The sequence below is a fragment of the Cellulomonas sp. Root485 genome, assembly GCF_001426705.1.
Classification (GTDB): Bacteria; Actinomycetota; Actinomycetes; order Actinomycetales; family Cellulomonadaceae; genus Cellulomonas.
Map to the genome: position 1 here is coordinate 673187 of NZ_LMFC01000003.1, position 86548 is coordinate 759734.

The 86548-nt window shown below is 72.8% G+C and carries 98 protein-coding genes (1 of these 98 only partly in view); 44 read left to right on the forward strand and 54 right to left on the reverse strand.

Translation table 11 applies throughout. The features are described from left to right. Both ASD16_RS17030 and ASD16_RS17035 read right to left on the reverse strand, forming a co-directional pair. Window positions 1-817, reverse strand: the 5' portion of a protein-coding gene (locus tag ASD16_RS17030) for an RNA polymerase sigma factor (RefSeq protein ID WP_369817989.1). It extends 395 nt beyond the left edge of the window; only the first 817 of its 1212 coding nucleotides appear in the window; the start codon lies at window positions 815-817; the stop codon falls past the left edge of the window. Window positions 818-918: 101 nt separating this feature from the next. After that, on the reverse strand, window positions 919-1338 hold the full coding sequence (locus ASD16_RS17035; protein WP_055920182.1) for a YciI family protein: 420 nt from the start codon (window positions 1336-1338) through the stop codon (window positions 919-921). Between the two features lie 134 nt (window positions 1339-1472). On the opposite strand from ASD16_RS17035, the gene ASD16_RS22075 reads away from it, so the two are divergent. Together ASD16_RS22075 and ASD16_RS17045 are read left to right on the forward strand one after the other, a co-directional pair. Further along, window positions 1473-2411 (forward strand): GNAT family N-acetyltransferase, encoded by a 939-nt coding sequence (locus ASD16_RS22075; RefSeq protein WP_200942977.1) that lies wholly within the window; start codon window positions 1473-1475, stop codon window positions 2409-2411. A 233-nt stretch (window positions 2412-2644) separates the two neighbouring features. After that, a complete protein-coding gene (locus ASD16_RS17045; RefSeq protein ID WP_235523376.1) occupies window positions 2645-3058 on the forward strand; it encodes a hypothetical protein in 414 nt (137 codons plus the stop codon). A gap of 8 nt (window positions 3059-3066) precedes the next feature. Here the strand turns inward: ASD16_RS17045 and pdxH are convergent, their stop codons facing one another. Further along, window positions 3067-3738 (reverse strand): pyridoxamine 5'-phosphate oxidase, encoded by a 672-nt coding sequence (gene pdxH, locus ASD16_RS17050; RefSeq protein WP_055920188.1) that lies wholly within the window; start codon window positions 3736-3738, stop codon window positions 3067-3069. A gap of 190 nt (window positions 3739-3928) precedes the next feature. Between pdxH and ASD16_RS17055 the strand changes: the two genes are divergently transcribed. After that, window positions 3929-5458: an ankyrin repeat domain-containing protein gene (locus ASD16_RS17055; RefSeq protein ID WP_055920191.1), complete on the forward strand. Its 1530-nt coding sequence runs from the start codon at window positions 3929-3931 to the stop codon at window positions 5456-5458. On the opposite strand, the gene ASD16_RS17060 is transcribed toward ASD16_RS17055, so the two are convergent. From ASD16_RS17060 to ASD16_RS17080, 5 genes are read right to left on the reverse strand one after another with little or no spacing between them, the layout of a single operon-like run. Next, window positions 5407-6738, reverse strand: coding sequence for an LLM class flavin-dependent oxidoreductase (locus tag ASD16_RS17060; RefSeq protein ID WP_055920194.1), 1332 nt, complete (start codon window positions 6736-6738; stop codon window positions 5407-5409). The two genes, ASD16_RS17055 and ASD16_RS17060, sit on opposite strands and share 52 nt — an antisense overlap. After that, on the reverse strand, window positions 6735-8093 hold the full coding sequence (locus ASD16_RS17065; protein WP_055920197.1) for an LLM class flavin-dependent oxidoreductase: 1359 nt from the start codon (window positions 8091-8093) through the stop codon (window positions 6735-6737). The genes ASD16_RS17060 and ASD16_RS17065 overlap by 4 nt, the downstream gene beginning before the upstream one ends. Further along, a complete protein-coding gene (locus ASD16_RS17070) occupies window positions 8090-8917 on the reverse strand; it encodes an ABC transporter ATP-binding protein (protein ID WP_082570926.1) in 828 nt (275 codons plus the stop codon). Before ASD16_RS17070 ends, ASD16_RS17065 begins: the two co-directional genes overlap by 4 nt. After that, a complete protein-coding gene (locus ASD16_RS17075) occupies window positions 8893-9744 on the reverse strand; it encodes an ABC transporter permease (protein WP_055920200.1) in 852 nt (283 codons plus the stop codon). The genes ASD16_RS17070 and ASD16_RS17075 overlap by 25 nt, the downstream gene beginning before the upstream one ends. Further along, window positions 9744-10805, reverse strand: a complete 1062-nt coding sequence (locus tag ASD16_RS17080; protein WP_055920202.1) for an ABC transporter substrate-binding protein — start codon at window positions 10803-10805, stop codon at window positions 9744-9746. The genes ASD16_RS17075 and ASD16_RS17080 overlap by 1 nt, the downstream gene beginning before the upstream one ends. A 319-nt stretch (window positions 10806-11124) precedes the next feature. Between ASD16_RS17080 and ASD16_RS17085 the strand changes: the two genes are divergently transcribed. The 6 genes from ASD16_RS17085 (at window position 11125) to ASD16_RS17110 (ending at window position 15333) form a co-directional block, all read left to right on the forward strand. Beyond that, window positions 11125-11670, forward strand: a complete 546-nt coding sequence (locus ASD16_RS17085) for a helix-turn-helix transcriptional regulator (RefSeq protein ID WP_055920207.1) — start codon at window positions 11125-11127, stop codon at window positions 11668-11670. Window positions 11671-11736: 66 nt separating this feature from the next. Beyond that, window positions 11737-12573 carry a CPBP family intramembrane glutamic endopeptidase gene (locus tag ASD16_RS17090; RefSeq protein WP_055920210.1) on the forward strand — a complete coding sequence of 279 codons (837 nt, stop codon included), beginning with the start codon at window positions 11737-11739 and terminating at the stop codon, window positions 12571-12573. Beyond that, the gene (locus tag ASD16_RS17095; RefSeq protein ID WP_157453981.1) at window positions 12570-12911 is read left to right on the forward strand and encodes a hypothetical protein; all 342 of its coding nucleotides are present in this window, start codon (window positions 12570-12572) and stop codon (window positions 12909-12911) included. The genes ASD16_RS17090 and ASD16_RS17095 overlap by 4 nt, the downstream gene beginning before the upstream one ends. A gap of 337 nt (window positions 12912-13248) precedes the next feature. Beyond that, window positions 13249-14061, forward strand: a complete 813-nt coding sequence (locus ASD16_RS17100) for a bifunctional 2-polyprenyl-6-hydroxyphenol methylase/3-demethylubiquinol 3-O-methyltransferase UbiG (protein ID WP_055920216.1) — start codon at window positions 13249-13251, stop codon at window positions 14059-14061. A gap of 252 nt (window positions 14062-14313) precedes the next feature. Beyond that, window positions 14314-14550, forward strand: a complete 237-nt coding sequence (locus tag ASD16_RS17105; protein ID WP_055920220.1) for a VOC family protein — start codon at window positions 14314-14316, stop codon at window positions 14548-14550. A 3-nt stretch (window positions 14551-14553) separates the two neighbouring features. Further along, complete coding sequence (locus ASD16_RS17110; protein WP_055920223.1) at window positions 14554-15333, forward strand: MerR family transcriptional regulator; 780 nt, start codon at window positions 14554-14556, stop codon at window positions 15331-15333. Here ASD16_RS17110 and ASD16_RS17115 read toward each other — a convergent pair. Beyond that, window positions 15261-16097 carry a DinB family protein gene (locus tag ASD16_RS17115; protein WP_082570927.1) on the reverse strand — a complete coding sequence of 279 codons (837 nt, stop codon included), beginning with the start codon at window positions 16095-16097 and terminating at the stop codon, window positions 15261-15263. The genes ASD16_RS17110 and ASD16_RS17115 overlap by 73 nt on opposite strands. Before the next feature lie 51 nt (window positions 16098-16148). Here ASD16_RS17115 and glsA point away from each other — a divergent pair, with 51 nt between their 5' ends. The 3 genes from glsA (at window position 16149) to ASD16_RS21535 (ending at window position 18613) form a co-directional block, all read left to right on the forward strand. Then, entirely contained in the window at window positions 16149-17162 is a 1014-nt protein-coding gene (glsA, locus tag ASD16_RS17120) for a glutaminase A (RefSeq protein ID WP_055920227.1), read from the forward strand. Between the two features lie 214 nt (window positions 17163-17376). Further along, a complete protein-coding gene (locus tag ASD16_RS22080; RefSeq protein ID WP_235523377.1) occupies window positions 17377-18036 on the forward strand; it encodes a transglycosylase SLT domain-containing protein in 660 nt (219 codons plus the stop codon). Between the two features lie 70 nt (window positions 18037-18106). Further along, the gene (locus ASD16_RS21535) at window positions 18107-18613 is read left to right on the forward strand and encodes a TM2 domain-containing protein (RefSeq protein ID WP_082570928.1); all 507 of its coding nucleotides are present in this window, start codon (window positions 18107-18109) and stop codon (window positions 18611-18613) included. A gap of 3 nt (window positions 18614-18616) precedes the next feature. Here the strand turns inward: ASD16_RS21535 and ASD16_RS17135 are convergent, their stop codons facing one another. Further along, window positions 18617-19441 (reverse strand): hypothetical protein, encoded by an 825-nt coding sequence (locus tag ASD16_RS17135; RefSeq protein WP_055920235.1) that lies wholly within the window; start codon window positions 19439-19441, stop codon window positions 18617-18619. Window positions 19442-19561: 120 nt separating this feature from the next. Between ASD16_RS17135 and ASD16_RS17140 the strand changes: the two genes are divergently transcribed. Then, window positions 19562-20152, forward strand: coding sequence for a carboxymuconolactone decarboxylase family protein (locus ASD16_RS17140; RefSeq protein ID WP_055920239.1), 591 nt, complete (start codon window positions 19562-19564; stop codon window positions 20150-20152). Continuing rightward, on the forward strand, window positions 20149-21027 hold the full coding sequence (locus tag ASD16_RS17145; RefSeq protein WP_055920241.1) for an RNA polymerase sigma-70 factor: 879 nt from the start codon (window positions 20149-20151) through the stop codon (window positions 21025-21027). The genes ASD16_RS17140 and ASD16_RS17145 overlap by 4 nt, the downstream gene beginning before the upstream one ends. A gap of 3 nt (window positions 21028-21030) precedes the next feature. Here the strand turns inward: ASD16_RS17145 and ASD16_RS17150 are convergent, their stop codons facing one another. After that, window positions 21031-22254, reverse strand: coding sequence for a hypothetical protein (locus tag ASD16_RS17150; RefSeq protein WP_157453982.1), 1224 nt, complete (start codon window positions 22252-22254; stop codon window positions 21031-21033). 95 nt (window positions 22255-22349) lie between these two features. Then, the gene (locus ASD16_RS17155) at window positions 22350-22973 is read right to left on the reverse strand and encodes a VOC family protein (RefSeq protein ID WP_055920693.1); all 624 of its coding nucleotides are present in this window, start codon (window positions 22971-22973) and stop codon (window positions 22350-22352) included. On the opposite strand from ASD16_RS17155, the gene ASD16_RS17160 reads away from it, so the two are divergent. Beyond that, window positions 22972-23640 carry a dihydrofolate reductase family protein gene (locus tag ASD16_RS17160; RefSeq protein WP_200942979.1) on the forward strand — a complete coding sequence of 223 codons (669 nt, stop codon included), beginning with the start codon at window positions 22972-22974 and terminating at the stop codon, window positions 23638-23640. The genes ASD16_RS17155 and ASD16_RS17160 overlap by 2 nt on opposite strands. Before the next feature lie 37 nt (window positions 23641-23677). Further along, window positions 23678-24079, forward strand: a complete 402-nt coding sequence (locus ASD16_RS17165) for a RidA family protein (protein WP_055920248.1) — start codon at window positions 23678-23680, stop codon at window positions 24077-24079. Here ASD16_RS17165 and ASD16_RS17170 read toward each other — a convergent pair. From ASD16_RS17170 to ASD16_RS17180, 3 genes are all read right to left on the reverse strand, one after another. Beyond that, window positions 24076-24471: an SRPBCC family protein gene (locus ASD16_RS17170; protein WP_055920251.1), complete on the reverse strand. Its 396-nt coding sequence runs from the start codon at window positions 24469-24471 to the stop codon at window positions 24076-24078. The two genes, ASD16_RS17165 and ASD16_RS17170, sit on opposite strands and share 4 nt — an antisense overlap. A 101-nt stretch (window positions 24472-24572) precedes the next feature. Continuing rightward, window positions 24573-25577, reverse strand: a complete 1005-nt coding sequence (locus tag ASD16_RS17175) for a hypothetical protein (RefSeq protein WP_055920254.1) — start codon at window positions 25575-25577, stop codon at window positions 24573-24575. 105 nt (window positions 25578-25682) lie between these two features. Next, entirely contained in the window at window positions 25683-26060 is a 378-nt protein-coding gene (locus ASD16_RS17180) for a DUF2255 family protein (protein ID WP_055920696.1), read from the reverse strand. Between the two features lie 137 nt (window positions 26061-26197). On the opposite strand from ASD16_RS17180, the gene ASD16_RS17185 reads away from it, so the two are divergent. Both ASD16_RS17185 and ASD16_RS17190 read left to right on the forward strand, forming a co-directional pair. Next, window positions 26198-27070, forward strand: coding sequence for a helix-turn-helix transcriptional regulator (locus ASD16_RS17185; protein ID WP_055920256.1), 873 nt, complete (start codon window positions 26198-26200; stop codon window positions 27068-27070). A gap of 11 nt (window positions 27071-27081) precedes the next feature. After that, window positions 27082-28068, forward strand: coding sequence for an aldo/keto reductase (locus ASD16_RS17190; RefSeq protein ID WP_055920259.1), 987 nt, complete (start codon window positions 27082-27084; stop codon window positions 28066-28068). Window positions 28069-28072: 4 nt separating this feature from the next. On the opposite strand, the gene ASD16_RS17195 is transcribed toward ASD16_RS17190, so the two are convergent. After that, window positions 28073-28525, reverse strand: coding sequence for an Lrp/AsnC family transcriptional regulator (locus tag ASD16_RS17195; protein ID WP_055920262.1), 453 nt, complete (start codon window positions 28523-28525; stop codon window positions 28073-28075). Between the two features lie 82 nt (window positions 28526-28607). On the opposite strand from ASD16_RS17195, the gene ASD16_RS17200 reads away from it, so the two are divergent. Beyond that, the gene (locus ASD16_RS17200; RefSeq protein ID WP_055920264.1) at window positions 28608-29222 is read left to right on the forward strand and encodes a LysE family translocator; all 615 of its coding nucleotides are present in this window, start codon (window positions 28608-28610) and stop codon (window positions 29220-29222) included. A gap of 17 nt (window positions 29223-29239) precedes the next feature. Next, the gene (locus ASD16_RS17205) at window positions 29240-29935 is read left to right on the forward strand and encodes an RraA family protein (protein ID WP_055920266.1); all 696 of its coding nucleotides are present in this window, start codon (window positions 29240-29242) and stop codon (window positions 29933-29935) included. A gap of 56 nt (window positions 29936-29991) precedes the next feature. On the opposite strand, the gene helR is transcribed toward ASD16_RS17205, so the two are convergent. Beyond that, window positions 29992-32151 carry an RNA polymerase recycling motor ATPase HelR gene (gene helR, locus ASD16_RS17210; RefSeq protein WP_055920268.1) on the reverse strand — a complete coding sequence of 720 codons (2160 nt, stop codon included), beginning with the start codon at window positions 32149-32151 and terminating at the stop codon, window positions 29992-29994. A gap of 166 nt (window positions 32152-32317) precedes the next feature. After that, complete coding sequence (locus tag ASD16_RS17215; protein WP_055920699.1) at window positions 32318-33511, reverse strand: NAD(P)/FAD-dependent oxidoreductase; 1194 nt, start codon at window positions 33509-33511, stop codon at window positions 32318-32320. Window positions 33512-33661: 150 nt separating this feature from the next. Here ASD16_RS17215 and ASD16_RS21835 point away from each other — a divergent pair, with 150 nt between their 5' ends. Next, window positions 33662-34105: a CD225/dispanin family protein gene (locus ASD16_RS21835; RefSeq protein ID WP_162250315.1), complete on the forward strand. Its 444-nt coding sequence runs from the start codon at window positions 33662-33664 to the stop codon at window positions 34103-34105. Window positions 34106-34235: 130 nt separating this feature from the next. Here the strand turns inward: ASD16_RS21835 and ASD16_RS17225 are convergent, their stop codons facing one another. Next, window positions 34236-34718 (reverse strand): MarR family winged helix-turn-helix transcriptional regulator, encoded by a 483-nt coding sequence (locus tag ASD16_RS17225; protein WP_055920273.1) that lies wholly within the window; start codon window positions 34716-34718, stop codon window positions 34236-34238. Window positions 34719-34805: 87 nt separating this feature from the next. On the opposite strand from ASD16_RS17225, the gene ASD16_RS17230 reads away from it, so the two are divergent. Together ASD16_RS17230 and ASD16_RS17235 are read left to right on the forward strand one after the other, a co-directional pair. Continuing rightward, window positions 34806-35681 carry an alpha/beta fold hydrolase gene (locus tag ASD16_RS17230; protein WP_055920276.1) on the forward strand — a complete coding sequence of 292 codons (876 nt, stop codon included), beginning with the start codon at window positions 34806-34808 and terminating at the stop codon, window positions 35679-35681. After that, window positions 35678-36469 carry an alpha/beta hydrolase fold domain-containing protein gene (locus ASD16_RS17235; protein ID WP_055920279.1) on the forward strand — a complete coding sequence of 264 codons (792 nt, stop codon included), beginning with the start codon at window positions 35678-35680 and terminating at the stop codon, window positions 36467-36469. The genes ASD16_RS17230 and ASD16_RS17235 overlap by 4 nt, the downstream gene beginning before the upstream one ends. 3 nt (window positions 36470-36472) lie before the next feature. Here the strand turns inward: ASD16_RS17235 and ASD16_RS17240 are convergent, their stop codons facing one another. After that, complete coding sequence (locus ASD16_RS17240) at window positions 36473-36742, reverse strand: helix-turn-helix transcriptional regulator (protein ID WP_055920282.1); 270 nt, start codon at window positions 36740-36742, stop codon at window positions 36473-36475. A gap of 65 nt (window positions 36743-36807) precedes the next feature. Here ASD16_RS17240 and map point away from each other — a divergent pair, with 65 nt between their 5' ends. Further along, entirely contained in the window at window positions 36808-37608 is an 801-nt protein-coding gene (gene map, locus ASD16_RS17245) for a type I methionyl aminopeptidase (protein ID WP_055920286.1), read from the forward strand. A gap of 4 nt (window positions 37609-37612) precedes the next feature. Here map and ASD16_RS17250 read toward each other — a convergent pair whose 3' ends face one another. Next, window positions 37613-38545 (reverse strand): SGNH/GDSL hydrolase family protein, encoded by a 933-nt coding sequence (locus tag ASD16_RS17250; RefSeq protein WP_082570930.1) that lies wholly within the window; start codon window positions 38543-38545, stop codon window positions 37613-37615. A gap of 56 nt (window positions 38546-38601) precedes the next feature. Next, window positions 38602-39699 (reverse strand): NosD domain-containing protein, encoded by a 1098-nt coding sequence (locus ASD16_RS17255; RefSeq protein WP_055920291.1) that lies wholly within the window; start codon window positions 39697-39699, stop codon window positions 38602-38604. Window positions 39700-39887: 188 nt separating this feature from the next. On the opposite strand from ASD16_RS17255, the gene ASD16_RS17260 reads away from it, so the two are divergent. Continuing rightward, a complete protein-coding gene (locus tag ASD16_RS17260; RefSeq protein WP_055920294.1) occupies window positions 39888-40406 on the forward strand; it encodes a hypothetical protein in 519 nt (172 codons plus the stop codon). A gap of 6 nt (window positions 40407-40412) precedes the next feature. Here ASD16_RS17260 and ASD16_RS17265 read toward each other — a convergent pair whose 3' ends face one another. Beyond that, window positions 40413-40925 (reverse strand): Lrp/AsnC family transcriptional regulator, encoded by a 513-nt coding sequence (locus ASD16_RS17265; protein WP_055920297.1) that lies wholly within the window; start codon window positions 40923-40925, stop codon window positions 40413-40415. Window positions 40926-41030: 105 nt separating this feature from the next. Here ASD16_RS17265 and ASD16_RS17270 point away from each other — a divergent pair, with 105 nt between their 5' ends. Beyond that, window positions 41031-42230 carry an MFS transporter gene (locus ASD16_RS17270; RefSeq protein WP_055920300.1) on the forward strand — a complete coding sequence of 400 codons (1200 nt, stop codon included), beginning with the start codon at window positions 41031-41033 and terminating at the stop codon, window positions 42228-42230. A 13-nt stretch (window positions 42231-42243) separates the two neighbouring features. On the opposite strand, the gene ASD16_RS17275 is transcribed toward ASD16_RS17270, so the two are convergent. Genes ASD16_RS17275 through ASD16_RS17295 form a run of 5 tightly spaced genes read right to left on the reverse strand, consistent with a single transcriptional unit; the run spans window position 42244 to window position 45394 of the window. Continuing rightward, a complete protein-coding gene (locus ASD16_RS17275) occupies window positions 42244-42711 on the reverse strand; it encodes a GNAT family N-acetyltransferase (RefSeq protein WP_055920303.1) in 468 nt (155 codons plus the stop codon). Between the two features lie 57 nt (window positions 42712-42768). After that, window positions 42769-43440: a cation transporter gene (locus ASD16_RS17280; protein WP_055920702.1), complete on the reverse strand. Its 672-nt coding sequence runs from the start codon at window positions 43438-43440 to the stop codon at window positions 42769-42771. After that, window positions 43437-43766, reverse strand: coding sequence for a helix-turn-helix transcriptional regulator (locus ASD16_RS17285; protein ID WP_055920306.1), 330 nt, complete (start codon window positions 43764-43766; stop codon window positions 43437-43439). Before ASD16_RS17285 ends, ASD16_RS17280 begins: the two co-directional genes overlap by 4 nt. A gap of 55 nt (window positions 43767-43821) precedes the next feature. Next, complete coding sequence (locus ASD16_RS17290; protein WP_055920310.1) at window positions 43822-44259, reverse strand: hypothetical protein; 438 nt, start codon at window positions 44257-44259, stop codon at window positions 43822-43824. Window positions 44260-44281: 22 nt separating this feature from the next. After that, the gene (locus tag ASD16_RS17295) at window positions 44282-45394 is read right to left on the reverse strand and encodes a glycosyl hydrolase 53 family protein (protein WP_200942980.1); all 1113 of its coding nucleotides are present in this window, start codon (window positions 45392-45394) and stop codon (window positions 44282-44284) included. Window positions 45395-45619: 225 nt separating this feature from the next. Between ASD16_RS17295 and ASD16_RS17300 the strand changes: the two genes are divergently transcribed. Beyond that, window positions 45620-46315 carry a hypothetical protein gene (locus ASD16_RS17300; protein WP_055920316.1) on the forward strand — a complete coding sequence of 232 codons (696 nt, stop codon included), beginning with the start codon at window positions 45620-45622 and terminating at the stop codon, window positions 46313-46315. 3 nt (window positions 46316-46318) lie between these two features. On the opposite strand, the gene ASD16_RS17305 is transcribed toward ASD16_RS17300, so the two are convergent. Continuing rightward, on the reverse strand, window positions 46319-46915 hold the full coding sequence (locus ASD16_RS17305) for a histidine phosphatase family protein (RefSeq protein WP_055920319.1): 597 nt from the start codon (window positions 46913-46915) through the stop codon (window positions 46319-46321). A gap of 8 nt (window positions 46916-46923) precedes the next feature. Then, window positions 46924-48039 carry a PEP/pyruvate-binding domain-containing protein gene (locus ASD16_RS17310; protein ID WP_055920322.1) on the reverse strand — a complete coding sequence of 372 codons (1116 nt, stop codon included), beginning with the start codon at window positions 48037-48039 and terminating at the stop codon, window positions 46924-46926. 51 nt (window positions 48040-48090) lie between these two features. On the opposite strand from ASD16_RS17310, the gene ASD16_RS17315 reads away from it, so the two are divergent. Together ASD16_RS17315 and ASD16_RS17320 are read left to right on the forward strand one after the other, a co-directional pair. Then, window positions 48091-48486: a DNA-binding protein gene (locus ASD16_RS17315; protein WP_055920325.1), complete on the forward strand. Its 396-nt coding sequence runs from the start codon at window positions 48091-48093 to the stop codon at window positions 48484-48486. Next, the gene (locus tag ASD16_RS17320; protein ID WP_055920328.1) at window positions 48483-49118 is read left to right on the forward strand and encodes a hypothetical protein; all 636 of its coding nucleotides are present in this window, start codon (window positions 48483-48485) and stop codon (window positions 49116-49118) included. Before ASD16_RS17315 ends, ASD16_RS17320 begins: the two co-directional genes overlap by 4 nt. Window positions 49119-49160: 42 nt before the next feature. Here the strand turns inward: ASD16_RS17320 and ASD16_RS17325 are convergent, their stop codons facing one another. From ASD16_RS17325 to ASD16_RS17335, 3 genes are read right to left on the reverse strand one after another with little or no spacing between them, the layout of a single operon-like run. After that, window positions 49161-49718 (reverse strand): dihydrofolate reductase family protein, encoded by a 558-nt coding sequence (locus tag ASD16_RS17325; RefSeq protein WP_055920331.1) that lies wholly within the window; start codon window positions 49716-49718, stop codon window positions 49161-49163. Further along, window positions 49718-50521 (reverse strand): MBL fold metallo-hydrolase, encoded by an 804-nt coding sequence (locus ASD16_RS17330; protein WP_055920336.1) that lies wholly within the window; start codon window positions 50519-50521, stop codon window positions 49718-49720. The genes ASD16_RS17325 and ASD16_RS17330 overlap by 1 nt, the downstream gene beginning before the upstream one ends. Further along, window positions 50521-51102 (reverse strand): dihydrofolate reductase family protein, encoded by a 582-nt coding sequence (locus ASD16_RS17335; RefSeq protein ID WP_082570931.1) that lies wholly within the window; start codon window positions 51100-51102, stop codon window positions 50521-50523. The genes ASD16_RS17330 and ASD16_RS17335 overlap by 1 nt, the downstream gene beginning before the upstream one ends. A 79-nt stretch (window positions 51103-51181) precedes the next feature. Here ASD16_RS17335 and ASD16_RS17340 point away from each other — a divergent pair, with 79 nt between their 5' ends. After that, complete coding sequence (locus ASD16_RS17340) at window positions 51182-51652, forward strand: helix-turn-helix domain-containing protein (RefSeq protein ID WP_055920340.1); 471 nt, start codon at window positions 51182-51184, stop codon at window positions 51650-51652. On the opposite strand, the gene ASD16_RS21840 is transcribed toward ASD16_RS17340, so the two are convergent. The 4 genes from ASD16_RS21840 to ASD16_RS17360 form a co-directional block, all read right to left on the reverse strand. Beyond that, window positions 51649-52035 carry a hypothetical protein gene (locus tag ASD16_RS21840; RefSeq protein WP_055920341.1) on the reverse strand — a complete coding sequence of 129 codons (387 nt, stop codon included), beginning with the start codon at window positions 52033-52035 and terminating at the stop codon, window positions 51649-51651. The genes ASD16_RS17340 and ASD16_RS21840 overlap by 4 nt on opposite strands. Window positions 52036-52049: 14 nt before the next feature. Further along, window positions 52050-52955 (reverse strand): hypothetical protein, encoded by a 906-nt coding sequence (locus ASD16_RS17350; protein ID WP_055920346.1) that lies wholly within the window; start codon window positions 52953-52955, stop codon window positions 52050-52052. 178 nt (window positions 52956-53133) lie between these two features. Then, window positions 53134-53499: a cupin domain-containing protein gene (locus ASD16_RS17355; protein WP_055920349.1), complete on the reverse strand. Its 366-nt coding sequence runs from the start codon at window positions 53497-53499 to the stop codon at window positions 53134-53136. A 20-nt stretch (window positions 53500-53519) separates the two neighbouring features. Next, complete coding sequence (locus ASD16_RS17360) at window positions 53520-54311, reverse strand: ALF repeat-containing protein (RefSeq protein WP_157453985.1); 792 nt, start codon at window positions 54309-54311, stop codon at window positions 53520-53522. Between the two features lie 135 nt (window positions 54312-54446). Between ASD16_RS17360 and ASD16_RS17365 the strand changes: the two genes are divergently transcribed. Beyond that, window positions 54447-54884 (forward strand): VOC family protein, encoded by a 438-nt coding sequence (locus ASD16_RS17365; protein WP_055920355.1) that lies wholly within the window; start codon window positions 54447-54449, stop codon window positions 54882-54884. On the opposite strand, the gene ASD16_RS17370 is transcribed toward ASD16_RS17365, so the two are convergent. From ASD16_RS17370 to ASD16_RS17390, 5 genes are read right to left on the reverse strand one after another with little or no spacing between them, the layout of a single operon-like run. Next, window positions 54881-55417, reverse strand: a complete 537-nt coding sequence (locus tag ASD16_RS17370; RefSeq protein WP_055920358.1) for an ATP-binding protein — start codon at window positions 55415-55417, stop codon at window positions 54881-54883. The genes ASD16_RS17365 and ASD16_RS17370 overlap by 4 nt on opposite strands. A gap of 34 nt (window positions 55418-55451) precedes the next feature. Next, the gene (locus tag ASD16_RS21845; RefSeq protein WP_055920362.1) at window positions 55452-58190 is read right to left on the reverse strand and encodes an FtsX-like permease family protein; all 2739 of its coding nucleotides are present in this window, start codon (window positions 58188-58190) and stop codon (window positions 55452-55454) included. Continuing rightward, complete coding sequence (locus ASD16_RS17380; protein ID WP_055920365.1) at window positions 58187-61363, reverse strand: FtsX-like permease family protein; 3177 nt, start codon at window positions 61361-61363, stop codon at window positions 58187-58189. Before ASD16_RS17380 ends, ASD16_RS21845 begins: the two co-directional genes overlap by 4 nt. Then, entirely contained in the window at window positions 61356-62057 is a 702-nt protein-coding gene (locus ASD16_RS17385; RefSeq protein WP_055920368.1) for an ABC transporter ATP-binding protein, read from the reverse strand. Before ASD16_RS17385 ends, ASD16_RS17380 begins: the two co-directional genes overlap by 8 nt. Further along, window positions 62054-62962, reverse strand: coding sequence for an ABC transporter ATP-binding protein (locus ASD16_RS17390; protein WP_082570936.1), 909 nt, complete (start codon window positions 62960-62962; stop codon window positions 62054-62056). The genes ASD16_RS17385 and ASD16_RS17390 overlap by 4 nt, the downstream gene beginning before the upstream one ends. A gap of 152 nt (window positions 62963-63114) precedes the next feature. Here ASD16_RS17390 and ASD16_RS17395 point away from each other — a divergent pair, with 152 nt between their 5' ends. Both ASD16_RS17395 and ASD16_RS17400 read left to right on the forward strand, forming a co-directional pair. Next, window positions 63115-63942 (forward strand): Ltp family lipoprotein, encoded by an 828-nt coding sequence (locus ASD16_RS17395; protein WP_055920371.1) that lies wholly within the window; start codon window positions 63115-63117, stop codon window positions 63940-63942. A 32-nt stretch (window positions 63943-63974) separates the two neighbouring features. After that, the gene (locus ASD16_RS17400; RefSeq protein WP_055920374.1) at window positions 63975-64583 is read left to right on the forward strand and encodes a hypothetical protein; all 609 of its coding nucleotides are present in this window, start codon (window positions 63975-63977) and stop codon (window positions 64581-64583) included. Between the two features lie 7 nt (window positions 64584-64590). Here the strand turns inward: ASD16_RS17400 and ASD16_RS17405 are convergent, their stop codons facing one another. After that, the gene (locus tag ASD16_RS17405; RefSeq protein ID WP_055920711.1) at window positions 64591-65253 is read right to left on the reverse strand and encodes a Type 1 glutamine amidotransferase-like domain-containing protein; all 663 of its coding nucleotides are present in this window, start codon (window positions 65251-65253) and stop codon (window positions 64591-64593) included. 151 nt (window positions 65254-65404) lie between these two features. On the opposite strand from ASD16_RS17405, the gene ASD16_RS17410 reads away from it, so the two are divergent. From ASD16_RS17410 to ASD16_RS17420, 3 genes are all read left to right on the forward strand, one after another. After that, entirely contained in the window at window positions 65405-66085 is a 681-nt protein-coding gene (locus tag ASD16_RS17410) for a hypothetical protein (RefSeq protein ID WP_055920377.1), read from the forward strand. Between the two features lie 90 nt (window positions 66086-66175). Further along, a complete protein-coding gene (locus ASD16_RS17415) occupies window positions 66176-68731 on the forward strand; it encodes a sodium-translocating pyrophosphatase (protein ID WP_082570937.1) in 2556 nt (851 codons plus the stop codon). Further along, complete coding sequence (locus ASD16_RS17420) at window positions 68728-69777, forward strand: glycosyltransferase (RefSeq protein ID WP_055920380.1); 1050 nt, start codon at window positions 68728-68730, stop codon at window positions 69775-69777. Before ASD16_RS17415 ends, ASD16_RS17420 begins: the two co-directional genes overlap by 4 nt. 31 nt (window positions 69778-69808) lie before the next feature. Here the strand turns inward: ASD16_RS17420 and ASD16_RS17425 are convergent, their stop codons facing one another. After that, window positions 69809-70396 (reverse strand): DinB family protein, encoded by a 588-nt coding sequence (locus ASD16_RS17425; RefSeq protein WP_055920714.1) that lies wholly within the window; start codon window positions 70394-70396, stop codon window positions 69809-69811. Between the two features lie 111 nt (window positions 70397-70507). Between ASD16_RS17425 and ASD16_RS17430 the strand changes: the two genes are divergently transcribed. From ASD16_RS17430 to ASD16_RS17445, 4 genes are all read left to right on the forward strand, one after another. After that, window positions 70508-70840 carry a hypothetical protein gene (locus ASD16_RS17430; protein WP_055920383.1) on the forward strand — a complete coding sequence of 111 codons (333 nt, stop codon included), beginning with the start codon at window positions 70508-70510 and terminating at the stop codon, window positions 70838-70840. Window positions 70841-70926: 86 nt separating this feature from the next. Continuing rightward, complete coding sequence (locus ASD16_RS17435) at window positions 70927-71319, forward strand: DUF2510 domain-containing protein (RefSeq protein ID WP_162250316.1); 393 nt, start codon at window positions 70927-70929, stop codon at window positions 71317-71319. Between the two features lie 161 nt (window positions 71320-71480). Further along, on the forward strand, window positions 71481-72071 hold the full coding sequence (locus ASD16_RS17440; RefSeq protein WP_055920389.1) for a hypothetical protein: 591 nt from the start codon (window positions 71481-71483) through the stop codon (window positions 72069-72071). 24 nt (window positions 72072-72095) lie between these two features. Next, entirely contained in the window at window positions 72096-72731 is a 636-nt protein-coding gene (locus ASD16_RS17445; RefSeq protein ID WP_055920392.1) for a DUF4126 domain-containing protein, read from the forward strand. Window positions 72732-72767: 36 nt separating this feature from the next. On the opposite strand, the gene ASD16_RS17450 is transcribed toward ASD16_RS17445, so the two are convergent. The 6 genes from ASD16_RS17450 to ASD16_RS17475 all read right to left on the reverse strand — a co-directional run bounded on the left by ASD16_RS17450 (window position 72768) and on the right by ASD16_RS17475 (window position 75592). Continuing rightward, a complete protein-coding gene (locus tag ASD16_RS17450; protein WP_055920394.1) occupies window positions 72768-73208 on the reverse strand; it encodes a hypothetical protein in 441 nt (146 codons plus the stop codon). Between the two features lie 106 nt (window positions 73209-73314). Further along, complete coding sequence (locus ASD16_RS17455) at window positions 73315-73893, reverse strand: hypothetical protein (protein WP_157453986.1); 579 nt, start codon at window positions 73891-73893, stop codon at window positions 73315-73317. Window positions 73894-73895: 2 nt separating this feature from the next. Continuing rightward, window positions 73896-74300 (reverse strand): VOC family protein, encoded by a 405-nt coding sequence (locus tag ASD16_RS17460; RefSeq protein ID WP_055920402.1) that lies wholly within the window; start codon window positions 74298-74300, stop codon window positions 73896-73898. Window positions 74301-74302: 2 nt separating this feature from the next. Continuing rightward, a complete protein-coding gene (locus tag ASD16_RS17465) occupies window positions 74303-74689 on the reverse strand; it encodes a Rid family detoxifying hydrolase (RefSeq protein WP_055920405.1) in 387 nt (128 codons plus the stop codon). 41 nt (window positions 74690-74730) lie between these two features. Next, on the reverse strand, window positions 74731-75234 hold the full coding sequence (locus ASD16_RS17470; protein WP_055920408.1) for a GNAT family N-acetyltransferase: 504 nt from the start codon (window positions 75232-75234) through the stop codon (window positions 74731-74733). Between the two features lie 136 nt (window positions 75235-75370). Next, on the reverse strand, window positions 75371-75592 hold the full coding sequence (locus ASD16_RS17475; protein WP_055920411.1) for a hypothetical protein: 222 nt from the start codon (window positions 75590-75592) through the stop codon (window positions 75371-75373). A 94-nt stretch (window positions 75593-75686) separates the two neighbouring features. On the opposite strand from ASD16_RS17475, the gene ASD16_RS17480 reads away from it, so the two are divergent. After that, a complete protein-coding gene (locus ASD16_RS17480) occupies window positions 75687-76052 on the forward strand; it encodes an MmcQ/YjbR family DNA-binding protein (RefSeq protein ID WP_055920414.1) in 366 nt (121 codons plus the stop codon). A 126-nt stretch (window positions 76053-76178) separates the two neighbouring features. Here ASD16_RS17480 and ASD16_RS17485 read toward each other — a convergent pair whose 3' ends face one another. Beyond that, the gene (locus tag ASD16_RS17485) at window positions 76179-77783 is read right to left on the reverse strand and encodes a glycoside hydrolase family 6 protein (protein WP_200942981.1); all 1605 of its coding nucleotides are present in this window, start codon (window positions 77781-77783) and stop codon (window positions 76179-76181) included. Window positions 77784-78032: 249 nt separating this feature from the next. Here ASD16_RS17485 and ASD16_RS17490 point away from each other — a divergent pair, with 249 nt between their 5' ends. After that, complete coding sequence (locus ASD16_RS17490; RefSeq protein WP_082570938.1) at window positions 78033-79115, forward strand: LacI family DNA-binding transcriptional regulator; 1083 nt, start codon at window positions 78033-78035, stop codon at window positions 79113-79115. A 36-nt stretch (window positions 79116-79151) separates the two neighbouring features. On the opposite strand, the gene ASD16_RS17495 is transcribed toward ASD16_RS17490, so the two are convergent. Continuing rightward, window positions 79152-79937: a glycoside hydrolase family 16 protein gene (locus ASD16_RS17495; protein WP_055920421.1), complete on the reverse strand. Its 786-nt coding sequence runs from the start codon at window positions 79935-79937 to the stop codon at window positions 79152-79154. Between the two features lie 526 nt (window positions 79938-80463). Between ASD16_RS17495 and ASD16_RS17500 the strand changes: the two genes are divergently transcribed. Continuing rightward, complete coding sequence (locus tag ASD16_RS17500) at window positions 80464-83124, forward strand: discoidin domain-containing protein (protein WP_200942982.1); 2661 nt, start codon at window positions 80464-80466, stop codon at window positions 83122-83124. A gap of 209 nt (window positions 83125-83333) precedes the next feature. Here the strand turns inward: ASD16_RS17500 and ASD16_RS17505 are convergent, their stop codons facing one another. After that, on the reverse strand, window positions 83334-84347 hold the full coding sequence (locus tag ASD16_RS17505; protein WP_055920427.1) for a 5'-3' exonuclease H3TH domain-containing protein: 1014 nt from the start codon (window positions 84345-84347) through the stop codon (window positions 83334-83336). A gap of 154 nt (window positions 84348-84501) precedes the next feature. On the opposite strand from ASD16_RS17505, the gene ASD16_RS17510 reads away from it, so the two are divergent. Further along, a complete protein-coding gene (locus ASD16_RS17510; protein ID WP_055920430.1) occupies window positions 84502-85368 on the forward strand; it encodes an aldo/keto reductase in 867 nt (288 codons plus the stop codon). 104 nt (window positions 85369-85472) lie between these two features. Here ASD16_RS17510 and ASD16_RS17515 read toward each other — a convergent pair whose 3' ends face one another. Then, the gene (locus ASD16_RS17515) at window positions 85473-86348 is read right to left on the reverse strand and encodes a GNAT family N-acetyltransferase (protein WP_055920720.1); all 876 of its coding nucleotides are present in this window, start codon (window positions 86346-86348) and stop codon (window positions 85473-85475) included. Window positions 86349-86548: the final 200 nt, after the last annotated feature.

The following is an 86548-nucleotide window of genomic DNA, read 5'->3' on the forward strand; positions in this document are numbered from 1 at the left end:
CGGCGGTGGCCAGGGCTGCGCGTCCGCGGCGGATCGCCGCCCGGTCCCACCGCTGACGGTCCTGCTCCTCGAGCAGCACGGGCTCGCCGTCGTCGCGGACCCGCGCGGGGAACCGGGCGGCGGTCAGCTCCAGGAGCGCGAGCAGACCGTGCACCTCGGGCTCGTCGGGGACCAGCTGCGCCAGGACGCGCGCCTGCCGGACGGCCTCGTGGGCCAGGTCCTGACGGATCCAGTCACTGCCCGACGTCGCCGACGAGCCCTCCGTGAACACGAGGTAGAGGACGTTCAGCACCGCCGCCAGCCGTTCGCGCCGCTCGCCGGGCGGCGGCACCTCGAACGCGACCTGCGCAGCGCCGAGCGTCTTCTTCGCGCGGGTCACCCGGGCCTGGACCGTGGAGGTCGGCACCAGGAGCGCCCGGGCGATCTCGTCGCTGGTCAGACCGCCGACCACCCGCAGGGTCATCGTGACCTGTGCCTCGCGCGACAGCACCGGGTGGCACGCGACGAACATCAGCGCCAGTACGTCGTCGTCGATCCGGTCGGGGTCCCACAGCAGGTCGTCGCCGACGCTCTCGCTCAGGTCGCGCGCGAGAGTCGCGTGCCGCTCGTCGAGCGCGACGCGACGCCGGTACGTGTCGACCGCCCGCCGTCGGGCCACCGTGAGCAGCCACGCCGCCGGGCTGGTCGGGACCCCGTCGCGCGGCCACGCCACCAGCGCGGCCGCGAGCGCCTCCTGCGCGAGGTCCTCCGCCAGGCCGAAGTCGCCGGTGGTGCGGGCGAGGGTCGAGACGATGCGCGCGGACTCGATCCGCCACACCGCCTCGACCGCGTCCCGCCCGGAACCCGACCGACTCAGAGCTGACCCGCCCGCTCGCGCCACGCACGCACTCGCCTTCCCGCGGCTCTCGTCCGACGACGTCAGAGCTGGCCCGCCCGCTCGCGCCACGCACGCTCCTTCTGGATCCACTCGTTGTCCTGCGGGAAGTCGTCGATGCTCGTGACCCGGCGGATCTCGGTCTTCTGGCCGGGCCCGGTCATCGGTGCCCGCTTGGCCCACTCGACGGCCTCCTCCTTGGAGGCGACGTCGAGGATCCAGTAGCCGCCGAAGAGCTCCTTGGTCTCGCCGTAGGGGCCGTCGCTGACGACGGGCGGGTCGGACGAGAAGTCGATGACCACACCGTCGGCGGCATCGTCCAGGCCCTCGGCCGCGACGAGCACGCCGGCGGAGATCATCTCCTGGTTGAACCGGCCCATCGCCTCCATGATCGTGTCGAAGTCGACGTCCTGGAACGCCGCGTAGGCCTCGTCGGTGGCGCGCATGATCAGCATGTACTTCACGGTTGTTCTCCTGCCGTGTCGGGGTCCCCTTCGGACCCTCTCACTGACGAGTCGAACGGCGGAACCGCGGGATCGACATCGTCGTCCGAGCAATCTCGACGACAGTGCCGGCCGGTCCACCTACGATGCGGCGGATGGATCGTGAAGAGCTGATCGCCTACGTCCGGTCGCACCGGGAGGCAGTCCTGTCCACGATCGGACCGGACGGGTCGCCGCAGGCCGCCTACCTGCCGATCACCGCGACCGACCGGGGCGAGCTCGTGCTCGACGCGCGGGCGTCGTCGCGCAAGGTCGCGAACGTCCGTCGGGACCCGCGGGTGGCGGTCGTCGTCGGGGGCGCCGACGGGACCACGCTGCAGTGCGAGGGGACCGCCGACCTGCCGGACGGCGCCGACCGGGACGCCTGTGCGCGGGCCTACCTCGACGCGTTCCCGCAGTTCACGCCGTCGCTGGCTGACCCGGACATCGTCCTGGTCCGGATCCGGCTGACCTGGGCGCGCTACGGCGACTACCGGCCCGGCGCCTCGTCGTCGCAGGACGTCGACCTGGGGGTCCCGATCCGCCGCGTCCGTCCCGACGACTGGCGCGCGGCGCGGGCCCTGCGGCTGGAGGCGCTGCAGGACGAGGCTGCCGGCATCGCGTTCCTGGAGACCTACGAGCGGGCCTCGACCGAGCCCGACGCCTTCTACCAGGGGCGCACCGCCCGCGCGTCGGACGGGGACGACGTCGCGCAGTTCGTCGCCGTCGACGGGTCGACATGGGTGGGCTCGGTCACGGTGATCGTGCAGCGGGCCGGGTCGCTCGACTACCACGGGCATCCGGTCGAGCGGAGCCGCGCGACGGTGGTCGGGGTCTACGTGCGCGGCGAGCAGCGCGGTTCCGGGCTCATCGACCGGCTGCTCGAGGAGACCGCGCAGTGGGCCCGTGACCTGGGCTTCGACGAGCTGACCCTCGGGGTGCACGCCGAGAACGCCCGGGCGCAGGGTGCCTACCGGCGCGCAGGCTTCGTGCCCTCGGGCGTCACCTTCGCCAGCTCCATCGGCCCGGAGCTGGAGATGGTGCGGCGGCTCTGACGGGGTGTGGAATACGACACTCCGGACATTCGGCGGCTCTCGGTCGGCTACCCTGGCTCCCCACCACGCCCGGCCGGCAGGCCCGGTGTTCGCCGCAGGCCTCCGCTCGATGCACGTCACCGCGACGCTCCTCGCCGGGCGCCACAGCACGGGTGCGACGCCGCCCCACCCCCATGACCGTCCTGCTCGAGGCACGTCTCGGACCGGCCGTGCCGCACGACGAGGAGATCCCCATGAACAAGACCCCCGACGTGGACGTGGACCGTCGCGCCGCCGCGGACCAGGACTTCGCGGCCGCGCGTGAGCTGGCGACCGGCGACGAGGCAGTCGAGCTCGCGGACCGCGCCATCACGACGTACCTGGACGAGCTCGGCGACGTGGCCTCGGCCGCGCAGGTGCTGTGGTTCCTCGGGCGGCTCGAGGACGCCCGCGGTCGCACCGACCTCGCGGCCGCGCAGCTGAGGTCAGCCGTCGAGGGGTTCGTCGTCACGCACGACGACCGCGCGACCGAGGTGGCCGACGAGCTCGTCGCGCTGCTGCGCCGCACCGGGCAGGAGGACCGTGTCGAGGAGTTCCTCGCGTGGCAGGCCCGGCTGCTCGGCACCGTGACCGGCGAGCAGACAGCCGGCCGCCGACGAGCACCCTGACGGGCGGCTCAGGGCTGGCGGCGGTGGACCGTCCACGCGTCGGCGGTGTCCAGGCCTCCGTCGGCCACGCGCGTGAACACCAGCCGGTCGTGCAGCCGGTCGCGGCGGCCCGCCCACAGCTCGACCTCGTCGCACTCGATCCGCCAGCCGCCCCACCCGTCGGGGACGGGGACGTCGTCCGGTGAGCCGGTGTCGGGGTAGAGGGCCGCGTACCGCTCGTAGGCGGCGACCAGTGCGGCCCGGTCGGCGATCGGCTGCGACTGGTCCGACGCCCACGCGCTGATCCGCGACCCCCACGGCCGGGTGGCGAAGTAGGCCGTGATCTCGTCGCGCCCCACGGGGACCGCGCGCCCGCGGAACCGGACCGCCCGGAACATCGCCGGCCACGTCAGTGACGCGGCGACCGATCCGGTGGCGATGATCTCCTGGCTCTTCGTGGAGCCGAGGTCGGTGACGAACCCCGGTCCGCGCTCGTCGAGGAAGCGCATGAGGACCGTGCGGACGTTCGCGCGGCCGTCGGCGTCGACCGTCGCCACCGACAGAGCCGTGGGCTCGACGACGTCGCCACGTTCGGCCTGCCGCGCCTGGGCCTCCGCGACCCATCGACGGACCTGGTGGAGCGGCGTCGACGACGCGACGTCGTCCTCGCTCAGTCCCTCGCCCGAGTACTCGCTGCGCACGCTGCCACCCCTCGTTCGCCGGTTCGCTGCCGGGCCTCCGGAAGCGTACGTCGGCCGATACGCTGGCGGTGGCTTCCAGGCAGCCGACCGGTCCGCGGGCAGGGCACAGCCCACCTGGGTACGAGACGGCTGCACCATCCGCCTCCTTTCGGCCCGACCCGCGGACGCCGGGCGACGAGAGGAGGTCGCCGTGGCGACCCTGCCCACCCACCCGGACCTCGGACACCTGCGCCGGCAGGCCCGCGCGCTGCAGCGCGCCGCCGTGGCCGGTGACCCACAGGCGGCCGAACGCATCACGCGGAACCATCCGCACCCCCCGGCCGACCTGTCGACGTTCCAGCTGAGCGCCGCCCAGCTCACCGTCGCGCGCGAGTACGGCTTCCCGAGCTGGCCGCGGCTGCGTCACCATCTCGACGCCCGGGCCGCCCACACGTGGACCCCCACCGACGAGGACCAGTCGGTGGCCGCGCAGTTCTGCCGGCTCGCCTGCCTGACGTACGCGGGCACCGACGGACCGGACCGCCGCGCCGCGGCACGTGCGCTCCTCGTCGCGCACCCGGACCTCGTCGACGACGACATCTGGGCGGCTGCTGCCGCGTCCCGACCGGACGTCGTCGCCCGCCTCCTCGACCCTGACCCGACGCTGGCGCGTCGCCGCGGCGGCCCGCACGGCTGGCGGCCGCTCGCCTACCTGGCCTACTCGCGGGTCGGCGGCGGGGATCCCGTCGCAACGGCCCGGCTGCTGCTCGATGCGGGCGCGGACCCGGACGAGGGCTACCTGTGGCACGGCGAACCGACCCTGTTCACGCTGCTCACGGGCGTGTTCGGCGAGGGCGAGGGCGGTCCCCGGAACCAGCCGCGCCACCCGGCGTCGATCGCGCTGGCCCGACTGCTGCTCGACCGCGGCGCCGAGCCGAACGACGGGCAGACCCTGTACAACCGCATGTTCGGCACCGACGACGACCACCTGGTCCTGCTGTTCGAGTACGGCCTCGGTCGCGGCGACGGCGGGGTGTGGCGGAGACGGCTGGGACCGGAGGCGGTCGACGAGCCACGGAAGCTGGTGCGGGACCTGCTGCGCTGGGCGGTGCAGCACGGCCAGCTCGCCCGGGTCCAGCTGCTGGCCGACCACGGGGTGGACCTCCAGGCGCCCTTCGGTGACGGCGCGTGGCCGACGGGCGGTCGCACGGGGACGCCTGCGCCGACCCCGCTGAGCCTGGCCGCCGCCAGCGGCGACCGCGCGGTCGTCGACCTCCTCGTGTCACGCGGCGCGTCACCCGTCGACGTGCCGCCGGTCGAGGCGTTCGTCGAAGCCGCGATGCTGGGCGACCAGGACCGGCTCGCGGCTCTGGGGGACGCCGTGGCGGCGCAGGCACGCGACGAGCGTCCAGGGCTGATCGTCTGGGCGGCGGCGCGTGGTCGGCACGACACCGTCACCCTGCTGGTCGACCGAGGGTTCGACGTGAACGCGTACGGGCGGGCCGACGTCCCCGTCGAGGAGCGGTGGGAGACCGCGCTGCACGCCGCGGTCAACCTCGGGGACCCCGACCTCGTCTCCCTCCTGCTGAGCCTCGGCGCCGACCCGGCTCTGCGGGACGCCCGGTTCGGTGCGACCCCGCTGGACTGGGCACGGCACCTCGGCAAGACAGCCGTGGCCGAGGTGCTGAGTCAGACGAGCACCCCCTGGGAGAACCGGGACGCCGGGCGCGCCAGGCCGTAGTGCTCGCGCAGGGTGGTGCCGGTGTACTCGCGACGGAAGAGGCCGCGGTCGCGCAGGATCGGCACCACCTGCTCGGCGAAGTCGGTGAACCCGCCGGTCAGGTACGGCGGCATGATGTTGAAGCCGTCGGCCGCACCGCGCGTGAACCAGGTCTCGATGACGTCGGCCACCTGTTCCGGCGTCCCGGCGACGAGCTTGTGCCCGCGAGCGCCCGCGAGGCGGTGCAGCAGCTGCCGCGACGTGGGCCGCTCGCGCTCGGCCAGGTCGCGGACCAGCTGGAACCGGGACGACTCCGCGCGGTCGCCCTCCACCTGGATGGCCTCGACCGGGAACGGGTCGTCCAGCTCGGCCTCGGTGAGCTCGACGCCGACGAGCCGGCGCAGCAGGTCGATCGAGTACGCGGGCTGCGTCAGCTCGTCGAGGTCGCGCTGGAGCGCCTTCGCCTCGGCATCCGTCGAGCCGAGGTACGGGCTGATGCCCGGCAGGACGAGCACGCGGTCGGGGTCGCGGCCGTGGCCCGCTGCCTGGGCGCGCAGGTCGGCGTAGTACGCCTGCGCCTCCTCCAGCGTCTGGTGGGCGGCGAACACGGCGTCCGCCCAGCGCGACGCGAACGCGCGCCCGGCGGGCGAGGTCCCGGCCTGCACGTAGACGGGCCGGCCCTGCGGGGTGCGCGGGGTGTTGAGCGGTCCCCGCACGGAGAAGTGCGGGCCGACGTGGTCGATGCGGTGGATGCGGTCGGTGTCCGCGTACTGGCCGGTGAGCCGGTCGCCGACCACCGCGTCGTCCTCCCACGAGTCCCACAGCGCGGTCACCACGTCGAGGAACTCGTCGGCCCGCTCGTACCGGTCGGCGTGCGTCGGGTGCTCGTCGAGACCGAAGTTCTGGGCGGCTCCCGGCGCGCCCGTGGTGACGATGTTCCAGCCCGCGCGTCCGGCGCTGACGTGGTCGAGGCCGGCGAACTGGCGGGCCAGGTTGTACGGCTCGGAGTACGTGGTGGACGCCGTGCCGATCAGGCCCAGGTGCGTGGTCGACGCGGCCAGGGCGGACAGCAGGGTGAACGGCTCCAGGCGGAACCGCGTCGCGTAGGCGATGTTGTCCGCGAGCGACGGGCCGTCCGCGAGGAAGAGCCCGTCGAACGTGGCGGCCTCCGCGGCCCGGGCCAGCTCGACGTAGTAGGAGAGGTCGAGGACGCGCTCGGGTGCCGACTCCCGGTACCGCCACGCGGCCTCGTGGTGACCGCCCGGGTACACGAACAGGTTGAGGTGCAGCTGCCGGGTCATCGCGCGGCCACCTCCGTCCGGGCCAGGGTGTGCGGGTTGGCCGGGCGCGCCAGGCCGTAGTGCTCGCGCAGGGTCGTCCCCTCGTACTCCGACCGGAACAGCCCGCGCTCGACGAGGATCGGCACCACGTCGTCGACGAAGTCCTCCAGACCCGACGGCAGCACCGCGGGCATGATGTTGAACCCGTCGGCAGCGCCCTGGTCGTACCAGTCCTGGATGGCGTCGGCGACCTGCACGGGGGTGCCGGAGAACGTCCGGTGACCGCGCCCGCCCCCGAGCCGGCCGATGAGCTGGCGCACGGTCAGGTGCTCGCGGCGGGCCAGGTTGACGATGAGCGTGTACCGGCTCTTGGCGCCCTCGATCTCGTCCTCCGACGGCAGGTCGGCGGGCAGCTCGCGGTCCAGCGGCAGGTCGTCGGGGTCCACCCGGAGCGTCTTGGCCAGCTGCACGCGGGCGTACTCGGGCTTGATGAGCCGGTCGAGCTCGTCCTCCTTCTCCCGCGCCTCCGCCTCGGTCGCGCCGATGACGGGAACGATGCCGGGCAGCACGATGACGCTCGCCGGGTCGCGACCCCACTCGACGGCCCGTCGCTTGAGGTCGGTGTAGAACGCCTGCGCGTCCTCCAGCGTCTGCTGCGCGGTGAACACCGCCTCCGCGTACCGGGCGGCCAGGTCCTTGCCGTCCTCCGACGAGCCCGCCTGCACCAGCAGCGGGTGCGCCTGGGGGGAGCGCGGGGTGGTCAGCGCACCGGCCACAGAGAAGTGCGGCCCGACGTGGCCGATCGGGTGGACGCGCGACGAGTCGCCCCAGACGCCCGCCTCCTTGTCGCCGATCTCCGCGTCGTCCTCCCACGAGTCCCACAGCTTGAGCGACACCTCCAGGAACTCCGCCGCCCGCTCGTAGCGGTCGTGGTGGGCCGGCTGCTCGTCGAGCCCGAAGTTGCGCGCCGCCTCGACGAACGCGGTGGTCACCACGTTCCAGCCCACCCGGCCGCCGCTGATGTGATCGAGCGACGCGAACCGTCGGGCCAGGTTGTAGGGGTCGTTGTAGGTGGTCGACGCGGTCGCGATCAGGCCGATCCGCTGGGTGACCGCCGCGATGGCGGCGAGCACGACCGTCGGCTCCAGCGTTCCCGCGGGACGCCGGCCCACGTCACGGCTCTGCGCGGGGCCGTCGGCGAAGAAGATCGAGTCGAGCTTGCCGCGCTCGGCCGTCTGCGCGAGCCGCTGCAGGTAGGCGATGTTGGTGGACGTGTACGACGGGTCGCTCTCCGGCAGCCGCCACGACGCCTCGTGGTGGCCGGTGCTCATGAGGAACGCGTTGAGGTGGAGCGGGCCGGGCCTGTGGTCGGTCATGAGACTGTCCTCTCGGTCAGGGGGACGCCGAGCGCGGCGAGGAGCTGCGCGCGCAGGTCGGCGAAACGGGGGTCGGCGGGGTCGCGGGGGCCGTCGATGCCGACCTCCACGTGCAGGGCGATGCGGCCGGCGTCGAGCACGATCACGCGGTCGGCGAGGACGATCGCCTCGTCGACATCGTGCGTGACCAGCAGGACCGCGGGCTCGTGGCGTGCGCACAGGTCCCGCAGGAGCCCGTGCATCCGGATGCGGGTGAGCGCGTCGAGGGCGCCGAACGGCTCGTCGGCGAGCAGCAGCTGCGGCTCCCGGACCAGCGACCGGGCCAACGACACCCGCTGCTGCTCCCCGCCGGACAGCTCCGTCGGCCAGGCGCGCTCGCGGCCCGCGAGCCCGACCTCCGCCAGCCGCTCGACCCCGAGCTCGCGCACCCGCGGACCCCGCAGGCCCAGGGTCACGTTGTCGAGCACCCGGGCCCACGGCAGCAGCCGGGAGTCCTGGAACACCACCGACACGCGGTCCGGCACGGCGATCGTGCCCGTGCCGTGCACGTCGTGGTCGAGCCCGGCCAGAGCCCGCAGCAGGGTGCTCTTGCCGGAGCCGCTGCGGCCCAGGATCGCCACGAACTCCCCGGCTGCGATGGACAGGTCGAGGCCGCGCAGCACGCGACCGTCGCCCTCCCCGAGGCCGTAGGCGCGGACCAGGTCGCGCACGACGACCGTGCCGTCGGTGGTCGCCGTCCGCTCGTCGGCGAGGACGCCGTGCACGGGCGGCGGGACCGCCGAGCGCTCGGGGATCACGGTCAGTCCGCGAGGGTGCGTCGCCACGTCAGGGCCCTCCTCTGCACGAGTCGGACCAGGGCGTCGGAACCGAACCCGAGGACGCCGTAGAGCACCAGGCCGACGACGATGATCTCCGTCTGCCCGTAGGTGCGCGCGAGCTCCATCATGTAGCCGATCCCGGCGGTGCCGTTGATCTGCTCGACCACGACGAGCGACAGCCACGCACCCGTGACGGCGAACCGCAGCCCCAGCAGGAACCCGGGCAGCGCACCCGGCAGCACGATCCGGCGGACGAACGCCCAGCGCGACAGACCCACCGTCTCCGCCAGCTCGACGTACCGGGAGTCGATGGTCCGCAGCCCGTTGTGGGTGTGGATGTACACCGGGATGAACACGCCCAGCAGGATGGTGACGACCTTCATGGTCTCGCCGATGCCGAGCCAGAGGATGAGCAGCGGCAGCAGCGCGAGGCTGGGGATGGCCCGCTTGACCTGAACGGGTCCGTCGATGAGCGCCTCGCCCACCCGGCTCAGGCCGGACACGAGCGCGAGCAGGGTGCCCAGCACGATGCCCAGGGCCAGCCCGAGGAACGCCCGCTGGGCGGAGACCGCGAGGTTCTCCTGCAGCCGACCCTGTTCGAGCAGCTCGCCGGTGGTGGTGACCACCGTCCACGGAGCCGAGAGGGTCCGCTGGTCGATCAACCCGGTGGCGCTGCCGATCGACCAGACGACCAGCAGGGCGAGCAGGCCGAGCGCGGCTCCGCCCGGGATCGCCCTTCCGGGTCCGAGCCGGCGCGTCGTCCGTCGGCGCGCCCGGGGGACCGCTGTGGGCCGCGGTGCGACGAGCGCGCGGGGTGCGGTGAGCGCCGACATCAGGAACCAGCCCGGTACTGCTCGACGGCCTCGGCGACGACCGGCGCGAACCGCTGGTCCCACAGGTCCGCGGCGTCGAGCACCTCGTTGCCGGTCTCCTTCGCGAGCAGGTCGATGGTCTCCTGGTGCCGCGCGATCGGCTCGGTCCAGTCCGCCGGGATGTCCGGGATGCCGGCGTGCTCGACCAGGTAGTCCGCGTCGGCCTGGCTCAGGCCCTGGTTCTCGACGTAGTACCCGGCCTTCCACTCCTCGGGGTGGTCGTAGATCCACAGCTTCGCCGCCGCCCACAGGCCGACGTAGGCGCGCAGGGCGGCTGCCTTGGCGGGGTCGTCGAGGGTCGACGTCGGTGCGTAGAGGACGCTCGGGTCGTCGCGGAGCCCGTGCTCGACCGTGTGGGCGCCGTCCTTGCCGTAGTTGTCGAGGTAGCGCGCGACCTGGACCCCTCCGAGCGGGGCGATGTCGATCTCCTTCGCCGCGAGAGCCGTGGGGTACACGTCCCCCGTGCTGGGCAGCTCGACGAGCTCGACGTCATCCGTGGTCAGGCCGGCCTCCTGCAGGGCACGCAGCACGATGGCGCCCTGGGCCTGCCCGGGGCTGTACGCGATGCGGTGGCCCTCGAAGTCCTCCAGGGACTCGATCCCCTCGACGCCGGGCGCGACGCCGAACGAGTAGATCGGGTTCTCCTCCCAGTCCTCCCGGTAGGAGGCCGCGACGATCCGCACGTCGAGCCCGGTCCACGTCGCGTGGATCGGCGGGATGTCCGCGACGGCTCCGACGTCCAGCGACCCGGCACGGAACGCCTCCGTCGTGGCCGGCCCGCCGGACACGTTGGCCCACTCGATCTCGAAGCCGAGGTCGCTGTCGAGGTCGTCGCCCGCGAGCTTCACGGCGACCTGGATGGCGGGGTCGCCGACGACGAGCTTGGTGCCCGCCGAGACGGTCGTGGGCAGCGTCGCGTCGGGCGCGCCGCTCGCGGCAGGGGTCGCCGCGGCGTCGGAGCACGCGGCCAGCGTGGCGACGAGGAGGGCCGCGGCGACGGCAGAGAGGGGTCGAGAACGCATGGTGGAGCCTTTCGATGGCATGGCGGAGCTGTCGTGCGCAGGACGAGGCAGCACGGCAGGAGGTCGGGTCCCCGGAGCGTCGGGGGGCGGAGATGGCCTGGGGTCAGCGACAGGGCTGACAGGCACCGCTGGTCGACGGGTCGACGACGAGGCACCACAGCGCTGCGCTGTCGGTGCGGTCGGTCACGCGACTCGTGGACATGGGGCGGGACCATGCCAGTGCGGCTCGGGCGTGACAACAGTGACGGGCGAGGTTTCCAGATGATGAGATTTAATAGAGGACTTGTCTTATAGGAGACATGTCCTCTAGGTTCGGATCATGTCGCTCAAGCATGCCGTCCTCGGGTTCCTGTCGATCGCCCCGATGAGCGGCTACGACCTGCGCAAGCACATGGAGGAGTCGGTCGCGCACTTCTGGCCGGCGGACCAGGCGCAGATCTACCGCACCCTCGGACACCTGGCGGCAGACGGCCTCGTCGACGTGCGGACCATCCCGCAGGAGGGCAAGCCGGACCGGCGTGAGCACTCGATCACCGAGGCCGGGCTGGCCGAGCTCGACTCCTGGCTCGCGGCGCCCGTCGAGTACGTGCCGTCGCGCGAGGTGTTCCTGGTGCGGCTGTTCTTCGTCGGCCGCCTCGGCACCGACCGTGTCCGTGCCGTCCTGGAGGAGCGCGCTGCGGAGGCCCGCGAGCTCGCGGCGGTCCTGGAGCAGACCCGAGAGGCGTCCGAACAGGCGCTCGCGGCCGCCGGCATCACGCCGACGCTCGAGATGCGCCTGCGCCTCGCCACCCTCGCCAACGGGCTCGTGCACGCGCGCGCCGAGCTCGACTGGGCCCAGGACCTCCTTGCCGAGCTGACCGACTGAGTCACTCCCGAACGGACCGACCGCTACCCGGCGGCCGGGCGATGCCCCACGCCCGAAGGAGCCACCATGACCATGACCGCTACCCGCACACGCAAGCCTGCCACCCGGCAGGGCGTCCTGATCTACGCCCTCGGCGTCCTCGTCCTGTCCACCGTCGCCGGACTGGTCATGGCGTCGTCGCCCGACCCGGAGACCAGCGCCGGCGCGCTCCTCTTCGTGATGAGCCCGCTGCTCCTGGCGGTCGGCCTGCGCACCCTCGGGCGTGAGGGCTGGGCCGACGCGGGCCTCCGCCTCGGCCGCGAGCGCGGCTGGTACGCGGTGGCGCTGCTGCTGTTCCCCGTCCTGTTCCTGGTCCCGGTGGTGCTCGGCGCGCTCACCGGGGACGTGCACGTGGTGCCGGGCGCGGCCGAGCGGTTCGCCGTGCTGTTCACCACCGGGCTGGTCGCCCGCCTGACGTTCGCCGCGTTCGAGGAGTTCGGGTGGCGGGGATACCTGGAGCCCCGGCTCGCGGCGCTCGGGGTCCCTGCGCTGCGGCGGCACCTCGCGGTCGGCGTCCTGTGGGCCGTGTGGCACGTGCCGTACATCGTCGCGTTCGGCGACGCCTACACCACGCTCCCCCTGGCCGTGCAGATCCCGATGTTCTCCGTCGCCGTGCTCGCCATGGCCGTCATCTGGGGCATCGCCCGCGACCGCACCGGCAGCGTCTGGCCTGCCGTGCTCGGGCACGGGATGGCCAACGCGGTGGCGTGGCCGCTGCTCGCCGCCGACGTCGTCGTCATCGACACCCCGCTGCTCTTCGGCGCCCGCCCCGAGAGCCTCGTGGTGCTCCCGCTCCTGATCCTGACGGCCGTCGTGGTCTACCGGCGCTGGGGACGCGACACCGTCGGTACTGTCCCTGCATGACCGACCAGGCAGTGGCGCGACGAGTCCCGTGGGCGACCGTGATCGGCTGGGTCGCGCTGCTGCTGGCGGTCGTCGGGGCGGCCGGTGTCGTCGTCGCCGGGATCTACGCGGTCGACGGTGCCCGGAACCCGCAGTCGTTCGGCACGCTCGGCGCTGTGGTGGTCCTGATGTACTCGCTCGTGCCCTCGCTGCTGGCGCTGCCCGTCGGGATCGCGCAGGCCCGACGCGGCTGGGCACCACGCTGGCGCAGCAGCACCACCGTCGTCCTGGCGGCCCTCGCACCGGTCGCGACGGCGGTCGTGCTCCTGGTCGTGGCCGCACGCGATCTCAGCAGCTGAGCCCACGACCATGCGCGTCGTGAAAGGCACCGTCGTCGTCGAGGGGACCTTCTCGGAGTCGGATCTCGTCCGCAGATACGCGTCGCGACGCGAGTTCGAGCTCTGGAGACCTCGCGGACCTCACGCAGATCGAGGAGCTGCACATCCTCAACACGAGGGGCGCGCTCGTGTTGCCGGACCTGCGGCGGCTCGACCACCTGATCGCGACGAAGCGGGAGGCCGACCTGTTCGTCGAGTACCTGGACCGGTACGGCAAGAAGGCTCACCGGGAGAGCGGTGTCGTGAGCCGACGGATATCCCCGTGCACCCGGCCGCAGCGCCCTCGTAGGTTGCAGCGATGGAGCAGCCCCCCATCCACGACCACTACGACACCCTCTACGACGAGGACACGCGTCTGCGTGAGGGCCTCGGCCGGCTGGAGCTGGCGCGGGTGCAGGAGATCGTCCGCCGCCACCTGCCCGCCGACGCCCGGGTGCTCGACGTGGGCGGCGCGACGGGGGTGCACGCCGAGTGGCTGCTCGACGACGGCCACACCGTGCACCTGGTCGACCTGCTGCCCGGACACGTGGCCCGGGCCGACGCGCGACTGGGCAGCCACGAGCGGTTCACCGCGTCCGTCGGCGACGCCCGTGCGCTCCCCCAGCCCGACGCGTCGGTCGACGCCGTGCTCCTGCTCGGTCCGCTGTACCACCTGACCGACCGCGCCGACCGCCTGGCCTGCTGGCGCGAGGCGCTGCGCGTCGTGGTGCCTGGCGGGGTGGTGGTCGCGATGGCGATCAACCGGTTCGCGTCCCTGTTCGACGGGCTCGCGCAGTCCTACCTGTTCGACCCCGCGTTCCGCGCGATCGTCGCGCAGGACCTGGCGACGGGGGTGCACGAGAACCCCACCGGCGACCCGCGCTGGTTCACGACCGCCTACTTCCACCGGGCCGACGAGCTCGCGGCGGAGGCGACCGAGGCCGGGCTCCTCGTGCGGGAGACGGTCGGCGTCGAGGGGATGGGCCACTGGATCAAGTCTCTGGCGTCCGCGTTCGACGACGAGGACCGCCGCGAGGTGGTGCTCGACGTGGCCCGCGCGACCGAGGCGGAACCCAGCCTGATGGGCCTCAGCCCGCATCTGCTCACGGTGGCCACCCGACCCGTCGGCTGAGCCGTGCGGCGGAGCGCGCCGCGACACCCCTTGCACCTCACGTGACGTGAGGGCCTAGCGTCGGGCGCAGCGGTTCCGACCGTGGACCGCGGGTCGAGGAGGAGCGAGCGATGACGAGCCTGGTCCCGTACCTGACGGTGCACGACGCGTCCGCGGCGATCGCGTTCTACGCGGCGGCGTTCGGCGCCCAGGAGTCCGGCGAGCGCGACGAGGGCGACGGGAAGATCGGCTTCGTCGCCCTGACCATCGGCGGTGACCCGTTCTACCTCCGACGAGTTCCACGAGTACGGCGCCTACGCCCCCGCGACGCTGGGGCACAGCTCGTGCGCGATCGTGCTCGGGGTCGACGACGCCGACGCGGTCTACGCGGCAGCGGTCGCCGCCGGTGCCAGCGCCGACCGGGAGCCCTCCGACCAGGGCGACGAGAAGCGCGGCTGGCTGGTGGACCCGTTCGGGCACCGCTGGGCCATCCACTCCCCGATCCGCTGAGAGATGGTCGACGAGTGGCGGGTCGGTGAGCTGGCCGACGTCTCCGGCCTGACCGTCCGGACCCTGCACCACTACGACGACATCGGGCTCCTGACGCCCGACCGCACCCCCGCGGGCCATCGCGTCTACCGGCGCGAGCAGGTGGAGCGGCTGTACCGGATCAGTGTGCTGCGGCGGTTCGGGACGTCGCTCGAGGACATCGGGGCCGCGCTCGACGACCCGACCTGGACCCTCGACGGCGCCCTGCGCACCCACCTCGCCACGCTGGAGGACCAGGTGCTGCGGATGGAGCGCGTGCTGCACCGGCTCGGCGACGTCCCCGCGGCGGGGCCCGCCGACGAGGACGTGTGCCGGCGCCTCCTCGCCGTCCTGGAGGACACCACGGTCGCCGCCACCGAGCCGCTGCGCCGGATCGCCGTCCTGGTCTACGCCGACCTGGAGGCGGCCCGCCAGCACCTGGTGGACGTGTTCGGGCTGGAGCCCGGGCCGCTGCGCCGGGACGACGCCGGCACCGTCGTGCACGCCGAGGTCCGCACCGCCGACGGGGTCGTCATGCTCCACCGCGTCGCTCCGGAGTGGGGGCTCGCGTCCCCGGCGACCCTCGGCGCGGCGACCGGCATGCTCGTGGTCACCGTCCAGGACGTCGACGCCCACCACGCCGCCGTCGTCGCACGCGGGGGCACCGTGACGTTCCCGCCCGCCGACCAGTCCTACGGCGTGCGGGAGTACGGCGCGCTCGGGCCCGAGGGTGAGCCCTGGTCGTTCTGGTCGCCGCTGCCCTGAGCCTCGAGCACGGCCAGGTCACGCTCGGCGTACCGGCGGTGCTCCCACTCCTCGTTGAGCACCACCCGCAGGCACTGGCGCACGGTGAACGAGTCGCCCTCGTCGGGCCAGCCCGGACCGACCAACGGAGCGCCCCGGACGTCGAGCTGCTCGTCGGTCAGGCCGTCGACCACCGTGCGCACCAACGCCATCGCGGCCAGCCGCAGCGCCAGCGCCTCGTCGAGCGACGGTCGCGCGTCACGGTCGCGCGGGACACCCGGGCGCGGGCGCATCTCGTCCCACGGCAGGGACAGCGGGTGCCACGGCGTGGGGTCGCCCAGCACCGCACGGCCCACCCAGGACTGGGACGCGAACGCCAGGTGACGCAGCGTCTCGATGAAGGACCACTCCTCGGCGACCGACTCGTGCAGCCGCTCGGGCGGCAGCCGCCGGGCGCGCTCCACCGTCGTCGCCCACAGCCGCTCGTTCAGGTCCCACGCGTGCCGGAACCCGTCGGCGGTGGTCGGCCGGAACAGGGGCCGGTCGGGGTACCGGCGGTCGAGCTCGGCCTCGATCAGCGGGGCGACGTCGACGCCGTTGATGACGAGGTCCTCGATCTCCCCGTCGATGGTGGAGTGCGTGATCTCGACGCCGCGCATCACCACCTGGTGGAACCCGACGGCCCGGAACGTGGCGCCGGTCAGGTCCACCATCGTGAAACGGGCGTCGTGCAGGTCGGCGTTCTCGAACCGGGTACCGCGCAGGTCGGCCAGGTCGTCGCTCATCGGCCCACGGTAGGACCCACGTCCGACACCCGCGTGTGCTCGGATGGGCCTGTGAGCGACGACTTCCACGACCCCGAGCTGATCTCCACCGGACGGCTGCCCCGGGAGGAGCTGGTGGTGCAGCTCATGCAGGACGCGTACGACCGGTACGTGACGGTCGACACCGGCGCTGTCGCGGACTACATCCCGGCACTGGCCGACGCCGACCCGGCGCTCTTCGGCCTGAGCATCGTCTCGGTCACGGGCGCCTCCCACAGCGTCGGCGACGCCCTGCACGAGTTCTCCATCCAGTCGGTGTCCAAGGCGTTCGTGTTCGCGCTGGTCTGCGACGCCCTCGGTCCGGAGGAGGTGCTCGGGAAGGTCGGGGTGAACAACACCGGCCTCCCGTTCAACTCCGTGATGGCGCTCGAGCTCAACGGTGGCAGCCCGATGAACCCGCTGGTCAACGCCGGTGCGCTGGCCACCACGAGCCTCGTCCCGGGCGCGACCGCCGAGGACAAGTGGGCGTTCGTGCAGGCCGGCCTGTCCGCGTTCGCGGGCCGACCGCTGACGCTCGACGACGACGTGTACGCCTCCGAGGCGGCCCACAACCGCCGCAACCAGGCCATCGCCCGCCTGCTGGAGTCCTACGGCCGCATCGCCCACGACCCGCTGGAGACCACCGACGTCTACACGCGGCAGTGCTCCCTGCTGGTGTCCGCGACCGACCTGGCCGTCATGGGCGCCACCCTCGCCGACGGCGGCGTCAACCCCGTCACCGGCGAGCGCGTCGTCGACCCGTCCGTGTGCCGCTACGTGCTCGCCGCCCTGGCCACCAGCGGCCTCTACGAACGCTCCGGCGAGTGGCTGTTCAGCATCGGCCTGCCCGGCAAGAGCGGGGTGTCGGGCGGCATCGTGACCATCGCCCCCGGCAAGGGGAGCCTGAGCACCTTCTCCCCGCGGCTCGACGCGGCCGGCAACAGCGTCCGCGGCGGCCTGGCGACCCGCTACCTGTCGGGCGCCCTCGGCCTGAACCTGTTCGCGTCGCGCGCCGAGGTCGAGCCCGGCGGGGACGCGCAGATGTGAGGACGAAGCAGGGGCGACTCGGACAGTCGCTCATGCGTGGCGCGTGCCGTGCCGATCCTCTGGTTGCGTCCGACGACCACAGATCGGGCACCCACCACGCGACGTGAGGAGCTCGTCAGCCATGACTGCTTCGCCGAAGCGGCACCGACACCGTGCCGAGCCGCTGTCGCGGCGCGCGCCCTCGTGGCCCCGGTCGCGCACCATCTCCCCCCTCGTGAGCATCGGGATCGTCGCCGTCGCGGTGCTGACCAGTGCGAGCGCCAGCTCGGCTCCGCGCACCGGCAGCGCCGAGCCGGCCCAGCAGGCACCCACGGCGGCCCTGCTCCCGGCGGCCACCGCCGTGAGCGCTCCGTCGGACGCGACGTGGACCGCCCCCGACGCCGACCTCCCGTGGCTGGGCCCGGCGATCGACGCCGAGCTGGCACGCATCGCCGCGGAGCGCGCCGAGGCGGAGCGGGTCGCTGCCGAGGCTGCGCAGGCCGCGGCGGACGCGGCGGCGCAGGCAGCGGCGGAGCACGAGGCGGCCGTACGGAAGGCCACACGGGAAGCGGCGCGTCGTCCGGGTGCGGTGCCGTCGAGCGTCCCCGTCGGCGACGTCAAGGAGTACGCGGCGTCGTTGGTGGCCGCGGACCAGTGGGGCTGCCTCGACGCGCTCTTCCAGCGCGAGTCCGGCTGGAACCCGGCAGCGATGAACAAGTCGTCGGGAGCGTTCGGCATCCCGCAGGCGCTGCCCGGCTCCAAGATGGCCTCCGCCGGCGCGGACTGGCAGACCAACCCGCTCACGCAGGTGCGCTGGGGCGTCTCCTACATCAACGGGCGGTACGGCTCACCGTGCGGGGCGTGGGCGCACTCGGAGTCCCACGGCTGGTACTAGAGACTGCTCCTGTCGGGGCTTACGCTCGTACGATCCGCCGCAGCCCGCGACGCTACCCACGGGAGCACCCGTGACCGACACCCTCGACCGGCCCGTCCTCGACCTGGACGACGACGTCCGCGAGCGCCCCGTCGTGACCCGACGCCCGACCCACGCGCCGGCGCCCGCGTACCAGCCGCTCTCCGCGACGGTCCGCTACCCCCTCGGTCCCGTGCCCGACCTCGAGGACGCCGTCCCGGAGTCCGTGCCGGTACGCACCCGCCGACGGTCGCCGTGGCCCCGGCTCCGGCTCGGCCGCATCAGCGTGCGGCTCCGGCCGTCGACCTGGCCCCGCTCCCGCGTCGCGGCGGGCCTGCTCGCGATCTTCCTCGGCGCCTTCGGGCTGCACCGCATGTACCTCGGCTACTGGCGCCGCGGCCTGACGATGCTGGCGATCACGGTGGTCGGCGGCTTCTTCACGCTCGGTCTGGCCGCGCTCGCCATGGGTCTGTGGGGGTTCGCCGAGGGCCTGCTGATCCTGTCCGTGCACCGCGGCCGGTACGCGCGCGACGCCCACGGCAAGCAGCTGCGCGGCTGACCCTCAGCCCGCTGCCGCGCCGACGAGGTCGTAGGTGCGGGGGACGAGACGGGTCGTCGCGCGGGGGCTGACGGTCAGGCCGAGGCCGAGCTCGCGGAGCACCGCGACCACGCCGGTGACGTGCAGGGATCCGTGCCGCTCCAGCACCAGGTGCACGCGCCCGTTCGACCGCTCGGCGTGGTGCAGCCCGAGGATCGTCGTCGACACGGTGGTGTGCAGCGGGAAGCGGTTGCGGGCGACCTCGTCGTCGGCGTGCTCCAGGATCACCAGGTCCGCGCCGCCCAGCCCGGCGCGCAGCCCGTCGACCTGCCAGTGCGCGGGGGCGTCGAGGCCGCCCGTGACGTGCCGGGACCGGTTGGCCGACGAGATCGCGAGCGGCTCGCCGCCGACGGCCGCGGACGCGGCGGCGAGGAACGTCTGCGACGGGCACGCGTCTCCCGGCACGATGACCTGCGTCGTCGTCGTGTCCCCGTCCGTCGCCGTCAGGCCCGCCGGGACATGACCGGCGGCGGGACCGCGGAACCCGAACGGGCCCAGCGCGGTGAACGCGTCGACGACGTCCCGCACCAACGCCGGGGACACCCCGGGCGGCAGCGCGGAGAGGTCGAACGCGTCCAGGACGTGGCCGGCCGGTGCGGTGACGCTGCCCGTCTGGTCGAGCGGCCGGCCCTTGAGCGCGTTGACCTGCCGGACGTCGACACCGCGGGACGTCAGCGCGTAGATGCCGGCGAAGCCGTGCGCGACGGGCGTGCCGGCGGCGAGCAGGGCGGCTGCGGCGAGCGCGTCGGCGGGACGGTCGAGGACGAGGCGCGCTGGGGCGTCGGACATGGTGGTTCCTCCCGGGGTCACCACCAAGGACTGCCGAGCCGGGCTCTGGATACGCCGCGCGGTGTCACAGAACCTCCTCGACCGGTGTCTTGTGCTCGACACCGTTCACCAGGAGGAGACATGACCAGCACCCCCCGCGTCCCGGCGCTCGAGATCACCGGCCTGTACGGGACCGTCGTGAAGACGTTCAGCAAGAAGATGTTCGGCAAGGTGCCGGAGTCGCTCGGCGTGCTGTGGCACAGCCCCGCCGTCCTGAAGTTCTCCGTGGGCCTGGGCCAGAAGTCGTCGAGATGGCACGAGTGCGACGAGGACCTGAAGTCCTACGCGCACATGGCCGCGGCCTCCCTCATCGGCTGCTCGTGGTGCCTGGACCTCGGCTACTTCCAGGCGCACAACGAGGGGCTCGACCTCACCAAGGCCCGCGAGGTGCCGCGGTGGCGGGAGTCCGACGTGTTCACCCCGCTGGAGCGGGACGTCCTGGAGTACGCGGAGGCGATGTCGCAGACGCCCCCGACCGTCACCGACGCGCTCTCGGCCCGCCTGCTGGACCAGCTCGGTGCGCCGGCGCTGGTCGAGCTGACGTCCTGGGTGGCCCTGGCGAACCTGTACGCGCGGACGAACTTCGCCCTCGGCATCGAGTCCGAGGGGTTCGCGGCGTCGTGCGGCCTGCCGCCGCTGTCGCAGCCGAGCCGCGTAGCGTCGCAGGCATGACCGACGACCCGTTCGTCGCGCACCGCAGCCTGCTGTTCACGGTCGCCTACGAGATGCTCGGCTCCGCCGCCGACGCCGAGGACGTCGTGCAGGAGACGTGGCTGCGGTGGGCGGACCTGGGCGAGGACGGCCGTGCCGAGGTCCGCGACGGGCGGGCGTACCTGGTCCGGATCGTCACCCGGCAGTCGCTCAACCGGATGCGCACGCTGGCTCGTCGACGCGAGGACTACGTCGGGGAGTGGCTGCCCGAGCCGCTGCTGACCAGCCCCGACGTGGCCGACGACGTGGAGCTGGTGGACAGCGTCTCGTTCGCGATGCTCACCGTCCTGGAGACCCTCGACCCGACGGGCCGCGCGGTCTTCGTGCTGCGCGAGGTCTTCGACGTGCCGTACGACGAGATCGCGGAGGCGGTCGGCAAGTCGCCGGCCGCCGTGCGTCAGATCGCCCACCGCTCACGGGAGCACGTCGCCGCGCGGCGACCGCGTCAGCGGGTGAGCCGGGCCGAGCAGTCGGCGGTCGTCGAACGGTTCCTCGCGGCGGTCCGCGGCGGGGACCTGCAGGGTCTGCTCGACGTGCTCGCGCCGGACGTGGTCGTCGTGGCCGACGGCGGTGGGGTGGTGTCCGCCGCCCTGCACCCGATCGTCGGGTCCGACAAGGTCGCGGCGTTCCTCAGCGGGCTGGCCCGGCTGACCGTCGACTTCACGACGACACCGATGTGGCTCAACGGTGCTCCGGCGGCGCGCGTCGACCTCGGCGGGGAGCTCAACACGGCGATGAGCCTGGTGGTCGAGGACGGCCGGATCACGCGCATCTACGCCGTCCGCAACCCGCACAAGATGGCTCGGCTCGACGAGGAGACGACCCTCAGCCGGTGAACCTCAGCCGGTTCCCTCTCCCGACCCCGGAGTCAGTTCGCTCTGCAGGGCGTTCAGGTCCGCGACCATCGCCTCGACGCGCACGCGCTCCGTCGCGGCTGCCGCCTCGGCGGCCTCGACCGCCGCGTACCGGACGGGCAGGGCCGCCTCGTCGCGGGCCAGCAGCGCAGCGGCGGCGGCGAGCGTCTCGTCGGCGGGCGCCATCGGCAGGACCGTGCCGTCCCACCAGACCCACGACAGCTGCAGCCGCTGACGCTGCGACGCCGACATCGCGGCGACCTCGGCGACCTTGGCGTCGTACGACTCGCGATAGAACGTCACGTTCGCCTCGGCACCGCTGACCTCCGCGAGCTCGTCGGCGTTCGCGTACTCCTGGGCGACGAGAGCGTCGGACGCGGCGTCGACCGCGGCCCCCATCTCGTCGAGCACCGCCAACCAGCCCGTGTGCACCGCGACCAGCGCGGCCCGGTCGGCGATGAAGCGGGCGTAGACGGCTTCGAGCTGCGGGTCCAGGCCGCCGGCGACCCACACCTGCGTCCCGACGTACGCGAAGAGCTCCGTCGGCCGGCTCTCGGCATGACCCCCGACGGATCCGGCGATCTGCGCATGCACCTTGTCGTCGGCGGGGAGGGACGCCACCACGGTCTCGAGCAGCGCGGCCAGCCGGGTCTGCTCGGCGACGTCGAGGCGGTTCCAGGCCGCGTGCAGGGTCTCGTGCGCCACGGTCTCGACGACGAAGCCGTGCAGCCGCGGGTCCGCCGGTGCGTAGACGATGATCGCGTTGGTGTCGGCGCGGAAGCAGCCGACGGCGCCGGCGGTGCGCACGCTCGGGGACACGCCGGCGTCGCGGCACCGTCCGGCGAACGCCTCGGCACCGAGGAGCTCCGTGCGCGCCCCGAAGAGCAGCTCGCGTCCCTCGGCCGACAGGTGGGCGGCATCCGCGAGCGCGACCACGTCCGCGGCCGGCGGCGCGGCTGCGGGCTGCACCATCCCCGGCAACGCGGAGACGACCTCGTCGGGGAGGGCCGGTGCACCGCTCGTCCACCACCATGTCCCGGCGGCGACGACGGCGACCACGCCGACGACCAGCCCGAGCCGGCGCCGCCGACGCGGCACCGGGACGAAGACGACGGACAGGTCCTGGCCGGGGCCGGCCCACTCGTCGACGACCCACGCGGGCGTGCGGCCGGTGGGCGAGCGCGGCAGGTCGTCGGGTGGGGGATACACCTTGTGACCATCGGGCGACGGGGACCCGAACTGGAGCGGGCCCGTCATGCCACGTGCGCCTCGAGCAGGGTCGACACCATCGGGCGAGTATCCCCTCAGTGCTGGGCCCCGACGGACATCACCTCCCAGGCGAACCCGTCCGGGTCCGTGAACGCACCGGCGTCGCCGACGATCGTGAGCCGGTGCGAGCCGGTGCCCTCGGGCGGCACGCCCGCGTCCTTGGCGAGCGCCTTGCGCTTCAGCAGCCCGAGCGTGACCGGGCCGGTCCCGGCGTCGAACTCGACGTACTTGCCGAAGCCCTTCGCGACCGTCAACCCGTGCTCGACGTAGAACCGCTTGCTGGCCCCGACGTCCTCGGCCCCGAGCAGCAGCACGACCTGGTCGAACGTCGTCGTGGCGGGACCGGTGTCCTTCTTGGCCGGGGTCACCACCTTCCAGATCGTGCCGTCCGGGGACTGCAGGACGCCGCCGACGCCCCACATCGACTTCTGGACGGGCTTGATCGTGGTCGCGCCCGCGGCGACGGCGTTGTCGAACACCGCGTGGACGTCGGCGGGCTGGGCCACGATCAGCGACAGGTGGAAGGCCCGGAAGCCGGTCGTCGGCTCGTCCGAGGCGCGCACCCGCACCGGGAGGTCCGGGCCGAAGGCGGCGGAGTGGAAGCGTTCGGCGGCCGCAGGGTCGGCCGCCCCGATGATCAGGGAGTCGATGGTTGTCATGCCCACGACGCTAGGCGCGGCCCCGCCGCCGGGGCTTCTCGATTCCTGCTCGATCGGCGCACCCGCGGCGACGGTGGCATCGTGGATCGACATGGCCGTGATCCTGGACATCACCATCTCGCTGGACGGCTTCGTGACCGGCCCCGACGACGCGGTCCAGGCCCTGCACGAGTGGGCGGTCGGCGACGACCGCACCGAGCAGGATGTCGAGCAGCTCGCCACTCTCACCGCCGCGACCGGGGCGGTCGTCATGGGCCGCCACACGTTCGACGTGGTCGACGGGCCGGACGGCTGGAACGAGGACATGCACTACGGGGCCGACCAGGGCGACGTGCCCCCGCCGTGCTTCGTCGTCACCCACCGTCCGCCCGAGCACGTGCGGCTCACCGACCGGATGACGATCGTCACGACGGGCCTGCGTGACGCCCTCGACCAGGCGACGGCCGCCGCGGGGGACAAGGACGTGTTCATCATGGGCGGCGGCGAGCTCGGGGGGTCGGCACTGCGCGACGGGGTCGTCGACAAGCTGCACCTGCACGTCGCGCCGGTGCTGCTCGGCGCCGGCACCGGGCTGTTCGAGGGTTCGCGCGTGACCCTGCGGATCGACGAGGCCGCGACGGTCGTCACGCGCAACGCGGCGCACCTGTACTACGACGTCGTTCGGTGACAGGCGGGTGTCGGCGCCGCGTGGAAACGTGGACGGCATGGAGATCACACGTCTGCAACCGGCCGGTCTCGTGCGGAGCCCGGCGTTCAGCCATGTCGCCGTCGTGCCCGCGGGCGCGACGACCATCTACGTCGGCGGCCAGAACGGCGTCGACGAGTCCGGCACGGTCGTCTCGGACGACGTCGCGGAGCAGTCGGTCCGCACGATCGACAACGTGAGCACCGCGCTCGAGGCGGCAGGCGCGACGCTGGCCGACGTCGTGCAGTGGACGGTGTTCATCGCGGAGGGGGCCGACCTCGGTGCGGCCTACGGGGCGATCGGGCCTCGGCTCGCCGGCTCCGGAGCACCGCCGTTGGTGACGGCCGCGGTGGTGAGCGCGCTGGGCGTGCCGGGGGCGCTCCTCGAGGTGAGCGCGATCGCGGCGGTCCTGCGCGACTAGCGCCCCTCGACCACCTGCTTGAGCAACGCGAGGTCAGCCGTCACGAGAGCGGTGTCGCGCTCGAAGTCGGCGTCGGACATGGTCGGCGTGCGCCGCAACGCGAAGACCACCTCGCACCCGTCGCCGTCGGCGATGACCCGCACGGGCATGTACACCGTCTCCCCCGTGGGCGTCCGCACCACGTGGTCGAGGACGCCGTACTCGTTCTGCGGGGCGAACGTCAGACCGACGCGCCCCTGGGACGTCTCCACGAACCAGCCGTCGCCGTCGCGGCCGATCGCGCTGCCCAGGCCGGGCGCCCACCGGGGCAGGTTCTGCGGGTCAGAGGCGAACGCGTACACCTCGGCCAGCGGGCGGTCGATGAACACGCTCAGGTGCCGGGACTCCGTCATCCGGCGATCGTGCCACCGCCCGCCGACAGGGTCGCGGTTGACCCATACGAGAGCCCCCGTCGCACCTGGTGCGGCGGGGGCCCCCGTACGTCAGCGGATGGTCAGTCGGACCCCTTCGTCGGGACGACCTCGCTGCCGTCCTCGATGTAGGTGTTGTTGCGCCAGAAGAACGTCGGCGACTCCAGCGTCGACTCCGAGATGAGCACGTGCGGGGTGTTGCCGGCCTTGGAGATCCGGTTGCCGACGACGAGGAACAGGCCGCTCGCAGCGATGACGCCCTTGCCGTTCTGCGAGGTGTTCAGGGTCGAGCCGGTGTCCGGGTTGCCGTAGAGCCAGTTGAAGCCGATGAGGATGTCGCCGTAGGTGCCGGACTGCTGCTGGATCAGCTGCGCGGACGTCCGGCCGCCCTTGAGCGAGCTGCCGAACAGCACGTACGAGTCCAGGGCACCCGACGCCTGCGAGCCGTCGTTGTGGGTGATGCCGTCCGACTGGTTCGGGTCGTCGAACGTCGCCAGGTCCTCGATCAGAGTGCCGAGGATGGCGACCTTCTTGGCCGGGTTCGAGCCCGACCCGTGCGGCTGGGCACCGTCGACCACACCCCGGATGAGGCACCGGTACAGGGTGCAGTTGCCACCCTTGAACCCGTAGATCTCGTGCGACTGGTACGTCGGGCGAGCCTCGCAGTGCTCGATCCGGCCGGCCTGCACCGCGCCGTCGCGGATGTCGAACAGCGGCCAGATCGCGTTGCGGACCATCGGGTCGGTCTCGCCGCCGGGCGGGACACCGCCCTCGACGATGCTGTCGCGCAGGATCCAGTCGGTGGCGTCCGGGTTGAACTGCCCGGTGATGATCAGCCGGTCGACGACGTCGCCGTCCGAGAGGTTGTCGAAGCTGCCCGCATAGTTCACCAGCGACGTCTCCGGGACCCGGGGCCCGGTGACGGCCGACGGGGTGTACTGCCCTTCCTTCGTCGGTTCGGTGCGCCCGAGGACGAAGCCTTCCTCGGGCGGCTCGGGCTCGTCGCCGACGAACTCGACGCTCGCCTCGAAGGTCCCCCGGACCTTGTAGGTGTTCCCTGGAATGATCTCGATCGGCCCCTGTGTCATGGTCGGACACTCCCACCAGAGCGGAGTGTCCGGAAAGTTCCGTCTCGTCCTGAATGTGACAGTTGTCCAGTCTGCCCCTGACAGTGCAGCGGAAGACCCCTGTCCTCAGTCCTGGGGGACCAGCCGGAGAGTCACAGCGACGACGTCGGGCCCGACGACGGTGTTCACGATCCCCGGCCCGTACCGGTCGTACTTGGCGTGATAGGCGGCGTCGATCGCGGCGTGCGCGTCTGGCGCCGGGGCGACGAACGTGACGTCCTGATCCAGCCCCGCGACCTGGATCCGGCCGGTGCCCGAGGCCTGGGCGCGACGGAACCAGCCGTTGCCCGGGCCGTACGCGGAGCGGATGTAGACGTCGTCCCCGACGCGCACCACCCAGATGACGACGAACGGACGCAGCGTGCCGTCGGGCCGGTACGACGAGACCCGCAGCTCGTCGGCGGAGCCGATCCTGCTCAGTGCGTCGCTGGTCCAGGCGTTCATCGGTCGGCCTCCTCGTCCGAACGGGATGATCTCCATGGCTCCATGGAACCTCGCGGCCGGTGATCGCGGGAGTCCCTGCCGTCACAGGTACTGGCAGGACCTCCCACGCCGGCGGGAGCGGTCGTACGGTCGACGGCATGGACAACCGCGACGAGGTACGGGACTTCCTCGCCTCACGCCGGGCGAAGCTCACGCCGGCGCAGGCGGGCCTCACCGCGTACGGCGCCAACCGGCGCGTGCCGGGGCTGCGTCGCGAGGAGGTCGCGATGCTCGCGGGCGTCTCGGCCGACTACTACGTGCGGCTGGAGCGCGGGAACCTGGCGGGCGCGTCCGACTCGATCCTCGAGGCCATCGCCGGGGCGCTGCAGCTCGACGAGGCGGAGCGTCAGCACCTGGTCGACCTGGCCCGCGCCGCGGGAGCGCGTCCGGCCCGTACGCGTCGGCGTCCGGCGCCGGCGGTGCCGGTCAGCGTGCAGGTGATGCTCGACGCGATGACGGGTGCTCCGGCCGCGGTCCGCAACGACCGTCTCGACATCCTGGCGACGAACGCCCTCGGACGTGCGCTGTACGCACCCCTGTTCACCGGTCCGTCCGCACGCGAGGGGCGGCCCGCCAACCACGCGCGGTTCGCGTTCCTCGACCCCGCCGCGCACGACTTCTGGGTCGACTGGGACAAGGCCGCCAACGACACGGTCGGCATCCTGCGGACCGAGGCGGGCAGGTCACCGAACGACCCGGACCTGCACGACCTCGTCGGCGAGCTGTCCACGCGCAGCGAGGAGTTCCGTACCCGGTGGGCCCGCCACGACGTGCACCAGCACCGCGGCGGGGCCAAGCAGATCAACCACCCCGTCGTCGGGCGCCTCGACCTCATGTACGACCTGCTCCCCATCGCCCAGGCACCCGGCCTGTCGATGCTCGTCTACACCGCCGCGCCCGGGACGCCGTCCGCGGACGCGTTGCAGGTGCTGGCCAGCTGGGCGGCGACCACGCCCGTCCCCACCTCCTGAGAGGCACTCCCATGCACACACGCACGCTCGGACAAGGGCTCGAGGTCTCGGCTGTCGGCCTCGGCGCGATGGGGATGTCGATGAGCTACGGGCCCAACCCGGGCTCGCGCGAGGACATGATCGCCGTGCTGCGCGGCGCCGTCGACCTCGGGGTCACGCTCGTCGACACCGCCGAGGTGTACGGCCCGTACGTGAACGAGGAGCTCGTCGGCGAGGCCCTGGCGCCCGTGCGGGACCGGGTGGTCATCGCGACCAAGTTCGGCTGGAACATCGTCGACGGGACGATGCAGGGCACCGACAGCCGCCCCGAGCAGATCCGCCGGGTCGCGGACGCGTCCCTGCAGCGGCTGGGCACCGACGTGATCGACCTCTTCTACCAGCACCGCGTCGACCCGGCGGTGCCCATCGAGGACGTCGCCGGGACCGTCGGTGAGCTCGTCGCCGCCGGGAAGGTCCGGCACTTCGGGCTCTCCGAGGCGGGGGCCGCCACGATCCGTCGCGCCCACGCGGTACACCCGGTGACGGCCGTGCAGTCCGAGTACTCGCTGTGGACCCGTGACCCGGAGCCCGAGGTGCTGCCGACGCTCGCCGAGCTCGGGATCGGCTTCGTACCGTTCAGCCCGCTGGGCAAGGGGTTCCTGACGGGCACGGTCGACTCGTCGACCACCTTCGCCGAGGGCGACATCCGCAACCGCGTGCCGCGGTTCACCGCGGAGAACCGCGACGCCAACACCGCCCTGGTCGAGCGCGTGCGGTCCCTCGCCGACGGTCGCGGTGCGACGCCGGGCCAGATCGCGCTCGCCTGGCTGCTCGCGCAGCAGCCCTGGATCGTGCCGATCCCGGGCACCCGCCGGATCGAGCGCGTCCGGGAGAACGCCGGCGCGACCGCCGTGGCCCTGTCCGCCGACGAGCGCGCGGAGCTCGACGGGCTCGCGTCGAGCGTGGGCGTCGCGGGCAACCGCTACGACGACAACGGGATGGCGATGGTCGGGCTCTGACCCGTCAGAGCGGCAGCGGGCGGTCCTCGACGACCGAGCGCATGACGAGCGTGGAGCTGACCCGCTGGACGCCGGGCAGGCCGGAGAGCTGCTCGTCGTAGACGCGCTGGTAGTCGCTCAGGTCCCGGGCGACCACCCGCAGCAGGTAGTCGGGGTCCCCGAACAGGCGCTGGGCCAGGAGGACGTTCGGGATCTCGGCGACGGCCGTCTCGAACGTCTCGATGGACGTGCGGGTGGCCTCGCGCATGGTGACGAACACGAGCGCCTCGAACGTCAGGCCGAGCGCTGCCGGGGCGATCCGCGCGTGGTAGCCGGTGATGACGCCCGACTGCTCCAGGGCACGCAGCCGGCGGTGGCACGGCGAGACACTGAGCTGGACGCGTTCGGCCAGGTCGGTGAGCGTCTGGCGGCCGTCGCGCTGGAGCTCGGCAAGGATCTGTCGGTCGATCGCATCCATGCGGTGGATCCTTCCACGATCGACGTCGCGTCGCGAAGAAGTCGGAACCACCTTCCGCGCGTTCCGCCATAGCCTTCCCCGCATGGAGATGTCCGACGTGCTGGGGTTCTGGGTGGTGTCCGTCGTGTTCGTCGTCGCCCCGGGCTCCGACTGGGCGTACGCCATCAGCGCAGGGCTGCGCGGGCGGGTGGCCCTCCCCGCGGTCGGCGGGATGCTCGCCGGGCACCTCGCGGCGACGGTGCTGGTGGCTGCCGGCGTGGGGGCGCTGGTCGCCGGCGCCCCCGGGCTGCTCGGCGCACTGACGCTCGTCGGCGGCGCCTACCTGCTGTGGCTCGGGTTCACGACCTTCACGCGACCGGCGTCGCCCCACGTCGACGACGTCGCCGAGTCGTCCCGCGCGCGGTGGCTGTGGAGAGGGTTCGGGGTCAGCGGCCTGAACCCGAAGGTGCTCCTGCTGATCCTCGCGCTGCTGCCCCAGTTCACCTCGACGTCCGCGCCGTGGCCGGTCTGGGCGCAGATCCTGGTGCTCGGCGTGATCCACCTGACCACCTGCGCCGTCGTCTACCTGACGGTCGCCCTGACCGCGCAGCGCGTGCTGTCCGCCCGCCCGGCGGCCGCCCGCATCGTGTCGCGCACGTCGGCGGTCGTGATGACCGGGCTCGGCGTCGCCCTGATCGTCGAGCAGGCCCTGGTCTGACCCGCGAAGATGCGCACATGGACGCACCGGCACTGTTCCAGGACCTGACCACCGCGCACGTGGCCGACGCGTGCCTGCGCCTCGGCGTCACCGTCCGGTGCGCCCCGCCGGCGCTGCGCCCGGTGTGGGCCGGCAGCCACGTCGTCGGGCGGGCCCGGCCGGTGCGGCACGTCGGCAGCGTCGACGTGTTCCTCGAGGCGCTCGGGCATGCCGAGCCCGGCGACGTGCTCGTCGTGGACAACGAGGGCCGCACCGACGAGGCCTGCGTCGGCGACCTCGTCGCGCTCGAGGTCGCGCGCGCCGGGCTGGTCGGGATCGTCATCTGGGGGCTGCACCGCGACACCGCGCAGCTGCGCACCATCGGCCTGCCCGTCCTCAGTCTGGGCTCCTGCCCGAACGGACCCGAGCGCCTGGACCCGCAGGCCGCGGACGCGCTGGCCTGGGCCGGGTGCGGCCCGCACATCGTCACCGGCGACGACGTCGTGCTCGCCGACGACGACGGTGTGGTGTTCGTGCCGGCCGACCGGGCGGCGGAGGTGGCCGCCGTCGCCGCCCGGATCCGGGACACCGAGGAACGCCAGGCAGAGCGCATGCAGACCGGGACGACGTTGCGCGAGCAGACCCGGTTCGAGGAGTACCTCGCCGCCCGCGAGCGCGACGGCGTGACCTTCCGCCAGCACCTGCGCTCACTCGACGCGGCGATCGAGGAGTGAGCGCGGTGGCCTGACGCGCACCGTCCTGCACGACACCCACGGCCCGCTCGGCGTCGTCAGCCGGTCACCGAGGGTCCAGCCGCGTCCGTCGTGAGGACGACCAGCTGCTGGGTGGCACGGGTCATCGCGACGTAACGGTCGACGGCGCCCTCGATGCCGGTGCCGAACGACTCGGGGTCGACGAGGACCACGAGGTCGAACTCGAGCCCCTTGGCCAGCTCCGGGGTCAGCGACCGGACTCGGGGCGCCCCGGCGAAGGTCGGGTCGCCGATCACGCAGGCGGTGCCGGTGACGTGCTCGTCGAGGATCGCTGCCAGCTCCGACCGCGATCCGTGTCTGACCGGGACGCCGGTGCTCCGGACGGACGTCGGCACGTTGGCGTCCGGGAGCGCCGCGCGGATCACCGGCTCCGCCTCCGCCATGACCTCCTTCGGCGTCCGGTAGTTGATGCTCAGCGACGCCAGCCCGACCTGCTGCAGCCCGATCCTCGCCAGCCGCTCCTGCCACGACTCGGCGAACCCGTGCCGGGCCTGCGCACGGTCACCGACGACGGTGAGGCTCCGCGACGGGCAGCGGCGCAGCAGCATCTGCCACTCCGCGTCGGTCAGCTCCTGCGCCTCGTCCACGACGACGTGCGCGAACGGGCCCGCGAGCGCGTCCGGGTCCACCGCCGGCAGGGCGCTCTCGTCGACGAGCTTGTCGCGCAGGTCGTCCCCGCGGAGCATCGACATGAGCTTCAGCTCGGAGTCGTCGGTGGCGATGAGGTCGTCGACGATCGTGTCCATGTACGCGCGCTCGGCGGCGAGCGTGGCCTCGTGGCGGCGCCGGCGGCGGGACGCCCCGGGGTCGCCGAGGCGCTGCCGGGCGGCGTCGAGGAGCGGCAGGTCGGAGACGGTCCACGCCTGCGCGTCGGCGCGCTGCAGCGTGCGGATCTCGTCGAGCGTCAGCCCGGGGGCGCAGAGCCGCAGGTAGGCGGGGACGGTCCACAGGTCGCCGACGAGGTCGGTCGGTTCCAGGAGCGGCCACGCGCGGTCGAGCGTGGCGTTCAGCTCCTTGTTGCCCAGCAGAGCGCGGTGGATCTGATCCCGATCGACCTCGTCGTCGTCGAGCTTGTCCACGAGGATCTCCAGCAGCGCGTCCCGGACCTGGTCGCGCGCCTCGTTGTGCGGCGTGCCCGGCTCGGGCGCCTCGAAGGCCTCCGCCCAGTCGTCGGCGCTGACCCACACGTCGAACCAGGACGTCTCGACCTCCATGCCGTCGGTCGGCGGCCGCTCGTAGAACCGGACGGCCGGCTCGATCGCCCGGACCATCTCCACCGACGCCTTGAGCCGTGCCACCTCCGGGTCGGGCTCGACCACGGCGGCGGCACCCTCCGCGACGAGGTCCCGCAGCGTGCACGTCTGGACACCCTCCTCGCCGAGGCTGGGCAGGACGTCGCCGACGTAGTCGAGGTACGGCTGGTGCGGGCCGACGAACAGCACGCCACCGCGGCGGTGACCGAGGCGCGGGTCGGAGTACAGGAGGTAGGCCGTGCGGTGCAGGGCGACGACGGTCTTGCCGGTGCCGGGACCACCGTCGACGACGAGCGCACCCGCCGACCCGGCGCGGATGATCGCGTCCTGGTCCGCCTGGATGGTGCCCAGCACGTCGCGCATCCGCTCGGACCGCTGCGTGCCCAGGCTCGCGATGAACGCGGACTGGTCGTCGAGCGCCGCGCTGCTGCGCAGCCCCTCCGCGGTGAAGACCTCGTCCCAGTAGTCGCTGACCCGACCGCCCGTCCAGCGGTATCGCCGCCGGCACACCAGCCCCATCGGGTTCGCGTGCGTCGCCCCGAAGAACGGCTCCGCCGCGGGCGACCGCCAGTCCAGCAGCAGCCGACGGCCCGCACTGTCCGTCAGGCCGAGCCGCCCGACGTAGACGGTCTCGCCGCCCTCGGCGACCGTCCGCCCCAGGCACAGGTCGAGGCCGAACCGGCGCAGCGTCCGCAGGCGCGAGCTCAGCCGGTGGATCTCCTGGTCCCGCTCCAGTGCCGCCGTTCCCCCGCGCCCGGGCGCCTTGCGTGCCCCGTCGAGGCGGTCGGAGAGCTCGGCGATCGACTGCTCCAGGGTCTCCGCGACGGCCGCGAAGTGCTGCTCGTCCGGCGCGATCGAGGCCGGGTCCGCCTTGGCGGCGAGGTCGTCGGGAAGGTCGAACGCACGGGTGGACACAGGGGTCACGTCGTCATCAGCTCCGAACGGGGGGTGCCAGGCCCGGGACGCGACCCGGGCACGGTCGGAGATTCTGCGCCGCCATGGGGGCCTTGCCGCAAGACCCCCCGTCGGCTATACCTTGGAAGAGGCGGGCACGGTCATCCGGTGCTCGCCTTTCCCGTGCCCGCGTCCCTCAGGACACCTTCCCCTTCAGCAGCCGGTGCCAGTACACCTGCGGCTCGACGTAGCGGTCGAACACCAGCAGGCTGCGGCGCGGGCGCACCAGGTCGGGCACCGTCGTGGTCGGCTCGGGGCGTCCGTCGCGGTCGAACTCGGCGAGCAGGAGCTCACGGCGCGACGTGGTGACCGGGGCGACGGAGTAGCCGTCGTACCGCCGCATCGTCGCGCCGGTGCGGCGGGCCGCGATGTTGTGCGCGACGACGGGCACCTGCTTGCGCAGGGCACCGCCCGAGGGCAGCGCGTCGACCGCCGCCGCGTCGCCCAGCCCCCAGATCGTCGGGTGGGCGCGGTGCTGGAGGGTCCGCGGGTCGACGTCGAGGAAGCCGTCGCTCGCGGGCGAGGACAGGCCGCTGGAGGCCAGCCAGTCGGGCGCCCGGTGCGGCGGTGCCAGGTAGAGCGCGTCGTACCGCAGGTCGGCGGGACCGTCGAGGGTCCGCAGCCGTAGCGACCGCGTGAACGCGTCGACCGACTCGACGCTCGTGCAGGTGCGCACCCGCACGCCGTACGACTCCGCCGCAGCGCGCAGCTCGCCCTCGGCACGGGGCAGGTCGACCAGGCGCTCTCCGGCGACGAGGAGCTCGATGGTGATCGCGTCGAGCACACCCGCCCTGCGCCAGTGGTCCGCGGCGATGAAGAGGGGCTTCAAGCCGACGGGTGCGCAGGGCACGTGCCGGTCGGAGATCGCGAACACGGCCGTCCCGGCCACCAGCGACGACAGCATCGTCCACGTCCCGGGGGCGAGCTCCGGCAGGTAGCTCGTCGACGCCGCGGGGGTGCTCATCGCCTGCTCCGCGCCCGGGATCGCATCCCAGTCCACCCGCGACCCGGGGCACACGGCGAGGTCGGAGTACGTGAGCTCGCCCCCGCTCGCGAGCCTCACGAGGGACCGCTCCGGCTCGATCCCGACCACCGTGTCGGGGTACCACCGGACCCCGCGCGGGATGACGTCGGACTGCGGACGGCGCAGGTCGTCGAGGGTGGCCATCCCGGAGGCGACGTACGACAGGAGCGGCCGGTACTCGTGCACCTGCTTCGGCTCGACGACGGCCACGTCGCGGCAGCCGTCGCGCCGCAGCTTGGCCGCGAGCGAGATGCCGGCGTTGCCGCCGCCGACCACCAGGACGTCGTGGTGCCGAGGACCAGCCATGAACACACCGTCTTCCGAGTGCCGTGAACGAACGTCGGGCAACCGTAAGGTCCGTCACCCGACGCCGCGCGCGGAGCCGGCCGACTCAAAGCGCATTCCCAGGCAGGCGGCCTACCGTGGGCCGGACAAGCCGAGATGTCCGGAGGAATCATGGCAACCGAGCCCATCCCCAGCGCCGCCCCCGACCCGACGCCCCCGCCGCCGCCGCCCCCTCCGACACCACGCCCCGCACCTCCCGCGCCCGTGGCCACTGCGCCCGTCGGCTGGGTCATCGCGGCGATGATCTTGTTCTGGCCGACCGGGATCCCCGCGCTCCTGGCCTCGCACCGCGCGGCACGCGCGATCGGCGCCGGCGACGACGTGACGGCCGATCGGGAGGCCGCGAACGGCCGCCGGTGGGGCATCATCAGCGTCATCGTCGGCGGCGCCCTGATCCTGTTCTCGATCCTCGCCTCGATCCTGTGGGCGTTGGTGGCCGTCATCGCCTTCCACGACGACGGCTACTGGGGGGACGGCCCGCGCTCGAGCTACGACATGCCCTTCGACCGCGACCTCGCGCCGGGCATGCCGGACCGCTCCGGCTCCGACGGGTAGGCATCTACCGCACCCGGCATGGGTGACGTGCGGCAGGTCGTCGCGACGCCCAGGTCGGGTTCGGGCTGCTCGACCCGACGGCCGTCTCGACGTCGATCGGCGTCTCGGCGCCACCTCGCCACAACGGCGATCAGGGCGTCTCCCCGGCCGGGTCGCGCGCGACCCGTCCTGGCGCGTCGACGCGCACGGCGTCGTCGCCGACCAGCGTCGCGAGATCCGCCTCGAGCCGAGCCAGCGCGTCGGCGCCGAGCTTGCGCTCCCACCGGGCGCGCAGCTCCTCGAAGACGGCTTCGCCCTCGCGCAGGACCTCGCGCCCGAGCGGCGTCACCTGGAGGCGGTTGCGGCGGGCGTCGGCCGGGTCCGGTTCGCTGGACACGTAGCCGCGCTGCACGAGGACGGCGATCGTCTTGGCCGCCGCCTGCTTCGATACGGCGGTGCGCCGGCCGAGGTCGGAGGCTGTGTCGGCCCCACCGATGATGGCCCGCATCGCGAACTCGTGCGACGGACGGAAGTCGACGTGGCCGCGGGCGGCCAGCTCGGCCGTCGCCGCATCGACGAGGCTGCGGAACCCGCCGAGGAGGAGGAGGGCGAGGTCGGCGCCGGCACGTGACATGCCCGCAGGATAGGCGGCTCCGGTGGACAAAGACAACTCGGTTGTCTATTGTAGTAGACAACCTGGTTGTCTAACTGAGGAGCCGTCATGCAGCACCACACCGCCCCGCTCGACGGGGTCGACCTGCACTACGTGTCCGCCGGCACCGCGGGGTCGCCGATCCTGCTCGTCCACGGGTTCCCGGAGAGCTGGTGGGCGTTCCACAAGGTCATCCCCCTGCTCGCATCGACGCACCGGGTGTTCGCCGTCGACCTGCGCGGGTTCGGCGACTCGAGCACCGCCGCCGAGGACCACGACAGCGCGACCACCGCCGACGACCTGCACCGGCTCATCGAGCACCTCGACGTCGGCCCCGTGCACGTCACCGGGCAGGACATCAGCGGGGGGACAGTCTTCCGGCTCGCCGCCACCCACCCGGAGGACGTCCGCAGCCTCACGGCGATCGAGATGGGTCTGGCCGGGTTCGGCCTCGAAGGTCTGGCGGACGTCACGCACGGTGGCTCCTGGCACATCGGCGCCCTGGCCGCCCCCGGCATCCCCGAGCTGCTGTTCGCCGGCCGCGAGCGCGAGATCCTCGGCGGGTGGGCGTTCCCGAGCATGACCGCCGTCGCCGGGTCCATCACCGACGCCGACGTCGACCTGTTCGCCCGCGCCTACGCCCGCCCCGGCGGCTGGCGCGGCGCGGTCGGCCTCTACCGGTCGATGCTCACGGAGGGTGACGAGCTCAGGGCGCTCGCCGAGGCCCGCCCGCTGACGATGCCCGTCCTGGCCGTCGGTGCCGGTGGTGGACCGTTCACCGCCGCGACGATCGGTCAGGTCACGACCGCCCAGATCGCTGCCGTGCAGCTGGACGGGGTCGGGCACTACGCCGCGATGGAGGCGCCGGAGGCGCTGTCGGACGCGATCCTCGACTTCGTGCGCGTGGTCGACGAGGGGTCGCGCGTCGCACAATCGGCGACGTGACCATCGACGTCGAGCGCCTCCGGCGCGACGCTCACGACCGCGCCTCGGCCCGACCGCGCCGACCGTTCGACGGGACGATCGAGGACCTGCTGCACGACGGGGTGCCGCTGCGTCGCTACGTGCCCGACCTCCGGGCGCCGGGGTCGGCCCTCGCGTTCCTGCACGGCGGGTACGGGCTGCTCGGCGACCTCGACCTGCAGGACGGCTACTGCCGACGGCTCGCCGAGGCGCTCGGCACCGTCGTGCTCTCGGTCGACTACCGGCTCGCGCCGGAATGGACGCTCGACGATGCTGTGACCGACGCCGTCACCGGCCTCGCGCTCCTCGCGGGCGACGGGTTCGACCGGCTGTTCCTCTGCGGGGACTCTGCGGGTGGCACGGTCGCGATCCGGGCGGCGGCGCAGACGCACCTCCCGCTCGCCGGCCTCCTGCTGACCAACCCGAACGTGGACCTGACGCTCGCGTCCTTCGACGACGAGCGACCCGGCGGTCCCGATCGTGAGCTGTCCGCGTGGTCCTTCCGGGCGTGGGCGCGAGTCGCAGATCTTGCCGACGCCCCCCAGCTGGACCTCGTCGCCGGACGGCTGCCCCGGACCGTCGTCGCCGTCGGGACGCTCGACTCGCTCCTGCCCGAGGCGCGCGCCCTGGCCGACGCCTGCGGGCGCGCGGGCGTCGACTGCCTGCTGGTCGAGCTGGACGGCGCCGAGCACGGGTTCGCCGGGACCGAGCGGGTGACCGAGGCGCTCGCCGCCTTCGGGGAGCTGGTCCGGGGGCCGCTGGGCGACTGAGCCCTAGGAGGCCAGCCGCGCACTCGATCCGGCCTCGCTGATCTCCGCCCAGACCGCGTCGAGCGAGAGTCCGAGGACGGCGGCGATCGCCGCGACGGTCGGGAAGGCGGGGGTCGCGATGCGGCCGGTCTCGATCTTGCGGAGGGTCTCCGGCGAGACGCCCGCCTCGAGCGCGACGTCGAGCATCGGCCGCTGACCGCGGGCGCGACGCAGCAGGGCGCCGAGGCGCTGTCCGCGCTCGAGCTCGTCGGGGGTGAGCGGCAACCGGACCATGGTCCGATCGTAGCCGGGATAATATGGCCGGGATAGTTATTGGTCACCCGCACGGAGGACGCCGCATGATCGAGATCCTGAGCCCGACCGAGCTGGCCCGCGCACGGGAGACCGGCGCCCTCGTCGCGCACATCCTGCAGACGTTGAAGGACCGGGTCACCGTCGGCACGAACCTGCTCGACATCGACAGGTGGGCCAAGGCGATGATCGTCGAGGCCGGCGCGGTGTCCTGCTACGTCGACTACGCGCCGTCGTTCGGGCGCGGACCGTTCGGCCACTACATCTGCACGTCCGTCAACGACGCCGTCCTCCACGGACTGCCCCACGACTACACGCTCGCCGACGGCGACCTGCTGTCGCTCGACCTCGCCGTCTCCACGGGTGGGATAGCGGCCGACTCCGCCGTCAGCTTCCTCGTCGGCGGCTCACGACCCCCGGAGAGCGTCGCGATGATCGACGCCACCGAGCGCGCCCTCGCCGCGGCGATCGCCACCGCACGACCGGGGGCTCGGATCGGCGACCTCTCCCACGCCATCGGCACGGTGCTCGGCGCGGCGGGGTACCCGATCAACACCGAGTTCGGGGGTCACGGCATCGGGTCGACCATGCACCAGGACCCCCACGTGACGAACACCGGACGGCCCGGCCGCGGGTACACGCTGCGCCCCGGGCTCCTGCTCGCCCTGGAGCCGTGGGTCATGGCGGACACCGCCGAGCTCGTCACCGACGCCGACGGGTGGACGCTGCGCAGCGCGACCGGCTGCCGGACCGCGCACAGCGAGCACACCGTCGCGATCACCGACGACGGAGCCGAGATCCTCACCGAGCGCACGGTCGACCGGGAGCCTGCCGAGCCGGCCGCCTGACGCGTCAGCCCGGGTAGGTCGTCGCGAACACGTCCGCGAGCGCTCGGTGGCCGTCGCCGTCCGGGTGCACGCAGTCCGAGCCGCCGACGAAGTCCCCGTCGCCGAGCGTCCCGAAGGTGTCCACGACGATCGCGTCGTACCGGTCCGCCACCTGACGCAGCCGGTCGTTGAAGCCCAGCGGCATGGGACCGAGGCCGACGTCGCCGCCCTCCAGGATGAAGTCGCCGAGGACGCGGGCGGCGCCGGGGTTGGCCGCACCGAGGGCGCAGTACGGCAGCGGGTTGTAGTACGTCATGGCGAGGATCGCCGTGTCGGGCCCGGCCGCCTCCCGCAGCGTCGCCAGGATCTCGTCGTACCGGGTCTCGAAGCCGGCGAAGGTCGACTGGAGCGCGGGGACGCAAGAGCCGGTCGGTGGCACGCACGCCTGCACGGCCGGCCCGTACACGTCGTTGCCGCCGACCGAGACGGTGATGACGACGACGTCGTCGCGCGGCGACCGGTTGTCGTTGCGCTCCTCGATGAGCGCCACGGCCTGGTCGAGCTGGTCACCGGGCTGCAGGACCGTCGCGGTGGTCACCCCCGCCGCGACCCCCGGGATGCCGGTCCGCGAGAGGTTCACCAGCTCGAGGGCGTGGCAGCTGTGCCCCGGCGGGTGGTGCGGCCGTCCCGGCGAGCAGACCAGCTCGTCGCGGAGCACCTCGTGGAACTGCGCGACGAAGCCGCTGGCCTTCCACAGCGCGGCCGTCGTCGGGAAGTCGACGGCGGGTGGGACGGACTGCTGGCCCGCCGGCAGGGAGTCGCCGATGACCACGTGCACCGGGTGGCCCCGGCGCGGAGACTCGCCCGGCGGTGACGCCACCGCGGACGACCCGGACAGGACCAGCAACCCGACCACCAGACCGGTCATCCACGAGCGCTTCACGGTGAGCCCCCTCATCCCGACGCAACCACCCCACGGTACGCCGGGCGGTCGCCGCCGCCCGGCGCCGCCGGTCAGGAGGTGGGACCGCAGACCACGCCGACGCACTGGGGGTCGTTGCCGTTGCCCGACCCGCGGTTCCCGCCGAGGTCGGTCGCGTGGGGGGCGTAGATGCCCCAGCCGGAGTTGGCGATCGCGGAGACGGAGCGCAGCGCGATCGCCGTGGACTCCGAGACGAGGCCGTCGCCGTTGTGGACGAGCTTGCTCTGGCTGATCGAGTCGAGCGTCGTGTCCTCGGCCTCGCCGGTGTACCCGGTGGCGTTGTCCCGCAAGGTGCTCCGCTCGAGCTCGAGCGCGTGGCTCCACCCGCTCCGCACGCCCACGGTGTTGGACGTGAAGGTCGACCCGGTGATGCGCGTGTGGCCGAACGCGCCTCCCCAGCCCGCGCCGTTGTGCGAGAACGTGCTCCCGCTCACCTGCACGTCGGACTCGTACTGGAAGAGGCCCTCCTCCTGGTGTCCGGTGAACGTGCTGGCGGTGACCTCGCAGGTGGTGTTGTCGCTGCACAGCAGTCCGACCGCGTTGTCCTGGAACGTGCTCCTGGAGACGACGGCCGAGCCCTGCCAGGCGACGTCGGCGCCCCAGTTGTTGTTGACGACCTCGGTCCGCGTGATCTCCGCGCGGTGGAACCAGCCGAGGCTGATGCCGGTGGTGTTGGACTCGATCCGCGAGCGGTCGACGCGGACGACGGCCGTGTTCGTCTCGAACATGTCGCCGTGGGCGGCCACGCCGTTCGCGGAGCCGTCGACGGTCACGCCCCGCACGGTCTTGGTGCCGCTGCCGGAGCCGTAGACGCCGTTGTAGAAGCCGGTGATCCGGCCGTTGCGGACCTCGGCGTCGCCGACCTCGACGAAGAAGACGCCCTGTGACGACGACGTCGGGCCCTGCCCGCTGATGGTGTGCCCACGCAGGTCGAGCCGGGCGTTCCCAGACACCGTGACGGCGGAGCCGTCTCCGCACGAGAGGTCGTGCGCGAGATAGGCGTCGCCGGTGACGACGGTGCCGCACGCGGTGACGGGCGTGCCTGCGGGTGCACCGGCGTGGGCCGGGCTGCCGGCGAACACGGTGGCGACGCCCACGAGGGCGGTGACGATGACGGCATGACGACGCATGGATTCCCCCTGCTGACAGGCCCGCGCGAGTGCGCTGGGCTCCGGACCAGGATGCTGAGGCCGTCCTTTTCTGTCACGGTTTGTGCCGGTTTTTCGCCCGCCCTCGTCGGACACGGCCCGGTCTCGGTCCGATGACGATCGGGTCGACGAGACGACCTGCGGCGACGACGGGTGCGAGCCTGGCGGGCATGGTCATTCGCACGCGCGCCGCCCTGGTCATGATCGTCGCGGTCCCTCTCCTCGCCGCAGGCTGTGCCGGCCGTGCCGGCGCCACGGCGGCCGGCAGCCCGTCCGTGACGCCGACGGCGGCCTGCCCGGTCGTCGAGGGCCAGGAGATGCCGGCGGACTGCGTCCCGTACGACGGCGAGGCGGCGATGGCCCTGAACGACGCGTACCGGCAGCGGTTCGAGCCGAGCGACGACGGCCGGGCCGAGGTCGAGCCCCAGCGGGTGGCCGCGCAGGACGCTCTGGCCGCCCTCGTCGGCGCTCCGCTGTCGGTCGATGCCGTGCTAGGCGCGCTCGAGGGCGCCGGGTTCGACCCGGACGTGCCGTGGGTGGAACCGGCCGGCGACCCTGCGGCACCGTCGGCGATCGGGGTGATCATCTCCGTGGGCGGTCTGTGCCTCGTCGGGACGCTCGACGCCGAGCACGCCGAGGTGGAGACCGACGGGATGATCGCCGACGGCGGGTGCGTGCCGGCGCAGTGAGGCGGCTCAGGTGTCGTCCGGTCGAGCCTCGCGGCTCCATCCCGACGACGGTTGGGCGGAGGGTGTGTGCGTCGGCGGCTCGGCGACCGGGCGGCCCTCGTACTGGGTGGAGAGCACGATCTGGGTGTCCATCTCGCCGTGCCTCCCGATGCGCTCGAAGATCTCCTCCAGGTGCGGCATCGACGAGGCGCGGACCCGCAGGAGGGTGCACGAGCTGCCGCTGAGCTTGTGGATCTCGACGACCTCGGGAAACTCGTCGGACGCTGTGGTCTTGAGCAGGCAGCGCCCGGGTGAGCAGCGCAGCTTGATGAACGCCGTGAGCGGGAGGCCCGCACGAGCGGGGTCGATCCGGGCCTGGTAGCCGGCGATCACGCCGGCCTCCTCCAGCCGCCGCACCCTGTCGGCCACCGCGGGCGCGGACAGGTTGACCCTGCGGGCGAGCTGGTTGAACGACAGGCGGCCGTCGTCCTGGAGCTCGGAGAGGATGCGCCAGTCGGTGCCGTCGAGCGGTCTGCTCATCTGCAAACCGTAGCGCCGGAACGCGTCACGATCGCGAGGCGACGGGGGGCGAACGCCTGCGATCGGCCATTCACCGCCGCGTCGCCCCTTCGTAGCGTCGGACGCATGGCACTGAGCACGGCACGTCTCCCCACCGCGGTCACCCCGGCGACGTCGGCGCTCTTCGTCGGCGCCGCCCTGAACAGCGCCGTCATCGCGACGACCAGCACGGTGGCCGCACTGGTCGCGGTCGACGTCCTGGGGCAGGCCTGGGGCGGGGTGCCCGGCACCGCGGCCGTCGTGGGCACCGGGCTCGGCGCCCTCCTGGTCACCTCGCTCACCCACCGCGCCGGCACCCCGACCGCCCTGCGGCTCGGTTACCTGGCGAGCGCGCTCGGCGCCGCGGCCGGCGCGGTCGCCGTGCCGCTCGGCAACGTCGGGCTGCTGGTCGGCGCGATGCTCCTGATCGGTCTGGGGAACGCGGCCGCGCAGCTGTCCCGGTACGCGGCTGCCGAGCTCGTGCCCGCCCGGCGACGGGGGTTCGCCATCGGCCTGATCGTCTGGGCCGGCACCGTCGGCGCCGTCGGCGGCCCCCTGCTCCTGCTCCCCACCGCGCGGCTCGCCGACGCCCTCGGGCGGCCTGCCCTCTCCGGTGCGTTCCTGCTCAGCGTGCCGGCCGGCCTGCTCGCCGCGCTGGCGGTGAGCAGGCTGCGCACGGCCCGACGACCTGGGCGTGGGCGGACGGTGCCCGTGCGGACGATCCTGGGCTCCCCGGCCGGCCGCGACGGCCTCGCGGTGATGGTCACCGGGCAGGTCGTGATGGCCGCCGTCATGACGTCCGTGCCGGTCCAGCTGCACCTGCACCATCACGGGCTGGACGTCGTCGGCCTCGTCGTCGCGGCCCACACGCTCGGCATGTTCGTGCTGTCCCCGGTCACCGGGCGCCTCGTCGACGGGCTGGGAGCGCGGGCGGTCATGACGCTCGGCCTCGTCGCGCTGCTGGTCTCGACCGCGGTCGCCGCGTCCGGTGCCCTCGTCCCCCAGGCGGTGGGTCTGTTCGTGCTCGGCTACGGATGGAACCTGTGCTTCGTCGGCGGCAGCGCCTCGCTCGCCGTCGGGCTGCCCGCGGAGCAGCGCGCCGACGTGGAGGGCTCCGTCGAGGCCGTCGTGTGGATCTCCGCCGCGGCCGGCACCCTGACCTCGACCGTGGTCCTCGCGCTCGCCGGATGGTCCACGCTGACGCTCGCGGCCGGTGCCCTCGTCCTCGTGCCGGCCCTCCTCCTGCTCAGCGACCGGCGGCGGACCGGTGAGCGTCCGCCCGGCTGAGGCGTCGCGTCGGTCAGTCGGCGGGGGGCATGTCGTAGGTGACCCAGGGCGTCGCCGTGGCGTGCTGGTCGTAGAGCGATCGCGCCGTTGCGTTGTCGCGGGAGGTGATCCACCGGACGACGCTCGCGCCCCGCTGCGCGGCCAGGTCCGCCGTCGCGTCGAGCAACGCCGCGCCCACGCCTCGCCGGCGGGCGCCCGGGTCGGCGAACAGGTCGTCGAGGTACAGGCCGATCGTCCCCGTGGACGGTCGGGCGAACATCCGCAGGTTGGCCAGGCCGAGGAGCGTGCCGTCGGCGGACACGGCGACGAGTCCGGTCATCCCGTGCTGCTCGCCGACGACCCACTCCCACGTGCGGGCGATCGCCGTGCTGTCGGTGCCGAGGTCGTAGAAGCCGCGGTAGCCGGCGTAGAGCTCGGCCCATCGTGGGCGATCGGACCGGACGACGCGGCGGACCAGGAGGTCGGGGGAAGGAGTACTCATCCGCACACGATGGCGTGCTCCCCGTGCGAGAGCGCGTCCCGTCCACAGCGCGGAGGGTCAGGCGTCGCAGCAGCCGTCGTCGCAGCGCTCCTCGTCGCCGGCGACCAGCTGGGAGACGGGGGTGCAGCACGCGTCGCCCTTCCAGGCCTCGACGCCTTCCCGGACGGCGAACGCGGCGATGACCACGGCGGCGACCGGGTCGGCCCACCACCACCCCAGCGCGCTGTTCAGCACCAGCCCCACCAGCAGCACCGCCGACAGGTAGGTGCAGATCAGGGTCTGCTTCGAGTCGGCGACCGCGGAGGCCGAGCCGAGCTCCCGGCCGGTGCGCCGCTCGGCCCAGGACAGGACCGGCATGACCACCAGGCTGACCGCGGCCAGGATGATCCCGGCCGTCGAGTGCTCCGGCTCGGTCGCGTTCAGCAGGGTCCGGACGGCGTCGACCGTGACGAACGCGGCGAGGCCGAAGAACGACAGTGCGATGGTCCGCATCGCGGCGCGCTCGCGCGTGAGCGGGTCCGGGGCGGAGAACTGCCAGGCGACCGCCGCGGCGGACAGCACCTCGACCACCGAGTCGAGGCCGAAGCCGATCAGCGCCGAGGAGGAGGCGAGCCGGCCCGCCACCAGCGCCACGCCGGCCTCGACGACGTTGTAGGTGATCGTCACCGCGACGATCCACCGGATCCGCCGCTCGAGCAGCGGACGACGGTCGACCGACGTGGTGCTCATGCGCAGGTGCAGTCGGGTCCGCAGCACGTCGGGTCCACCGCGAGCACCAGCTGCAGCAGCTCTCCCAGCGCCGACGACAGGTGCGGGTCCGCCAGCCGGTACCAGGTCCGGCGCCCGTCCGGGACGGACTCGACGAGCCCGCACCCGCGCAGGCACGCCAGCTGGTTCGACATGACCTGCCGGGACACCCCGAGCGCGTCCGCGAGGTCCGACGGGTACGCGGGGGCCTCCCGCAGCGCCAGCAGGATGCGCGTGCGCGTCTCGTCGGACAGGGCGTGCCCCAGCCGGGCGAGCGCGGACGTGTGCGTGAGCGTGGCCGTCCCCATGCACACGACGGTACACGGAATCCTGTATTCACAGGAGGCTGTACCCCGGTCGGGACTAGCCGACGACGGGGATGCTCTGCATCCACAGGCCGACGAGGGCGACCAGCAGCAGGACGACCCCCGCACCGAGGGCGACGCTGCCGATGATGATGACCGTCCAGCCGGGGCCCACCTTGCCCTGGGGGCGGGTCTTGACGTCGGTCGGGTCGGCCGGGTTCACGTAGACGTACCCGCTGAACATCGGCGTCGCCCCGAGGCCGCGGCGCAACGCGGCGAAGACGTCGGTCCGCAGGGGTCTCCCGTCCGGGCCGGGGTACTCGACGGTGATCACGTTGCCGGCCATCAACGGGACCTGGCTGATGGCGCGCGCGGGGACCTGGACGCGGGGCACAGCACGGGCGCGGGACAGCAGACGAATGCCCACGGGGAGCGCGATCGCACCGAGCACCAGCAGGACGATCGCAATCGTGAGGATGACGTGAGGGCCGCTCATGGTGGACGAAAGTACCCGCTCGTCACGGGGTCCAGCGGATCCCGGGGTTGACCCGGCCACTCCAGCTGAACACCGCCATGTTGTCCCAGCCGTCGCCGGTGCCGTTCATGTTGTACGGGTCCCAGCCGTTGCCCTGCACCGCGGTCCAGGTGGGCTCCCAGTAGAAGACGCCGATGCCCCCCGCGTTCCGGACGGTGTTCTGGATGTACTGGAACATCGTCGCCTGGCTGGTCCAGCTCGCGTCGAAGCCCGCACAGGTGCCGTTGGCGCTGTTCGCCTGCGAGTCGGCGTTCGCGGTCGTGAACGGGTAGGCGGTCTCGACGAGGACGACCGGCTTCCCGTACCGGGTGCGGGCGGTGGACACGGCCGAGTACAAGGCGTCGAGCCCGCCGTGCCAGAAGCAGTAGTAGGACAGGCCGGTGATGTCCCACGGCACGCCCTGGCGGTTGATGCCGTCGTAGAACCACTTCAGGTGGTCGGTGCTGTCGGAGTTGGCGGTGTGGATGATCACCTGGGTGGACGAGCTGCACGCCTTGACGGCGTTGTACCCGGACTTCAGCAGCAGCCCCAGGTTGGTGAAGCTGTTGTTGGAGACCTTGCCCTCGTTCCACAGCATGCCGACGTTGATCTCGTTGCCGATCTGGATGCTGTCCGGCGTCGTCCCCTGCGCCTTCAGCGTCGAGCAGACCGCGTACGTGTAGTCGTAGACGTCCTTCTGCAGCTGCTGGATGGTGTGGTTCGCCCACGCCGCCGGCTTCCACTGGTTGCCCGGGTCCGCCCACGTGTCGGAGTAGTGCAGGTCGACCATGAGCTTCAGACCCCGTGACTTGACCTCCTTGGCGTACGCAGCGACCTTGCTCGCGTTGTTGTAGCCGGACGCCGGGTTGTTCCAGACGCGCAGCCGCGCGTAGTTCATGCCGGCGCCCTTGAGGATGTCGAGCGGGTGCTTCTGGCTCCCGTCGGCGTCGTAGTACCGCACGCCGAGGTCGAGGCTGCGTTGCAGGCTCGACACGTCGCCGCCCAGCATCGACAGGCTGTTCGCTGCCTGGACCGGTGAGGGGATCGCCAGGGCCACCGCCGATGCCGTCAGCACGGCCACGGCTCCCATCGCGGTGATACGTCGCCGAGTGTTCACGCAATCTCCTGTGATTGTCGTGCTGGGGACTGTGATCGCTCACAGTAGCCAGGCGCTCTGTCACCGCGGAAGTGTGCCTAAGCCTTTCGCACGGCAGCCCTCAGGGCCGTGATCGCTCACAGGGCGATGAGGTCTGCGGCGACCGGATCGTCGTCGACCCGAGGCCCCGCCGTGACCTGCGCGCGCTCGCCCTCTGCCACGCTCCTGACCGTGCCGATACCTCCGATGCCGCCCGTCCAGGTCGTGCGCCCCCCCGAGGAGCAGCGCCGCGCGAAGCGGCTGAAGCGGATCGGCGCGCTCCTGCTCGTCGTCGGGGTGCTGCTGTTCGTCGTCCCCAGCGCGGTCGTCCACGGGCTGTGCGCGTTCGTCCCGTGTTCTCCGCTGAGGCCCGAGGTCGGCTTCTCCCTCACAGAGGACGGCCGGACGGCGGTCGAGACGGGCCGGGCGGCGGCCGTCGACCTGCAGGAGCTCGTCGTGATGTCCGGGGTCGATCCGTCGTGGGGCGAGTCGCCGGTGATCTGGAAGGTCGAACGGACCGGGGACGTCCCGGCGGACTGGTCGGGCGAGATCGTGCTCGGCGAGGTGCCGGTGGGCTTCGACGAGGCTGTGCCGCTGACGGTGCCGCTGACCGACGGCACGGCGGTCGGTGTCTCCAACGGCTGCTACTTCAGCACGGCGCCCGTCCCGGCCGGCCCGGTCCCACCGGGGGTCGTCACGCTGGAGTACGAGCAGCGCCCGACCGACGAGTTCCGAGCGACGAACACCGGGTTCACGCCGTGCGCACCCGAGGACGACCCGTCCAGACCGTGGATCGGAGCCTCGATGCTGCTCGGCCTGGCCCTGGGCGCGGTCGGTCTCGCGTGCGTCATCGTGGCGGGCTACCGGTACGGCCCGACAACCCGACGCCGAGGCGCTGCTTAGGCGCTACGGTCTGGCGGCCTCGCGGAAGCCCGTCCAGCGCAGCTCGGCCGGCAGGTGGCCCATGTCGTTGACGACCACGAGCGCGGGCGGCAGCGCGGGGCGGTACTCGATGACCGTGAGCGCGGCGTTCCCGCTGTTCAGGCCGAGCCACCTCGACGGGGGCGCGTCCATCGCGTGCCGCACGAGCCAGCCGATCTGGAACGCGTGCGTGACCAGGACGAGATGCTCGTCGTCACCCTGCGTCGTGGTCGCGAACCGTTCGACGAGCGCGTCGGCCGTCGCCCGCCCCGACGCGGCCTCGGCGTCGTCGTACCCGTCGAAGAAGCCGAGCAGCGGCCGGGGGATCTCGCTCAGGGGCGGCACGTACGGCACGTGGTCGACCAGCTCGGCGGCCTCCGCCACGGGCACTCCGGGCAGGTGCCGGGCGAGCTCGTGCGCGCTGGCGACGGCGCGCGGCAGGGGCGAGTGCCAGACGGCGTCGACCGGAAGGTGCGCGAGGCGCTCACCGAGCAGGGCCGCCTGACGGCGGCCGGTGTCGGTGAGCATCCCGAAGGCGTCGGCCTCGCCGTGGCGGGCGACGTACAGGTGCCGAGTGCCCATGGCTGTCCTCACGGGTGGGTCGTGACCGTGCCGGCGCTGCCGTCGATCGTGATGGTGGTGGAGTCGTGCAGCGTCGTCGTCGCGCCGGCGATACCGAGGACCGCAGGGATGCGGCGTTCGCGAGCGACGATCGCGGCGTGCGAGAGGATCCCGCCGGTCTCGGTGACGACGCCGGCCGCGAGGTGCAGCAGCGGCGTCCAGCTGGGGTCGGTCCAGGGGCAGACGAGGATGTCGCCCGGGCGGACGCGGGCGAAGTCGTCGGGGCCTCGGACGACCCGCGCGGTGCCGGTCGCGGTGCCACGGCTGCAGGGCGTGCCGACGAGGGTGGTGCCGGAGACGGTGCTCGACCGTCGGACGGGGAGGTCGGCGGTCGTCGGCCGGGCCTGCAGGACCCAGAGGTCACCGTCGACGACCGCCCACTCGACGTCCTGCGCTCCGCCGAGCACGCCTGCGATGCGACGCCCGAGACCGGCGAGCCGTTCCGCGGTGGCATCGTCCAGGGTCGGCCGCCGGCGGTCCGGCTCGGGAACCTCGCTCGTCACCAGGTGCGTGCCCCGCCGGTCGATGCGCCTCACCTTGTCCGCGACCGTGTACGTGACCGACCCGTCCGCGTGCACGCGGTAGGCGTCCGGCGTGACCGTGCCGCCGGCGACGCTCGGACCGAGACCCCAGGACGCCTCGATCGTCGTCACGCCGGCCGGCCCGCCCGGCGCGAACATCACTCCGGCCACCTCGGCGTCCAGGTGGCGTTGCACGAGGACGCCCATCCTCGGCTGCTGGTCGGTGGCCCCCCGGTAGGCCACCGCGCGCGGCGAGTGCAGGGATGCCCAGCAGGTGCGGACCGCGTCGGCGACCCGCTCGGCGCCCTGCACCCCGAGCACGCTCTCGTACTGGCCCGCCGCGGACGCGCGGCCGGTGTCCTCGTCGTCGGCCGAGGACCGCACCGCCACCGGGCCGCCGAGCTCGTCGAGGGCGTCGCGCAGGTCGAGGTCCGTCGCGCGGTCGGCGTCGAGCGGGACGACGAAGCCGTCGGGTACCGGCAGCCCCGCCCGCAGCAGGACGCCGAGCGTGCCCGCCTTGCCCCCGCACGTCCGGCTCACGGCGTCGCGGAGCGGGACGAGCATCGGGGCAACCCTTCGTTGACAACGTTTCGTTGACTATGCACGATGTCGCGCATGGAGAGCAAGGACGACGCCCGCCGCGCAGCCGACGCGGACCAGGCGCAGGCCCAGCGCGAGCACGAGGCGCGGGGGCGCCTGCTCGGCCGGGGAGCCGTCGGGCTCGGTGACCGTCCGTGGCGCCCCGCCCCCGTCCCGCCGTCGGCCGTCGACCTCGTGCAGTACGCACTGTGGCGCTCCGACGACCTGGCCCCGGACGACCTCCTCAGCGCGCTCGCCCTGATGCCCGCCGCCCGCGCCGAGGTCGACGGGCTCGAGGACGGTCTGCTGTTCGTGGCCCGCAGCGCGGGGCTGACCTGGGCGCAGATCGCCGAGGCCATGGGCTTCAGGTCGCGGCAGGCCTGCCAGCAGCACTACGCACGGCTCGCCGCCCGACGAGAGGCGGCGTCGTGACGCAGGCGTCCGCGGTCGACCTGCTCGCGCTGCACGCCGTGCGCATCGTCGGGTTCGCCGGCACCCCCACGATCGCCCGCCGCTTCGACCTCGACCCGGCCGCGACCGAGGAGCTGCTGCGCGACGCCGAGGCGTACGGCTGGGTGCAGCACGCGGAGTTCGCGGACCTCAGGGGCTGGTCCCTGACCGAGCGGGGCCGCGCACAGGACGAGCGCCTGCTGGCGGCCGAGCTCGCTCGGGTCGACGGGCAGGCGGAGGTCCGCGACGTCTACCGCGGCTTCCTCCCGCTGAACACGCGGCTGCAGCGCGCCTGCACCGACTGGCAGCTCCGGCCGACCTCCGACGACCGGCTCGCCACCAACGACCACACGGACGGCGAGTGGGACGCGCGCGTCCTGGACGAGCTCGCCGCAATCGAGCGAGGCCTCACCCCGCTCGCCGACCGGCTCGGGCAGCTCCTCGCGCGGTTCCAGGGGTACGACGGGCGGTTCGCCGTCGCGCGACGCCGCGCCCAGGACGGAGACGGTGGCTGGATCGACCGGACCGACGTCGACTCCTGTCACCGCGTCTGGTTCGAGCTCCACGAGGACCTCGTCGCCACCCTCGGGATCGACCGGCACGCACCTCCGTGACGGTCGCGGCGCGCACCGGTGGGCGGAGCGAGGCCCGCCCGCTCAGCGCGTCCGGTACCGCGCGTAGACCAGTCCGCTGTCGAAGGCACGCTGTTCGACCAGATCGAGGTCGAGCCGCACGTCGTCGGGGAAGAACCGGGTGCCACCGCCGACCACGCTCGTGGTCATGAACAGGGCGTACTCGTCCACCAGCCCGGCCCGGATCGCCTGAGCGGCGAGGTTCGGTCCGTCGACGGACAGGTCGTGGTCGGACTCGGCCTTGAGCCGGCGCACCGTCTCCGGGTCGAAGGACCGTTCGATCCTGGTCCGCTCGCTGGACACCGACTGCAGCGTCGTGGAGTACACGACCTTCTCGGCGGCCTGCCAGTCGCGCGCGTACTGCACGATGTGCGGCGGGGCGTCGGGATCGAGGTGCGCGGTCTCCCAGAAGACCATCGTCTCGTACATGCGCCGGCCGTAGAGGAACGTGCGGACGTCGCGGAAGACGTCGCCGATGAAGGTGTGCACCTCCGGGACCTCGGCCCCCGTGCCGAGGTCGCCCTGCGCCGCCTCGGCATAGCCGTCGAGCGAGGTGATCATCGAGTAGATGAGCCGTCCCATCAGTCCCTCTTCCCGAGTCGCTGCAGCTGTCCCTCGTGCAGGCCCGCCACCCACTCCCAGCCGTCCGCGGCCGACGGGCCGATCCGGGGGTCGTCGGGGGTGCGGCCGTCGCGCAGCGCCTCCAGGTAGGCCCGGTCCTGGTCGATCCGGGCACGGACAGCACCGGCGCCGCCGACGGACCCGTGACCGGGGACGACGACGTCGACGTCGCCCGCTGCGTCCTCGATCAGCCGGAGCGCGGCGAGGTAGTCCCCGATCGGGTCCTCCCCGAACGGGCTGAGCACGGGGATGAGGACGTCGGAGAGCATGTCGCCCGCGACGAGCACACCGCGCTCCTCGATCAGCAGCGCCGCGTGGCCGGGGGCGTGCGCGGAGTGCTCGACGACCCGGACCTCCGGGCCGTCCCAGGGCACGCGCACCGCGTCGGCGGGCAGGCCGGTGATGCGGCCGAACACGTCGTCCAGCGGCACCTGCTCGACGATGTCCTCCGGGATCATCCCCGCGACGAAGGCCCTCCAGTCGGGGTCCGACAACCGCGCGTGGATGGCAGCGGCGCACCGCGCCGTCCCGTAGCGGGGGACGTCGCCGAACCCGCCGTGCCAGAGCAGGTGGTCCCAGTGCGGGTGCGTCGAGAAGCCGACGGCGACCGGCCCGCGCAGGTCAGCCGCGATGCCGGCCAGCTCGTCGGCGAGCACCCCGGGGTCGACGAGCAGGGCGCCCGCCCCACCGTGCACGACGACACCGTTGCTCTGCAGGAACGCGCTCTCGTGGACGAGCACGCCGTCGGCGACCTGTCGGAGCATCAGACGACCTCGCTGATCGCGTAGTGACGGACCGTGACACCCGAGTCGAACGACCGGTGGTCGAGCAGCTCGAGCTCGAGCGGCCGGTAGTAGTCGTCGAACAGCGGCCGGCCGAAGCCGAGGATCGCGGGATGGGTGGTGAGCAGCAGCTCGTCGAGGAGCCCTGCGCGGAGCAGCTGGGTGGCGAGCGTCGCCCCGCCCACCCCGATGGTGCCGTCGGTCTCGGCGCGGAGGGTGGCGAGCTGCTCGATCGCGTCCTCCCCGCCGATGACGCGAGTGTTGTGGTCGGCGCTGTGCCGGGTGCGGGAGACGAGCACCTTGGGCTTGGCGGTCCAGATCTCGCCGTACTCGCGCAGGACGTCCGGGAGCGAGGCGTCGTCGCGGGCTTTCGGCATGTACTCCTCCATGACCTCGTAGAAGACCCGGCCGTGGACGATCATGGCAACCGCCCGCGCCCGCGCGTTCAGCTCGCGGTGCAGCGCCGTGTCGATGCGCAGCCACTCGCCGGCGCCGTTGTCGCCGGGGACCTGCTCGATCCGCAGGTCGAGCGACACGTTCATCGCGTACACGAAGCGGCCCACCGTCTCCCCTTCCCGAGGGAATAGTGATTGCGATCTGCAACCACTATATTGAGGGTGAAACAGGTGTCAAGGAGGAGCCGTGGAACCACGGTCGGGGTGCCCGATCAACGCCGCCGTCGAGGTGCTCGGCGACCGCTGGGCGCTGCTCGTGCTGCGTGACGTCATCTTCGGCGACCGCCGCTACTTCCGCGCGCTGCTCACCGGGTCGATCGAGGGCATCGCGTCCAACATCCTCGCCGACCGTCTCGTCCGGCTCGTCGACGCCGGGATCCTCACCCGCGGCACCGCCGCCCGAGGACAGCGCGCCCGCTACAGCCTCACCGAGGCCGGCATCCGGACGCTCCCGGTCATCGTCGCCCTGGGGGACTGGGGTCTCGACTGGCGCCCGGGCACCGCCGAGCTCCGCGCGCGGCAGGAGCTCCTGCGCGAGGGGGGTCCGGAGTTCGTCGACGAGCTCATGGACGAGCTCCGCGTCCACCACCTCGATGCCCCACCGATCCCGCGCGACGGCCCGAGCCCCCTCGAGCGCCTCGCCGCGTCCGCCGGTTAGCTGCTGCCGGCGATGGTCAGCGGTCCCGCCGAGAGCTCGGCCGCGTCGGCCCGCACCGGTCCGGCGGCCCGCAGCTCGTCCTCCGCCTGCCGCAGCAGGTAGCCGTGGAAGGTCAGCGTGCCGAGGGCGGCGTCGAAGGTCCGCTCGCGCCCGTAGAGGCACCACGGGTTGAGGACGACGAGGTTGCCGGCCTCCTCGTCCGCAGGCGGCTCCATCGAGATCGGGAGCGGCAGCCCGGTCGGCGTCGACGGGACGGGATTGGGCCCGACGAGCAGCCGGCGGTCGAGCGTCACGGGCTCGAAGCTGTCGTTGAGCAGCAGCAGCCGGACGACGATCTGGCCCGGCTCCTCGCTGTCCGCGACCCGGCTCAGGTGGAGTTTCATGCAGCCACAGCCCCCTACACGTCGACGTAGTGCGCGTAATTGACGCCGCCCACAGTCCGGGGGCCGAGGTCGTGGTACCACCCTGCCGACCCGGCGTCCGCGGTGTCGACCGACCCACCGGGCAGGTTGAAGCCGTTGTCCGCGTTGCGGAAGTCCGTGATGGCGCCGTTCCATCTCAGCTCCGCCTCCAGCGCGGCCCTGGCCGCCGCCTCGGTCGCGCCACCGAGGGCGTTCGCCTCGCCCGTCCGCGCAGCGACCCGGGTCTCCAGCGGGACCAGGTGGGAGTCGTGGGCGGTGCGGCTGTGCGTGATGTGGTTCTGCTCGTGGGTGTCGATCCGGGCGGCCGCCGTCGCCGTGATGTAGTACGTGCCGTTCGCCCCGGTGGGCACCCCGAAGAAGTGGCGGCTCACGTTGACCGTGCCGGTTCCGGTGCGCACCCAGGCCGCGGCCGTGCCCGCGTCGCCCGCAGCGCGGGTCACGATCACCGGCGCGACCGCCGTCACGCTCCCGATGCCCGGGGTCGTCCCGCCGTTGCCCCCGGCCCAGTTGACCAGACCGGAGCCCGCCTTTCCCGCATTGACGAAGACCGTCGCCGCGGTCTCGGACACCCACTCCCCGTCGATGAGCCCCTCGTCGTTGACCGGCGCCGGAGCGACGTCCGGACCGGCTGACCCGAAGCTGATCTGCTGCGGGACGAACTCCTCGTCGCCCTGACTGCCCTCGTCCAGCATCGCGTGCGCCGTCCCTCGACGACGGGCCGTTCGCTCCGGGCCGGGTTCTGTGAGCAGACGGGACACCGCGCGGTTGCCTGCACCGAGCAGGGCGGTCTCGTCGGCCTTCGGCTCCGTGGGGGGGTGCTGGTGCGCCCCCGCGCGGCTCCGCCGGACCTCGTGGTCGTTGCCCGGCTCGTCCATGGCCATCCGCATGGTCCGCCCCCTCGCGCCGTCACACCGGCGATCTCCGGATTGTAGGAGCGTCGATCCGGAGCAGACCGCACCGTCCTCATCGGTACCCCAAGAGCACCGGTCACTGCCCGAAGGGGCAGCCGTCGGTCCGGACGAGCGCACGGGCAGCACTCGCGCTCGGGTCAGGACGCCGCTAGTCGGCGAGCTCGCGCAGCGCGGCCGTCCGATCGCTGCGCACGTCACCCGTGTTCACCGTCCCGGCCGGCTCGACCAGCAGCGCGCACACCAGACCGTCGGCCTTCGGGCAGTGCTCGACGCCCTTCGGCACCACGTACACGTCCTGCGGCCCGAGCTCGACGTCGCCGTCGCGCAGCTGGATCGTCAGCCGTCCCGAGACCACCAGGAACAGCTCGTCGGTGTCCGGGTGGCTGTGCCAGACGAACTCCCCGTCGAGCTTGACCACCTTGACGTCGTAGTCGTTCACCGTGGCCAGCCGGTGGGGCTTCCAGGGCTGCGTGATCGTGTCGAGCGCGGCCTGGATGTTGCGCACCGTCGTCATCTCACGATTCTCCGTCGTGCTCAGGCCTGGCGGCGCCGGCGGGCGAGGAGGACGAGGCCGGTACCGACGAGGACCGCGACCGAGGCGAGTGCAGCCCCGCGTGCCTCGCCGGAGGAACCCGTCGCGGCGAGCGCGACCGTCGGCGTCGTGGCGGCGGGGGGTGCGGCGACCTGCGGGGCCGCGGGCGCCGGGGCGGCCGGCACCGCGGGTGCGGGTGCGGCCGCCTGCGCGTCGAGCGCCCGCGCCGCGAACTGGCCGGTGAGCAGGAAGTCGCGTAGCTCGGCGGGCGTGCCGGCCAGCGCTGCCTGCGCCGCCGCGTCGAGCGCCGAGCCGCTGTTGTTCACGCCACCGGTCAGCATCGTCGCAGCCATCAGCCTGTCGTCGGCGAACTGCGCCCGGGCGAAGCCGGTGGTGAGGAACGCCGACCACACGGCGGGGTCGCTGCTGGCCAGAGCCGTCTGCGCACCGGCCGTGACCGCGGGGCCGGTCGCCGCGGCGAGGATGCGCGTCAGCCGCAGGCGCTCATCGGCGTGCCACGCGGCCAGGTAGCCCCCGTCGACGAAGGCGCGCAGCTCGACATCGGTCCCTGCCAGCGCGTCCGTCGCCGCCTGACGCGTCGCCGGGCCGTCGGTGGACGTCGCGAGGACCTCCGCCCAGGCCCGGTACTCCCCGTCCGTGGTCCCGTGAAAACCCGCCTCGACGAACGCGCGGAGATCAGCGACGGGGTCCGCCGCCGCGGCGACCGCACCCGCTCCCAGACCCACCACCGACAGCACCACGGCCAGGCCGAGCGCGCGCAACAACGTCCGCATCACTACCACTCCTTGTCATCCACCCGGTCGGGTTCGGCGGTACGGCGTCCGCGCGCGACGGGTGAAGCCCCGCCAGACCGTATCGCCTCGGCGGCCCCAGTGAGGCCGGTTCGGGGGCTCGGTAGCATGCGCCGCATGCCCATCACGCTCGAGAACGTCGGCATCGCTGTCCGTGACCTCGAGGCGACGATCGCGTTCTTCACCGACCTGGGTCTGACGGTCGTCGGCCGCGACACCGTCAGCGGTGAGTGGACCGACACCGCCGTCGGCCTGGACGGCAACCACGCCAAGATCGCGATGCTGCAGACACCCGACGGCCACGGTCGCCTGGAGCTCTTCGAGTACCTCCACCCCGACGCGATCGAGACGGAGCCCACCCGTCCGAACGAGATCGGCATGCACCGGGTCGCCTTCTCCGTCGACGACCTCGACGCGGCCCTGGAGATCGCCGCGCGGCACGGCTGCCATCCGCTGCGCGGCGTAGCGACCTACGAGGACGTCTACCGGCTCACCTACCTCCGCGGGCCCAGCGGGATCCTCGTCATGCTCGCCGAGGAGCTGACGAAGGACTAGACCGACGCAGGCCAGCGCCGCCGGCGCCACTCGTCCCAGGTGGCACAGCCCGCGGGTGGGTGGTCCACCGGTTCGGTGCCGTCGAGCTCGCCCGGGGTGGGGACCTGGAAGACGGCCGCCCACCGTGCGAGCTCCTCGTCGGACATGTGCCACGTCGTGTGCGGCTCCTCGGCCTGACGCTGGTCGAGCCGTCGGCGCTGCACCTCCGCCGTGAGGGCGGAGTAGCGCAGCTCCACCCGCGCACCGCGGTCGGCCGCTGCCTGCCGAAGAGCGGAGCGCTCGTCCCGACCCCACAGGCCGAAGTCGAGGACCACGTTGACGCCGAGCTCGAGCGTGCGCAGCGCGATCGCGACGAGCCGGCCCTCGATCACGTCCGAGGCCGACCGCGGGTTCGCCTGCCCGTAGAGCGCCTTGACCCACTCGTCCTTCGTCAGGCGGAGCGCGTCCTGCTCGACCTCGATGCGCCGGGCCTCGGTGGTCTTCCCGGTTCCCGGCAGGCCGACCGTGAGGAACAGCGTCGGTCGGGTCGACATCACTTCTCCCTTCACGCGATGACGGCATCATCGCTCAGCGCACGCGCAGCACCTGGCCCAGCCGCTCGCGCCGGCGGGCGGAGGACTCGACGGTGACGACGACCAGCACGGCCGCGCCGACGAGCCCGACCGGCACCACCGTCCACCACGGCAGCACCACCCCGGGATCGGCCGCCTGCCCGGTGACGAGCCGCAGCGCGAGGGGCGCGACGAGCGCGCCGACCAGGACCGTGCCGAGCAGGACGCCGCCCACCGCAGCGACCAGGATCGACGGCAGGAGCTCACCGGCCGCGACCCGTGTCGTGGCCCGGTGGCGCAGGCCGAGCACCCGGGCGGTGGCGAGCGACGTGGCACGCCCCGGAGCGGAGGCCGCTGCGGCCAGGACCACGATGATCGTCGCGTACCCGGCGCACAGCGCTGCGACGAGGCCGAGGAGGGTCAGCAGCCCCCCGGCCAGCGGGTCGGCCCTGCGATCCGTCAGCCACTGTGCGCGGGCCAGCACGTTCCCCCGGACAGCCGATGCGGCCGCGTCGGCCGTGGCGGGGGCGTCCGGGCCGACCGCCCACACCGTGTCCGGACCCACCTCCGGCTGCTCCGTGCCCACCCGCGCCGAACCGGTCCGCTCGGCTCGCGCGGCGACGAGGGCCTGGACGACGGCCGTGAGGGCCGCGCGGTCCACGACGATCGTGGGTCCGGCCGGTGCGCCGTCGGCCTGTTGCGCCGGCAGCGCGGGGACCTGGCCCACGGGCTCGAGCTCGATCATCACGTTGCCCCAGCGCAGCGACGGCCGGGTGCCCAGCAGAGGCTCGGGGACCAGGGCGGGCAGTGCTCCCGGAGCGGCGCCGGCGGCCGCGGGGGCGGAGGCGTCGCTCAGCAGCGCGAACGCCGGTGAGGCCCCGAACGGCGTGCGAGCGAGCAGCGTCCCGTAGGACCCCGGGTCGACCGCGAGCACGCGCACGGCGTCGACGCCCCGCACGTCGAAGAGCTCGCTGCGGTCCTGCACCCGGCCGATCGCGACGGCGTCGACACCGTCGGCGTCGGCCAGCCGGTCGGCGACGTCCTGCAGCGACGCGTCGGGCAACGTCGTGCGCACCACGACATCGGCCCCGACCGTGTCCCACGAGCCCTCCGCCTGACCGGCGCGCGCGGTGCTGGCCAGGGCACCGCACAGCGCCACGAGCGTCGTGACCACGACGAGAGCGACGAACGGCAGCACGGCCCCCGTGGCACCGGCTCGCGCGACGGCGAGGAGCGGGGCCGCCTTGCGGGACCGGCGCGCGGCACGCAGCGCACCACGCAGCAGCACCGGCACCGCGCGCCACAGCAGCAGTGCACCCGCCGCCGCGACGAGCACGGGCGCGGCCGCGAGCGCCAGGTCGGCGGGGCCGGAGATCGACACGACGCCGCGACGGCGCAGTGCGACCAGCGCGGCCGCCGCGAGCACGAGCAGCGCGGCCTCGATCGACAGCCTCCGCACCGAGCGCACGCGCTGCGCGAGCCGCCGGCGGTGCCGGTCGGTCGGGACCCGGCGGGCGTCGCTGCGCGCGGCCGTCACCGTCGCGAACGCGGGGGGCGCGACGACTCCCACCGCCACGACGACGACCCAGGGCCACGACAGCGCGCCCGGCGCCGCGAGCTGGCCGAGCGTCAGGCCCACCGCTGCCCCCACGCCGACGACCACCGCCGCCTCGGCGCCGGCCCCCGCAGCGATGCCGGGCAGGGAGGCTCCGCGGGCGCGCACCGTGCGCAGCGCGGCCGACCGGCGGCGCGCGAGGAGGTCGGCCGCGACCAGGAGCACCAGCCCCGTGCCCCACGCCAGCCCGGCGAGCACTACCGTGGCCTGCGACCACGTCGCCGCCACGCGTGCGCCCACCTGCGTGAGCACGAGGTCGAGCCGGGACGTGACCCTCGCGCCCGGCCCGGGAGCCAGCACCAGCACCGGCGACGCCTCCAGGGCGGCGACCTGCGTGGCCAGGGCGCCGGACCCGGCGTAGTCCAGCGCCTGCGGCTCCACCGGGAACCGGAACGTGCGGGTCACACCGTCGGGCTCGAGCGCGGCGCGGGCTGCGGGGAGCGACGCCGCGGACAGCAGTCCACCCACGACCGTCGTCGGAGCGTTGCGCTGCCCCACCACCCTCGGCCGCAGGATCTCCGGCCGCGCCGTCCACACGCGGTCCGTCGCGTCCGTCGCGTCGAACACGCCCGTGACGAGCACGGGGACGAACGTGCGGTCGGCCTTCATGGCCTGGAAGGTGTCACCGGCACCGATGCCCAGGACCCCGGCCACCTCGCTGGAGAGGCCGAGCTGCACGGCGCCGTCCGGCCCGGGCTGGCCGGGCGCGCTCCCCGCGAGCCACCGGACGGACGGCTCCTGCCCCGCCCAGAGGTAGCTCATCCACAGGACGCCTCCCGTCGGCAGCCCGGGCGTGCTGAGCGTCAGGTCGGTGCCGGTGGCGTCGGCGATCGGCGGCCCCAGCACGGGTTGCAGCGAGGGCGGCAGGAAGCTGTCGATCCCCTGCGCCGCATCGTCCACGCCGGCCCTGGTGTCCCCGGCACCGACCGTCGGGTCCGACGCGCCGGGGCCGTACATGCTGGTGACGACGAGGTCGGCGGGCGGATCAGCGGCCGCGACGGCGGCCCGGACGGCGGTGTCGGCACGGCTGCTCAGCAACCGGGGCACCGCGTCGGTGACGCCGACCGTGAGCGCCACGACGAGCACGGTGACGGCCAGCGGCCACAGGTCGGCGCGCGCCCGACGCCACGCGGCTCTCATGCGCCCGGCTCCATCCGCAGCCGGGCGATCGTCGAGCGACGCACGGCGCGGGCGGCGAGGGGGACGACCACCGCGGCGCACCCGAGGAGCAGCAGGAGGACCGTCGCCACCTGCGCCTGCCACGGCCAGCTCACCGCCACGGCCGGCACGGGACGCAGGCCCTGCGCGGAGACCGTCAGGAGGGGGCCGATGGTCCAGCACGCGAGTACTCCCAGCAGGCCACCGGCGAGCACCGGCACCCCGAGGAGCACGGCCTGCTCGGCGAGGACGGACCGCAGCACCGAGCGCCGCAGCGCGCCCAAGCCGCGCAGGCGGGCCACGTCGACCTCGCGCGCCTCGAGGGAGGTCGAGGTGTGCAGCGCGGTCCCGACGAACGTGAGCACGACGGCGGCGACCACCAGCAGGGCCGCCGCGGCCCGCTGCGCCGCACGCAGGGGACCGTCCGCGCTCTCGCGCGCCACGGCTGTGCGGTCGGTGACCGGGCCGATCCCCTCGGCCTCCAGCGTCGCGGCAGCATCGACCGGCACGGTGCCGCCGACCCACCACGCGTCGGTCAGGGTGTCGAGGTTCCCCTGGCTGAGAGTGGCGCGGGACAACGTGTCCACGTCGGCCAGCAGCGCCGCCGCACGAGGCTGCGAGGGGATGTAGTCCGCGATGCCGCCGACCTTCGCGTGCACCGGCGTCACCCCGAGGGAGAGGTCCACGCCGTCGCCGACCGCGAGCCCGAGCTCGTCCGCCAGCCGCGCCGAGACCACCACGGGCACGTCGTCGACGGGCTCGAACGCGAGCGCCGTCAGGGTGCCCTCGGACCAGAACAGCCCCGGCAGGTAGGCGGTGCCGTCGAGCGTCAGCCGGGCACCCTCGGGCGCGTCGACGGCCGCGATGCGGTCGAGTGCGGCCACGACGTACTCGCTGCTCGGCGGCCGCGCCGGGGACCACGTGCCGCCGGGCGCCAGGGTCGCGCCGCGCAGCGTCACGTCGAGGTCGAACGCCGCCTCGCTCAGCAGGTCGGGGTCGTCGGCGTCGCCCGCGGCCGAGAGCCGGGTGTCCACGGCCACCACCCGGACGTCGGGCGGGACGGCGACGGCGAGGTCGTGCGGGGTGCCGTCGAGCACGACGGCTCCCGCGGGCAGCGCCGCGCGCGCGCCGTCGCTGTCCTGCACGACGAGGCTGAGCGTGGCCGTCATCGGCACGTCGTCCGCGACGTGCCCCGTCACCACCAGTGCGGCGCTCGTGCCGGGGAGTCGTATCCCTCCGACTGAACCCGCGGGGGCGAGGACCGACGTGGCGTCTGCCCAGCCACCCGACGGCAGCCGGCCGCGCAGCAGCCCGTCGGCGTCCCGCGTGTCGACCGCGACGAGCTGCACGGCCGAGTCGCCGCCCTGCGCTCGCGAGCCGAGCGTGACGGGCCGGCTGGTGACCGGGCTGACCCGGCCGCTCGTGGCCGCCCGCAACGCCGCGCCCGCGCCGAGGGCGTCCAGCTGCGCGGGGACCGACAGGTCGGTACCGACCGTGGCAGCGGCCTGGTCGCGCTGGGACTGCGTCCACGTCGCAGCGAAGCCGATGCCGAACGTCGCGCACGCCGTCGCCAGGACCACCAGGAACGCCGCCGCTGCGCCCTGCGGGCGACGTGCCACCCCCCAGGCCGCGAGCGGCAGGGTCAGCGAGCGTGACGACGCGGCACGCGCCTCGACGCTCCGGGCGAGCAGGGGGAGCGGGCGCAGGACGAGGGCCGCTCCCGCCATCAAGCACAGAACCGGGGCCACGACCAGCACCGGGTCCGCCGTGCTGCCGCTCGTCACGAGGTGGGCACGCAGCTGCAGGTAGGCGATGCCCGCCAGGGCGAGGAGCAGCAGGTCCGCACCGGAGCGCGCCACCACGCCGACCCGGTCCTCACGGGTGCCCCGGGGCGTGCCGGTGCGCAGCCAGGGCAGCACGAGAAGACCGCCGAGCGTGACGGTGACGGCGGCGACGCTCACGACGAGCGGGAGCAGACCGCCCTCGGGGGTGCCCTGCGGATCGAGGCCGACGGCGCCCGCCAGCACCTGGTACAGCGCGAGGGCCAGCACCGTGGCCGGGGCGATCGCCAGGAGTGCGAGGGCGCCCGCCTCGACGGCAGCCTGGCCGACCAGGCGCCCCCGCGCCGTCCCGCGCGCGGTGAGCAGCGCCGCCTCGGCCGCGCGCCGGCCGGCGACCAGTCGCGCCGCGAGCACCACCGTGGTCGCCGCCAGCGCGCCGCCCAGCAGCGCCACGGCGAGCACGCCGGAGCTGGTCACCCCGCGCTGGTCCCGTGCGGCGTGCAGCGTGCGCGCGAACGGCAGGTCCACCACCAGGTTCTGCGTCCGGTCACCGAGCGCGCTGCCCAGCTCCCCGTCCAGTGCGTCGACCCCCGCCCCGGCCCGGGTGAGGTCGGCGGCGGTCGCATCCGTCAGGTCGGGCTGCACCCGCAGGGCGACCCGGCGCAACGGGATGCCACTCGCGGCGAGCTCACCGGGTGCGACGACGAACGGGCCGTAGGCGGTGATGTACCCGCGGTAGTTCAGGCCCACGCCGGTCCCTTCGAGAGGGTCCTCCCCCCACGCCGGGCTGGGTCGGGGCACGAACGTCCCGACGACCGTCAGCCCGGTGCCCCCGCCGTCCAGGCTCCCGGCGAGGGTGGTCGCGCTGCCGACGTCGAGACCGAGCGCCCGTGCCGCCGACGTGGGCAGCGCGGCCTCGCCCGGCGCGTCGGGCCAGCGCCCCGCGACGAGCGTCCCGCGGGCGTCGTCGTCGTCGAGCTCGGCGAGGTACGCCAGGCTCAGCGGCCGTCCGTCGGGCGGCAGGTACCGCATGACGGTGGAGATCCACGTGGTCGTCGTCGTCGGGAGGTCCCCGAACGGCTCGACGAGCATCGCCGACGCCTCGGCCACGGCTCCCGAGGCGTCCCGCGCGGTCGCCGCGACGCGCTCGCTCACCTCCGGGTCGTCGGTGTCCTCCGGGAAGCCGAGCGCGACGCCGACCTCGACGTCGGCCACCGGGGTGCGGACGATCGCCAGCTGCAGCGCCCGCTGCGGGGAGGCCGTCATGAGCAGCACGCACGCCCCGACCAGCGCCGCGCCGGCGATCATCACCGTCAGCACCGCCACCAGCACGGCGACCTGGGCGCGGGCCCGTCGCCACACGAGCTCAGCCACGCTCGGCAGCCCCGACCAGCCGGCCGTCCACCACGCGCACCGCGCGGTCCGCGAGCGCGATCATCACGGGGTCGTGCGTGGCGACCAGCGCCGTCATCCCCTCCGCCTCGACGACGCCGCGGATCAGCGCCATCACGGAGAGGCCGGTCTCGCTGTCGAGCTGACCGGTGGGCTCGTCGGCGACCAGCAGGCGGGGGGACCCGGCCAGTGCCCGCGCGATGGCGACCCGCTGCTGCTGGCCGCCGGACAGCTCGTCGGGGCGCTGCAGCGCGTGCGGGGTCAGGCCGACGAGCTCGAGGAGCATCTCGACGCGGCGCTCGCGCTCGGCCACCGGTGCCTCGCGCAGCCGCATCGGGACACCGACGTTCTCGGCCGCCGTCAGGACGGGCATCAGACCGAACGTCTGGAACACGAACGCGACCTTGTCCCGGCGCAGGAGGGCCTGGTCGTCGTCGCTGAGCGCGGCCACGTCGATGCCGTCGACCAGCACGCTGCCCTCGTCCGGGCGGTCGAGCCCGCCGACGACGTTGAGCAGCGTCGTCTTGCCCGACCCCGACCGTCCGACGAGCGCCACGAGCTCGCCCGGCTCCACGTCGAGGTCGACGCCGCGCAGGGCGTGCACCGCGGACGGACCGCTGCCGAAGGTGCGGTGCACGTCCCTGACGTGCACCGCCGCGCCGAGGCCGGCGCTCACCGTTGACTGCCGTCAGGCCACACGGCCAGATGGTCGGCCTCGAGCGCGAGGCGGACCCGGCGGGTCATCGCGAGCGCCTCGCGGTACTCCCGCGGCACCTGCAGCCGCCCGGCCCGGTCCATCACGGCGTACTCCTCGTGCGTGACGTCGCCGCCCGCGTCCCGGCGCAGCACCTCGCTGCTCGTGCGCCCGTCCCTGATCGCGACGGTGCGCTCGACCAGCCCGCTGACGGCTGGGTCGTGCGTGACCACGACGACGGTGGTCCCGGACTCCCGGTTCACCGTGCGCAACGCGTCGAACACCTCCCGTGCCGTGGCGGTGTCGAGCTCGCCCGTCGGCTCGTCGGCCAGCAGCAGCTGGGGCTCGTTGGCCAGTGCGGTCGCGATGGCGACGCGCTGCTGCTCACCGCCGGACATCTCCTGCGGCTGCCGGTCGGCGACGTGCCCGACGCCGACCAGGTCGAGCAGCTCCCCCGCGCGCGCAGCCCGGTGCCGGCGGGGCCCGGTCATGGGCAGCGCGACGTTCTGCCGGGACGTCAGGTACGGCAGCAGGTTGCGCGAGGTCTGCTGCCACACGAACCCGACCATCTGGCGGCGGTACGCGACCCGCTCCTTGGCGTGCATCGCCATGAGGTCCCAGCGACCGACCCGCACCCGGCCCGCCGTCGGTGCGTCCATCCCGGAGAGCACCGCGAGCAGCGTCGACTTGCCCGAGCCGCTCGCTCCGACGACCGCCACCATCTCGCCCTCGTCGACGAGCAGGTCCAGCCCCTGGAGTGCCTGTACCTCGACGCTGCCCGACTGGAAGATGCGCACCAGGTTGTCGCAGGCGACCAGGGCGTCGTGACCGAACTGCTTGGCCGGCTTGGCGCCACCGCCCAGGGCCTGGAGCGTGCTGTCCGACACCTGCGTGCTCCCTCCGTCGGGCGACCGTCCCCCCGCAGGCTAGGCCGGTCCCCGCCGCCCCGAGCCAGAAACCGCACCGCGAGCTCCGATTCACCTCACGGACAGGACCAAGGACCTACGGACAGCCCCGCGCCCGACAGAACACTGGAGACATGGACACCCCACGAGCGCGCCGCTTCAACCCCGCCCCTGGCTGGCCTGCCGCCCCCGAAGGGTGGAGCCCTGAGCCGGGCTGGAAGCCGGACCCGAGCTGGCCGGCCGCGCCTCCCGGGTGGCAGCTCTGGCTCGACGACGCGAGCACGACCCCGGACCAGCCGGTCGACCTGGCGCAGGGCGCCGCTCAGCCGCCCCGGGACGCCGCGAGCGCGTCGGAGCGGTCCTGGTACAAGAAGAAGCGCTTCATCATCCCGATCGGCCTTGCAGTGCTGATCGGCATCATCGGATCGCAGAGTGACGGCAACGAGCCGGCCAGTGAAGCGGCCGCACCGGCAGCTGCGGAGCAGGTGGAGGAGAAGGCCGCACCCGAGGGGCCCTCTGCCGAGGAGCTCGCCGCTGAGGAGGAGGCGGAGCGGGTCGCCGCCGAGCAGAAGGCTGCGGAGGATGCCGCCGAGGCCGAGGCCGAGCGGGTCGCCGCCGAGGCGGAGGCCGCTGCTGCTGCCGCTGCCGAGGCCGCCAAGGGCACCGTCTCCCAGCAGAACGCGTACAGGTCGGCCGAGTCCTACCTGAGCTTCTCGGACTTCTCGCGGTCAGGGCTGCTGGGCCAGCTGGAGTACGAGGCCTTCCCCGCCGCGGACGCCGAGTTCGCCGTCGCCCGCCTGGAGGCCGAGGGCGGCGTGGACTGGAACGCCGAGGCCGCCGGCTCGGCCAAGTCCTACCTCGAGTTCTCGTCCTTCTCGCGCCAGGGCCTGGTCGACCAGCTGGCGTACGAAGGCTTCACCCCCGAGCAGGCCGAGTTCGGCGTGAGCCAGACGGGCCTCTAGGCCGCGGCGACCGACCTCTTGAAGGAGCACCGGTGAGCAACGACACCACGCGCACCTCAACGTCCGTCCCCACCGCAGTGCACGACGTCGTCCCGACGCCCGCTCCGCGGAGGCGCACGTTTCCCACCTGGGCCCGCTACGCGACGGTCGCCATCGGTTCCTGGACGATCGGCGCAGTGATGCTGGCAGGAGCCAACGGCACCCCGACCGCCGCCGAGCCGCTGCCCGCCGTCACCGTCACGGCCCCGGCCGCGGACGTCGACGTGACGACGACGCCGGAGTACAAGGCGCTCGCTGGTCAGGTCGACACGCTCACGCAGGAACTGGACGACGTGAAGTCAGCGGCAGCAGCGGCACCCGCACCTGCAGCGGCGGCACCGGCACCGGCACCCGCAGAGGCAGCACCGACGACCTTCACGATGCCGGCTCTCGTCGGCGTCAACCTGCAGCTCGCGCAGGACACGCTCCAGGCCGCGGGCTCCTACCTCGTGGACCAGACCGATGCGTCGGGCCTGTCCCGCGTCCAGATCAACGACTCCAACTGGCGGGTCTGCACCCAGGACCCCGCTCCGGGTGCAGTCGTCGCCACCGACGCCCTGGTGACCCTGGGCTCGGTCAAGCTCAGCGAGACGTGCCCGTAGCGGGCGATCAGCCCTCGATCCGCGTCCACTGCCCTTCGGAGACCACCTCGGTCGTGCCGTCCACGACCACGATCGCCGTCTGGTCGTCCATGACGTAGGCCGGGACGCCGATCTCGGCGGCCCACCGCTGCGCGTTGGCCAGGGTGTTGGTCGGGAAGACGTCCAGGTGCGGGAAGATCGAGAAGTCGACGACGCCCAGGGTGCGGTCGTCGGGCGCGGACGGCCACTCGACGAAGAACGACCCGATCCGGGGCGTCATCACCATGCTCCCGGCGCTCACTCCGACCCAGACGGTGTCCGGCAGCGACGGCAGCAGATCGGCCAGCCCGGACTCCCGCATCCAGTGCGCCAGGTACGTCGCGTCGCCGCCGTCGACCAGGAGCACGTCGGCCTCGCGCACCCAGGGAACCCACCGCTCCGCGCCGATGGTGGGCAGGGCGGTGAGCTCGAGGACTCCGAGCGACGCCCAGCCCAGACCCGAGAAGTGCTGGAACCCGGGCTCGGCGGCCACCAGGCCGCGCACCGACGTCGGTCCGCACATCGGGTGGCCCCACTGCGCGGTCGGGACGACGAGCGCGGCGCACTCGGAGATCGGCTTGCCGAGAAGCTGCTCGAGCGCCGTGCGGATGCTGGGGTTGGTGACGCCTCCTGACGTCAGCAGGAGCTTCACGGTGCCTCCGAGGTCGCGCGGACGAGGGATGTGCCGCGGTGTCGAGATGCAGGACGGTGCGCGGCTCACCGAGAAATTGTCCGCGCGAGACGCTTTCCTACCTTCAGGGCGCGTCGGCCTGCAAGGGGTCGCGCGGACGAGGGGGTGGCGCGTGGGAGGTGTCGTCGGTGGTGTGCTGGCGATCGCTGCCCTGGTGCTCGTGTGCGCCGTGCCGGTGCTGCTGTCGGTGCGGCGGCGGGCCGTCGACGAGGTGGTGACCCTGGCGTCGGCCGACGGACGGTCGGGGCTGGCGATCCACCCCGAGCGCGGGCACCGGCTGCTTCCTCTGCTGGCGTGGGCGTTCGCCCTCGGCATGCTGGCCGTCGGTGTCGGGTACCTCCGATCGGCCCCGTACGCAGCCGCTGTCTTCCTCGCCGTCGGGGCCTTCTTCGTCTACCTGGCCTGGGCCCGCGCCACGGGACGGGCCGGCGACGGCACGCTGACGCTCACCGTGGAGGGCATCCACCAGCTGTGGGGCGGGTCGGACGTCTTCGTGCCGTGGGACGACGTGCGCGGTCTGGTCACCACGCGCAGGGAGTTCATCGTCGAGACGCACCGCCCGGCACGGCGCCGTCGCACGCTGCCGCTGCTCGGCGGACGCCGAAGGATCGTCCAGGCCGACGCCATCTCGATGCCCCACACCTTCCTCCCCCCGCTGCCGTACCAGGAGATGATCGAGCTGTACGCCACGGTCCCCGAGTCGCGGCAGGAGCTCACCACGGACGAGCCGGTGGAGCGGGCACGCCGTCTCCTGCGAGAGGACCGGGCCGGCCGCGCGTCGGAACCGTCATAGCGGCCGACGGAACCCCCCGGGCGGGCGGCCACGAGGGCGGCAGGGCCGGAAGGCCCTGGTGGTGCAGGTCAGCGTCCCGCGAGCCTTCCCATGGAGAAACTCGCCAAAAGAATCGGGGAACCCGTGCTGACCGCCGCGACCGCCTGGACCGCCCTCTCGTCGGCGACCTCGCCGCCAGGGACCGGCTCCGGGGGTGAGGCGAACCTCGTTCTCCCGGACCTCAGCACGGTGAGCGTGATGGGTGGCGTCTCCGGACGGCTGCTGCTCGGGCTCGGGCTCGTCGTCTGCGTGCTCGGTCTCGGCTTCGGGATGCTCGCCTTCGTCCAGCTGCGCCGCCTGCCCGTGCACGGGTCGATGCTCGAGGTCTCCGAGCTGATCTACTCGACGTGCAAGGCGTACCTGGCCCAGCAGGGAAAGTTCCTGATGATGCTGTGGGCGTTCATCGCCGCGGTGATCGTCGTGTACTACCGGTTCCTCATCGACTTCCCCTGGGGCCGCGTCGCCATCGTCATCGCGTTCAGCCTGCTGGGCATGGCGGGCTCCTACGCCGTCGCGTGGTTCGGCATCCGCGTCAACACGTTCGCCAACTCGCGCACCGCGTTCGCCGCGCTGCGGGGCGGTCCGCTGCCCGTGCACCGAATCCCGTTGAAGTCCGGCATGTCGATCGGCATGGTGCTCATCAGCCTCGAGCTGCTGATGATGCTGGTCATCCTGCTGTTCCTCCCGCGCGAGATCGCCGGCGCGTGCTTCATCGGCTTCGCGATCGGCGAGTCGCTGGGCGCGGCCGCGCTGCGCATCGCGGGCGGCATCTTCACCAAGATCGCGGACATCGGCTCCGACCTGATGAAGATCGCGTTCAAGATCAAGGAGGACGACGCCCGCAACCCCGGCGTCATCGCGGACTGCACGGGCGACAACGCGGGTGACTCGGTGGGCCCGAGCGCCGACGGGTTCGAGACGTACGGCGTGACCGGGGTCGCCCTCATCACCTTCGTGCTGCTGGGGGTGCACGACCCGGTCGTCCAGGCCACCCTCCTGGTCTGGATGTTCGCCCTGCGCGCGGTCATGATCGTCGCGTCGGCCGTCGCCTACCTGGTCAACGACCTGTGGGTCCGCCGGCAGTACCGGACCGCGACCCGCATGAACTTCGAGACCCCGCTGAGCTCGCTCGTCTGGATCACCTCGGGCATCTGCATCGCGGCGACCTACGCGACGACGTACCTGGTCCTCGGCACCGGGCCGACCGCGAGCCACTGGTGGGTCTTCGCGACGATCGTCGCGTGCGGCACGCTCGCCGGGGCCGTGATCCCCGAGCTGGTGAAGGCGTTCACCTCCACCGGCAGCCGTCACGTGCGCGAGGTCGTGATGAGCTCGCGTGAGGGCGGACCGTCGCTCAACATCCTGTCGGGCCTCGTTGCGGGCAACTTCTCCGCCTACTGGCTCGGGGTCACCATCGTCGGCCTCATGGGCGGCGCGTACCTGCTGTCAGGGATCGGGCTGTCCGCGCTCATGCTCGCGCCCGCGGTCTTCGCGTTCGGCCTGCTCGCGTTCGGCTTCCTCGGCATGGGTCCGGTGACGATCGCGGTGGACTCGTACGGTCCCGTGACCGACAACGCGCAGAGCGTCTACGAGCTCTCGATGATCGAGGAGATCGACGGCATCGAGACCGAGCTGGCCCAGGACCACGGGTTCGCGCCCCAGTGGGACCGCGCCAAGACGATGCTCGAGGAGAACGACGGCGCCGGCAACACGTTCAAGGCGACCGCCAAGCCCGTGCTCATCGGCACCGCCGTCGTGGGCGCCACCACGATGATCTTCTCGATCATCATGGGCCTGACGGACGGCCTGACCACCGGCCTGCAGAACCTGTCGCTCCTGCACCCGCCGTTCCTGCTCGGCCTCGTGATGGGCGGCGCGGTGATCTTCTGGTTCACCGGCGCCTCGATCCAGGCCGTCACCACGGGCGCCTACCGCGCGGTCGAGTTCATCCGCACCTCCATCCGGCTCGACGGCGTCACCAAGGCGAGCGAGGCCGACTCCCGGCGGGTCGTGGAGATCTGCACCCAGTACGCACAGCAGGGCATGCTCACGATGTTCCTCGGCGTGTTCTTCGCGACGCTCGCCTTCGCGTTCGTCGAGCCGTACTTCTTCATCGGCTACCTGATCTCCATCGCCATCTTCGGTCTCTACCAGGCGTTCTTCATGGCGAACGCCGGCGGGGCCTGGGACAACGCGAAGAAGATCGTCGAGATCGACCTGCACGCCAAGGGCACGGCCCTGCACGAGGCGACGATCATCGGCGACACCGTCGGCGACCCGTACAAGGACACGTCGTCGGTCGCGCTCAACCCGGTGATCAAGTTCACGACGCTGTTCGGCCTGCTCGCCGTGCAGCTCTCGGTGCAGCTCGTGGACGACGGGAAGCACACGCTCGTCGCCTGGCTGGCCGCGACCTTCTTCGTCGCGTCGCTCGTCTTCGTCTACCGCTCCTTCTACAGCATGCGGATCCAGTCGACCCTCTCCGAGGGCGATGCGCCCGCAGAGCCGAAGGACGACGGCGACGGCACGCCCCACGTCGTCGAGGTTCCCGACGCGACGACCGCCGGCGACCACCGACTCGTCGAGACGATGGCGGGTGACCGGTGAAGATCGCGATCAACTACCCGGACGCGCGCGTCGGTCCCGACGGGCACGTCGCGGACCACGACGCCGGCTCGACCTTGGTGCGGCGCCTGCTGCGGATCTTCCCCGGGTCGGCACTGATCGGCGACGACCCTCGCAGCGGTGTGGGCTTCGCCGTCCGCCCGCTCGAGCTCGTCGACCCGTCCGAGACCGTCGTGATCAACATGGCGGCCCTCGAGTCCACGAGCATCTGGCGGACCCTGGCCCGCTCCGGACGCGAGCCGAAGATCATGAACTTCATCTGGAAGAACACGTCCAGCCTCAACCACCCCGTCGAGCGGGCAGGCATCGCGCTGTCCTGCGCACTGTTCCCCACGTTCGCCAACTCCGAGCGGACCGCGGGCGAGGTCCAGGAGATGATCGACCGCTGGACGATCCCGGCGATCGCGGAGAAGGCCGAGGTGTCGTGGGTGAACCTCGGCATCCGGCTCGACCACGTGCTCCCACGACGCGACCCCGACGTCCCCGTCGTGCTCTACCCGGCCATCTACCTGTCGGAGCGCAAGCAGCCGCAGGTGTTCCTCGACGTGGTCGAGCGGCTGGCGCGGCGCACCCCCCTGCGCGTCGAGGCCCGGCTGCACGAGTCGCACCTCGCGTCGGAGGCAGCCATGCGCCTCTCGCTGCGCGACTGGGCCTGGGTCGGCCCGCTCACCGCAACACGCGAGGACTACTGGGCGGCACTCGCCCGCACCACCGCGTTCCTGGCGACCGCGACCGACGAGTCCTACGGCCTGGAGTACATCGAGGCCCTCGTCGCGGGCGCCGTCGGCGTCCTGCCCGACCGTCCGTGGGCTCGCGCGATCCTGCCGGCCGGCTACCCGTTCCTGTACCGCACGACCGCCGAGGCCGAGGCGATGCTGCTGCGGGCGGTCACCGAGCCGGACGCCTGCCGTCGGGAGGCCGATGCCGCCGCCGGCGGGAGCTTCGCGCAGTGGCTGCGCGCGCGGCACAGCGACGACCGGTTCGACGCCGCCATCGTCGAGCAGGTCGAGCGCTGGTTCGGCGGATAGGACCGGCCGCGGACCGCCCAGGACGGGTCGGTCAGCGGTCGAGACCGGCCGCCGCCTGGGCCGCCGCCTCGATCCTCGCGCGGTGGGCGGCCCAGCCGGCGTCGTCGACGTCGATCGTCCTGGCCACGTCCGCGCCGACGGTGCCGTCCAGCTGCTCCCGCACGATGTCGGCGTGGCCGGCATGGCGGTTGGTCTCCACGAGGACGTGCACCAGCACGTTGAACAGCCGCACGTCCGGCCGCGGCCACCAGGGGACGTAGCCGGGCGCGTCGATCGGCAGCGCGTCGATGGTGGCGTCCGCGTGCCTGCACGCGCGCTCGTACCCCCCGACGATGTCGGCGCGCGACTCGTGTGCCTCCACCCACAGGCTGTCGCGGTTCGCGTAGCCGGGATCGTCGTACCGCGGCAACGTCACGGAGTACGGCCGACCGAAGACCGCCCCGAGGTACCACGCCTCGGTCATGGTCAGGTGCTTGACCAGGCCGAGCAGATTGGTGCCGGTCCTCGTCAGGGGACGCCGTACGTCGTACTCGGAGACGCCGTCCAGCTTGCCCAGCACCGACTGCCGGGCGGCTCGGATGTCGTCGTGAAGGTACGCCTTGGCGAAGTCGTCGACCATGCCGGCCAGCGTCACACCCCGCGCTGGACTTGGCGAGACCCGGCCCGCGCGTAGAGCTCCAGCTCGGCACGTCGCCGAGAGCGTTCTCGGCGTGAACCGCCATGCTGCGGTATGAGCAGCGTCAGCCGGCGGGTCGCCGAAGCCGTCGCTCGCGACTTCGGGGCTCACGCACCTGACGTGGTGCGGCGCCTCGAGAAGCTGTCGCTCCACGGGAATCCCGAGCACGAGCGCGTTCACGCGGCGATCGTCTTCTCGTCGATGGGGGACCTGTGCGAGCTCGATAAGGCGGCAGCGCTTGCGGCGCTCGACTGGCGCGACGTGCTCGTCCATGCCGGGCTTGCCGACGCGGACTGGCCGAACCGTCTCGACGCGAAGCTCGGCCCCACCAACTCCGGAATCGCCCACAGTCCACCGACCGCGAGGCCACGAGCCGCGGGCAGCTGAGCCAGCACATGACCTTGGTCCCGGCGGCGCCGCACATCGAGGACCGACACTGGATCGTCAGACTACGGACGAGGGACTGGATTCGCGTGAACGTGAGCACAGCAGATCAAGCGCAGGGTGGGTCACCGTCGGCGGGATGGCATCCCGACCCCCTCGGCTCGGGCCAGATGCGCTGGTGGGATGGCCAGCAATGGACCGATCGATTCCAGAGCACGGTGGCGAGCGGCAACCAGCGACCGCCAGGATCGTCGTCGTACGTTTACCACACCGAGCTGCTCAGCATGACGGAGAAGTGGATCGGACGGACCGGTAGCGGCAGCCATAACTCCTCAGTGCACATTGCACAGCGCTTGACGGACCTCTCTTCACAGGGGTGGGAGTTCATCACGACGACGCGAGTACCGGTCGTCGGCAAGGTCTTCAAGGCCGACGACGCCCGGACCCTCACGGTGGCGATCTTCCGGCGTCCGGCCCAATAGGACCGCCCCCGCGTTCCCCGCGTGTCGAGGCCGCCCGCGGTCTAGGTTGGCGAGCGCTCGGTCGGCCGCACCTGATGTCGGCGGACAGCGTCACGCGGCACCCTGTGTCCATCCGGGACACGGTCGGGAGACGTCGACACCCCGAGCTCCCCGGAGGACCGATGAAGCCGCACACGAGCACGGCCGGCTCCCCCCGCCGCAGGGCTGCCGTCGGGGTCGTCGCGGTGACCCTCACGGTCGGGGCCGTCGCGAGCGCGTACGCGCTCGCGGACAACGACCGGCCGGCCGCTGAGGTCACCGCGGGCGACGCCGCGCCCCAGGCGGCGGCGGACGTCGCGGCGGTGGCGACGGACGAGCCGACGGCGGCGGACGTCCTCGCGGGGGCGGACGAGTACACGCAGGAGCGGTCCGACGCGTTCTGGGATGCGGGCTACTACATGCAGGACGCGAACGCGCTCGCCGACCTCTGGCACGTCGAGGTCATCGAGGCCAAGGGGCGGGCGGGACAGATGCTGCTCGACGGGCAGCCCGTGCCGATCGCACCGGGCTCGTCGCTCGACCTGACGGATCCCGACACCATCGCAGAGCTCGAGGCGGAAGCGTACTGGGACGCGGGCTACACGGGTGACGACGGCACCGCGCTCGCGGCGCTGTGGAACGTGGATGTCTACGAGGCCAAGGCCACCGCCGGCAAGATGCTCCGCGCCGGGGAGCCACTCCCGATCCCGCCGAGCGGCACCCCGGTCTCCTGACCCCCGCAGTGGCATGCTGACCGCATGCTCGAGGTGCTCACCGGCACCGGCCTGGCGACCGCGGCCGGTCTCAACGCGTACATCCCCTTGCTCGTCATCGGCGCGCTCGCGCGGTGGACGGACCTCATGGACACACCCGCAGGGTGGGAGTGGCTCACGAACGGGTGGGTCCTGGCGGTGCTGGCCGTGCTCCTGGCGCTGGAGATCGTCGCCGACAAGGTGCCCGGCGTCGACAGCGTCAACGACATCGTGCAGACGGTCGTGCGGCCCGTCGCGGGTGGCATCGCATTCGGTGCGGGCTCGAGCTCGCAGACCGCCGTCGTCACGGATCCGGAAGCGTTCGTCGAGTCCGGCCAGTGGGTGCCGATCGTCATCGGGATCGTGCTGGCCCTCGTCGTGCACGGCGCGAAGGCCACCGCGCGACCGCTCGTCAACGCCGCGACGCTCGGCGCCGGCGCGCCCGTCGCGAGCACGGTCGAGGACGCGACGAGCGTCGGGCTGTCGTTCGCGGCGATCCTGGCGCCGCTGCTGGTCCTGGTCGCTCTCGTCGGGCTGGTGGTCGTGTGGCTCCGGATCCGCCGCCGGCGCCGGCGTGGTCGGGTGCCGGAGGGGACGTCGCACGAGGTCTCGCCACCGCCACCCGCGGTCGACCTCCCGTAGCTGCTGCGTGCGACCTCGGTCGGCGCGGGGTCCTGCTCATGCCCGCGGCACGAACGGGTTGCCGTAGGCGGGAGGGCCCGATGGCCGTTCGCCCTGCGCAGACCGGTCGTGGGCGCCCTGCGGCTGGGCGGGCACGTGGCGGTGTCGGCGGACCCGGCTCAGGACGAGGACGTTGGCAAGGTGGAACACGCCGAGCAGGAGAGCGACCGCCCCGAGCTTGGAGGCCAGGGCCTCGATGGCCTGCTGGGCTGAGTCGACCGGCTGGCTCACCCGGAGCATGAGCGACACGAAGCCGAGGTTCACGAGGTAGAACCCGACGACCAGGAGCCGGTTGGTCGCCGCGGCGACCTTCTCCTCGCCGTGGAAGACGTCGATGAGGAAGACCTCCCCGTTCCGCGTGAGGGTCCTGGCGACCCAGATCGTCAGCGCGACGCTGACGACGATGTAGACGAGGTAGGTGATGACGGTGGGGTTCATCGGGTCGCTCCTGGGCGCGGGCGGCAGCCGAGTGGTCGTCGGCCAGTTGAACGTGTTCAACTCCTCGGACGTAGCCCGCAGTTTGAACATGTTCAAGTGACGCTGGTCACGGTGGGTGAGGGGCGCCGAGAGCGGTGAGCCGGTCGGCGACGTCCATCGCCAGGGCGAGCTGGTGGTCCAGCGCGGGTGCGCTCCCCCACCAGGACACCGACGTGACGACGAGCCCCTCGCGGGTCACCTGGATCGACCAGAGCTCGGCGGGACGCACGATGCCGTCGCCGTGCACGGCATCCGGCCAGTGCTCGACCCGGTGCCGGAGCCCGGCGTCGAGGATCCCGTGCGGATCCGTGTACGCGTACCGCTCCTCGGCGGCGGGCGACGAGGAGCGTCCTGCGAGGCGGCCGAACCAGGCCGCGATCCGGCGCAGGTCGGAGTGCGGTCCAGGCCGGTGCACGTCGAGGGTCGGCGACCCGGCAGGGGGCACCGTCCGCAGCGCCGGGCAGACCCACCTGACGAACGAGGCGGGGTTGTTCTCGCCGTCCGGGATGCCCTCGCTGAGATCGCAGTACCAGGCCGGAGGCTCACCCGCGGGCTGGAGGCGAGCCGTGTGCGCGCCCCTCCGGGTCACGACCAGGCCGCGAGCGCGCGCCACGTCGTCGATGAAGCCGTGTGACGGGGCCGGCACCATCACGTCGCCGTGCGCAGGGCGTCGTCGGAGGTCAGCAGGACGACGTGCCCGTCCGGGTCGTCGACCATCGCGGCGTACGGCCCAGACGTCTGCTCGGGTGGCATCCGCCCGTGGTACCCGGCGGCGGTCAGCGTGGCATACGCGGCGTCGACCGCGGCGTCGTCGCCGAGGTAGAACTCGAACAGCGCCCCGTAGCCCGCGCCCGTCGGCAGGGCGTGGTCGGCGTCGTACCTGGCGGCGAACACGGTGTCGAAGAAGATCGTCACGCCGCTGCCCATCCGGTGCAGGACGAACGGCTTGGCATCCTCGGTCGCCGGGATGTCGAGACCGAGCAGCCGGTAGAAGCGCAGCGCGGTCGGCATGTCCCGCACGATCATCCCGACCATGCTCAGCTGGATCTCCACCGTCAGGCCTCGGGCAGGAGGGCGACCGCCTCGACCGAGACCAGCAGACCGCGAGGCAGGACCACGTTCGCGGGCGGCGACCGGGCCGGCGGCGGCGTCGGCATGTGGCGCGCGTACACGGCGTTGAGCGCGGCGAAGTCGGCGACGTCCGCGTAGAAGATCGTCGTCTTGACCAGGTGGTCCATCGACGAGCCGGCCGCCTCCAGGGTCGCCGCGATGTTGCGCAGCGCGCGCTCGGTCTGTGCCTCGATCCCGTCGGCGACGGCCCCGGACACCGGGTCGATCCCGGCGGTGCCGGAGACGAAGACGAACCCGCCCGCGACGATCGCCTGGCTGTAGGGTCCCAGCGCTGCCGGGGCATGGTCGGTGTGCACGGCCTGTCTGTTCATAGGGCCTGCCTACCACTGCCGTCCCGGCGGGGGTGGGTGGCTCAGTGACCCGCCGTGTCGAACGCGGGCGCGAACCGCAGCTCGCCGCTCGGCGAGGGGCCCGAGAAGGCGAGGTGCTGGACGATGGCCCGGTCCAGTCCTTGGTGCGAGAGCGGACCGTTGCCCGTGAAGCCCATCCGCCCGTAGATGTCCGGATCGCCGATCAGCGCGCACCCCCGCGCCTCGCGGGCCCGCAGCCGGCGCAGACCCTCGGCCACGAGCGCCCGACCGATACCCCGCCGTTGCCGGTCGATCCGGACGGAGATCGGCCCGAGCCCGAACCAGCCGTCGTGCGACCCGTCGATCGTCACGGGCGAGAACGCGACGTGCCCGACGACGTCGCCCTCGTCCTCCGCCACCAGCGAGAGGGTCAGGTCGCCGGACGCCCGGAGCGACCGGATGATCGGCGCCTCGGAACCGTCGCTGAACGACTGCGGCTCGAAGGCGTCGACGGTCAGCCGATCGATGGCGTCGACATCGTCGGGGCGTTCGGGTCGGATCAGCACCGTCGTCTCCTGCTCGCGGACGCGCCCAGCTCGGGCGCGCCTCGCAGCGTAGGTCCGGGTGGCGCGCAGCCGAAGCGGATATGCCACGGCGCGGCATCGGCGAGCGCCCTGGGACGGGCCGGCCGACCGGGAGTCCTCAGTCGGTCGGCTCGACCGCCACCGGGTCCTCCACGAGCTCGCCGGGCATCGGCCCGTCGCCGTCCTCGCCGGACTCGGTGCCGACGGGCGTGGAGTCGCCCGAGCCGTCGGACTCGGCACCCGCCGCGAGCACCTCCGGGGTGACCTCCTGCTCGAGGGTCGGGTACCCGTAGCCGCCCTCCTGAACCTCGGCGTCCGGGTCCTGCGGTGTGTCGCTCATGGTCGCCCTTCCGTCGCGGACTAGATCCCCATCGTCGGCGCCTGCGCTGTGCCGCGCCATCCGGACGTCGTGCCGAGGTGTGTGAGCATGAGGCATGGCCGTCCTCGAGGATGTCCGCCCGCTGGGCACGGAGCTGGAGCGGTCCTACCCGGTCTACGTGCGCGGTCGGCTGAAGTTCCGCGTCAAGCAGATCGTCTATGTCGCGTTCTCCCTCGACGAGCGCGTCATGGGCTTCGCCTTCCCTCGCGAGGAGCGGGCAGCACTCGTGGCGAGCGACCCCCGCACGTTCCAGCTCCCGGGGGAGTCCGACCTGCGGTTCAACTGGGTGCACGCCGACCTGGCGGCGCTCGATCCGACCGAGGCGCGCGAGCTCGTCGTCGACGCCTGGCGCATGGTCGTCCCGCAGAAGATCTCCCGCGCCTACGACCTCGCCCATCCTGCCGGGCCCGGCAGCACCTGAGCATTTGCAGCGACGTGGCGCCGTCGAGATGCACGCCCGCCACGCGTGACCCCGGCGCACCCCGGGGGCACGGTCAGCACCGTGGGGCCGGCTGGAGGGAGCCGGCCCCACGGTGTGCTGTGGCCGCTAGGAGGTGCAGGCCTGGCCGTCGAGCCGGAACTGCAGCGGCGCCTGGGCAGCACCGGTACCGGTGACGACCAGGGTCGCCTTCTTGCCCGGTGCCAGGGTCGGGAACGCTCGGGGCGCCGTGACCGTGACCGCGTTGCCGGACTGCACGAACGAGCCGCCGACGACCGTCCGGACCCGCTGGTTGCCCTCGAACTCCCAGGACAGGTGCCAGGGGCTCAGTCGCTGCGTCCCGCGGTTCTCGACGGTGAGGGCAGCGACGAAGCCGCGGTTCCTCGGTCCGCCGACGCTGGTACCGATCATCCTGACGTTGCAGGTGAGCGGGTTCAGCGGCGGGGCGGCGAGGGCGATGAGCTCACGAGCCTGCTGGGTGAACCACTGACCGGCCGCAGGGTCGGCCATGCCACGCTCGGGGTCGAGCGGGCCGGCCGTGCCGCGGAAGCACTGGCCGTCGGACTCGCCGGGCACCTTGATCCAGAGGTAGGCGTCGACGAGCGCGGAACCGGTCGAGGTGGTCGGACGGACGCCGAGCCCGCGGTCGGGCGGGTTGCACCAGTCCTCGTGCGCCGGGTAGACGTCCGGCGGGTACTGCCACGGCCCCAGCCCGTTCCGGCTGGTGTCGATGACGAACGTGGCGGTCGGCTGGACACCCCCGAGGATCGAGGCGTAGCGCGAGTCGACCCCCGCGGTGCTCAGAGTCGGATCGGTGGCGTCGGGCGTCCACCGGCCGTACTGCGACATCGCGACGCCCTGCCAGTCGGTGGCCGGCCCGCCGTTCCAGTACTGGTTGCCGCAGCTGGCGTAGTCGCCGGGGACGACCTCGGTGGCGTAGGCGATGCACGACGAGACCCAGGTTCCGTAGGCCGTGCCGTTCTCGGTGAACTGGTAGTTCGACGCGTTCAGGAAGAAGCCGGTGGCCTTCTGCACGCCGGCCTTGACCAGGCGGTCGCTGATCTCGCCGACGTTCAGCCACGCCGACGAGGTGCCGTCGAGGTAGACCTTCACGTTGGGCAGTGCCGCGAGGACGTCGACGGCGTGGTTGAGCTGGGCGAACCGGGCTGCGGTGGCCGTCGCCGGGTCGATCTCGGCCGGCTGGCACCAGTCCATCGACCCGTCGAGGTTCGTGTAGTGCGGGATGATCCCGAGACCGTCGGGTTCGAGGATGACCGTCGCCGACCGGTTGCCGATCCCGGCGGCGAACCCGTCGATCCACGCGGAGTAGGCCGCCGTGTCCGCGGCGCCACCGGCCGAGTACTGCGCGCAGTCCCGGAAGGGCAGGTTGTAGGCGGCGAGGACCGGCAGCTGACCGACCTTCGACGCGGCGGACACGAGCCGGTCGACGTCGGCGCGCACCTCCTGCGGCGTGCCGCTGGTGAACCAGGTCGCGGACGGGACGCTTCCCAGCAGCTGCGCATCCGCGCGTGCCTGCCCGCTGAGGGTCTGCGCGGCCTCCAACGTCGAGCTGTGCGGGTCGGCGTAGAACGTCGTGCCCGTCTGCGGGGCGGGCTCGGCCGCGTGGGCGGGGGCGAGCATCGTCAGCGAAGCCGCGAGCGTCGCGGTCGCTGCCAGGGCCGTGCGGCGCATCGGGGCGCGGGTGCGGGGCATGTCTCTCCTGAGTCATCGTTGACCGGGCAAAGTGGGACCGCTCCCACATATTTCCAGTCATTCTGCGCATAGCCGGACCAACACGTCAACGCCCCCGGGTGCCCCAATTCGGGTGACTTGGGCAGAGGTCACCTCGCACCGAGCGTGCGTCGGTGGAGTCTCGGCACACGCGCGCGGCCGTGCGGCCCCCGGGGCGACGCCGGCTCCCATCGGCGCAGGCCAGACCGGCGCGCCAGTAGGCTCGACCGCATGGCAGACCCCACCACGGCTGGTCCTGGAGACGGTCACCGCGAGGGGTCGCCGGCGCCGGGCTCGCCGCACTCGCCCCGGGTGGCGACGCTCGACGAGGTGGCCCTGCGGGCCGGGGTCTCACGGTCCGTGGCGTCGCGGGCGATGAACAACGCACGCAACGTGAGTGCGCCGAAGCGGGAGGCGGTCGCCCGCGCGGCGAGCGAGCTCGGATACGTCCCCAACGCGACTGCCCGTGCCCTGGCGACGAACACGGTCGGGTCGGTGGTCCTCGCGGTCTCCCACGACGACCCTGCGCTGTTCGGGGATCCGTTCTTCTCCCAGGTCCTGGTGGGGGTGGCCGCCGCCCTCGACAGGTCGGAGCTGGACCTGACGCTCATGCTCACGTCCTCGGAGCGGGGGCGCGCACGGCTCGAGCGGCTGCTGCGGTCGCGCCGGTCGGACGGCGTGATGCTGATGGCCTTGCGGAAGGACGACCCGCTGAACCGGGTCGCGGCCGCGACCGACCTGCCGGTGGTGCTCGGTGGCCGCCCGTTGGACGCGGAGGCCCGGTGGTACGTCGACGTCGACAACCGTGGGGGTGCGCGCCTCGCCGCCGAGCACCTGCTGAGGTCGGGCCGACGGCGCCTGGCCACGATCGCCGGGCCTGACGACCTGCACGCATCGGTCGCCCGCCTCCAAGGTTTCGCCGACGCCTTGGCAGTGGAGCGGCTGCCCGCGGACTGGGTCGAGCACGCAGACTTCACCTACGAGGGAGGCGCGCGAGCGATGACGCGGCTCCTGGCGGCGCACCCGGACCTCGACGGCGTGTTCGCCGCGTCGGACAACATGGCCTCCGGGGCGCTGCGTGCACTGAAGGCGGCCGGCCGCCGGGTCCCCGAGGACGTCGCCGTGGTGGGCTACGACGACCTGGAGATCGCGCGCCACACCGAGCCGGCGCTCACCACGGTCAGCCAGCCGATCCGCGGGCTCGGCCAGGAGATGGCCACGATGCTGGTCCGCCTGATCGACGGAGACACCCCGACCCCGATCATCCTGCCCACGCGCCTGGTCGTGCGCGGCTCGGCGCCCGGCCCGACGTGATCGTCGCGCCGGGCGCCTGACCAGCCGCGGTCGGGCTCAGTACTTCGTGTACTTCACCCAGTCGTAGGTCGCGGTGCGCTGCCCGGAGTACGTGAACTTTCCGAGCCAGCTGTCGACGCCGGTCCCCGGCCACAGGTTCATCATGATGCGGCCCGGGTTGGTCGGGAGCTTCCCCCGCGAACCGTTCTCCTGCTTGACGAGGCGGCCGTCGACGAACCAGTTGATGGTGCCGCCGTTCCACCACTCGAAGGCGTAGTTGTGGTAGCCCGCAGCGGCGTCGAACCCGAGGTTGATCACGGACTCGTGCCCGCCGACACCGTTCGTGAAGTAGTTGGTCTGCATCTGCCAGGTGTTCTTGCCCAGGATCTCGATGTCGATCTCGTCCCAGGGCTTGCCGTCGCTCGGTCCCGTGTAGGTGAAGAACGAGCTGACGGTCCCGGCACCACCCGAGGCGGCCTTCATGCGGACCTCGTAACGCCCGTAGGAGTACACGTCGGTGGTGCGGTACTCACCGGAGGCGTACGGCTTGCCGGAGCAGCCGCTCGGGCAGGGGGTGGTGTTGAGGTTCAGTCCCATGACCCCGCCGCTGTGCCAGACGTGGTCCGCGCGCCAGCCGGTGTTGAACATCGAGCCGTTGCTGTACCCGTTGGCCTTGGCCCACCGGGACGTGTTGAAGCTGTCGAGGTTGTCGACGAAGCCGCCACCGGCGGCCTGGGCGGGCGTCACGAACGCCGGGGTGGCCGAGAGGCCGGCCACCAACGCCGTGACCAGGAGCCATCGGTGCAGCGTGGAGCGGTGATGATGCGTCGCCATTGATCGCATGTGTTCCTCCATCGGTACGGGTGCTTCGTGTCGTCCCGGCGTCGGCCGGGGCGTCTGCTCCTTCTCAGGTGCCGGCCTGATCAGGCCTGCTCGTACGCGCTCCACCGGTCGCAGCGGCGCGCCGCCGTGGATCGCACTGGAAATAGTTGGAACCGGTTCCAGTTCGACCATGCTCGGGGTTGACGAGCGCCGGGTCAAGGTCCGTAGGGGTGACGCGTTGGCTGATCGGTGCGCGAGCCTGATCAGGCGTTCGGGGCCCCAGGGCCACGCGACGCGCAGCGTCGGTGCCGGTTCTGGTTGGTCGGCTGCGGTCTCGCCCTATGGTCAAATCGGACGAATCCACTTACTGTCCTGTCAGTAAGTTATCCAGGACGAGGCAACGGCGCCTCTCCCAGGTGAATTGCACCGGACTCACAAGGTCGTGATCGTCCCGTGCGCGCAGGTCGACCCCTGCCCGCGCGCCCCTCCCCGCCGCACCAGCGGCGGTGCATGCGCCAACCTTCTGCAGCTCCCAAGGAGCGTCACCATGACCCGATCTGCTGGGACCGCCTACCTCATGGCGCCCACGCCGCTGACACGACGCCTGCTCATCACCTTGTTGACCGCGTTTGCGATGCTCCTGTCGTACGCGACCGTCACGCCGCTCGTCCCCACCGCGCACGCCGCGGGCCCACTGATCTCGCAGGGCAAGCCCGTGACGGCGTCGTCGACGGAGAACGCCGGAACCGCCGCGGCGAATGCGGTCGACGGCAACGCCGGCACCCGCTGGTCGAGCGCGTTCTCCGACCCGCAGTGGATCCAGGTCGACCTGGGCGCGACGGTCGCCATCGACCAGGTGGTCCTCACCTGGGAAGGGGCGTACGCACGCGCCTACCAGATCCAGGTCTCCACCTCGGCGACCGGACCGTGGACGAACGTCTACTCGACGACGACCGGTGACGGCGGCGTCGACACGCTCGCGGTCACCGGCTCCGGCCGCTACGTCCGCATGAACGGCACCCAGCGGGCGACGGGCTACGGCTACTCGCTGTGGGAGTTCCAGGTCTTCGGCGCCGGCGACCCGCCGCCCCCGACCTGCAACACAGGCGTGAACGCAGCGTTGAACAAGCCTTCGTCCGCGTCGTCGACGGAGAACGGCGGCACCCCCGCCGCGAGCGCCTTCGACTCCAGCACCACCACCCGGTGGTCCAGTGCCGCCTCCGACCCGCAGTGGGTCCAGGTCGACCTCGGCAGCACGCAGAGCATCTGCCGAGTGGTGCTCAGCTGGGAGGCGGCGTACGGCCGGTCCTACCAGGTCCAGTCGAGCGACTCGCCCACGGGCCCGTGGACGAGCCTCGCCACGACGACGACCGGTGACGGAGGCGTGGACACCCTGACCGTCAACGGCAGTGGACGCTACGTACGCATGACCGGCACCGTCCGCGCGACGGTCTACGGCTACTCGCTCTGGGACTTCCAGGTCAACATCGGAGGCACCGTGACCCCCACCACCTGCGCCTCCCAGCCGACCGTTCCCGACTTCGGCCCGAACGTCCGCATCTTCGAGGACAGCACGCCGGACGCCACGATCCAGGCCTCGCTGAACGAGGTGTTCGAGGCCCAGAAGGACACGCAGGCCCACCAGTTCCACGACCGCCGTGACGCGCTCCTGTTCAAGCCCGGCTCGTACAACGTGTACGCGAACATCGGCTTCAACACCTCGATCCAGGGCCTCGCGCAGAACCCCGACGGCGTCACCATCAACGGTGCCGTCACGGTCGACGCGTTCAACGCGAGCGACGCCGGCAACGCGACGCAGAACTTCTGGCGCAGCGCCGAGAACATGACGATCAACACGAACGGTGGGCGCAACCGCTGGGGCGTGTCCCAGGCCGCACCGTTCCGCCGGATGAACGTCAACGGTGGCCTCGACCTGTTCCCGGCGTCCTACGGCTGGTCCTCGGGCGGCTACATCTCGGACACCCGCGTCACGGGCTCCGTGGAGTCGGCGTCCCAGCAGCAGTGGTACAGCCAGAACAGCACCTTCGGCAGCTGGAGCGGGTCCAACTGGAACATGGTCTTCGCCGGCGTGAACGGTGCCCCGGCGACGAACTTCTCCACCGCGCCGAGCGGCGTGCACCACACGAACGTCGGCAGCACGCCGGCGTCGCGTGACGTCCCGTACATCTACTTCACCAACAACGAGTACCGGCTGTTCCTGCCGAGCCTGCGCACCAACGCAAACGGTCCCAGCTGGGCCGTCGGCGCGCCGACCCCCGGGACGTCCGTCAGCTTCAACCAGGTGTTCGTGGCACGTCCGTCGGACAGCGTCGCGACGATCAACGACCGCATCGCCGGTGGCTGCCACGTCGTCTTCTCGCCGGGCGTCTACAACCTGTCCGCACCGATCGTCGTGAACCGGGCCGACACGGTCCTGCTCGGCATGGGCTACGCCACGCTCGTCCCGCAGGGCGGCGTGACGGCCATCTCGATCGGCGACGTCGACGGTGTCCGCGTCAAGGGCATGTTCATCGACGCCGGCACCACCAACAGCACCTCCCTGATGACGGTCGGCACCACCGCGGGCATCGGCACCAACCGTGCCGCCAACCCCGTCACCGTGCAGGACGTCTTCTTCCGCATCGGCGGCCGCGTGGCCGGGAAGGCGACCAGCTCTCTCGTCGTCAACAGCAGCAACACGATCGTCGACCACACCTGGATGTGGCGAGGCGACCACGGCAACGCGGGCACCATCGGCTGGACGATCAACACCGCTGACACCGGCCTCGTCGTCAACGGGAACAACGTCCTGGCGACCGGCCTGTTCGTCGAGCACTACCAGAAGAGCGAGGTCATCTGGAACGGCCAGGGCGGACGGATCATCTTCTTCCAGAACGAGAAGCCCTACGACCCGCCGAACCAGGCCGCGTGGATGAACGGCTCGACCCAGGGCTACCCCTCGATCAAGGTCGCGAACAACGTGACCTCGTTCCTGGGCCAGGGCCTCGGCAGCTACGTGTTCTTCCAGGCGAACCCGTCGGTCAACCTCTTCTCCACCTTCGAGGCGCCCGTGAACCCGAACGTGCGCTTCCAGAACATGGCCATCGTGTCCCTCGGGGGCGTCGGCAGCATCTCCCACGTCATCAACGGCACCGGCCCGGGGGTGAACAGCGGCACGAACAACGCCTACATGCTCAGCTACCCGTGACGAGGAGTACCGCTCTCCGCACGAGTCGTCGGTGACGTGCGCCGGCCGGCCCCCGTCTGACGAGCCGGCCGGCTCGCGCCTGGAGTGGCGTGCCATGCGCGCGACGGGAGCGATGGCGGTGGTGGCCCTGGTGGCCGCGGCCGGCGTGCTGGCCGCGTGCAGCGACTCCCTGTCGCAGGACGAGGGACGCGTGACGTCGGCGTCCGACGTCAGAAGAGGGTCAGCTCGTCCTCGATCGCCGCGGGGGCGCGGACCGGAGCCGGCGCGCGCGCCACGACCGCGCCCGGTGCGCCGTCGGCACCCGAGGTCAGCACGCGCGACGCCAGCCACTGCAGCGAGTGCAGCTCCGTCTCGGCCAGCGCGTCGTGCAGGACCTGCGCGTCGACAGGCAGCAGCCCGCGCCCGGCCGTCGCGCCGAGGCCCAGCCCGAGGTCCAGGTCCGTGCGCATCGTCATCAGCTCGAGGTTCTGCCAGAACGCAGCCCGCCCGTCGGCGTCCGCGAGCTTCTTCACGCACGCCTTGCCCAGCACCTCCGCCACGCGGGCGCCGTCGTTGGTGTCGACGTCCGCGAACGCGGCCTCGACGGACCCGAAAGCGTTCAGCAGCGCGACGCCCGTCTTCTCGCCGATGCCTCGGATGCCCGTGAGGTTGTCGGATGCGTCCCCGCGCATCGCCGCGTACTGGCGGTACTGCCACGGGTCGATGCCGAGGAGGATGCGCAGGCGTGCCGGTGTCAGCACGGGGGAGGCCTCGACACCGCCGTTGATGATCCGCAGGACGGACGTCGTCTCCGTGATCAGCGCGAACGCGTCGCGGTCGGACGTGCAGACGACCGTGTGCCAACCCGCCTCCGTCGCGACCGACGCGGCCGACGCGAGGACGTCGTCAGCCTCGAACCCTTCCGGGGTGACGACGTGCAGGCCCGCGGCCCCGAAGACGTCGACCGCGAGCGCGAGCTGCGTGACCAGGTCCGCGTGCTTGTCGGTGCGGTGCGCCTTGTAGTGCGGGTGGGCCGCCTTGCGCCTGCTGCTCCGGGCGTCGTCGAACCCGATGACGACCGCATCGGCAGCGACCCGGTCGACGGCGCCGAGGATCTGCGACAGGGCGCCCTTGACGGCCCACGTCGGCCGCCCGTCGCGCGTGCGCAGCTCGGTCCCAGCCAACGCGTGGAACGAGCGGTGGAGCAGGGAGTTGCCGTCAACGGCCAGGAGGGTCTTCGTCATGGGGGTCGGGCGGCTGGTGCCGACCGGGTCCTTTCTCGGTGCGCCCTCCAGGGTAGGTGACGCCGGTCCTCTGCCAGCCCCCCGGTGTCCGCCCGCGGCGAACCATCTGCGCCTCGCCCTGCCGGTCGCACCTGGTGGACGGAGACTGGTCGGCATGCAGACACGACACCTCGGAGACGTCACGGTCAGCGCCATCGGGCTCGGCGGGATGCCTCTGTCGATCGAGGGACGCCCCGACCGCGAGCGTGCCCTGGCCACCATCCACGCCGCGCTCGACGCGGGCGTCACGCTCATCGACACCGCGGACGCCTACCACCTGACGGCGACCGACGTCGGCCACAACGAGTCCCTCATCGCCGAGGCCCTGAGCACGTGGGGCGGTGACACCTCGGACGTGCTCGTCGCCACCAAGGGCGGCCACCTGCGCCCCGGCGACGGCTCCTGGTACGTCGACGGCTCCCCCGAGCACCTGCGGCGGGCGCTCGACGCGTCGCTCCAGCGGCTCGGCGTCGAGGCGATCGGCCTCTACCAGTTCCACCGCCCGGACCCGGCGGTCCCCTATGCCGAGTCGGTCGGCGTGCTGGGCGAGTTCCTGGACGCCGGCAAGATCCGCCTCGCGGGCATCTCCAACGCCAACCCGGACCAGATCCGCGAGGCGCAGACGGTGCTCAGCGGGCGACTGACGTCGGTCCAGAACCAGTACTCGCCGGCGTTCCGCTCGTCGCAGGCCGAGCTCGACCTGTGCGCGGAGCTCGGCCTGGCATTCCTGCCGTGGAGCCCGCTCGGCGGCATCAGCAGGGCGTCCGCGCTCGGCGACACCCACGGCGCGTTCGAGCGCATCGCGACGACGCACGGCGTCAGCCCGCAGCAGGTCGCGCTCGCGTGGGAGCTCGCGCAGGCGCCTGTCGTCATCCCGATCCCGGGATCGTCGCGCCCGGCGACGATCCAGGACTCCGTCAGGGCCGCAGAGCTGATCCTCGCCCCCGAGGAGATCGTGGAGCTCGACGCGGCCGCGTCGTGATCGTCCCGTCCGACCCGCGGTACAGGAGCGCTCCGTCGCGCACGGAGCCGGGTCCCGCAGCGACCGGCTGAGCACCGGGTGGTCGCTCCCCCGACGGGGAGCTCCTAGCCGCTCTGCGGGGCGCCAGCCCGAGCCATGTCCCGCCGGACCGGGAGCTGCTGGTATCCGGCCGCCCGGTAGGTGGCAACTGCGGACGCCCGGTCGGTGCAGACGGTCGCGCTCGACGAGCCGAGCTCCCTGAGGTGGGCTGCCGCGGCGAGGCACACCCCGCGGCCGTAGCCGCGCAGGCGATGCTCGGGGTGGACCCCCAGCGGCTCGAGCAATCCCGGCCGACCGTGTCCGGCGGACCAGACCGTGACACCTGCGACCGGTACGCCTGCATCGTCGTACGCGAGCAGACAGCCGGCGTCGGCGTACGGCAGCCCGGCCGCCATGGTGTGCCACAGGTGATCGGTGAACCGCGAGCTGCCCCACGCGGCCCGGTGGACGGCGGTGAACTCGGACACCTGCGCATCCGCTACCACGGCGACCCGTACGCCGGCCTCCTCCACCGGTGCGCTCAGATCGCGGCGCAGAGGCGTCCACGCGTCGCTGGCACTCCAACCGGCGCCCGGCAAGCGCTCCTTGACGAGCGAGCCGTCAGGCGCCTCGACGGCGACCTTGCCCGCCGGCAGGACACCGCACTCCGGCCGGGAGAGGTCCGTGACCACCCGGTACGCCACCTCCTCGTCACGCCACAGGTGAGGGGCGACGGTCATCCGGAACACGTCGGGACCGTCCAGGAGCCCACACGCGACGATCTCCCCGTTCGACCGCCACACGCGGAGCGCGGCCGCGAGCGCCTCCGGCCCGAACCTCCAGAACCAGCCCAGGTCGCCCGGATGCAGCTGGATCGGCAAGGCGTCCTGCTGCCACTCCCGCAGGGCGCGGTCCACGCTGCCGAGCTCGTCGACCTGGGGGGTGCTCAACGCGACGGCCACAGGCTGATCCGACTCCACGGACACCCGTGGCACAAGTGAATTGCCAGCAGGCCGACCTTGTCCGGCGCGGGCCTTCCCCGTGCGGTCAGGGAGGAGGGGCAACGGCCGAGGGGGGCGCCGTGACGGCGCCCCCCTCACCTGCTGTGCGAGTGGGTCAGCCGACCTTGACGAGCTGCCACTGCTGGTTGGTGCCGTTCCAG

What these genes read in the sequence shown, in the direction of transcription:
- ASD16_RS22075 (WP_200942977.1), top strand. Translation starts at nt 1,473, where the DNA reads ATGGATCGTGAAGAGCTGATCGCCTACGTCCGGTCGCACCGGGAGGCA.
- ASD16_RS17045 (WP_235523376.1), top strand. Translation starts at nt 2,645, where the DNA reads ATGAACAAGACCCCCGACGTGGACGTGGACCGTCGCGCCGCCGCGGAC.
- ASD16_RS17060 (WP_055920194.1), bottom strand. Translation starts at nt 6,738, where the DNA reads ATGACCCGGCAGCTGCACCTCAACCTGTTCGTGTACCCGGGCGGTCAC.
- ASD16_RS17065 (WP_055920197.1), bottom strand. Translation starts at nt 8,093, where the DNA reads ATGACCGACCACAGGCCCGGCCCGCTCCACCTCAACGCGTTCCTCATG.
- ASD16_RS17075 (WP_055920200.1), bottom strand. Translation starts at nt 9,744, where the DNA reads ATGTCGGCGCTCACCGCACCCCGCGCGCTCGTCGCACCGCGGCCCACA.
- ASD16_RS17080 (WP_055920202.1), bottom strand. Translation starts at nt 10,805, where the DNA reads ATGCGTTCTCGACCCCTCTCTGCCGTCGCCGCGGCCCTCCTCGTCGCC.
- ASD16_RS17085 (WP_055920207.1), top strand. Translation starts at nt 11,125, where the DNA reads ATGTCGCTCAAGCATGCCGTCCTCGGGTTCCTGTCGATCGCCCCGATG.
- ASD16_RS17090 (WP_055920210.1), top strand. Translation starts at nt 11,737, where the DNA reads ATGACCATGACCGCTACCCGCACACGCAAGCCTGCCACCCGGCAGGGC.
- ASD16_RS17095 (WP_157453981.1), top strand. Translation starts at nt 12,570, where the DNA reads ATGACCGACCAGGCAGTGGCGCGACGAGTCCCGTGGGCGACCGTGATC.
- ASD16_RS17100 (WP_055920216.1), top strand. Translation starts at nt 13,249, where the DNA reads ATGGAGCAGCCCCCCATCCACGACCACTACGACACCCTCTACGACGAG.
- ASD16_RS17110 (WP_055920223.1), top strand. Translation starts at nt 14,554, where the DNA reads ATGGTCGACGAGTGGCGGGTCGGTGAGCTGGCCGACGTCTCCGGCCTG.
- ASD16_RS17115 (WP_082570927.1), bottom strand. Translation starts at nt 16,097, where the DNA reads ATGAGCGACGACCTGGCCGACCTGCGCGGTACCCGGTTCGAGAACGCC.
- ASD16_RS17135 (WP_055920235.1), bottom strand. Translation starts at nt 19,441, where the DNA reads ATGTCCGACGCCCCAGCGCGCCTCGTCCTCGACCGTCCCGCCGACGCG.
- ASD16_RS17140 (WP_055920239.1), top strand. Translation starts at nt 19,562, where the DNA reads ATGACCAGCACCCCCCGCGTCCCGGCGCTCGAGATCACCGGCCTGTAC.
- ASD16_RS17145 (WP_055920241.1), top strand. Translation starts at nt 20,149, where the DNA reads ATGACCGACGACCCGTTCGTCGCGCACCGCAGCCTGCTGTTCACGGTC.
- ASD16_RS17160 (WP_200942979.1), top strand. Translation starts at nt 22,972, where the DNA reads ATGCCCACGACGCTAGGCGCGGCCCCGCCGCCGGGGCTTCTCGATTCC.
- ASD16_RS17155 (WP_055920693.1), bottom strand. Translation starts at nt 22,973, where the DNA reads ATGACAACCATCGACTCCCTGATCATCGGGGCGGCCGACCCTGCGGCC.
- ASD16_RS17165 (WP_055920248.1), top strand. Translation starts at nt 23,678, where the DNA reads ATGGAGATCACACGTCTGCAACCGGCCGGTCTCGTGCGGAGCCCGGCG.
- ASD16_RS17170 (WP_055920251.1), bottom strand. Translation starts at nt 24,471, where the DNA reads ATGACGGAGTCCCGGCACCTGAGCGTGTTCATCGACCGCCCGCTGGCC.
- ASD16_RS17175 (WP_055920254.1), bottom strand. Translation starts at nt 25,577, where the DNA reads ATGACACAGGGGCCGATCGAGATCATTCCAGGGAACACCTACAAGGTC.
- ASD16_RS17180 (WP_055920696.1), bottom strand. Translation starts at nt 26,060, where the DNA reads ATGAACGCCTGGACCAGCGACGCACTGAGCAGGATCGGCTCCGCCGAC.
- ASD16_RS17185 (WP_055920256.1), top strand. Translation starts at nt 26,198, where the DNA reads ATGGACAACCGCGACGAGGTACGGGACTTCCTCGCCTCACGCCGGGCG.
- ASD16_RS17190 (WP_055920259.1), top strand. Translation starts at nt 27,082, where the DNA reads ATGCACACACGCACGCTCGGACAAGGGCTCGAGGTCTCGGCTGTCGGC.
- ASD16_RS17195 (WP_055920262.1), bottom strand. Translation starts at nt 28,525, where the DNA reads ATGGATGCGATCGACCGACAGATCCTTGCCGAGCTCCAGCGCGACGGC.
- ASD16_RS17200 (WP_055920264.1), top strand. Translation starts at nt 28,608, where the DNA reads ATGGAGATGTCCGACGTGCTGGGGTTCTGGGTGGTGTCCGTCGTGTTC.
- ASD16_RS17205 (WP_055920266.1), top strand. Translation starts at nt 29,240, where the DNA reads ATGGACGCACCGGCACTGTTCCAGGACCTGACCACCGCGCACGTGGCC.
- ASD16_RS17215 (WP_055920699.1), bottom strand. Translation starts at nt 33,511, where the DNA reads ATGGCTGGTCCTCGGCACCACGACGTCCTGGTGGTCGGCGGCGGCAAC.
- ASD16_RS21835 (WP_162250315.1), top strand. Translation starts at nt 33,662, where the DNA reads ATGGCAACCGAGCCCATCCCCAGCGCCGCCCCCGACCCGACGCCCCCG.
- ASD16_RS17225 (WP_055920273.1), bottom strand. Translation starts at nt 34,718, where the DNA reads ATGTCACGTGCCGGCGCCGACCTCGCCCTCCTCCTCCTCGGCGGGTTC.
- ASD16_RS17230 (WP_055920276.1), top strand. Translation starts at nt 34,806, where the DNA reads ATGCAGCACCACACCGCCCCGCTCGACGGGGTCGACCTGCACTACGTG.
- ASD16_RS17240 (WP_055920282.1), bottom strand. Translation starts at nt 36,742, where the DNA reads ATGGTCCGGTTGCCGCTCACCCCCGACGAGCTCGAGCGCGGACAGCGC.
- map (WP_055920286.1), top strand. Translation starts at nt 36,808, where the DNA reads ATGATCGAGATCCTGAGCCCGACCGAGCTGGCCCGCGCACGGGAGACC.
- ASD16_RS17250 (WP_082570930.1), bottom strand. Translation starts at nt 38,545, where the DNA reads ATGAGGGGGCTCACCGTGAAGCGCTCGTGGATGACCGGTCTGGTGGTC.
- ASD16_RS17255 (WP_055920291.1), bottom strand. Translation starts at nt 39,699, where the DNA reads ATGCGTCGTCATGCCGTCATCGTCACCGCCCTCGTGGGCGTCGCCACC.
- ASD16_RS17260 (WP_055920294.1), top strand. Translation starts at nt 39,888, where the DNA reads ATGGTCATTCGCACGCGCGCCGCCCTGGTCATGATCGTCGCGGTCCCT.
- ASD16_RS17265 (WP_055920297.1), bottom strand. Translation starts at nt 40,925, where the DNA reads ATGAGCAGACCGCTCGACGGCACCGACTGGCGCATCCTCTCCGAGCTC.
- ASD16_RS17270 (WP_055920300.1), top strand. Translation starts at nt 41,031, where the DNA reads ATGGCACTGAGCACGGCACGTCTCCCCACCGCGGTCACCCCGGCGACG.
- ASD16_RS17275 (WP_055920303.1), bottom strand. Translation starts at nt 42,711, where the DNA reads ATGAGTACTCCTTCCCCCGACCTCCTGGTCCGCCGCGTCGTCCGGTCC.
- ASD16_RS17280 (WP_055920702.1), bottom strand. Translation starts at nt 43,440, where the DNA reads ATGAGCACCACGTCGGTCGACCGTCGTCCGCTGCTCGAGCGGCGGATC.
- ASD16_RS17285 (WP_055920306.1), bottom strand. Translation starts at nt 43,766, where the DNA reads ATGGGGACGGCCACGCTCACGCACACGTCCGCGCTCGCCCGGCTGGGG.
- ASD16_RS17290 (WP_055920310.1), bottom strand. Translation starts at nt 44,259, where the DNA reads ATGAGCGGCCCTCACGTCATCCTCACGATTGCGATCGTCCTGCTGGTG.
- ASD16_RS17300 (WP_055920316.1), top strand. Translation starts at nt 45,620, where the DNA reads ATGCCGCCCGTCCAGGTCGTGCGCCCCCCCGAGGAGCAGCGCCGCGCG.
- ASD16_RS17305 (WP_055920319.1), bottom strand. Translation starts at nt 46,915, where the DNA reads ATGGGCACTCGGCACCTGTACGTCGCCCGCCACGGCGAGGCCGACGCC.
- ASD16_RS17310 (WP_055920322.1), bottom strand. Translation starts at nt 48,039, where the DNA reads ATGCTCGTCCCGCTCCGCGACGCCGTGAGCCGGACGTGCGGGGGCAAG.
- ASD16_RS17315 (WP_055920325.1), top strand. Translation starts at nt 48,091, where the DNA reads ATGGAGAGCAAGGACGACGCCCGCCGCGCAGCCGACGCGGACCAGGCG.
- ASD16_RS17325 (WP_055920331.1), bottom strand. Translation starts at nt 49,718, where the DNA reads ATGGGACGGCTCATCTACTCGATGATCACCTCGCTCGACGGCTATGCC.
- ASD16_RS17330 (WP_055920336.1), bottom strand. Translation starts at nt 50,521, where the DNA reads ATGCTCCGACAGGTCGCCGACGGCGTGCTCGTCCACGAGAGCGCGTTC.
- ASD16_RS21840 (WP_055920341.1), bottom strand. Translation starts at nt 52,035, where the DNA reads ATGAAACTCCACCTGAGCCGGGTCGCGGACAGCGAGGAGCCGGGCCAG.
- ASD16_RS17350 (WP_055920346.1), bottom strand. Translation starts at nt 52,955, where the DNA reads ATGGCCATGGACGAGCCGGGCAACGACCACGAGGTCCGGCGGAGCCGC.
- ASD16_RS17355 (WP_055920349.1), bottom strand. Translation starts at nt 53,499, where the DNA reads ATGACGACGGTGCGCAACATCCAGGCCGCGCTCGACACGATCACGCAG.
- ASD16_RS17360 (WP_157453985.1), bottom strand. Translation starts at nt 54,311, where the DNA reads ATGCGGACGTTGTTGCGCGCGCTCGGCCTGGCCGTGGTGCTGTCGGTG.
- ASD16_RS17365 (WP_055920355.1), top strand. Translation starts at nt 54,447, where the DNA reads ATGCCCATCACGCTCGAGAACGTCGGCATCGCTGTCCGTGACCTCGAG.
- ASD16_RS17370 (WP_055920358.1), bottom strand. Translation starts at nt 55,417, where the DNA reads ATGTCGACCCGACCGACGCTGTTCCTCACGGTCGGCCTGCCGGGAACC.
- ASD16_RS21845 (WP_055920362.1), bottom strand. Translation starts at nt 58,190, where the DNA reads ATGAGAGCCGCGTGGCGTCGGGCGCGCGCCGACCTGTGGCCGCTGGCC.
- ASD16_RS17395 (WP_055920371.1), top strand. Translation starts at nt 63,115, where the DNA reads ATGGACACCCCACGAGCGCGCCGCTTCAACCCCGCCCCTGGCTGGCCT.
- ASD16_RS17415 (WP_082570937.1), top strand. Translation starts at nt 66,176, where the DNA reads ATGGAGAAACTCGCCAAAAGAATCGGGGAACCCGTGCTGACCGCCGCG.
- ASD16_RS17425 (WP_055920714.1), bottom strand. Translation starts at nt 70,396, where the DNA reads ATGGTCGACGACTTCGCCAAGGCGTACCTTCACGACGACATCCGAGCC.
- ASD16_RS17430 (WP_055920383.1), top strand. Translation starts at nt 70,508, where the DNA reads ATGAGCAGCGTCAGCCGGCGGGTCGCCGAAGCCGTCGCTCGCGACTTC.
- ASD16_RS17440 (WP_055920389.1), top strand. Translation starts at nt 71,481, where the DNA reads ATGAAGCCGCACACGAGCACGGCCGGCTCCCCCCGCCGCAGGGCTGCC.
- ASD16_RS17445 (WP_055920392.1), top strand. Translation starts at nt 72,096, where the DNA reads ATGCTCGAGGTGCTCACCGGCACCGGCCTGGCGACCGCGGCCGGTCTC.
- ASD16_RS17450 (WP_055920394.1), bottom strand. Translation starts at nt 73,208, where the DNA reads ATGAACCCCACCGTCATCACCTACCTCGTCTACATCGTCGTCAGCGTC.
- ASD16_RS17465 (WP_055920405.1), bottom strand. Translation starts at nt 74,689, where the DNA reads ATGAACAGACAGGCCGTGCACACCGACCATGCCCCGGCAGCGCTGGGA.
- ASD16_RS17475 (WP_055920411.1), bottom strand. Translation starts at nt 75,592, where the DNA reads ATGAGCGACACACCGCAGGACCCGGACGCCGAGGTTCAGGAGGGCGGC.
- ASD16_RS17480 (WP_055920414.1), top strand. Translation starts at nt 75,687, where the DNA reads ATGGCCGTCCTCGAGGATGTCCGCCCGCTGGGCACGGAGCTGGAGCGG.
- ASD16_RS17485 (WP_200942981.1), bottom strand. Translation starts at nt 77,783, where the DNA reads ATGCCCCGCACCCGCGCCCCGATGCGCCGCACGGCCCTGGCAGCGACC.
- ASD16_RS17490 (WP_082570938.1), top strand. Translation starts at nt 78,033, where the DNA reads ATGGCAGACCCCACCACGGCTGGTCCTGGAGACGGTCACCGCGAGGGG.
- ASD16_RS17495 (WP_055920421.1), bottom strand. Translation starts at nt 79,937, where the DNA reads ATGCGATCAATGGCGACGCATCATCACCGCTCCACGCTGCACCGATGG.
- ASD16_RS17500 (WP_200942982.1), top strand. Translation starts at nt 80,464, where the DNA reads ATGACCCGATCTGCTGGGACCGCCTACCTCATGGCGCCCACGCCGCTG.
- ASD16_RS17505 (WP_055920427.1), bottom strand. Translation starts at nt 84,347, where the DNA reads ATGACGAAGACCCTCCTGGCCGTTGACGGCAACTCCCTGCTCCACCGC.
- ASD16_RS17510 (WP_055920430.1), top strand. Translation starts at nt 84,502, where the DNA reads ATGCAGACACGACACCTCGGAGACGTCACGGTCAGCGCCATCGGGCTC.